Annotated in this window: 88 protein-coding genes and 1 pseudogene (1 of these 89 only partly in view); 38 read left to right on the top strand and 51 right to left on the bottom strand. The window is 67.7% G+C overall.

All coding sequences use genetic code 11. From position 1 onward, the window contains the following. Positions 1-201 precede the first annotated feature (201 nt). The 4 genes from AC07WJ_RS25805 to AC07WJ_RS25790 form a co-directional block, all read right to left on the bottom strand. Positions 202-1,524: a hypothetical protein gene (locus AC07WJ_RS25805; RefSeq protein WP_494937535.1), complete on the bottom strand. Its 1,323-nt coding sequence runs from the start codon at positions 1,522-1,524 to the stop codon at positions 202-204. A gap of 353 nt (positions 1,525-1,877) precedes the next feature. Then, positions 1,878-2,513 carry a hypothetical protein gene (locus AC07WJ_RS25800; protein ID WP_494937534.1) on the bottom strand — a complete coding sequence of 212 codons (636 nt, stop codon included), beginning with the start codon at positions 2,511-2,513 and terminating at the stop codon, positions 1,878-1,880. Beyond that, a complete protein-coding gene (locus tag AC07WJ_RS25795) occupies positions 2,510-4,534 on the bottom strand; it encodes an alkyl/aryl-sulfatase (RefSeq protein WP_494937533.1) in 2,025 nt (674 codons plus the stop codon). The genes AC07WJ_RS25800 and AC07WJ_RS25795 overlap by 4 nt, the downstream gene beginning before the upstream one ends. 25 nt (positions 4,535-4,559) lie before the next feature. Next, entirely contained in the window at positions 4,560-6,170 is a 1,611-nt protein-coding gene (locus AC07WJ_RS25790; RefSeq protein ID WP_494937532.1) for a GMC family oxidoreductase, read from the bottom strand. Positions 6,171-6,507: 337 nt separating this feature from the next. On the opposite strand from AC07WJ_RS25790, the gene AC07WJ_RS25785 reads away from it, so the two are divergent. Together AC07WJ_RS25785 and AC07WJ_RS25780 are read left to right on the top strand one after the other, a co-directional pair. Next, complete coding sequence (locus AC07WJ_RS25785) at positions 6,508-6,861, top strand: VOC family protein (RefSeq protein WP_494937531.1); 354 nt, start codon at positions 6,508-6,510, stop codon at positions 6,859-6,861. A 54-nt stretch (positions 6,862-6,915) separates the two neighbouring features. Further along, the gene (locus AC07WJ_RS25780) at positions 6,916-7,239 is read left to right on the top strand and encodes an NIPSNAP family protein (protein WP_494937530.1); all 324 of its coding nucleotides are present in this window, start codon (positions 6,916-6,918) and stop codon (positions 7,237-7,239) included. A gap of 403 nt (positions 7,240-7,642) precedes the next feature. Here AC07WJ_RS25780 and hutX read toward each other — a convergent pair whose 3' ends face one another. From hutX to AC07WJ_RS25760, 4 genes are all read right to left on the bottom strand, one after another. Continuing rightward, complete coding sequence (hutX, locus tag AC07WJ_RS25775; RefSeq protein ID WP_494937529.1) at positions 7,643-8,182, bottom strand: heme utilization cystosolic carrier protein HutX; 540 nt, start codon at positions 8,180-8,182, stop codon at positions 7,643-7,645. A 9-nt stretch (positions 8,183-8,191) separates the two neighbouring features. Continuing rightward, positions 8,192-8,533, bottom strand: coding sequence for a heme-degrading protein HmuQ (gene hmuQ / locus AC07WJ_RS25770; RefSeq protein WP_494937528.1), 342 nt, complete (start codon positions 8,531-8,533; stop codon positions 8,192-8,194). Positions 8,534-8,573: 40 nt separating this feature from the next. Continuing rightward, on the bottom strand, positions 8,574-9,893 hold the full coding sequence (locus tag AC07WJ_RS25765) for an energy transducer TonB (protein ID WP_494937527.1): 1,320 nt from the start codon (positions 9,891-9,893) through the stop codon (positions 8,574-8,576). A gap of 67 nt (positions 9,894-9,960) precedes the next feature. Next, positions 9,961-12,168 carry a TonB-dependent hemoglobin/transferrin/lactoferrin family receptor gene (locus AC07WJ_RS25760; protein WP_494937550.1) on the bottom strand — a complete coding sequence of 736 codons (2,208 nt, stop codon included), beginning with the start codon at positions 12,166-12,168 and terminating at the stop codon, positions 9,961-9,963. Positions 12,169-12,439: 271 nt separating this feature from the next. On the opposite strand from AC07WJ_RS25760, the gene hemP reads away from it, so the two are divergent. The 4 genes from hemP to AC07WJ_RS25740 all read left to right on the top strand — a co-directional run bounded on the left by hemP (position 12,440) and on the right by AC07WJ_RS25740 (position 15,469). Continuing rightward, the gene (hemP, locus tag AC07WJ_RS25755) at positions 12,440-12,631 is read left to right on the top strand and encodes a hemin uptake protein HemP (protein WP_494937526.1); all 192 of its coding nucleotides are present in this window, start codon (positions 12,440-12,442) and stop codon (positions 12,629-12,631) included. Between the two features lie 8 nt (positions 12,632-12,639). Further along, complete coding sequence (locus tag AC07WJ_RS25750; protein ID WP_494937525.1) at positions 12,640-13,557, top strand: heme/hemin ABC transporter substrate-binding protein; 918 nt, start codon at positions 12,640-12,642, stop codon at positions 13,555-13,557. Between the two features lie 62 nt (positions 13,558-13,619). Further along, on the top strand, positions 13,620-14,645 hold the full coding sequence (locus AC07WJ_RS25745) for a FecCD family ABC transporter permease (protein WP_494937549.1): 1,026 nt from the start codon (positions 13,620-13,622) through the stop codon (positions 14,643-14,645). Then, the gene (locus tag AC07WJ_RS25740; protein ID WP_494937524.1) at positions 14,642-15,469 is read left to right on the top strand and encodes a heme ABC transporter ATP-binding protein; all 828 of its coding nucleotides are present in this window, start codon (positions 14,642-14,644) and stop codon (positions 15,467-15,469) included. Before AC07WJ_RS25745 ends, AC07WJ_RS25740 begins: the two co-directional genes overlap by 4 nt. On the opposite strand, the gene AC07WJ_RS25735 is transcribed toward AC07WJ_RS25740, so the two are convergent. After that, positions 15,433-15,876, bottom strand: coding sequence for an RrF2 family transcriptional regulator (locus tag AC07WJ_RS25735; RefSeq protein ID WP_494937523.1), 444 nt, complete (start codon positions 15,874-15,876; stop codon positions 15,433-15,435). The two genes, AC07WJ_RS25740 and AC07WJ_RS25735, sit on opposite strands and share 37 nt — an antisense overlap. Before the next feature lie 156 nt (positions 15,877-16,032). Between AC07WJ_RS25735 and AC07WJ_RS25730 the strand changes: the two genes are divergently transcribed. After that, positions 16,033-17,625 (top strand): class I adenylate-forming enzyme family protein, encoded by a 1,593-nt coding sequence (locus tag AC07WJ_RS25730; protein ID WP_494937522.1) that lies wholly within the window; start codon positions 16,033-16,035, stop codon positions 17,623-17,625. Positions 17,626-17,795: 170 nt separating this feature from the next. On the opposite strand, the gene AC07WJ_RS25725 is transcribed toward AC07WJ_RS25730, so the two are convergent. Together AC07WJ_RS25725 and AC07WJ_RS25720 are read right to left on the bottom strand one after the other, a co-directional pair. Further along, on the bottom strand, positions 17,796-18,932 hold the full coding sequence (locus tag AC07WJ_RS25725) for a serine hydrolase domain-containing protein (protein WP_494937521.1): 1,137 nt from the start codon (positions 18,930-18,932) through the stop codon (positions 17,796-17,798). 341 nt (positions 18,933-19,273) lie between these two features. Next, the gene (locus tag AC07WJ_RS25720) at positions 19,274-20,620 is read right to left on the bottom strand and encodes a M20 family metallopeptidase (RefSeq protein ID WP_494937520.1); all 1,347 of its coding nucleotides are present in this window, start codon (positions 20,618-20,620) and stop codon (positions 19,274-19,276) included. 143 nt (positions 20,621-20,763) lie between these two features. Between AC07WJ_RS25720 and AC07WJ_RS25715 the strand changes: the two genes are divergently transcribed. The 5 genes from AC07WJ_RS25715 to AC07WJ_RS25695 all read left to right on the top strand — a co-directional run bounded on the left by AC07WJ_RS25715 (position 20,764) and on the right by AC07WJ_RS25695 (position 26,080). Then, on the top strand, positions 20,764-22,347 hold the full coding sequence (locus tag AC07WJ_RS25715) for an ABC transporter substrate-binding protein (protein ID WP_494937519.1): 1,584 nt from the start codon (positions 20,764-20,766) through the stop codon (positions 22,345-22,347). Positions 22,348-22,431: 84 nt separating this feature from the next. Further along, complete coding sequence (locus AC07WJ_RS25710; RefSeq protein WP_494937518.1) at positions 22,432-23,355, top strand: MurR/RpiR family transcriptional regulator; 924 nt, start codon at positions 22,432-22,434, stop codon at positions 23,353-23,355. Beyond that, positions 23,336-23,986 carry a cysteine hydrolase family protein gene (locus AC07WJ_RS25705; RefSeq protein WP_494937517.1) on the top strand — a complete coding sequence of 217 codons (651 nt, stop codon included), beginning with the start codon at positions 23,336-23,338 and terminating at the stop codon, positions 23,984-23,986. Before AC07WJ_RS25710 ends, AC07WJ_RS25705 begins: the two co-directional genes overlap by 20 nt. Positions 23,987-23,990: 4 nt before the next feature. After that, positions 23,991-25,316: a type I glutamate--ammonia ligase gene (locus AC07WJ_RS25700; RefSeq protein WP_494937516.1), complete on the top strand. Its 1,326-nt coding sequence runs from the start codon at positions 23,991-23,993 to the stop codon at positions 25,314-25,316. Next, on the top strand, positions 25,316-26,080 hold the full coding sequence (locus tag AC07WJ_RS25695; RefSeq protein ID WP_494937515.1) for an N-formylglutamate amidohydrolase: 765 nt from the start codon (positions 25,316-25,318) through the stop codon (positions 26,078-26,080). Before AC07WJ_RS25700 ends, AC07WJ_RS25695 begins: the two co-directional genes overlap by 1 nt. A gap of 287 nt (positions 26,081-26,367) precedes the next feature. Here the strand turns inward: AC07WJ_RS25695 and AC07WJ_RS25690 are convergent, their stop codons facing one another. Continuing rightward, positions 26,368-27,483 carry a saccharopine dehydrogenase family protein gene (locus AC07WJ_RS25690; RefSeq protein WP_494937514.1) on the bottom strand — a complete coding sequence of 372 codons (1,116 nt, stop codon included), beginning with the start codon at positions 27,481-27,483 and terminating at the stop codon, positions 26,368-26,370. A 226-nt stretch (positions 27,484-27,709) separates the two neighbouring features. Here AC07WJ_RS25690 and AC07WJ_RS25685 point away from each other — a divergent pair, with 226 nt between their 5' ends. Next, the gene (locus AC07WJ_RS25685) at positions 27,710-28,216 is read left to right on the top strand and encodes an Lrp/AsnC family transcriptional regulator (RefSeq protein ID WP_494937513.1); all 507 of its coding nucleotides are present in this window, start codon (positions 27,710-27,712) and stop codon (positions 28,214-28,216) included. 16 nt (positions 28,217-28,232) lie between these two features. After that, positions 28,233-28,772 carry a GNAT family N-acetyltransferase gene (locus AC07WJ_RS25680; protein ID WP_494937512.1) on the top strand — a complete coding sequence of 180 codons (540 nt, stop codon included), beginning with the start codon at positions 28,233-28,235 and terminating at the stop codon, positions 28,770-28,772. Between the two features lie 128 nt (positions 28,773-28,900). Here AC07WJ_RS25680 and AC07WJ_RS25675 read toward each other — a convergent pair whose 3' ends face one another. Beyond that, positions 28,901-29,452 (bottom strand): cupin domain-containing protein, encoded by a 552-nt coding sequence (locus AC07WJ_RS25675; protein WP_494937511.1) that lies wholly within the window; start codon positions 29,450-29,452, stop codon positions 28,901-28,903. Positions 29,453-29,603: 151 nt separating this feature from the next. Between AC07WJ_RS25675 and aptA the strand changes: the two genes are divergently transcribed. After that, the gene (aptA, locus tag AC07WJ_RS25670) at positions 29,604-30,941 is read left to right on the top strand and encodes an omega-aminotransferase AptA (protein WP_494937510.1); all 1,338 of its coding nucleotides are present in this window, start codon (positions 29,604-29,606) and stop codon (positions 30,939-30,941) included. A 19-nt stretch (positions 30,942-30,960) separates the two neighbouring features. On the opposite strand, the gene AC07WJ_RS25665 is transcribed toward aptA, so the two are convergent. From AC07WJ_RS25665 to AC07WJ_RS25650, 4 genes are all read right to left on the bottom strand, one after another. Then, on the bottom strand, positions 30,961-31,989 hold the full coding sequence (locus AC07WJ_RS25665; protein ID WP_494937509.1) for a hypothetical protein: 1,029 nt from the start codon (positions 31,987-31,989) through the stop codon (positions 30,961-30,963). A gap of 96 nt (positions 31,990-32,085) precedes the next feature. Further along, the gene (trhA, locus tag AC07WJ_RS25660) at positions 32,086-32,754 is read right to left on the bottom strand and encodes a PAQR family membrane homeostasis protein TrhA (RefSeq protein ID WP_494937508.1); all 669 of its coding nucleotides are present in this window, start codon (positions 32,752-32,754) and stop codon (positions 32,086-32,088) included. 129 nt (positions 32,755-32,883) lie between these two features. Beyond that, positions 32,884-33,852 carry a glutathione S-transferase family protein gene (locus tag AC07WJ_RS25655; RefSeq protein WP_494937507.1) on the bottom strand — a complete coding sequence of 323 codons (969 nt, stop codon included), beginning with the start codon at positions 33,850-33,852 and terminating at the stop codon, positions 32,884-32,886. A 360-nt stretch (positions 33,853-34,212) separates the two neighbouring features. After that, positions 34,213-34,494 (bottom strand): hypothetical protein, encoded by a 282-nt coding sequence (locus AC07WJ_RS25650; RefSeq protein WP_494937506.1) that lies wholly within the window; start codon positions 34,492-34,494, stop codon positions 34,213-34,215. Here AC07WJ_RS25650 and AC07WJ_RS25645 point away from each other — a divergent pair. Further along, complete coding sequence (locus AC07WJ_RS25645; RefSeq protein WP_494937505.1) at positions 34,493-35,170, top strand: transposase; 678 nt, start codon at positions 34,493-34,495, stop codon at positions 35,168-35,170. The two genes, AC07WJ_RS25650 and AC07WJ_RS25645, sit on opposite strands and share 2 nt — an antisense overlap. A 33-nt stretch (positions 35,171-35,203) precedes the next feature. Here the strand turns inward: AC07WJ_RS25645 and AC07WJ_RS25640 are convergent, their stop codons facing one another. From AC07WJ_RS25640 to AC07WJ_RS25630, 3 genes are all read right to left on the bottom strand, one after another. Then, positions 35,204-36,529 carry a hypothetical protein gene (locus tag AC07WJ_RS25640; RefSeq protein WP_494937504.1) on the bottom strand — a complete coding sequence of 442 codons (1,326 nt, stop codon included), beginning with the start codon at positions 36,527-36,529 and terminating at the stop codon, positions 35,204-35,206. Between the two features lie 843 nt (positions 36,530-37,372). Beyond that, a complete protein-coding gene (locus AC07WJ_RS25635) occupies positions 37,373-38,710 on the bottom strand; it encodes an HlyD family type I secretion periplasmic adaptor subunit (protein WP_494937503.1) in 1,338 nt (445 codons plus the stop codon). Next, a complete protein-coding gene (locus AC07WJ_RS25630) occupies positions 38,707-40,422 on the bottom strand; it encodes a type I secretion system permease/ATPase (RefSeq protein ID WP_494937502.1) in 1,716 nt (571 codons plus the stop codon). Before AC07WJ_RS25630 ends, AC07WJ_RS25635 begins: the two co-directional genes overlap by 4 nt. Positions 40,423-40,505: 83 nt before the next feature. On the opposite strand from AC07WJ_RS25630, the gene AC07WJ_RS25625 reads away from it, so the two are divergent. The 3 genes from AC07WJ_RS25625 (at position 40,506) to AC07WJ_RS25615 (ending at position 42,917) form a co-directional block, all read left to right on the top strand. Then, positions 40,506-40,982, top strand: a complete 477-nt coding sequence (locus AC07WJ_RS25625; RefSeq protein ID WP_494937501.1) for a hypothetical protein — start codon at positions 40,506-40,508, stop codon at positions 40,980-40,982. Positions 40,983-41,289: 307 nt separating this feature from the next. Next, positions 41,290-42,300, top strand: coding sequence for a Dyp-type peroxidase (locus AC07WJ_RS25620; RefSeq protein ID WP_494937500.1), 1,011 nt, complete (start codon positions 41,290-41,292; stop codon positions 42,298-42,300). 257 nt (positions 42,301-42,557) lie between these two features. Continuing rightward, positions 42,558-42,917, top strand: coding sequence for a RidA family protein (locus tag AC07WJ_RS25615; RefSeq protein ID WP_494937499.1), 360 nt, complete (start codon positions 42,558-42,560; stop codon positions 42,915-42,917). A gap of 96 nt (positions 42,918-43,013) precedes the next feature. Here AC07WJ_RS25615 and AC07WJ_RS25610 read toward each other — a convergent pair whose 3' ends face one another. The 8 genes from AC07WJ_RS25610 to AC07WJ_RS25575 all read right to left on the bottom strand — a co-directional run bounded on the left by AC07WJ_RS25610 (position 43,014) and on the right by AC07WJ_RS25575 (position 50,314). Beyond that, complete coding sequence (locus tag AC07WJ_RS25610) at positions 43,014-43,841, bottom strand: polysaccharide deacetylase family protein (protein ID WP_494937498.1); 828 nt, start codon at positions 43,839-43,841, stop codon at positions 43,014-43,016. 325 nt (positions 43,842-44,166) lie between these two features. Then, positions 44,167-44,934: an SDR family NAD(P)-dependent oxidoreductase gene (locus tag AC07WJ_RS25605; protein WP_494937497.1), complete on the bottom strand. Its 768-nt coding sequence runs from the start codon at positions 44,932-44,934 to the stop codon at positions 44,167-44,169. After that, a complete protein-coding gene (locus tag AC07WJ_RS25600; protein ID WP_494937496.1) occupies positions 44,927-45,691 on the bottom strand; it encodes an SDR family NAD(P)-dependent oxidoreductase in 765 nt (254 codons plus the stop codon). Before AC07WJ_RS25600 ends, AC07WJ_RS25605 begins: the two co-directional genes overlap by 8 nt. Then, a complete protein-coding gene (locus AC07WJ_RS25595; protein ID WP_494937495.1) occupies positions 45,684-46,403 on the bottom strand; it encodes an ABC transporter ATP-binding protein in 720 nt (239 codons plus the stop codon). Before AC07WJ_RS25595 ends, AC07WJ_RS25600 begins: the two co-directional genes overlap by 8 nt. Further along, positions 46,390-47,199 (bottom strand): ABC transporter ATP-binding protein, encoded by an 810-nt coding sequence (locus AC07WJ_RS25590; protein ID WP_494937494.1) that lies wholly within the window; start codon positions 47,197-47,199, stop codon positions 46,390-46,392. The genes AC07WJ_RS25595 and AC07WJ_RS25590 overlap by 14 nt, the downstream gene beginning before the upstream one ends. A 2-nt stretch (positions 47,200-47,201) precedes the next feature. Continuing rightward, positions 47,202-48,137 carry a branched-chain amino acid ABC transporter permease gene (locus tag AC07WJ_RS25585; protein ID WP_494937493.1) on the bottom strand — a complete coding sequence of 312 codons (936 nt, stop codon included), beginning with the start codon at positions 48,135-48,137 and terminating at the stop codon, positions 47,202-47,204. Further along, complete coding sequence (locus AC07WJ_RS25580) at positions 48,134-49,015, bottom strand: branched-chain amino acid ABC transporter permease (protein WP_494937492.1); 882 nt, start codon at positions 49,013-49,015, stop codon at positions 48,134-48,136. The genes AC07WJ_RS25585 and AC07WJ_RS25580 overlap by 4 nt, the downstream gene beginning before the upstream one ends. Before the next feature lie 141 nt (positions 49,016-49,156). Next, entirely contained in the window at positions 49,157-50,314 is a 1,158-nt protein-coding gene (locus tag AC07WJ_RS25575; protein ID WP_494937491.1) for an ABC transporter substrate-binding protein, read from the bottom strand. Positions 50,315-50,598: 284 nt separating this feature from the next. On the opposite strand from AC07WJ_RS25575, the gene AC07WJ_RS25570 reads away from it, so the two are divergent. Then, a complete protein-coding gene (locus AC07WJ_RS25570; RefSeq protein ID WP_494937490.1) occupies positions 50,599-53,010 on the top strand; it encodes a penicillin acylase family protein in 2,412 nt (803 codons plus the stop codon). Positions 53,011-53,083: 73 nt separating this feature from the next. Further along, entirely contained in the window at positions 53,084-54,196 is a 1,113-nt protein-coding gene (locus tag AC07WJ_RS25565) for an NADH:flavin oxidoreductase/NADH oxidase (RefSeq protein WP_494937489.1), read from the top strand. Between the two features lie 354 nt (positions 54,197-54,550). On the opposite strand, the gene AC07WJ_RS25560 is transcribed toward AC07WJ_RS25565, so the two are convergent. From AC07WJ_RS25560 to AC07WJ_RS25540, 5 genes are all read right to left on the bottom strand, one after another. After that, on the bottom strand, positions 54,551-55,339 hold the full coding sequence (locus AC07WJ_RS25560; RefSeq protein WP_494937488.1) for an IclR family transcriptional regulator: 789 nt from the start codon (positions 55,337-55,339) through the stop codon (positions 54,551-54,553). Between the two features lie 467 nt (positions 55,340-55,806). Beyond that, a complete protein-coding gene (locus AC07WJ_RS25555; RefSeq protein WP_494937487.1) occupies positions 55,807-57,057 on the bottom strand; it encodes an NAD(P)/FAD-dependent oxidoreductase in 1,251 nt (416 codons plus the stop codon). Positions 57,058-57,165: 108 nt separating this feature from the next. After that, positions 57,166-57,489, bottom strand: coding sequence for a 2Fe-2S iron-sulfur cluster-binding protein (locus AC07WJ_RS25550; protein WP_494937486.1), 324 nt, complete (start codon positions 57,487-57,489; stop codon positions 57,166-57,168). 7 nt (positions 57,490-57,496) lie between these two features. Continuing rightward, positions 57,497-58,720, bottom strand: a complete 1,224-nt coding sequence (locus AC07WJ_RS25545) for a cytochrome P450 (RefSeq protein WP_494937485.1) — start codon at positions 58,718-58,720, stop codon at positions 57,497-57,499. 181 nt (positions 58,721-58,901) lie between these two features. After that, complete coding sequence (locus tag AC07WJ_RS25540; RefSeq protein ID WP_494937484.1) at positions 58,902-59,849, bottom strand: LysR family transcriptional regulator; 948 nt, start codon at positions 59,847-59,849, stop codon at positions 58,902-58,904. 152 nt (positions 59,850-60,001) lie between these two features. Between AC07WJ_RS25540 and AC07WJ_RS25535 the strand changes: the two genes are divergently transcribed. From AC07WJ_RS25535 to AC07WJ_RS25505, 7 genes are all read left to right on the top strand, one after another. After that, the gene (locus AC07WJ_RS25535) at positions 60,002-60,643 is read left to right on the top strand and encodes a glutathione S-transferase family protein (protein ID WP_494937483.1); all 642 of its coding nucleotides are present in this window, start codon (positions 60,002-60,004) and stop codon (positions 60,641-60,643) included. 55 nt (positions 60,644-60,698) lie between these two features. After that, on the top strand, positions 60,699-61,622 hold the full coding sequence (locus tag AC07WJ_RS25530; RefSeq protein ID WP_494937482.1) for a DMT family transporter: 924 nt from the start codon (positions 60,699-60,701) through the stop codon (positions 61,620-61,622). 35 nt (positions 61,623-61,657) lie between these two features. After that, positions 61,658-61,987: a DMT family transporter gene (locus AC07WJ_RS25525; protein WP_494937481.1), complete on the top strand. Its 330-nt coding sequence runs from the start codon at positions 61,658-61,660 to the stop codon at positions 61,985-61,987. 98 nt (positions 61,988-62,085) lie between these two features. Further along, entirely contained in the window at positions 62,086-63,012 is a 927-nt protein-coding gene (locus tag AC07WJ_RS25520) for an ABC transporter ATP-binding protein (RefSeq protein WP_494937480.1), read from the top strand. Next, complete coding sequence (locus tag AC07WJ_RS25515) at positions 63,009-63,770, top strand: ABC transporter permease (RefSeq protein ID WP_494937479.1); 762 nt, start codon at positions 63,009-63,011, stop codon at positions 63,768-63,770. The genes AC07WJ_RS25520 and AC07WJ_RS25515 overlap by 4 nt, the downstream gene beginning before the upstream one ends. A gap of 239 nt (positions 63,771-64,009) precedes the next feature. Beyond that, positions 64,010-64,372 (top strand): phasin family protein, encoded by a 363-nt coding sequence (locus AC07WJ_RS25510; protein ID WP_494937478.1) that lies wholly within the window; start codon positions 64,010-64,012, stop codon positions 64,370-64,372. Between the two features lie 297 nt (positions 64,373-64,669). After that, entirely contained in the window at positions 64,670-65,509 is an 840-nt protein-coding gene (locus AC07WJ_RS25505) for a universal stress protein (protein WP_494937477.1), read from the top strand. Positions 65,510-65,548: 39 nt separating this feature from the next. Here the strand turns inward: AC07WJ_RS25505 and AC07WJ_RS25500 are convergent, their stop codons facing one another. Then, on the bottom strand, positions 65,549-66,277 hold the full coding sequence (locus AC07WJ_RS25500) for a Crp/Fnr family transcriptional regulator (protein WP_494937476.1): 729 nt from the start codon (positions 66,275-66,277) through the stop codon (positions 65,549-65,551). Between the two features lie 143 nt (positions 66,278-66,420). On the opposite strand from AC07WJ_RS25500, the gene AC07WJ_RS25495 reads away from it, so the two are divergent. Beyond that, positions 66,421-66,900 (top strand): hypothetical protein, encoded by a 480-nt coding sequence (locus tag AC07WJ_RS25495; RefSeq protein WP_494937475.1) that lies wholly within the window; start codon positions 66,421-66,423, stop codon positions 66,898-66,900. Positions 66,901-66,917: 17 nt separating this feature from the next. On the opposite strand, the pseudogene ccoS reads toward AC07WJ_RS25495, so the two are convergent. The 8 genes and pseudogenes from ccoS to ccoN form a co-directional block, all read right to left on the bottom strand. Further along, a pseudogene (ccoS, locus tag AC07WJ_RS25490) lies at positions 66,918-67,070 on the bottom strand (cbb3-type cytochrome oxidase assembly protein CcoS); the annotation flags it as partial. A gap of 14 nt (positions 67,071-67,084) precedes the next feature. After that, positions 67,085-69,340, bottom strand: coding sequence for a heavy metal translocating P-type ATPase (locus AC07WJ_RS25485; protein WP_494937474.1), 2,256 nt, complete (start codon positions 69,338-69,340; stop codon positions 67,085-67,087). Continuing rightward, positions 69,337-69,855 (bottom strand): FixH family protein, encoded by a 519-nt coding sequence (locus AC07WJ_RS25480; protein WP_494937473.1) that lies wholly within the window; start codon positions 69,853-69,855, stop codon positions 69,337-69,339. Before AC07WJ_RS25480 ends, AC07WJ_RS25485 begins: the two co-directional genes overlap by 4 nt. Positions 69,856-69,875: 20 nt before the next feature. Next, positions 69,876-71,336 carry a cytochrome c oxidase accessory protein CcoG gene (ccoG, locus tag AC07WJ_RS25475; protein WP_494937472.1) on the bottom strand — a complete coding sequence of 487 codons (1,461 nt, stop codon included), beginning with the start codon at positions 71,334-71,336 and terminating at the stop codon, positions 69,876-69,878. A gap of 182 nt (positions 71,337-71,518) precedes the next feature. Next, positions 71,519-72,400 carry a cytochrome-c oxidase, cbb3-type subunit III gene (gene ccoP / locus AC07WJ_RS25470; protein WP_494937471.1) on the bottom strand — a complete coding sequence of 294 codons (882 nt, stop codon included), beginning with the start codon at positions 72,398-72,400 and terminating at the stop codon, positions 71,519-71,521. Between the two features lie 2 nt (positions 72,401-72,402). Beyond that, positions 72,403-72,555, bottom strand: a complete 153-nt coding sequence (locus AC07WJ_RS25465) for a cbb3-type cytochrome c oxidase subunit 3 (protein WP_494937470.1) — start codon at positions 72,553-72,555, stop codon at positions 72,403-72,405. A gap of 16 nt (positions 72,556-72,571) precedes the next feature. After that, complete coding sequence (gene ccoO, locus AC07WJ_RS25460) at positions 72,572-73,309, bottom strand: cytochrome-c oxidase, cbb3-type subunit II (protein ID WP_494937469.1); 738 nt, start codon at positions 73,307-73,309, stop codon at positions 72,572-72,574. Positions 73,310-73,320: 11 nt separating this feature from the next. Then, positions 73,321-74,943: a cytochrome-c oxidase, cbb3-type subunit I gene (gene ccoN / locus AC07WJ_RS25455; protein WP_494937548.1), complete on the bottom strand. Its 1,623-nt coding sequence runs from the start codon at positions 74,941-74,943 to the stop codon at positions 73,321-73,323. A 280-nt stretch (positions 74,944-75,223) separates the two neighbouring features. Between ccoN and hemN the strand changes: the two genes are divergently transcribed. Both hemN and AC07WJ_RS25445 read left to right on the top strand, forming a co-directional pair. Further along, positions 75,224-76,576: an oxygen-independent coproporphyrinogen III oxidase gene (gene hemN / locus AC07WJ_RS25450; RefSeq protein WP_494937468.1), complete on the top strand. Its 1,353-nt coding sequence runs from the start codon at positions 75,224-75,226 to the stop codon at positions 76,574-76,576. Positions 76,577-76,589: 13 nt separating this feature from the next. Next, entirely contained in the window at positions 76,590-77,288 is a 699-nt protein-coding gene (locus AC07WJ_RS25445; RefSeq protein ID WP_494937467.1) for a sulfite exporter TauE/SafE family protein, read from the top strand. 324 nt (positions 77,289-77,612) lie between these two features. Here the strand turns inward: AC07WJ_RS25445 and AC07WJ_RS25440 are convergent, their stop codons facing one another. Next, complete coding sequence (locus tag AC07WJ_RS25440; RefSeq protein WP_494937466.1) at positions 77,613-78,518, bottom strand: DUF6662 family protein; 906 nt, start codon at positions 78,516-78,518, stop codon at positions 77,613-77,615. Positions 78,519-78,749: 231 nt separating this feature from the next. Between AC07WJ_RS25440 and AC07WJ_RS25435 the strand changes: the two genes are divergently transcribed. Both AC07WJ_RS25435 and AC07WJ_RS25430 read left to right on the top strand, forming a co-directional pair. Beyond that, positions 78,750-80,366, top strand: a complete 1,617-nt coding sequence (locus tag AC07WJ_RS25435; RefSeq protein ID WP_494937465.1) for an inorganic phosphate transporter — start codon at positions 78,750-78,752, stop codon at positions 80,364-80,366. Between the two features lie 2 nt (positions 80,367-80,368). After that, the gene (locus tag AC07WJ_RS25430; protein WP_494937464.1) at positions 80,369-81,412 is read left to right on the top strand and encodes a transporter; all 1,044 of its coding nucleotides are present in this window, start codon (positions 80,369-80,371) and stop codon (positions 81,410-81,412) included. A gap of 250 nt (positions 81,413-81,662) precedes the next feature. Here the strand turns inward: AC07WJ_RS25430 and AC07WJ_RS25425 are convergent, their stop codons facing one another. After that, positions 81,663-82,847 (bottom strand): patatin-like phospholipase family protein, encoded by a 1,185-nt coding sequence (locus AC07WJ_RS25425; protein WP_494937547.1) that lies wholly within the window; start codon positions 82,845-82,847, stop codon positions 81,663-81,665. 187 nt (positions 82,848-83,034) lie between these two features. Here AC07WJ_RS25425 and AC07WJ_RS25420 point away from each other — a divergent pair, with 187 nt between their 5' ends. After that, a complete protein-coding gene (locus tag AC07WJ_RS25420; RefSeq protein WP_494937463.1) occupies positions 83,035-83,817 on the top strand; it encodes a 3-hydroxybutyrate dehydrogenase in 783 nt (260 codons plus the stop codon). A 16-nt stretch (positions 83,818-83,833) separates the two neighbouring features. Here AC07WJ_RS25420 and AC07WJ_RS25415 read toward each other — a convergent pair whose 3' ends face one another. Genes AC07WJ_RS25415 through AC07WJ_RS25400 form a run of 4 tightly spaced genes read right to left on the bottom strand, consistent with a single transcriptional unit; the run spans position 83,834 to position 88,210 of the window. Continuing rightward, a complete protein-coding gene (locus tag AC07WJ_RS25415; RefSeq protein ID WP_494937462.1) occupies positions 83,834-85,561 on the bottom strand; it encodes an FAD-dependent oxidoreductase in 1,728 nt (575 codons plus the stop codon). A gap of 16 nt (positions 85,562-85,577) precedes the next feature. Continuing rightward, entirely contained in the window at positions 85,578-86,771 is a 1,194-nt protein-coding gene (locus AC07WJ_RS25410; RefSeq protein WP_494937461.1) for an NADH:flavin oxidoreductase/NADH oxidase, read from the bottom strand. After that, positions 86,761-87,438 carry an EthD domain-containing protein gene (locus tag AC07WJ_RS25405; protein WP_494937460.1) on the bottom strand — a complete coding sequence of 226 codons (678 nt, stop codon included), beginning with the start codon at positions 87,436-87,438 and terminating at the stop codon, positions 86,761-86,763. Before AC07WJ_RS25405 ends, AC07WJ_RS25410 begins: the two co-directional genes overlap by 11 nt. Before the next feature lie 22 nt (positions 87,439-87,460). Beyond that, positions 87,461-88,210, bottom strand: coding sequence for an SDR family NAD(P)-dependent oxidoreductase (locus AC07WJ_RS25400; RefSeq protein ID WP_494937459.1), 750 nt, complete (start codon positions 88,208-88,210; stop codon positions 87,461-87,463). A 347-nt stretch (positions 88,211-88,557) separates the two neighbouring features. Between AC07WJ_RS25400 and AC07WJ_RS25395 the strand changes: the two genes are divergently transcribed. The 4 genes from AC07WJ_RS25395 (at position 88,558) to AC07WJ_RS25380 (ending at position 93,373) form a co-directional block, all read left to right on the top strand. Beyond that, the gene (locus tag AC07WJ_RS25395; RefSeq protein ID WP_494937458.1) at positions 88,558-89,787 is read left to right on the top strand and encodes an ABC transporter substrate-binding protein; all 1,230 of its coding nucleotides are present in this window, start codon (positions 88,558-88,560) and stop codon (positions 89,785-89,787) included. A 91-nt stretch (positions 89,788-89,878) separates the two neighbouring features. After that, on the top strand, positions 89,879-90,802 hold the full coding sequence (locus AC07WJ_RS25390) for a branched-chain amino acid ABC transporter permease (protein WP_494937457.1): 924 nt from the start codon (positions 89,879-89,881) through the stop codon (positions 90,800-90,802). 4 nt (positions 90,803-90,806) lie between these two features. Then, complete coding sequence (locus AC07WJ_RS25385; RefSeq protein WP_494937456.1) at positions 90,807-92,654, top strand: branched-chain amino acid ABC transporter ATP-binding protein/permease; 1,848 nt, start codon at positions 90,807-90,809, stop codon at positions 92,652-92,654. Between the two features lie 5 nt (positions 92,655-92,659). Beyond that, positions 92,660-93,373: an ABC transporter ATP-binding protein gene (locus AC07WJ_RS25380; protein WP_494937455.1), complete on the top strand. Its 714-nt coding sequence runs from the start codon at positions 92,660-92,662 to the stop codon at positions 93,371-93,373. Between the two features lie 274 nt (positions 93,374-93,647). Here AC07WJ_RS25380 and AC07WJ_RS25375 read toward each other — a convergent pair whose 3' ends face one another. The 3 genes from AC07WJ_RS25375 to AC07WJ_RS25365 form a co-directional block, all read right to left on the bottom strand. After that, complete coding sequence (locus AC07WJ_RS25375; RefSeq protein WP_494937454.1) at positions 93,648-94,547, bottom strand: IclR family transcriptional regulator; 900 nt, start codon at positions 94,545-94,547, stop codon at positions 93,648-93,650. Positions 94,548-94,618: 71 nt separating this feature from the next. After that, complete coding sequence (locus AC07WJ_RS25370; protein WP_494937453.1) at positions 94,619-95,227, bottom strand: thiamine phosphate synthase; 609 nt, start codon at positions 95,225-95,227, stop codon at positions 94,619-94,621. Continuing rightward, positions 95,214-95,603, bottom strand: the final stretch of a protein-coding gene (locus AC07WJ_RS25365; RefSeq protein ID WP_494937452.1) for a thiazole synthase. 393 nt of this gene lie beyond the right edge of the window; the window shows 390 of its 783 coding nt (coding positions 394-783); its start codon lies off the right edge, out of view; its stop codon occupies positions 95,214-95,216. Before AC07WJ_RS25365 ends, AC07WJ_RS25370 begins: the two co-directional genes overlap by 14 nt.

Genomic DNA, 95,603 nt, shown 5'->3' with positions numbered 1-95,603 from the left:
GCCGGGGTGATCCCGCCCACGGCCGCGCTCACGGCAAAACACTCAACGCAATCAACCCTCTCCCAAAGGGAGAGGGTCGGTTTCGACGCGCCTTTCCCCTCCCCTGACCTTCGCCCCGTCAATGGCGGAGGTTCAGTGATTTGCCGTCCGCAGCTGTCAGGACCACAGCACCGCGGCCGGCAGAACCGGTTGAGCGTGACCTCATGCGACCTGGGCCGTCGCCTGTACGAGATAGTCGCTCGCCGGCACCTCTTCGAAACCCACGCATTCCGACGCGATCTGTTTCTCCGCGAGGTCGGATCGGAAAGCATAGATCTCGTCGATCCGGACGGATGCCTCGATCATCCGGATCCATTCCGCCGGATCGCCTGGCACGATCGTGCCCCGATCCTCATGTCCAACGCCGACAAAGCGGATCAGCACGGTGTCGGCCACGATGCAGACGTCGAAGCTGAGATCCTCGCCCTGGCCGCGGGTCCCGACCATCACGCGTGGAGCGGCGCCGCGCGTGCGCAGCAGCCGCAACAGATCGGAGGGGCGGGACGACCCCGACAGGCCCTGGAGATCGATGACCAACGGACCGGTGGGGCCGCGCGTCGGCAGGACCTCGCAATCGCCACTGAACAGGTTCGCATATTCCAGCTGGATCCAGGTCAGTTCACCGTCGTCGAAATTCATGTGCAACGCGCCATAGGCCCAATAGTCGAGACAGGGTCCGACATCGCCGCCGCGCGGTGGTCCGAGCAATGCGCCGATCTCGCCGCGGCTGGCGGGAAAGCCGATCGGGCCCAAACGTCCGGTGGTGAGAAAATCGGTCAGCGCGATCGGCGGACGGAGCTGCCGTCTTTGCCAGGAGTGCTCGGGACCGGCCTTGGCCCCCTCCATCGCTCCGCTCAGATAGGCGCCGGGTTCGATCCAGCGGATCGCGGCGTCATCGGGCTGCCGGCACCATTCGATCGTCTCGAGGCGCGCGAAACCATCCGCAAGCCCGCCGATGGCGGCTGCCGGAAGCCGGACGCCCCGCGGCGGAGTTCCGCTGCCGGCGGCAGCGAGGTCGCCACGAAAGACGATCGTGACGGTTTTGGCGCGCAGCACCAGCCGGTAGCCACCCTCGCCTGCCTCATCGGAATAACCGACCTCGACGGGCACGCCGGCCGATACGAGCAGATCGATGACGGCGCTCGGCCGCGCGGCGCCGTCGAAGTCGAGCATGAGCACCACGCAATGATCGGCCAGGGACTTGGGACCGGGAGTGGGAAACCGTTCAGCCGGGCCGCCCAACAGCATGAGCGGTGCCGCCGCGTAGCCGATGTCGACCAGGCGGATGCTGTCGGCCGGTCGCCCATCCGTCGGGCCGGACACGACCAAGCCGCCGAAGTGCCAGGTCCAGGTCTGCGCGTCACGGCAATCGATCCATGCCGGAGCACCGAAGGCACGCGCGATATCGGCAAAGGAGGCGCCGTCACCAACCGGCCCGAGGCGACCCGTGACAATGGCATCAAGAAGCGAGATCGATCTCGGCATGGAACGGCCCATCCCCGTGGCGTTGGCTATTCACAAGAGGGCCCGATCACGCCGAGGGCCGCGTTCAGGAACTTCTCAACCATCGTGCGGCGCCCAAAGCATTTTCCTTGCGCAAGATCTCACGACCGGCCCTGGTCGAGGACGCGGAGATGGCGCAAACCGCGACCGTGCCCTCGAGATCTCTTTTTCTTCGGATCCACAGGCATCTCGATAGCACGCTGACCGGCCTGCCGTGCAAGGCCGCCACGCGCACCGACAGCGGCCACGCCGCGCGCCTTTCCCGTGGCGAGATTTGTTTCGATCGATCTTTTCGTCACGCGCGCAGGCTCTGCCCCAAGCCGGCCGCGAACCGCTTACGGCACGGCCGCTCGGCCGGCGGCGGCCCGCCATGGCAGTCGCTGGCCGAGATCGGCCGTCGCGGCCGCGGCGATGGTGTCGTCGAGCATGACGAACCGGTTCCGCAGCGCGGCGACGGCCTCGTCGGCGCCGTCAAAGGCCACCAGTCCGTGGGCCAGCGCCTGACGCGCGCTCATGCGCATCGCGACCAGTCGCTCCAGCACGGCGCGATGGGTGATGATGATCGCCTCGCCCGGCCGTGGGCCGTCGACATGGATCTCCACGGCAAGCCCCGCATGCGCCGGCGCCAGGCGCGCCCATAATCCGGAATCGGCGAGGTGCAGCGCAAAGCCCCGTCGATCGTCGGGCGCGGCAAGGCCGAGGCCGCGTGCCAGCACGTGGATCCTGGCGGTCGCCTGCCAGAGGCCGGCCGAACCCGCGACGATCGGCGCGGCCGCATCCGGCGGCAGCACCTCGTCGCGCACGGCTTGCCGGATCGCCACCGCAACCGCCATGGCGAGCGGATGCGAGACCCCGAAATTGCCGTCGAAGACACCGTCGAAACCGCAGGCCCGGGCCGGCGGAGCGCCCGGCGCGCCGGCGAGAACGAGGCCGGCGGCCAAAGCCGCGGCGAGGCGCCGGCGCACGGTCATGGCGTCGCCCCACGCGGTTCGACGATCGGGAAGAACGGCGAGAACTCGTCGAGCATGGCGGCCAGCTCGCCGAACTTCAGGGGATTGCCGGTAAACGTCACCTCGCCCGCGGCGATCGCCGCGGGAAAGGTCTTCTGCCTGAGCAGGATGGCGTCGAAGGTCGCCCGCGTCAGCGTGAAGCCGCAATCGGCATTGGCGGCGAGCCTTCCCGGCATGTTGGTGAGCGTCGAATTCTCGAGATTGAGAACGAAGGTCTGGTTGGTGTCCGAGAAGGTCCAGTTGATGACGATACGCTTGGCCTCGGCCTTCTCGGCGTTGAGGCGCACGGCGATATAGTCGAACAGGAGGTCGAGCGGGATGGCGCTCAGCATTTCGGCGGTCACCGTCGAACCGCCGGCGCGGCGCATGATACCGGAGCGCAGCTCCATCGCTCCCATCAGATAGGCATTGCGCCAGGTGCCGGCCTCGGCCTGGTAACCGAGCTGTTCGAGCGCCGCCGCGCCCAGCTCGCGCGCCTCGCGATTGCCCGGCTCGGCAAAGACCACCTGGTTCATGATGCTGGCGACCCAGCGATATTGGCCGGCCTTGAAGTCGTCGCGGGCGCGCGCGATCACCGCCGCGGCGCCGCCCATGTAGTCGATGGTCTTCCTGGCGGATTCCACCGGCGGCAAGGGTTGCAGATTGGCGGGATTGGCGTCGTACCAGCCGAGATAGCGCTGGTAGATCGCCTTGGCATTGTGGCTGAGCGTGCCGTAATAGCCGCGCACCGACCATTCGCTGGCCAGGCTCGCCGGCATGCGCAGCGTCTCGGCGATCTCGGCCGGCGTATAGCCGTGGTTGAGCAGCCGGACGCTCTGGTCGTGGATGAACTTGTAGATGTCGCGGTGCTTGCGCAGGTAGGGCTGGATCCGCTCCGCGCCCCAGACCGGCCAGTTGTGCTGGGCGATCACCACGTCTGTCCGCTCGCCGTAGCGCTCCAGCGAGTCGGCGATATAGCGCGACCAGGCGCGGGCGTCGCGCACTTCGGCGCCGCGGATCGTGTAGAGATTGTGCATGGTGCCGGTGGTCAGCTCCGCCATGTTCAGCACGCGGAACTGCGGCAAATAGAGCGTCATCTCGGCCGGCGCCTCGGTGCCCGGCGTCAGATGGAACTCGATCTCGACACCGTCGATGGTGCGCGTCTCGTAGTCCTGCCTGATCTCGTCGGTCGGCGCGATCAGCGTGAACGAGCCGCGCGCCACGGTCCGGCCGAGCCCGGTATCGACCTGGCCGCGCGGCCCGGGCGGGATCATCGAGCCGAACTGGTACCAGGCGCGCCGGCTCATGGCATTGCCGGCGATCAGGTTCTCGGCGACGGCGAATTTCATGAACTTGTCGGGCGCGATGATCCTGACCCGCCCAGCCCGCACATCCTCATCGGTGGTGATGCCCTTCACCCCGGCGAAATGGTCGGCATGGCTGTGGGTGTAGACCACCGCCACCACCGGCCGGCGCGGCCGATGGGCGAAATAGAGGTCGAGCGCGGCCTTGGCGGTTTCGGTCGCCAGCAGCGGGTCGATGATGATCAGGCCGGTATCGCCTTCGACCACGGTCATGTTGGAAATATCGTAGCCGCGCAGCTGGTAGACGCGCTCGGCGGCCTTGAACAGGCCGTGGATATTGTTGAGCTGGGCCTGGCGCCAGAGGCTCGGATTGACGGTCGGCGGCGCCTCGCCATTGAGGAAGTCATAAGGCTTCATCGACCAGGCGGTGAGGCCGCCCGCCCCCGCCGGCCCGGCGATCGTGCCGTCGGGAATGGCGGCGATGAAACCGCGCCGGGCACTGTCGAAATCGGCGCGATCGGCGAAGTTCAGCGTGCGCAGCACCGCCTCGTTGGCCGCTCGCGTCGCCGGTTCGGCGTCGCGCTGAAGGGGCGCCGCCGGTGGCGCGGTTGCCGGCTGGGCGATCGACGGCACGGCCGCTCCGGAGAGAGCGCAGAATGCCAGTGCGATGGCGAGACAACCCGGTCGCCTCTTGGTCATGGTGATCTCCCGCTCGTCGCGCTGTTCAGGACCGGATCAGGTCGGCGGCCTTTTCACCGATCATGACGGCCGGCGCATTGGTATTGCCGCCGATCAAGGTCGGCATGATCGAGGCGTCGACGACCCGCAGCGCCTCGACGCCGCGCACCCGGAGCGCCGGATCGACCACCGCCATGGCATCGACGCCCATCTTGCAGGTGCCGACCGGGTGATAGACCGTGTCGACCCGGCGGCGCAGCACGTCGACGATCTCATCGTCGGTCTCGACGCCCGCGGTGTACATGTCCTTGGTCCGCTGGGCGGCCAAAGGCGGCGCATCCATGATCCGCCGGGTGATCTTGAAACCCTCGACCATGGCCGCGACGTCGTCGGGATGGTCCAGGAAGGCCGGATCGATCGCCGGCGGGCTCAGAGGGTCCGGGCTGGTCAGGCCGACATGGCCGATGCTCTTCGGCCGGAGCAGGCAGACATGACAGGAAAAGCCATGGCCGAGATGCTGCTTGCGGGCATGGTCGTCGACGATGCCGACGACGAAATGCAGCTGGATGTCGGGCGCCGGCAGATCGGGCCGGGTTTTCAGGAAACCGCCGGCCTCGGCGAAATTCGAGGCCAGCATGCCGCGCCGCTCGCGGCGATAACGCATGATCTCCTTGACCAGCCTGACCGAGCCGGCCGGCGACACGCCCATGAGGTCCTGGCTGCGCGACTTGTAGTTGAAGATGAAATCCGGATGGTCCTGCAGGTTCCGCCCGACACCGGGAACCTCCGACACCAGGGGAATGCCAAAACGGTTGAGCTCCGCGCCGGGACCGATGCCCGACAGCATGAGCAGCTGCGGCGACTGGAACGCACCGGCCGAGATGATCACCTCGCGGCGCGCGCGCACGATGCGGGTTTCCTTACCGACGCGATATTCGACGCCGACCGCGCGCTTGCCCTCGCACAGGATGCGGCTGGTGCGGGCGCGGGTGCGCACATCGAGGTTAGGACGCTTGCCGATGAACGGCAGGAGATAGGCGCGTGCGGCGCTCCAGCGCTCGCCGTTCTTCTGGGTCACCTGGTAAAGGCCGACGCCTTCCTGGTCCTCGCCATTGAAATCCTCGGTCACCCGGTGCTGCAAATGCCGGCAGGCATCGAGGAAGATCCCTGGAAACGGATTGTCGGTGCGCAGATCCGAGACCGCGAGCGGGCCGTCGCGGCCGTGCAGCGGACCATCAAGGCGTTCATTCGCCTCGGACTTGAGGAAATAAGGCAGCACATCGGCATAGGACCAGCCGGCATTGCCGAGACTTGCCCAATGGTCGTAGTCCCATTTGTTGCCGCGGACATAGATCATGGCGTTGATCGCCGAGGAGCCACCGAGGCCACGGCCGCGCGGCTGATAACCGATCCGGCCGCCGAGCCCCTTCTGCGGCACCGTCGCGAAACCCCAATTGTTGATGCGCGTCGGCAGCATGGCGACCACCGCTGCTGGCGTGTTGACCACCAGGCTGTCGCCGCCGCCGCCAGCCTCGAGCAGCACCACCCGGGTCGCAGGATCCTCGGTCAGCCGGCCAGCCAGCACCGAACCGGCGGAGCCGCCGCCGACAATAACAAAATCCGCCAGACCATCATCAGACAGGCCGTCACCGGGCATGCTTCCCTCCCTTGGGCCCGCCGGCCGGCGATGCTCCCCGCACGCGGCCAAGCCGCGCGGAAGTGATGCATCATGCCGGGCCGTCCGGACGTGGTGTTCCCTTCGAGGTCCCGGGTCGAGGCCATGGTGTGGCTCCGCCTGCTTTTGCCTGGGACCTTCGGTGCCATGAAAGGCGCGAAGCTCTTCGAGCGCAAGCGCCGCGGTCGGCACGCGGCCGGACCATCCTCGCTTTGACACTGGACTTGACCTCGCGCCGCGTCGAAAAGGCCGGTAACAGCGGAACGAAGGGATCACGCCGCAAGCGATGCGTGCCGTGTCCGGTCCCTGGGAGAGCCCATTGCTACGCCGTATTCGCACCATCATGGTCTTCGTCGGCGATCCCGAGGCCGCCGCCCGCTGGTGGGCCGCCGTCTTCGACGCCGAGGTCCAGCGCGATATCGACGGCCAGAATGTCTATGCTTGGCTTGATCTCGACGGCATCGAGCTCGGCTTCCATCCGGCCTCGTCCAGAAACCCCGTCGGCGGCAGCACCGTGCCCTACTGGGCCGTCGAAGACCTCGCCGCCGAACGCCAGCGGCTGCTCGACGCCGGCTGCAGTCCTCATCGCGGCCCGCTCGACGTCGCGGCGGGACGCCGGGTCTGTCAGCTCGTCGACCCCTTCGGTTTCATTTTCGGGCTCGATGGCCCGTGACGGCGGCGCCTGCCAGGCCGGCCACCTCCCCCACCAAGCACCCCGGAGCTCCCGATGATCACCTGCCATATCCGCTACGTCGTCGACCAGGACAAGCTCGCCGAATTCGAGACCTATGGCCGGATGTGGCTGGAGCTGCTGCCGCGCTTCGGCGGCGTGCATCACGGCTATTTCCTGCCCTCGGAGGGCGAGAGCGACATCGCGCTCGGCATGTTCAGTTTCGAGAGCTTCGCGGCCTATGAACAATACCGGCAGGCCGCCGCCCGTGATCCCGAGGTCGCCAAGGCCATGGCCTATGCCCGGGAAACCCGCTGCTTCCTGCGCTACGAACGCTCGTTCTTCCGGCCGGTTACCAGCGAGCCGCTGTTCCCGGGCTGAGGCGTTCAGTCAGCTCGACACTCTGTGCTGTTCCAACGCGGCGCCCCAGTTAGCGCCCATTCGAGTCCTCGCACGAGAACCACCACCTTCACCTCTCCCCGCCGGGGAGCGGTCAGGAGAGGGGGCACGGCGCTCCACGACGAAGCTCCATGCGAAATGCGTAAAGCCTTGTCCTCAATCGTCAATTCCCCCTCTCCCGGCGCTGCGCGCCGACCTCCCCGCCGGGGGAGGTGAAGCGCGGCGGCTCCCGCGCGCAATCTCGAAGGGTGGCGAATTGCGCCTGGTGCTGAACCACGCGAACGACGCTCCGCGCGCGCCGTCTACTCAAAGACCCACACACACAAAAAAAACCGCGCCCGCCTAGCGGGCGGACGCGGTTTCAACAGTGTCCGGCAACTTCCGCTCAGGCGTAGCGGGCGCGCAGTTGCTCGAAACGGCCGGTCTGCTCCGGCAGCAGTTCGCGCTTGTCGTCACGCCGCACGAAGACCTTGAACATGGCCTCGCCGGCTTCGTTGTAGAACTGGATCGAGCAGGACCGCCGGCCATGGAACACCCGGTCGACAAAGCCGATCTCGCGGCAATTGTCGGCCTTGATGTGGCCGCCGATCGGGCTGTCGCCGTGAACGTTGAACCAGCCGTGGCCGGCGCTGCCGGCCGGCAGCGTGCCGTGGCATTCGAGCACGATGTCCGGCGTGTTGACGATGAACAGGATCTCGCCCCAGCCGGTCATGTCCTGCCAGATGTCGCCGAAGGCCGCGGCCGGCGCGAACACCGCTTCGGCCGCCGGCAGCATGGCCAGCACGTCGCGCGAGGCGACGCCGTGCTGGCGTGCCACCGCTTCGATCACGCCGTCCGGCTTGGCGGCAAGCGCCGCGCGGGCGGCGGCGAGCCGATCGTCGGCCGAAGCCAGGGTATCGCTCGAAGCCAAGGCTTGCGCAGTCATGTCAGATCCTCACTCGGCAGCCGCGCTGGGCACCGACCGGTTGTCGTCGATCAGCACGGCCTCGAAGCCTTCGAATTCCGGATGACCGATCGACAGCGGCTTGCCCTGGCCGGCGCGGGCGTGGGACTTGCGGAACTGCTCGGAATTGGTCCAGGCGGTGAAGTTCTCCTTGGTCGCCCACACGGTGTGCGAGGCGTAGAGCGTGTGATCCTCGCGCTCCGGGCCCTTGAGCAGCGAAAATTCGATAAAGCCGGTCAATTCATTCAGGTATGACTGGCGCGAACGCCAGACCTGCTCGAACTCGCCCTCTTCGCCCTTGATGACCTTGAAGCGATTCATCGCGATATACATGGTTTGTCTCCTGTGTCTCTCGACAATCTTATAGTGGATTTCAGCGGAGATCGTAGCGGATTCCCGCGGTGAAACTCATTGTCGTCGGCCCGCCCTCCGGCATGGCCGGGAACGGCACCGCACGGCGCAGCATGGCGATCGTGGCCTGGTCCAGAATGGCGGCGCCAGACGAGCCGGCGAGCGACGAGGCCGTCACCTGGCCGCCACGGGACAAGGTGAAGGCGATGACCGCGCGGCCGACGATGCCGCGGTCGCGGGCCTGGTCCGGATAGACCTTGAAGCGGGCGAGATGGGCGAGCACCCGCTGACGATAGGTGGCGACCGCCGCGGCACTGGCCTGGGCGCCGCCCGAGGCGGCATTGCCTGACGACGCCTGGCTGTTGCGCGTGCCGGTGCCTTCGCCTGCCGGCGCCGAGCGCCGGGTCGCCGCCTGCACCGGCTGCGCCGGACGGCGCTCGGTGGTCGGCTCGCGACGCGGCGGGGTGACCTGGGCGCGGACCGGGCGCTGTTCGCGGCGCACCACCGGCGGCGGCTCGCGCCGGATGACCGGCTGGGTGACCGGCGTCGGCGGCGTCGGCGCCGGTGTGACGATGGCCTGCACCGGGGCCACCTCGGTGGTGGTCGCGACCGGCACCGGATCGGGCTGGACGACCGGCGGCGGCGCCTCGGTGACCTGCTGCGGCGTTTCCGGCGGTGGCGGCGGCGCCTCGGCCTGCTCGGTCACCGGCTGTGGCTCGGGCGGCGGCTGGACGGCCGTTTCAGCCGGCGGGGGCGGCTGCTGCGGCTCCACCGTCTCGGTGGTGGGCGGCGCCTCGACCGGTATCTCGACGCCGGCATTCACCCGGGTGGTGTTTTCCGTGCCGCTCGCGGTCTCCTGCTCGGCCGGTGCACCGGCCTCCCCGGCGACGATCTCGACAGCGACGGAGTCTTCACCGTCCGAGGGCGATTCGACGGTCTGCAGCCCGAGATAAAGCGCGAGCGCGAGCGCCGCCGCATGCAGGCAGACCGACGCGACGACGGAGAGGGAAACCCGCCGGCGGACCTTGTCGGCGACGGTGGGAATGGTGTTCGGATCGCCCAGCACGACCGCGGGCGGTGCGGCGGGCGGGATGCCCAATTGCGAGACGGCTTCGGCACTCGCCGCGCCATCGAGCGTCACCGGCGGCGCGCTGCCCGCAACGGCATCGGCGGCGGCAATATCCCGGCCGACGGTAAGGGCCGGAGCCACCAGAACCGCGGCCTCGTCCGAACCCGTACCGCCCGGCATCGGCCCGAAGAGCAGCAGCGGCTCGTCCAGGCAGGGTGACGGCAGCGGCGGCGATGGCGGCGCCAGGATCGGCTCGGATCGATCGTGCGGCATGGCACGAGGCCGGGGGGTGTAGGCCCCCCGGCCGCTTGCCTTCCGCGCGGTCGATGCCCGGCGCATGTCAGAACCTCGCCGAAACGTTCATGGTGAAGGACCGGCCCGGCGCCCGGAACAACTCGAGATTGGCGTTATTGGCCGCGATGCCGTTCACGTCGATGGCGTTGAAGTAGCGGGCATTGGCGATGTTCATGATGCCCGCATTGAGCGTCACATTGCGGTTGATCTCATAACGCCCGAGCAGATCGAAAGTGGCGTAGGCGCCCGGCTTGTAGGTCGACACGCCCGGCTGCTGGCCCGTCGAGTCCACCAGGGTCTTGGCCGCGGCCGCCTTCATGCGTGCCTCGACGCCCCAGCCCGACCCGCTGTCGTAGCGCAGCCCCGCGACGCCGGTCAGCGGATCGACCGAATTGATCGGCTGATGGGTGATCTGATTGGTGCCGCGTGCATAGGCAACCGCACCCGTCAGGGTCCATTCCGGATTGATCCGCCATTCACCCTTGGCCTCGAAGCCGTAGATGACGACCGAGGAAACGTTCTGATACTGGAAGATCGTCGTGCCCGGCGGTATCGACGGGGCACCGCCATTGTTGACCACGACGGTGTCGATGAAGTCGTGATAGCGGTTGTAGAAGGCCGAGACCTGGAAGCTCGAACCGTTGCTGAACCGGCCGCGCAGACCGGCCTCGAAGCCATCGCTGGTCTCAGGCTTCAGGTTGAAGTTCGGCAGGATCTGATAGAACTGCGACGGGTTGGAATAGGCGAAGTTGGCGTTGTCATAGGGCGGCGCGCGGAAGCCCCGGGCATATTGTCCGAACAGCCGATAATTCTCGTTCAGATCATAGGTCACGCCGAGCTTCGGCGACACCGCGAAGGCCGAGACGTTGCCGATCGCGAACCCCGGATTGGTGTTGTAGAACGCAGCATCCGGCCGCGGCGTCAGATGGTAATAGTCGAAGCGAATGGCCGGGATGATCCGCAGCGCGCCGTATTGGGCGGTATCCTGAATATAGAAGGCGGCCTGGGTCGTGCGCGTGTCCGGGAAGCTCTTGTTCGGGAAGATTTCGCCGCCGATCGGCCCCGCGATCGGCAATCCCGTCGTCAGGTCGGTCTGCGTCCGGTTGCGCGGGCGCGAGGTCATGGTGAAGTCGGCGTTGATGCCGTAGATGACGTTGTGATCCCAGCCGGCATATTGGCGCTGGGCCGAAAACTGCAGGTTGGTGCCGAAAATGACCTGCCGGAAATCGAAATCCGACGTCCGCAGCTGATTGGCCGGCGCCGGAGCCGGAGCCGGCGGGCTGCGGCGATACTGGTCCTGATGCTCCTGGCGGTCGAGATCGGTCCAATAGACCAGGGCGGTCACCTGGTCGGCGATCGCCCATGACAGCTGCTGCGTCCAGTCGAGGCTCAAGCGAAAGCGCTTGTTGGTGTCGTGGGCAATCGAATCCGCGACGCTCGTCGACCGGTCGGTGAGGAGATTGGTCGCCACGCCGCGCCACAAGGCCTCACCGGTCAGGCGCCACCGTCCCGAGTCCGGCGTCTCGTAGATCAGCTTCATCAGCAGGTTGTTCGATTGGTAGTTCTGCGGGTTCGCCCGGCGGGTCGCCGAATTGATCAGCGTTTCGGTGCCGTCACGCCGGGTGAACAGCAAGAGGCCTTGCCACGGCCCTTGCCGGGCGGCGCCCGTAATGGTCTCGGCGAAGCTGCGATCGACGCTGTTGAAGCTGAGCTTGGTGCCGGCATACCAGTCGCGGCCGACTTCGCGCAGATAATCCTCCGGATCCTTGGTCACGTAGGACACGACGCCGCCGATGGCATCGCTGCCGTAAAGCGCGGATGCCGGCCCCCGGATGATCTCGACCCGCTTCAAGCTGTCGAAGTCGAGGAAGTCGCGGGTATAGAGACCGGCGCCGGCATTGCTGCCCGGATAATCCGGAACGCGCACGCCATCGACCTCGACCCGCACGCGGTTGTCGCCAATGCCGCGGATCCAGTAATTGCCGGAGCCGGCGCGCGTCGGCGTATTGCCGACCGCAATGCCCGGCTCGTTGCGCACCGCGTCGCGCGGGCTCTGGATCAGTTGACGATCGATCTGCCGATCGGTGATCACAGTCACCGTTCCCGGCGAATTGAACACCGTCGACGGCGCCCTCTCGGCGCTCACCGTGATCTCATCCAGGGCGGTCGAGGTCCCCGCCGGCGCCTGTTGCGGCGCAGCGGCCGGAGGGCTCTGCTGGGCCTGTGCAGTGCCGAAGCCGGCCGCCAAAACCATCAAGGAAACCGACGCCATCAGCGCCGCGCGTGTGTGACCGATCAGCATTGTCTGAACCGCAAGCCTGTTGAGATTGTTGGCTGGCTGGCTCGACGCATGACGCGTCCGGCTGGCTGGCGTTTTTGCGCTGCGGAATGTGCCCGTCTCGCGCCCCTTGACGCTTGGTACTTAAGCTGACTACCAATGTCAACAATACCTCCAAGGGAGCTAGATTTGAATGCTTCCAAGGAGTTATCGCTATTTATTATAGTTCTAAACTAGGTGTCCTTTCATGATTTCCGGCCATCCCCGACCGCCGCATGGCGCCCAGCCCGATGGGTCGATTTCGGCATCCCCGGACGCCATCCCGACCGTTGAACTGACCGCCATTCTCGGAACCGGCCGGGAAGCCGTCATCCTGCACAAGGGCGAGCGCTATCGCCTGCGGGTCACCGCCAACGACAAGCTGATTCTGACCAAATGAGCCCTGTCATGAAGCCGATGCCGCCATCGCCGCCGCTGGCTGTCAGCCGCCGTTCGCTGCTCGCCTCCGGGCTGGCGGCCGCCACGCTCGCCAGCACCGGCATGTCGGGCCTCGCCCAGGCGGCGCCGCAACGCATCGTCGCCGCCGGCGGCGTGATCACCGAGATCCTCTATGCGCTCGGCCTGGAGGCGCAGATCGTCGGCGTCGACACGACCAGCCTGCACCCGCCGCAGGCGCTGAAGGACAAGCCCAATGTCGGCTATGTCCGGGCCCTGTCGGCCGAAGGCGTGCTGTCGCTCAAGCCGACCCTGATGATCGCCATCGACGGCGCCGGCCCGCCCGACACGATCAAGCTGATCGCCGAGGCCGGCATCCGGGTCGAGCGGCTCGCCGAGGACCTCACCGCCAAGGGCATCGTCGAACGTATCCGGGCGGTCGGGCGGCTGGCCAATGCCGCCGCCGCCGCCGATTCGCTCGCCGATTCGGTCGACAAGCGCTTCGAAGCGCTGGCGCGCGAGCGCGAGAGCCTGCGCGCGCGCAAGCGCGTCCTGTTCGTCTTGTCGCTGCAGAACGGCCGGGTCGTGGTCGGCGGCCGCCACAGCGGCGCCGATGCCATCATCGCGCTGGCCGGCGCGGTCAATGCGGCCGGCGACGTCGACGGCTACAAGCCGCTGACCGACGAAGGCGTCATTGCCGCCGCCCCCGACGTGGTGCTGGTCATGCAGCGTGGCGACCACGCCCTGACGCCCGCCGAGGTCTTCGGCCTGCCGTCCTTCGCGGCGACGCCGGCGGCGCGCAACCAGGCGCTCGTCGGCATGGACGGGCTCTATCTGCTGGGTTTCGGCCCGCGCACGCCGGAAGCGGCGCACGACCTGATGGCCGCCGTCTATGGTCCCGGCGAGGGCGCGAGGGGATCGCGACCGTGAGCCTGACCGTCGAGGCGGGGACAGTCCCTGCCCTGTTCGCCCGCCAGCGCCGCCGGCTCGCCATGGCCGCGGCGCTGCTCATCGTCCTGTTCCTGGTCCTTGCGGTCATTTCGCTCGGCACCGGCGCCGTGGCTATTCCGCCGGCCCGGGTCCTGGCGGTGGTGCGCGGCTGGTTCGCCGGCAATGCCGAGATCCTGGCCAGCCGCGACACGCTCGTGGTGTTCAGCATCCGCCTGCCGCGGCTCATTCTCGGTGGCCTGATCGGCGCGGCGCTCGCCGTCTCCGGCACCTTGATGCAGGGCCTGTTCCGCAATCCGCTGGCCGATCCGGGCCTGGTCGGCGTGTCCTCCGGCGCGGCGCTGGCCGCGGCCTCGACGATCGTGCTCGGCGACCGCATCCTCGGCACGGCGCAGTTCCAGCTGCCCTTCGCGCTGCTGCCGCTCGGCGCCTTTCTCGGCGGCCTCGCCAGCACGCTCATCCTCTATGCCATCGCCACCCGCGAAGGCCGCACCTCGGTCGCCATCATGCTGCTGGCCGGCGTCGCGCTCGGCGCCTTCGCCGGCGCGCTGACCGGCCTGCTCTCCTTCATCAGCGACGACCGGCAATTGCGCGACCTGACCTTCTGGTCGCTCGGCTCGCTCAGCGGCGCCAGTTGGACCAAGGTCATGGTGATCGCCCCCCTGATCCTGCCGGTGCTGCTCGCCGTGCCCGTGCTGGCGCGCGGGCTCAACGCCCTGCTGCTCGGTGAAGCGGAAGCCTTTCACCTGGGCATTCCGGTCCAGCGGCTGAAGAACACGGCGATCCTGATGGTGGCGGTGGCCGTCGGCGCCGGCGTCGCGGCCGCCGGCGTCATCGGTTTCGTCGGCATCGTCGTGCCGCACCTGCTGCGGCTGATGTTCGGCCCCGACCACCGCATGCTGCTGCCCTTCGCGGCGCTGCTCGGCGCCACCTTGCTGACCGGGGCGGACCTGCTCGCCCGGGTTCTGGTGGCGCCCGCCGAACTGCCGATCGGCATTCTGACCGCGGCGATCGGCGCGCCCTTCTTCCTCTGGCTGCTGCTGCGCCGCGACCGGAGCCTCGACGCATGACGACCGCGCTGCAGGCAACCGAGGTCGGCGTCCGGGTCGGCCGGCACCGGCTGGTCGACAATGTCTCGCTGGCGCTCGCCGCCGGCGAACTGATGGTGGTGGTCGGCCCGAACGGCGCCGGCAAGACCACGCTGATGAAACTGCTGACCGGGGAGATGGCGCCGACCGAGGGCACGGTCCGGCTCGGACCCGACGATATCCGGGCCCTGCCGGCCTGGCGGCTCGCCGGCAGGCGGGCGGTCATGGCACAGGCGACCCGCCTCGCCTTCCCCTTCACCGTGGTCGAGGTGGTGCGCATCGGCATCGACAGCGTCGGCCGGTCGCTGCCGCGCGCCGAACGCGAGCGGCTGATCGCCGAGGCGCTGGCGGCGGCCGATATCGAGGCACTGGCGGCACGCAACTACCAGACCCTGTCGGGCGGCGAGCAGCAGCGCGTGCAGTTCGCCCGCACTTTCGCCCAGTTGAAGGCCGGCCGGCGCGGCGCGGCGAACCAGGTGATGTTCCTCGACGAGCCGGTGGCGAGCCTCGACCTCGCCCACCAGATCGCCCTGATGGAGGCGGCCTCCAGCCTCGCCGACGAGGGCGTCGCGGTAATTGCCGTGCTGCACGACCTCAATCTCGCCGCGACCTTCGCCGACCGCATCCTGGTGATGCATCGCGGCCAGGCCCACGCCACGGGCAAGCCGGCGGAGGTGATCACGCGCGCCCTGGTCGCCGATATCTTCGGGGTCGACCTGGTCAGCGAGGCCGCCGCTTCAGGCGCGCTGCCGGTGGTGCTGCCGCAGAATTACGCGCGCAGCCGGGCGACCCGCGGCGGATCCTGATCGCCGCGCTTCTCGCGCGTCAGGATGCGCGGCTCGATCTCGGCGAGCGTGGTTTCCTCGAGCGGCTGAAAGAAGCCGCGATGGGCACGGAACATCAGCTTGGCGACCGGATCGGCCGCCTGCTCCGTCATCAGGAAATTCGCCGGGCAATCCTTCGGCTCGAAAGCGCGGACGATTTCCGCGACCTTCACCTCGTGCGAGGGCCTGGCGAGCCGCAGTCCGCCATAGCGGCCGCGTTCGGCCTCGGTCAGCCCGGCGCGTGCCAGGGCATGCGCGGTCTTCTGCACATTGAGGAAGGTGATGCCCGTCGCCTCGGCGAGGTCGGCCGCCTTGACGGCATGCGGCCACCGGGCCGAGAGCTCGGCCATCAGCCGGATCGCATCGAGGGTACGCTGATTGAGCCACATGAGCCTTGGTCTAACCGATTGCCGCGCCGGATCAAACGGTTATGTCGTCGCAGCCGGGGCGCGGCGCAAGACCCGCCGAGCGGCGGGATGCATGCCGTCCGTCGCCATGCCATGATCTGTCCCGGCGCGATCCGGCGCGCCGGCAGGACGCAAGGCATGGCTTGGCTCGACGGTTCATCATTCCTGACCCGGCGCGAGGCGCATTTCGGCGACCGCGTCGTCACCTGTTTCAGCGAGCGGCCGACCAGCCTGTTCGCCATGTTCGCCGAAGCGGTGGCCGGCAATCCCGGCGGCGAGGCGGTGGTCTGCGGCGCGGAGCGGCTGAGCTATTCGGCCCTCGACGCCCGGGTGGCGAGGCTTGGCGCGGCGTTGCGGGAGACCGGCATCGCGGCCGGTGACCGCGTCGCGATCCTACTCGGCAACCGCAGCGAATTCGTCGTCACCCTGCTGGCGGTGGCACGGCTCGGCGCGATCGCGGTGCCCATGGGCATCCGGCTGCAGGGCCCCGAAATCGCCTATGTGCTGAATGATTGCGGCGCGCGCCTCATGATCCACGAGGCGGATCTGGCCGATCGACTGCCGGCGACCGCCGAGACGCCGCAGCTGTCGGTGCGAATCGCGACGGGCACGGCCTTCGACGCCCTCGCCGCGCGCGGCGACGGCCGCCCGGCCGGCCCGGCCGCGACGGTCGGCGAAGACGACACCGCCGTCATCCTCTATACCTCGGGCACCACCGGCCGGCCGAAAGGCGCCATGCTGAGCCATCTCGGCATCGTCCATTCCGCCATGGTCTATGAGCGCTGCATGGGGCTGACCAGGGCCGACCGCTCGATCGCCGCCGTGCCGCTCAGCCATGTCACGGGGCTCATCGCCAATGTCGCCGCCATGCTGCGCTCGGCCGGCACGCTGGTGATCATGCCGAGCTTCAAGGCCGCCGATTATCTGGCGCTGTCCGAGCGCGAGCGGACAACCCAGACCATCCTGGTGCCGGCCATGTATAATCTCTGCCTGCTGCAGCCGGATTTCGACCGCTACGACCTGTCGTCCTGGCGGATCGGCGGTTATGGCGGCGCGCCCATGCCGACGCCGACGATCGAACGGCTGGCCGACCGGTTGCCCGGCCTGAAGCTGATCAATGCCTATGGCGCGACCGAGACGACCTCGCCGACCACGATGATGCCGCCGGAGTTCACCCGCCTCCGCGGCGACAGCGTCGGGCTCGCCGTGCCCTGCGCGGAGGTGATCGTGGTCGACGACCTCGGCCGCGAGCTGCCGTCCGGTGAGACCGGCGAGATCTGGATCAGGGGACCGGCGGTGGTGAACGGCTACTGGAACAATCCGGCCGCCACGGCGGAAGGCTTCACCGGCGGTTTCTGGCATTCCGGCGATATCGGCGCGATCGATGCCGCCGGCTTCATCCAGGTGCTCGACCGCAAGAAGGACATGATCAATCGCGGCGGCTACAAGGTTTTCACCGCCGAGGTGGAAACCGTGCTGGTCGCGGCCGAAGGCGTCATCGAATGCGCGGTGGTGGCGGTGCCCTGCCCGGTGCTCGGCGAGCGCGTGCATGCTTTCGTGGTCACCGATCCCGCGCTTTCACCGACGGTCGAGGCGCTCAGGCGCTACTGCGCCGAACGGCTGTCCGACTACAAGGTGCCGGAAACCCTGACGCTGACGACCGAGCCCCTGCCGCGCAACGCCAACGGCAAGGTGATCAAGCGGGCGCTGCGCGAGGCGTTGAAGGGGTGAATGGCGAGTGGCGAGTGGCGAAACCCGCCACGCGTCAACCCTCGTCCCGCGCAGACGCGGGCGAGGGTTCGCGCAGTGCTCTTCGGTTCGCACGGCCCACTTCGACGGGCGGCGGCAGCCCCCATTCGCTACTCGCTATTCGCCATTCGCCATTCGCCATTCGCTATCAGCTAGTCGCGCGCCGCCATCAGCCGCGAGAAGAAGCCGTCGAAAGCGGCCTTGTCGATCCAGCGCAGCACCACCACCAGATCGTGGTCCGGATCGACCCAGATGGCATTGGTGCCGGCGCCGAGCGCGAAGAAGGCCGAGGCCGGGATGTCGGGTTTGGCGGCGGCGCCCTTGTTGAGCCACCAGAGATAACCGTAATTCTCCAGCGTCGGCGATGGCGTCAGCATGGCCTTGACCCAGCCTTCCGACAGGATCTGCCGGCCGTTCCAGCTGCCGCCGCGCGCCACCATCAAGCCGAACCTGGCATGATCTCGGGCGCCGATGAACAGGCCGCCGCCCCAATGGCCGCCGCCCGGCACCGACTGGATCCGCTTGCCGTCGATATCGACGAAGGAGTTCCGGTAGCCCTGCCATTCCCAGTTGGACGATGCGCCGATCGGGTCCATGACCCGCTCACGCAGCACATCCGGCAGTGGCCGGCGGAAGCGCTGCAGCAGGCAATAGCTCAGCAGGTTCACGCGCACGTCGTTATATTCGTAATAGCTGCCGGGCGCGTTCAGCGCGCGCTTCTGGCCCTTGCGGCTGTTGTCGGCACCGGCGCCGATCTGCCTGAAATGATCGACCTGGTCCGACTTCTCGAAGATCTCGCCCTGCCACTCGCTCGATTGCTGCAGCAGGTGGCGCCAGGTGATCGGCGCATTATGGGCGCTGTCGAAGAACGGATCCTTGACGGTCGCCCTGACCGGCTCGTCGACATCGGTGATCAGCCCGTCGTCGAAGGCGAGCCCCGCGACGACAGCGATATAGCTCTTGGCGATCGAGAAGGTCATGTCGGTGCGGGCCGTATCGCCCCATTCGGCAACCATGCGGCCGCCCTTCAGGACCAGCCCGGCCGGGCCGCCGCGCTCGCGTACCGGGCCCGTGATCTCGCTCCAGGGGCCGGTCTCGTTCCATTCGACGATGCCGACATAACGGCCGTCGGGATAATAGAGGCTGCGCGGCCAGGGGCTCTCGCCGGCCTTGGCGAAATCGACCGCCGCGGCCAGTTTCGCCGGGTCGAAACCCGCCTGCTCAGGTGTCAGGCCGGCCCATTCGCCGCCGTCGGCGGCGGGACTATAGGCGGTCGAATGGCTGGTCATGCACGTCTCCTCGGCGGGTCTGGGCCGATAGTCCTAGCAAAGCCGAGGGGCCGATAGCGAGAGGCGAATGGCGAATGGCGAATGGCGAATGGCGAATGGCGAATGGCGAATGGCGAATGGCGAATGGCGAATGGCGAATGGCGAGGAAGCGAAACGCGTAGCGCGCGTCAACCCTCGCGCGCTTGCAGGCGCCGGGGGAGGGTTTGACAAGGGCCGGCCTATCAATTCCTGCGGGCCGTTGCCGTCAGGCAGAAGCAATTGCTTCTGCCGAGGCCACCCTCTCCCACGAAGGTGTGGGCGAGGGTTGATGCGCTACCGACGCCGGCCCCATTCGCTACTCACTACTCGCTACTCGCCGCCTTGACCCCGCAGAACCGGACGACGCTCTCCGCGATGACCGCCGCGGTGTCGCGCACGGTGGACAGCAGCACGAACTCGTCGGGACCGTGCTGGCTGCCGCCGGTCGGGCCATAGACCACGGCCGGGATGCCTTTTGCCGCGTAATGCGCGGCGTCGGTGACGCCCAGCATGCCGGCGATCTCCGGCTGGCGGCCGGTGGCGGCGATGCTCGCCTCGACCGCGCGGGTCAGCGGATGATCGAGCGGCGTGTTGACCGGCGGGAAATGCAGCTTGCCGAGCTCCCAGCGCACTTCCGGCGGATGGTCCTTGAGCCACGGATCGGATTGGGCGAAATGGGCGATCCAGTCCTCGAACTCGCGGCGAATATCGACCGAGCGTTCATGCGGCAGGAATTTCATGTCGAAATCGATGACGCAGAGATCGGGCACCATGGCGGGATTGCCGAGCAGAGCCGGCAGGCCGTCCGGGCCTTCGCCGCAGCCGCAGACCATGACGCCGGGGCTGATCGTGTTCATGCCGGCCGGCATGCCCGGAAACCGGCGATGGATGCCCCAGAGGGTCTCCAGCTCGCGCACGCTGGCCAGCAGCCGCGCGCCGAGCTCGATGGCGTTGACGCTCTTCACCGGCACATGGGCGCCGGCTTCCGAGGGGTAGATCGAGGCGAAACGGCGGGCCGAGTGGCCGCTCAGGCCGCGCAAGGTGACGCGCACCCATTCGAGCCCGCCGGCCCAGGGACGCAGCACGCCGCCGCTCGGCTCGCTGATCAGCACGCCGGCCAGGCCCGGGCTCGCCGCCGCCGCCGCCATCGCGCCCTCGCCGCCGCCCTCCTCGTCGACGACGGCATGGAACTCGAGCCGGCCTTCCAGCGTGATGCCGGCATCGGCGATCGCCCGGCACGCGATGACCGCCGCGGCGAGCCCGGCCTTCATGTCGCAGGATCCGCGGCCGTAGAGCTTGTCGCCCTCGATCTGGGCGCCATAGGCGTCGAAGGTCCACTGCCCGAGATCGCCATGGGGCACCACGTCGACATGGCCGCACAATGCCAGGCTGCGCGCATCGCTGCCGTTCAGCTTGCCGATCAGGTTCGGGCGGCCAGGCAGGGGAAAGCTGCGCGCGGTGGCAAAGCCCATGGCCTTCAGTTCCGCCTCGATGACGTCCTGCACCTCAGGCTCGCGGTTGAAGGCGGGGTCGACCTGGAATTTGGGATTGACCGAGGGCACGCGCACCAGCCGGGCGAGCAGATCGGTCAGGTCGTCGGAACGCGCGGCCACGGCACGGCGCAACCTGGCGCTCAGGTCGGGATGAATTTCGGATGCAGCTTCACTCATGGTCGCCCTCCCTCGGCATTGTCGATTTCATTACATTATTGCCACATGAAAACTGATATGCAATGAATATGACATCGCCGTGCCATGCGGACGAGAGGGCTCAGCCCCGCATAAACGATCAGGCCAAGAGGGGTCATCGCACCATGGATCGACGTCGGTTTCTGCATGTTTCATCGGCTGGCCTGGCGGCCATGGCCGCGCCCCGGCTGGCTTTCGGCGCCGACCAGCGGGTGCTGAAATTCGTGCCCCATGCCGATCTGGCCGTGCTCGATCCGACCTGGAATAACGCTTATGTGACGCGCAACCACGGCTACCTGGTGTTCGACACGCTGTTTGGCCAGGACGGCAATTTTCAGCCGCAGCCGCAGATGCTGGAAGGTTTCACGACCGAGGAGGACGGCCGGCGCTGGACCTTGAAGCTGCGCGAGGGCCTGAAATTCCACGACGGCTCGAAGGTGCTGGCGCGCGACTGCGTGGCGAGCCTCAACCGCTGGGGCAAACGCGACGATTTCGGCAAGAGCCTGTTCGCCGCGACCGACGAATTGTCGGCCGCCGACGACCGCACGATCGTGTTCCGCCTGAAGCGGCCCTACCCGCTGCTGCCGATGGCGCTCGGCAAGACCGGCCTGATGATGGCGGCGATGATGCCGGAGCGCATCGCCAATGGCGACGCCGACAAGCCGATCACCGAAATGGTCGGCAGCGGCCCCTATCGGTTCAAGGCCGATGAGCGGGTCGCCGGCGACCGGGTGGTCTATGAGCGTTTCGCCGACTATGTGCCGCGTGGCGCCGGCGCGCCGGAAGGCACGGCCGGCCCGAAGGTCACCCAGTTCGACCGGATCGAATGGAAAGTCATCGCGGATGCCTCGACCGCCGGCGCGGCGCTCAGGACCGGCGAGATCCACTGGTGGGAACTGCCGGGCGCCGACATGGTGCCGCTGATGCGGCGCACCCGCGGCGTCAAGGTCGAGGTGCTCGACCCCTCCGGCTATGTCGCTTCGCTGCGCATCAACCACGCCCATGCGCCGACGGCCAATGCGGCGCTGCGGCGCGCCATGACCCGCGCCATCACGCAGCGCGACGTGGTGATGGCCATGGCCGGCACCGATCCGAGCCTGTGGCGCGAGAATGTCGGCTATTTCTGCCCCGGCACGACCTTCGCGAATGATGCCGGGCTGGAAGCCGTGTCGGCGCCGCGGGACCCGGAAGCGGTCAAGCGCGCCATTGGCGAGGCCGGCTATGGTGGCGAAAAGATCGTGCTGATGGTGCCGGAGGACCTGCAGATCAACGCCCTGCCGTCGGCGGTCATTGCCGACAACCTGTCCAAGGCGGGTTTCAATATCGATTATGTCTCAATGGATTGGGGCACTTTGGTGCAGCGGCGCATCAAGAAGGACCCGCCGGCCCAAGGCGGCTGGGGTGCCTATGTCGTGCTCAATTCCGGGACCGACCAGCTGACCCCGGCCGTGCATGCCGCGCTGCGCGGCAATGGCATCGCGCTCAACGGCTGGTGCGACAGCCCCGGCATCGAAAGGGAGCGCGACGCCTGGATGGCGGCGCCCGACGCGGCCGGCCAGCTCGCCGCGGCCCGGCGCTTGCAGGCCCAGGCCTTCACCGACGTGCCCTATATCCCGCTCGGCCAGGTCGCCCAGCTGACCGCGTTCCGCGACGACCTGAGCGGCATGGTCAAGGGCATGCCGGTGTTCTGGAACATCAAGCGGGGCTGATTTTCCGCGATCCGGCCCGGCGGCGTTTCGCCGCCGGGCCGCAACCGCCTAGACTGGGTTTCCCCGAAGGATCCCCCGATCTCCATGACCATTCGCGAACGCCTCATCGACCCCGCGCTGGCCCTGACGCCGTCCGAGCGCAAGCTGGTGCGCGTCATCCTGGCCAATTACCCGGTGGCCGGCCTCGGCACGGTGGCAACGCTCGCCGAGCGCGCCGATGTCAGCGACCCGACCGTCGTCCGGTTCTCCACCAAGCTCGGCTACCCGAGCTTCACCGCCTTCCAGGAGGCCCTGCTGGGCGAGGTCGAGCAGCGGCTGCGCTCGCCGCTGATGATGATGGAGGTGCGCCAGAGCCGCGACGACGATCATCCGATGCGCAGCTATGCCGAGGCCATGGCCAACAGCCTGACGGCGGATGGCGAGGGCCTGTCCCCGGTCGAGTTCGATCGCGCCATCGATCTGCTGATCCAGGCCAAGGGACGCATCCTGCTGCTCGGTGGTCGGTTCAGCGGCTATCTCGCCGGCATCATGGAGGCGCATCTGCGCCAGATGCGGCCCGGCACGCTCCTGCTGTCCGGCCCGGGCGCGGACCTGATCGACCGGCTGGCCGATGTCACGGCCCGCGACGTGCTGGTCGTGTTCGACTACCGGCGCTACCAGTCCGACGTGGTGTCGTTTGCCCGCCAGGCCCGGCAACGCGGCCTGAAGATCGTGCTGTTCACCGACCGCTGGGGCTCGCCGATCGCCGACGAGGCGGATGTGGTGCTGGCCGCCGAGGTCGAGGCGCCCTCGCTGTTCGACACCATGGTGCCGGCGCTGGCGCAGGTCGAGGCGGTGGTGACCACCATGGTCGAACGCATCGGCAAGCCGGCACTGCAGCGCATCGACGCCCTGGAACAGGTGCGCGCCGCCCACCAGGTCACCATGGACCCGGACCAGCCATCGAAGAATCCGGCGTCCCAGGATCCGAAATCGAGGAGAGCTTCCCATGACCCCGACACGGCGTGACGCCGACTATGTCCGTGGCGAGACCGCCGTGCTGTTCGTCGACATGCAGAAGGTCTTCGCCGAACCCGGCCGCGATCCCGCCCATCCCGAGCGCGGCCCCGACCATTCGTTCTACCGCACGCTCCGCGAGACGGTGATCCCGAACCAGCAGCGCATCCTGGCCGCCGCGCGCGCGGCGGGCGTCGAGGTGCTGCATACGGTCATCGAGGCTCTCACCAGGGACGGCCGCGACCGCTCGCTCGACCACAAGCTCTCCGACATCCTGGTGCCCCGGGGCCATCCCGACGCCGCGGTGATCGATGCGCTGGCGCCCACCGATGACGAGATCATCCTGCCCAAGACCTCGTCGGGCGTCTTCAACTCGACCAATATCGACTATGTCCTGCGCAATCTCGGCATTCGCTATCTTGTTATCGCCGGCATCGTCACCGACCAATGCGTCGACATGGCCGTGCGCGATGCCGCCGACCGCGGCTATTGCGTCACCCTCCCCCATGACGCCTGCGCCACCTATAGCCAGGAGCGCCACGACACGGCGCTGAAGGCCTTTGGCGGCTATTGCTGGGTGACCGGCACCGACACGGTGGTCGCCCGCCTGCAAGCCATGGCCAAAAACACGCGGGAAGGCTGACCTCATGAAAACGGTCGAGCCCGCCGCCCTCGTCACCCTGGTCACCACGGATTATTCCGGCATCACCCGTGGCCGCTCGGTCCTCGCGAGCGCCTTTGCCGCCGATCCCGCCATGACGGTCGGCTGGGTGCCGGCCAACCAGTCGCTCACGCCGCTCGATGTCATCGCGCCCGACAGCCCCTGGGGCTCGGACGGCGACCTGCGGCTGATGCCCGATCGCGCGGCGCGCCATGCGGTGCTGCTGCCGGGCGCGGCGACGCCGCTCGACATGGTCATGAGCGATGTGGTCGAGCTCGACGGCAGTCCCTGGACCGCCTGCCCGCGCAGCTTCCTGAAGGCAGCCCTCGACGATCTCGAAAAGGAGGCCGGCCTGACGCTCGCCGGCGCCTTCGAGCATGAATTCCAGGTGCTCGGCGAGCCCTTCCCGGCGGCATCCGCCTTTTCGCTCGCGGCCCTCCGGCGCGCCGATCCGCTCGGGCCGCTGGTGCTGGCAGCCCTTGGCGAGGCCGGGCTCGAGCCCGACACCTTCATCGCCGAATATGGCAAGGACCAGTTCGAGGTCACGGTCGGCCCGGCGCGCGGCGTCGCGGTCGCCGACCAGGCGGTGGCGCTGCGCGAGATCGTCCGCGAGGCCGCCCGCCTCGCCGGGCTCGCCACGACCTTCGCGCCCAAGACCGCGCCCGACGCGGTCGGCAACGGCGTGCATATTCACATGAGTCTGATCGGCCCGGACGGCGCCAACGCGCTGTTCGACCCGGCACGGCCGGGCCGTCTCTCAGTCGTCGGCGGCGCCTTTGCCGCCGGCATCGTCAAGCATATGCCGGCGCTCGTCGCGGTCACCGCGCCGAGCGTCGCCTCCTATCTCCGGCTCAAGCCGCACAATTGGAGCTCGAGCTATACCTGGCTCGGCGACCGGGATCGCGAGGCGAGCCTGCGGATCTGCCCGACCCCGACGCTCGGCGGCAAGAACCCGGCAAAGAGCTTCAACATGGAGTTCCGCGCGGCCGACGCGACGGCCTCGCCCTATCTGGCGCTCGGCATGCTGGTGCGCGCCGGCCTGGAGGGTATCCGCGCCCAGGCGCCGACGCCGCCGATCTTCGCCGGCGACCCCGAAAAACTGACCGAAGCCGAACGCCAGCGGCTGGGGCTCCATCGCCTGCCGCAGAGCCTGGACGCGGCGCTCGGCGCGCTCGAGGCCGACCCGGTCGCCAGCGGGTTCCTGGCTCCGAAGGCGCTTACGACCTATCTCGGCATGAAACGCACCGAAATCGCACTGACCGCCGGGCTGGATCCGGTGGCGCTCTGCAAGCGTTATGCGGAGATCTATTGATGCGCGCCGCCAATGCCTTGCAGCCCGCGCCGATGGACGCGCCGCCGGTCGTCACCGTGCTGAACCCGGCCGGCCGCTCGCCCATCGTGCTGGTCTGCGAACATGCCTCGAATTTCATTCCGCCTGAATATGACGGCCTCGGCCTCGGGGCCGAGGATCGCCGGCGCCACATCGCGTGGGATATCGGCGCGGAAGGCGTCACGCGGCGGCTGTCCGAACTGCTGGACGCGCCGGCCGTCATCGCCGGCTGGTCGCGGCTGCTGATCGACGGCAACCGGCCGATCGGGGCGCCGAGCAGCATTCCCGAGGTGAGCGAAGCCACCGTCATTCCGGGCAATCAGAGCCTCGCGGCCGCCGAGCGCGACGCCCGCGCGACGCGCTTCTTCAAGCCGTTCCACGACCGGCTGGCGGCCTTCCTGGACGAGCGGCTGCGCGACGGGACCGAGACCCGGCTCGTCGCCATCCATTCCTTCACGCCGGTTTTCCTGGGGGTTTCGCGCCCCTGGCATGCCGGCATACTCTTCAGCCATTCGGCGGACTGGGGCCGGCAGCTGGTGGCGGCGCTCGACCGGCCGGACCGCCCGGTGACCGCCAATGAGCCCTATGAGATCGAGGCCGAGACCGATTACCTCGTGCCGGTTCACGGCGAAGGCCGTGGGCTCGCCACGGTGCTGGTCGAGATCCGCCAGGATCTGGTGGCGAGCGGCGCGCAGCAGGATTATTGGGCGCGGGAATTGGCGGCGGTATTGCGGAAGGGCGAATAGCGAGTTGCGAATGGGGATGAAGCCGTGAGCGCAGCGCGAGCGAACCCTCTCCCGTAGGGAGAGGGTGGCGCCGCCAGGCGCCGGGTGAGGGGCATAATCTCTCAGGGCTGCGACCGACGCTCGCGCCGCGTGCCGCCCCATCCGGACATGGACGACCCCTCACCCGGCAGCTGACGTCAGGCAGAAGCAATTGCTTCTGCTGATGCCACCCTCTCCCTTTGGGAGAGGGTTGATTTCGCTGCGCTTTCGCCTCTTGCCGCGTTGATACGCAGCGCCGTTCCGGCCCCCTACTCCGCGGCGATCGGCAGGGCCGGCGCGTCGTCGCGGGCGATCCAGCCGGCGGGGGCGTAGACCCGGCCGAAGCGGTTGGCGAAGAAGGCTTCGAGGTCGACGTCTTCCTGGCGCACGAATCCCCTGCCCGGCAATTCGCCCTCGGCGAGCAGGTCGAGCACCGCGCAGATGCCCGCCGCCGTTGTCAGCTGGATGGCGCTCAGCCGGCCGTCGCCGGCGATGCGGTTGGCGTAGCTTTCCTGGACCAGCCGGCCGCCGCGGTGGCCCGACACGGTGACAATGACCACCACCACGTCCTGCAAGGTGGCGGGCAGCGCGCCCTCCAGGATGTCCTTCAGCACGCCGCGCCGCTCGCTGAGCCGCAGATCCCGGAGCAGCAGCTTCATGACGGCGGCATGGCCGGGATAGCGGATGGTGCGGTAATTCAGCTCGCGCACCCGGCCGGCATAGGTCTCGCACAGGGTGCCGAGCCCGCCCGAGGTGTTGAAGGCCTCGTAGGCGACGCCGTCGAAGGTGAACTCCTCACGCTCCTCCAGCGGCGGCACCTGGCGCAGCGTGCCGTCGACGATCGCCTCGCAGGGTTCGCAATATTCGTTGATGACGCCGTCGGTGCTCCAGGTCAGGCTGTAGCCGAGCGCATTGGCGGGAAAACGCGGCAGCGCGCCGACCCGAAGTTTGACGCTGTCGAGCCGGTCGAACTTCGCCGCGATGTCGGCGGCGATGATCGAGACGGCGCCGGGCGCCAGGCCGCATTGCGGGATGAAGGCGGTCCCGGCGCCCTCGGCCAGCTGCTTGACCCGGCGGGTGCTGGCGACATCCTCGGTGAGGTCGAGATAATGCACCTTGGCCGCAGCCGCGGCCTCGGCGATGGCCGTGGTGAGATGGAACGGCGCCGCGCTCATGACCGCGAACTTGCCCTGCAGCAGGGCGACCGTTGCCGCCCGGTCGGCGACGTCGAGCACGACCCGGGTGATGCCCGGCGTGGTCGCCCCCGCGCCGGCAGCCGGCGCCTCGCGATCGGCGAGCGTCACCTGGTAGTCGCCCGTCCCGGCCAGATTGTCGGCAATGGTCGCGCCGATCTTGCCGGCGCCGATGACCACGATCTGTTTCATGCGGATATCCCCTCGACAACGGCCACCAGGATCATGGCGGCGGCTGACAGGCGCCAGCGACAGAGCTCCGGCGGATCGTGCCGGATCCGGCAATTTGCCGGGCCGACCGCGCAGTTTGCCGGAAAGCGCTTGACCGCGAGCTACCGATAAGGGGATGGAAGGGGGACGTGCCCCAGACTTCGCAGATGGGCGCGGTGGAGCGAATCGGCAAGATGGCGGCAACGGGATGACCTGGCTCGGCAAGGTTTGGGACGAGATCGACCGGCGCCTCGTGGCGCTGCTGCAGTCCAATGCCCGGCAGTCGACCATGGCTCTGGCCAAGAGCCTGGGGGTTGCGCGCAGCACCGTGCACGACCGGCTGAACCGGCTGGAAAAGGCCGGCGCCATTCTCGGCTATTCGGTGGTGCTGGCGCGTGACGTCACCGGCAACAGCGCCCAGTCGATCGTGCTCCTGTCGATCTCGCAGAAGCTGCAGCGCGGCGTCATCGAGGCGCTCGGCCGGCTGCCGGAAATCAAGCTCTGCCATACGATGAGCGGCGAATATGACCTGTTCCTGCTGATCGAGACGCCGCAACTCGAAGACCTCGACGCGGTCATCGACGAGGTCACTTCGATATCGGGCGTCACCCGCTCGCAATCCTTCATCCTGCTCGCCAAGAAATTCGACCGCCTGGCCGACCGGGCGCCGCTCGCCCAGTCCATGGGACTGCCGTCGATCCGTCCGGCGGATTGATGTCAGGACCCCAGCCATGACCCGGACGATCGCCGCTTCCGCCAAGGGCGCCGCGCCACAGCTCGTCATCGCCTGGTGCACCGACCCCGGCATGGCCGAAGCGATCACCCGGTTTTTCGTGGCCCATGTCGACGCCGCCTATATCTCGCACCAGGAATTGCAGGAGGGGCGCGCGCTGGCGCCCGGCACCTGGAACCCGGATCTCGCAGGGATCATCGCGGAGGAAGTCCAGGGGATTCTGGCCGCGGATGGTCAGGACCGGGCGATCGCGGTGGCGCGAAACGGCGCGGCCCTGGTCGGCCTGGCGCTGATGTCGTTCCGGCCGGTCGACAAGGCTCCGGGTCGCTATGCGGTCGTCGACGACCTCATCATCTCACCCGAGGCGCGCGGCCTCGGGCTCGGCCGCCATATGGTCGACTGGCTCGCGGCGGAAGCGCGCGAGCGCGGCGCGGCCCGGCTGTTTCTGGAGAGCGGCATTCACAACAACCGTGCCCATGGCTTTTTCGAGAAACAGGGCTTTGCGAAGCTGTCGACGGTGATGATGCGGGAGTTGTGAGAGGGCGAATAGCGAGTGGCGAATAGCGAATGGGGATGAAGCGACACCCTCGTCTACGCAGACGTTGGAGAGGGTTTGCGCGCTCCTCGCATCATGCCCCATTCGCCATTCGCCACTCGCTGTTCGCCTCAAAACGTCGGCGGCGTGCAGGCGCTGACCAGTTCGCAGGCGACCGGGCCGACGCAGCGGAAGCGGTGCGGGCGGCGGCTTTCGAAATAATAGGCGTCGCCCGGGCCCAGAATCTTGCGCTCGTCGTCCACCGTCACCTCCAGATGGCCCGACAGCACGATGCCGCCTTCCTCGCCGTCATGGACGAGCGGGATCTGGCCGGTGCCCGAACCCGGCTCGTAGCGCTCCCTGAGGATCTGCAGGGCGCGGCCGAACATGACGTCGCCGACCTGGCGATAGGAAATCGGCCCCTTGCCGATCTCGGTGAGCTGGTCGGCGCTGTAGAACACCTGGCGCGGCCGATCCGGCTCGATCGCGAAGAATTCGGCGAGCCCGATCGGAATGCCGTCGAGGATGCGCTTCAGCGCGCCGACCGAGGGATTGGTGCTGTTGGACTCGATCAGCGAGATGGTCGAATTGGTCACGCCGGCGCGCTTGGCGAGCTCGCGCTGCGACAGATTATTGGCGATGCGCACATAACGCAGCCGATTGCCGAGATCGATCGCCGTCATGGAAAGCCGCTCCAGACTGTTTCAGATGTTCTGGATAGCGCAAATCCACCCGGACGACATCCATGAAATCAAAGGCTTGAGCAAAATCAGAAAAGGACTTGTTGCGGCATCTCGATCGTGTGCTCCCTGCCCTATCACAGAGGGAACCCCGATGAACGCCCAGACGCCGACCAACAGCGCCAGCCTCGAAAACTACTGGATGCCGTTCACCGCCAACCGCCAGTTCAAGGCGGCGCCGCGCATGCTCGCCTCCGCCGAGGGCATGAACTACACCAGCATCGACGGCCGCACCGTGCTGGACGGTACCGCCGGGCTCTGGTGCGTCAATGCCGGCCACGGCCGCCGGCGCATCACCCAGGCCGTCGAGCGGCAGCTCTCGACGCTGGACTTCGCCCCGTCGTTCCAGATGGGCCATCCGATCGCCTTCGATTTCGCCGAGCAACTGAGCCGGATCGCGCCGGGCGGGCAGGAAGCCGGTCTCGACCGGGTGTTCTTCACCGGTTCCGGCTCGGAATCGGTCGATACCGCGCTGAAGATCGCGCTGGCCTATCAGCGCGCCATCGGCCAGGGCACCCGCACCCGCCTGATCGGCCGCGAACGCGGTTATCACGGCGTCGGCTTCGGCGGCATTTCGGTCGGCGGCATCGTCTCGAACCGCCGGGTATTCCCGCAGCTGCCGGGCAGCGACCACCTGCGCCACACCCATGACCTCGCCCGCAACGCCTATGCCAAGGGCGAGCCGGAGCATGGGGCCGAGCTTGCCGACGACCTGGAGCGGCTGGTGGCGCTGCATGGCGCGGAGACGATCGCCGCCGTCATCGTCGAGCCGGTCGCCGGCTCCACCGGCGTGCTGATCCCGCCGAAGGGCTATCTGCAGCGGCTGCGCGCGATCTGCGACCGCCACGGCATCCTGTTGATCTTCGACGAGGTGATCACCGGGTTCGGCCGGCTCGGCACGCCCTTCGCGGTCGATTATTTCGGCGTCGTGCCGGACCTCGTCACCACGGCCAAGGGCCTGACCAATGGCGCCATCCCGATGGGCGCGGTGTTTGCCAGCCGCAAGGTCCATGACGGCCTGATGAACGGGCCGGACGGCCAGATCGAGCTGTTCCACGGCTATACCTATTCCGGCCATCCGGCCGCCTGCGCCGCCGGCATAGCGACGCTGGAGATCTATCGCGAGGAAGGCCTGCTCACGCGCGGCGCCGAACTCGCCGGCGCCTGGCAGGACGCCATGCACAGCCTGAAGGGCCTGCCGCATGTCATCGACATCAGGACGATCGGCATCATTGCCGGCATCGAGCTGGACTCCCGGCCGGACGGCGTTGGCAAACGCGCCTATGACGTCTTCGTCGACTGTTTCGAAAAGGGCCTGCTGATCCGGGTGACCGGCGACATCATCGCTTTCTCGCCGCCGCTGATCCTGGAACAGGCCGATATCCAGCGCATCGTCGACGTGCTGGGCGACGCCTTGAAAAAGGTGGCGTGAGCAGAGTTCGCGCCGCCGCCTAATTGTCGAGCATGGCCTCGGCATGCCCCTTGGCGATGACGAAGGCGGCCTGCCTGCCTTTGTCGAGCGACGGCTCCAGCCCGTCCCAGACCAGGGAGCGGCCGAGCGTTTCGATCTCGGGCCGGCAGGCGTCGAGGCTCGCCGCCAGGGCGGTGTCGCGCGGCACGGTGCGGCCGTTCATGCCGGAACGCATGGCGCCTGCCAGGCATTGCTGCAGCGGCGGCAGAGCCGGCCCGGAATTGGGATAGCGCGCGGCCAGTTCCTCCTGGCTCATGGCCCCCTCGGGTCGCGCGGCGGGAGGCGCGGCCTGACGCGACGGGGCGGGTGCTGCGGGCGCCGGCGCGCGTGTCGCGGGCGCGGCCGCCGGGGCCGCGGCGGCGAGATCCGCACGCCGGGCGATAATCGCCGCGATGACCCGGTCGCGCACCCGGTCCTCGAGATAACGTTCGTCTTCCGCCGACACCCGGGGGCCGCCCAAGGCCCCCGACAAGGCGGCGATCGCGGCGCTCAGCTTGCTGTGGCAAATGGACATAGCGGCCCGGGCGACGGAGTCGGCCGGCTCGTTGCTGCGTACCATCTGCTCCGCCGCGCCATAGGCACATTCGAAAAATTGGTCGCGGGCCTGCTCGCCATGCGCCTGCTGGAGCTGGGCATTGATCTGATCGATCTCGGCCTTCAGGCGTATGCGCACCGCCCGCTCCAGATCCGCCTCGTAAGGCCCCCGCATGAAGGCGCCGCCGCTGCCCGAGCCATAGATCCGGTCATGGGCGATCGACATGGCCGCCAGCTGGTCGATGCAGCGCGACTTGGCGCGGGCGAGCAAAGGCGGCAGGTTGCCGGCGAGCACGGCGCGGGTGAACTCGCGGTCCTCGCGTGCCGCGCGGCTGATGCAATCGGTCGCGTCGCGGACAAAGGGCAGAACCTGCCGGCGCCGGTCGGCATCACTTTGCGCCTGGGCGGCACCCGTGAACGCCACGGCGGACAAACCGCAGAACAGGCCCAGAACAACACGTATGGCGCGCAGCATCGCCATGCCCTCCACCCATCAGCCGAAGTCCTAACATGGAGATCGGCTTCATTGGAAGAGCGCGTTTCCGCTTTGTTCACATGGCCGGAACCGCTCTCAGGCGGCGAAGACCACGCCGCTGACCACCGCGCCATACTGGCAGGCGGCCGCCGTCAGCACGAAGCCGTGCCAGATGGCGTTCTGGAAGCGCAGCCGGCGCCAGACATGGAAGACGACGCCGACCGAATAGAGCAGTCCGCCCGCGACCAGCAGGCAGGCCGCCGGTGTCGACAGAACCGCGAACACCTGGTCGACCACGACGACGCCGCTCCAGCCGAGGGCGAGATAGAGCCCGACGGCGAGCCGGTCGAACCGGCCGGGCGCGGCGAGCTTGATGGTGGCGCCGACCAGCGCCACCGCCCAGACGCCGGCGAGCACGCCATAGCTGAGCGAGGTGCCGAGCCGGATCATGAAGGGTGTATAGGTGCCGGCGATCAGCAGATAGATCGCGGCGTGGTCGAAGCGCCGCAGCAGCCATTTGGTCGGCGAGACCGGCCACATGTTGTAGGCGGCCGAGCAGCCGATGACCGCCATCAGGGAGGCCGCATAGACCGCGAGCGCGACGATCGCCGCCGCCTCGACATGAAAGACCGCGAGCCCGATCAGCAGTGCCGCGGCGACCACGGCGAAGACCGCGCCGACGACATGGACCACGCCGTCGGCGACCAGCTCGTGCCGGTCATAATGCCAGGTGAGGCCGAACGGCCGGCCGTCGTCGAAGGTCATGGGAAGGTCCGTGGTCGAGATGCCGCGCGGACCATGCCCCCGACCCGCGGCAACAGCATGACCGAAGCGGCGCGCCGATCAAGGCCCCCATGGTTGAACCACCCTGATCGCGCAATCACGGGCGTTGCGTCAGCGGCGCGGCGGCGCCTCGAAATCGAGGATCGGGCCCTGCGGAACGATGCCGGTGGGGTTGATGCGCCGGTGGCTGCCGAAATAGTGCTGCTTGATATGGTCGAAATCGACCGTGCCGCGAATGCCCGGCATCTGGAACAGCTCGCGGGTATAGGACCAGAGCGCGGGATAATCGATCAGCCGCCTGAGATTGCATTTGAAATGGCCGACATAGACGGCGTCGAAACGGACCAGCGTGGTGAACAGGCGCCAGTCGGCTTCGGTCAGCCGGTCGCCGCAGAGATAGCGTGAACGCGACAGGATGGCTTCGAGCCAGTCGAGCGTCTCGAAGACCGGACCGACCGCCTCGTCATAGGCGGCCTGGCTGCCGGCGAAGCCGGCGCGATAGACGCCGTTGTTGAGGGTTGCATAGATCCGCTCGTTCAGCGCGTCGATCTCGGGCCGCAGCGCCTCGGGATAATAATCCCCCGGCGTGGCGCCCAGCCCGTCGAAGGCGCCGTTGAACATGCGAATGATCTCGGAGGATTCGTTGCTGACGATGGTCTTTTTCTGCTTGTCCCAGAGCACCGGCACGGTGACCCGGCCGGTATAGGCGGGATCGGCGGCCGAATAGATCTGGTGCAGGCAATCGGCGCCGATGATCGGATCGGGCGTGACGCCCGGGCCGGGCGCGAAGGTCCAGCCGTTCTCGGCCATCAGCCAATGGGTGACCGACAGGCTGACGAGGTTCTGCAAACCCTTGAGCTCACGCAGGATGGTGGCGCGGTGCGCCCAGGGGCAGGCCCGTGCGACGATCAGGTGATAGCGCCCGGCCTCGGCCTTGAAACCGCCCTCGCCGCTCGGCCCGGGCGAACCGTCGGCGGTGATCCAGTTGCGAAAGCCGGCGGCGGCGCGCTGCATGCGGCCCTGCGCATCCAGCAGCTTGCTGTCGTCATCATGCCAGACGCCATCGATCAACAGGCCCATGCGCTCTCTCCCGGCCGGCCGACGCGACCGCCACGCTTCATGTAGTCGCGGAAGTGGCGGCTGCATCTTGCATTTCTGCAGTGCTGGATTTCAGGGGACGTTTCGCACCGGGAGCTCGGTTGGGCGGTTGCGCGGCAGTCCGCAGGCGATGGTCGACGAGATGCTCCGTCAGCGCGCATTCTTCCGGCATGACCGCGTCCCGATGCGGTTGAGCCCCGGCGCCATGCCACATGTCCAGGTGCCGCGCTCAGTCGCGTTGTTCGGGGTGAAGCTCGCGCCGAAGCCGGCGCGACCGGAACCGCATGCAGAACGCACTCCTTCGTCCCCGCCGCTGCCCGTCCAGCGCTCTTCGCGCGATCCCTACTTCACCCGATGCGTCACCGCCAGCGACGTATTGAGACCGATGAATTGGGATTTGTCCTTGATCATCGTCACTTGAAACGAATAGGCCCCTCGTTCCAATTCATAGGCCGCCAATATGCGCCCGATATATCTTGCGGACGAAATGTCCACGCCTTGCGACAGCCGCATCTCATCGATGATGACTGCCCCGTTTCCGTCCTTTATCACGATGTGAAAATGGGTATTACGGTGACACGTACCTATTTCTCTTTTTTCCCTATCGTGCCAACTTTGTGTCATGTCTCGCCTCGCCCGCATCGTCGCCCCCGGTCTTGCGCATCATGTGACGCAGCGCGGCAATCGGCGCGAGCGTGTGTTCTTCGAGCCTGATGACTACGCGCTCTACCGCGACCTCCTGGCGCAAGCCTGCAGAAAGGCCGATGTCGCGGTCTGGGGCTACTGTCTGATGCCCAATCATGTTCACCTCATTCTCGTGCCGGATGCGCAAACCGGCCTGGCACGGGAGCTCAGCGAGACGCATCGGCGCTACACCGGCTATGTCAACGCCCGGGCGCGGCAGACCGGGCATCTGTTCCAAGGGCGCTTTGGTTCGGTGGCGCTGGACGAGGATCATCTCATGGCGGCGGCGCGCTATGTATCGCTCAATCCTGTACGAGCTGGGCTCGTGGCAAGCGCCCAGGACTGGCCATGGTCGAGCGTACGCGCCCACCTCGCCGGGCGGAGCGACGGCCTCGTCAACGTCAAGCCGATCCTCGACCGAGCCCGCCACTTCGCCGATGTGATCGAGAGCGATGCCGATCCGGCACGGATGGCCGCTTTGCGCGCCGCCGAAACGATCGGTCGCCCTGTCGGCTCCAGCGTCTTCCTGACCGAATTGGCCACCCGGCTCGGCCGCCAAATCCAACCCAAGAAGCGCGGCAGAAAACCGAGGGCGACGGACGAAAATTCGAAATAGGGAATTAGGTACGTGTCACCGTAATTCCCGCGGTCATTGCATCCTCGCCATTTCATACGCCAACTGGAAGCGCTGTTCGCGCCAAAGAAATTCGTCGCGCTCGATGATGACAGCGCCCGGCGCCAGACCACGCAGGCCGGGCCAAGCCCCGATCAATCGGCCATCGATGAAAAACCGGTGCTCGCGCGGCGGCATATCGACCGGCGAAGTATCCCGAAGGTAGTGTGAATAGACGTCGCGAAAGCAGTAGGCGAAGCCGTGATCGAATCCAGTGGCCATATCGACGTGCACGTCGATCGTTGGCTGGCTCCGCAGCTTCTCGCTGGCCCAGGGATAGCCCGTCTCCACGCGGTAGGGCACACGCAGCGCTGCCCCGGGGTAGCGGCTTGGAATGTCGGGACCGAGATAGCCGCGACCAGTCGCTCGCGCGATGCCATTGCCTTCGGCAAGAAACGGTAAGCCTGCGGCATCGCCGATCGTGCCAAGACCCCGTCGGCTGATCTCGCGATCAATCCCATCTTGATGCTTCAACCGAAGCAGGCGCACGTCTTCCCGCGACATCAGCCAATAGGTCGGCCGGTCAGTCGGCCAGCGTTCACGCAACTCGGCGCGTGCCGCCTCCGGCAGGGGCTGCCGCAAATAGGAGTGGCACTCCAGTCGCAACTGGCTGCGATTGCGCGGGTCGCCGGCGGGAAAGAAACCCTGCCCGCGAAAGAAATCATGGCCGAGGAACTGGTCCGCATAGCGGTCGCCGATCGGAACGATGTTGTCCCGCCACTTGGTTGCTCGCCAGGCAATGTGCTCGGCTTCGGTGGCATCGGTGACGGTGGCGTGGATGAACTTCAGCTTGGCGACGGGCTGGTCGTAGGCCTGCTCGTTGAGATAGGCGATCAGGAACTCGAGATTGCCCGCATCCGGAGCCCAGAACACCATGGGCAGGTAATCCGCCGGCACCGGGTTCTTGGCCACGTCGCGGTCGCAGATATTGGGTGTCTGCACCAGCACGCCATGGCCGCCGCTGACCCGAACGCCGTAAATATAGGGCGCCCGGAACGCCCGGGCGCTGCGGCCTTCACCAGGGATCTGACGCGACTGGGAACTGCAAGCGACGATCACCTCGATGGCGAGCGGCTTGCCCTCATACTGAAGTTCGACGTTGAGCCGGTAGAACCACCCGAACTTCAGCGAAGGTTGCTCGAACAGCGCCCGGACGCCCGGCGGCAACATTGGAACAAGCGTGCCTCTGAAAGCAAAGGCCGCGCCGATCAGCGCAACAAGCGTAACAAGGGCAGCGGCCAGGATCGCGCGGGTTTTGGTCATCGAGAGGTCGCGAGGCGGACGGCCGTCGAACGCATCCATGCCACGAAAGGGCTGCCCCCCGTTTCGCCTGGTTGGAAACCGCTATCGCAACTCCGCCCTCCTCGGTATCCAGACATCCCGAATCAGGCCACGAGCAGTGGTGAGGTCTCAACCATCTTCAATGCCATCCGCGCATACCGGCTCAAGCCAAAATCAACCCTAGGTCGCACGAGAGCACGACGTGTCAAACCTTGCACATCGCTGACACTGCGACAAGCTGCCACAGGTGCAGCAGCAAGGCGATCAACCTGTCATGGCGACGCGCGAACGAACCACGACAATCCGCTCGTAGAGATCGAAGATTCCCTGAATGCGCCTCCGACAGCACGGAAAATCCGAAACCCTGCGGCCTTGCCCGCACTTGCACGGCAACGATCTCCTCGCCGTGAATCATCGAGAAAGCGCATAGAGACGCAACGTGACTTTCGCAATTCTCCTAAATTTGTCCTGAATCACGAAAAGATGCGCCAGCATCGGCGGTCGATAGGTGGCTCGTATCCAACCGGCGGCAGACCCGGATCTCGCGACATCTGATATTTTCGCGCAGGCCGATTGTGGCAACAACAGGTTCGCCGGACGGAGCATGCTTCCAGCTCATGTGTGACTAGCGCTTGCCTGATTGAAGCGCTCGCGCGGTTTGATTACCCTCGTCGACAAGACGGCCACGGGGCTCGAGCTGCGCAGCTACCATCTTATCGCTGCAATCTTTAGTTGCGGTCGATATCAACCAATGGTCCTGCTACGCATCGCCTTTTGAGCCGCGCCTTCCCTTGCTGATCGGCACGCAGCTCGTCTCATGTTGCAACGATCGTCTCGTGTCTCGCGGCGCCGTGGGCTTCGCCCTCACTGCTCCCTAAACGCCCGCATCACCTGATCCGTCAGCGGCTTCATCAAATACGAAAACGTCGTCCGGTCTCCCGTCCGCACAAAAACCTCCGCCGGCATGCCGGGCACGATCTTCAGGCCATGGAGCTTGGCCAGCTCGCCCTCGTCCACCGCGACCCGCGCGGTATAGAAGCTCACTTGCGACTGCTGGTCGCGCGCGACATCCGCTGAGAGGCGCACCACCTTGCCTTCCACCTCGGGCGTGGTGCGTTGCGGGAAGGCGGTGAGGCGGATGAAGGCGGGCTGGCCGATGCCGACATGGTTGATGTCGTTCGGCTGGATGCGGATCTCGATGACGAGCGCGTCATTGCCGGGCACGATCTGCATGATCGGCTGGCCGGCCTGCACCACGCCGCCAACGGTGTGATAGGCGAGCTGGTGGACATAACCGGTCTGCGGCGCGCGGATGTCGATGCGTTTCAGCTGGTCTTCCGCCGCGATGCGCCGTTCCACGAGTTCGCCGATCTTGCCCTGCACCTCGCGCAGGTCGGTGGAGACCTCGCGCCTGAGCTCCTGCTCGATCTGCAGGATCTGCAATTCGGCCTCGGCGATGCGGCCGTCGGCGCGGGCGCGCTCGGCGACGAACTGGCCGACCTCGCCGGCAAGGCGCGCGGCCTCGCGCTCCAGCTCCACCATGCGGGTGCGCGGCACCAGGTTGCGCTGGAACAGGCCGCCGACATCGACGAGCTCGCGCTCGATCAGCTCCACCTGCTTGCGGCGCGCGGCCTCCTGGGCGGTGAGGCCCGAAATTTCCTGGCGGATCTGGGCGATACGCTCGGCCAATTGCTTGCGCTGCCCCTCGCGCGCGGTCTGGCGCGCAGAAAACAGCCGCCCCTCGCCCTCGAAAGCCTTGACGACATCGGGATCGGCGGCAACCGCCTTGAGCTCGTCCGGCAGCACGAAGGCGATGCCGTCGCGTTCGGCCTCGAGCCGTCCGCGGCGGGAATAGGATTCGTTCAGCTGCTTGACCACCACCTGCAGATTGGCCCGCGTGACGGTGTCGTCGAGGCGAATGACGAGGTCGCCTTCGCTCACCTGCGAGCCGTCATGCACGCGGATCTCGCCAATGACGCCGCCGGTCGGGTGCTGCACCGTCTTGACGTTGGAATCGACCACCACTGTGCCCTGGGAGACGACCGCGCCGGCCAGCGGCACGGTGGCCGCCAGGATCGCGCCGCCGCCGACCATGACGGTGACCAGCGCCAAGCCGAAGCGAACGAGATGGCTGATCGACCGGTCCTGCTCGGCGGCTTCGGACGGTGGGGCCGCGGCGGTGGGCGGGGCAGCGGGGCTCATGACGCGCGGCCCTTTTGTGGCGCCAGCACCTTTTTCAGCACCTCGTCCTTCGGTCCGAAGGCGGCCATGCGGCCCTCCTTCATCACGGCCACCATGTCGACCGCCGCGATGGCGCTGGGGCGATGGGCGACCACGATGGCGATGCCGCCGCTGTCGCGGACATGCTGGATCGCCTGGGTGACGGCGGCCTCGCCATCGGCGTCGAGATTGGCATTGGGTTCGTCGAGCACCACCAGGAAGGGATTGCCGTAAAGCGCGCGGGCGAGCGCGACGCGCTGGCGCTGGCCGCCCGACAAGGCAATGCCGCCCTCGCCGATGCGCGTCTCATAACCCGAGGGCAGCTTGCGGATGACCTCGTCGGCGCCGGCGGCGCGCGCCGCCTTGACGATCTCTTCCGGGTCGGCATCCGGCTGGAAACGCGCGATATTGTCGGCCACCGTGCCGTCGAACAGGCCGATATCCTGGGCGAGATAGCCAATGAAGCCGCCACGCGCTTCCGCGCTCCATTGCGTCAGCTCGGCACCATCGAGGCGCAGCGACCCGCGCAGCGGCAGCCAGGCGCCGGTCAGCACCCGCGCCAAGGTGGATTTGCCCGAGGCCGAAGGGCCGATGACGCCCAGCGCCTGACCGGCCAGGAGCGAGAAGGACAGTCCGGAAACGATCGGCTCCTGCGAGCCCGGCGCGCCGGCGAAGACCTGTTCCAAGGTCAGCATGCGCCGAGGCGCCGGCAGCGCCATGGGTTCGGCCTGGTCGCCCAGCGCCGTCATGGTCTGGCGCAGCCGGGCCCAGGCCTGGCGCGCGGCGACGAAGCCTTTCCAATGCGCCACCGCCAGCTCGATCGGCGCCAGCGCCCGGCCCATCAGGATCGACGAGGCGATCATCACGCCGCCGGAAACCTGGCCCTGAATGACCAGATAGGCGCCGAGGCCGAGCATGGCCGACTGCATGAACATGCGGAAAATGCGCGAGACCGCGCCGTAATTGGTGACGACGTCGGAGGCCGTCTCATTCGCCTTGAGGAAACGGCCATTGGTCGCCTGGTAGCGGCGGACCAGGGCCTTCTGCATGCCCATGGCGACAATGGTCTCGGCATTGCGCTTGACGCCCTCGGCAATACCGCTGCGCGCCGCCGCCTCGCGGGAGACCACCGCGGTCGGGTCCTTGGTCGCCCGGTCGGTGAGCAGCGTCACCGCGAACAGCACGATGCAGGCGACGACCGCGGTCACGCCGATCCAGAAATGCAGCATGAAGCAGAGAATGAGGAAGATCGGCACCCAGGGCAGGTCGAAAAAGGTGGTGGGGCCGAGGCCGGACATGAAGGCCCTGACGGCGTCGAGGTCGCGGCTCGGCTGCAGCGCGTCCTGGCGCAGGCCGGCGCGCACCGGGATCAGCACCATCAGGTCGAAGATGCGGGGTGCCATGCGCCGGTCGATCGCCGCGCCGATGCGCGTGAGGATGCGCTGGCGGGTGACGTCGAGCAGGCCCTGCACCAGGAAGACGACGAGCAGCATGGCGGTCAGCCCGACCAAGGTCGGCACGCTGCGGCTCGCCAGCACGCGGTCATAGACCTGCAGCATATAGATGGAGCCGGCGAGCATGAGCACGTTCATGACGCCGGAGAACAGGCCGACCCAGACGAGCGAGCCGCGATAGCCCGCGAGGACCTCGCCCAGGGGATCGAGACGCGAAACAGGCTGGGGAAGACCGCGCATGATGCCCTATCGGACCGGCCACGACTCTCAGGCCGGGCCACCACATTAAATCACGCCGCATCGTTGCAATCCAGGCGACATCCATGACGGTTGAACAACCGGCAATCGATCGATTCAAAATCGATCGACCGGGCGCGCGCGGCCTGCCTTGCCGGCGGCCCGCCCGATCCGCCGCGGCCTGCGTCAACGGCGGCAACCGGTCCCAACCGGCCGCAATGCCGGAGATGAGCAGGGAGCGCTATGGGTCGTTCGACACGAATGGAACCCACCCGCGGTTGCCGTTCGGTCCGCGCGGAGGAGAGGCCATGAACGACACACTGGTGAAGGAGATTTTGAGCGCCGGCGGCCAGGATCGTCTGACGATCCACCGCACCAGTGCGGGGCTCTGTTACTACATCGACGAATTTCTCAAGATGCACACCGGCGACGATGATTTCGGCGACTATCCCAAACCCGTCGCCATCTGGACCCAGGATCATCGCTCAGGCTTCTACGCCAATGCCGAAGACGCCGAACGCGATGCTAGGCGGGAGGTGGCGTGGTTGAGGTCCGATGCGTGAGTGGGTGTCGAGCGACGAGGAGCGGATCGGAACAGGCGATCATCCTGGCCGCGAAAGACGTGGATGGCCGTGACAAGCACGGCCATGACGCGGTGCGGGTCGGCGCGCCGGTGACGGGCCGATGGCAGGTGCCTGCACCGGGACGACCGGATGGTCCCTGTCCAGGCTCGTGGCCGTCCGTCTTGCCCGGGCTTGTCCCGGCCATCCACGTCTTGCTTGAAAAATGGATGGCCGTGACAGCGGCGTGAGCCCTGGCGGGGCTGCCAGCCCGGCGTCTATAACCTGACGAACAGGCGGAGCATTGGGCATGTCGGAGAAGAACTGGGACCGGGTGCCGATCGAGGCGCAGAGCATCGACGCGCCGCTGTCGCAAGCGGCCGTGTTTCTCGTGGTCACCGTCGCCAATGAAGCGGCGGCTCTCGCAAAGGTCTGCTCGGCGCTCGACGGGCTGGACGATCTCGTCAAGACCGTCGGGTTTCGCGATCTCTCCGCCCGGCTGTCGTGCATCGTCGGGATCGGCAGCGATCTCTGGGACCGGCTCCTCGCCGACAAGCGCCCGCGAAACCTGAAACCCTTCGCGCCGATCCAGGGCGCGGTCCACGCGGCGCCGTCGACACCGGGCGATCTTCTCTTCCATATCCGGTCCGAACGCCCCGATCTGTGCTTCGAGTTCGAACGCCTGCTGCTCGACAGCCTCGGCGCCGGCGTGACCGTCGTCGACGAGGTTTCGGGCTTTCGTTATTTCGACGCGCGCGACCTCCTGGGCTTTGTCGACGGCACGGCGAACCCGACCGGGCCGGATTTGCCCGCTTCCGCGATCGTCGGCGACGAGGATGCCGATTTCGCCGGCGGCAGCTATGTCGTCGTCCAGAAATATCTGCATGATCTCGGCGCCTGGGGGCAGGTTCCGACGCCTCTCCAGGAGGCGATCGTCGGCCGCACCAAGATCGACAATGTCGAAATCGACGACGACGACGCGCCACGCAAATCGCATAAATCCCTGGCCACGGTCGTCGATGCCGAGGGCAACGAATACGACATCTTGCGCGACAACATGCCGTTCGGCCGGCCGGGCCAGCGCGAGTTCGGCACCTATTTCATCGGCTATTCCCGGCGCCTCTGGGTGATCGAGACGATGCTGCGGCGCATGTATGTCGGCGACCCGCCGGGCGCCTACGACCGGCTGCTGGATTTCTCGACGCCGCAGACCGGCACGACGTTTTTCGCGCCGGCGCGGGCGACGCTGGAGAGGCTGGTTCAGGCCGGGCAGGAGCGGCTCGCGACGGCGCAGGCGGGCAAGGCACCTGCGGCGCAATAGGGCGAAACGACAACGATCCTCAGGCGGGCCGGAATTCGTGGATGCCCGGGACAAGCCCGGGCAAGACGATGTGCTGCCCTCATGATGTAAAGGCCCCCGCGCGGCCCGCGCTCGCTCGCCCCAGCGCTCGTCACTCCAGGGACAATTCGCGTCTTGGCCGGGCTTGTCAGGACTGTGACGGTCCGGCACATGCCGTGCGGCTGCCGTCCCCAGACGGAAGCCCCGAGAATCTCACGAACAACCAGGGACTATCGAACATGCCGATCGAGCGCGTAGGCCTCACCAACCGCTGGTGCGACGCGGCCATTTTCAACGGCATCGTCTTTCTCGCCGGCCATGTGCCGGAGAAGACCGTGGGCGATACGCTGGCGCGCCAGACCGAGGAGGTGCTGGCGCTGCTCGAGGAGACGCTGGAAAGCGCCGGCAGCGCCAAGGACCGGATCCTCAGCGTGCAGATCTTCGTGACCGACATTTCCAAGATCGCCGAGATGAACGCGGTCTGGGACAAATGGGTGGCACCCGGCCATGCGCCGGCGCGCGCCACGGTGGAAGCCAAGCTCGCCTCGCCGGGTTACGCCATCGAGATGACGGCGGTGGCGGCCAAGACGGGGCTCTGAGCCCGGCAGTCGCCGCTTTACGCAAAACGCCCGGCGCAAAAGCCGGGCGTTGCGAAAGATCGAAGCGGGGGGCGGCCCGTGCCGCCCCCTGCCCGCTCAGGGCTTCTCGTATTCGGCGACCCAGGCTTCAGCCACTTCCGTGCCGGTGGCGAACCAGACGCCCGGGAAGGTCTTGATATAGGCGATCAGCTCGCGCAGCAGTGCGATGCGGCTCGGCCGGCCGCAGATCTGCGGGTGGAACAGCATGTCGAACAGGCCGCCCCATTTGTAGATCTCGCGGAACTCCGCCTTGAAGATGCTGAGCATGTGCTCGTTGGTGAAGATCGGCCGCGGGTTCTTCACCGAGAACAGCGCATAGGGCGCGTCGTCCAGGCTCCAGTGCCAGGGCAGTTCCACCGGCCCCTTGGTGCCGTCGGCCAGGATGTGGCGATAGGGGTTGATGTCGTCCATCAACGAGGAGTCGTAGAGAAAGTTGTGCTTCTGCAGGAGCTTGAACAGGCCGGGCGAGACCTCGCCGGCGGGCGAGCGGTAACCCCTCGGCACCACGCCGACCGAGCGCTTCAGCGCCTCCAGGCCTTTTTCGATCTCCTCGATTTCGGCGGCCGGATCATCGCTCACCCAGCGGTGCGAATAGCTGTGATGGCCGACCTCGTGGCCCCCCTTCAGGATCATCTCGACCCGGCCGGTATGGTTCTCGGCGGTCCAGCCCGGCACGAAGAACGTGCCCTTCAGGCCTTCCTCTTCCAGCGTGTCGAGGATCTTCGGCACGCCGACCTTGGCGCCGTATTTGCCTTGGCTCAGCACGCCCGGGCGATTGGCATTGTCGGGATCGCGCGAGGTCCACAGCGTCTCCGCGTCGAAGTCGAAGGTCAGCATGACGGCGCAGCGCGCACCGTTGGGCCATTTGACGCTCATATCGTGCATGGGAGGGTCCTTTCTGGGCGAATGGTGAGTTGCGAATGGCGAATGGGGAAAGAGTGCATTGCACCAAATTCAGCCGCCCTTCGAGGGTCGCCTCGCTCCCACCTCCACGCAAAAGCGGAGCTTTTGCGTGGAGGTGGGATTGCAGGGGCTACATCAGCGTCGGTGCCGGATGCGCACGACGTCCAGCGCTTCATCAGCAACCCTGATGCTATTCACGTCCCCACCTCATCTTGAGGTGGGAGCGAAGCGACCCTCGAAGGACGACCGCGCCTGGTGCAGAGCGCCGTTCCCCATTCGCTATTCGCCACTCGCTATTCCCCATTCGCTATTCGCTACTCACCGCCGGCGTATGCCGCGCGGCCGTATATCCGCCGTCGACGGGGATGACCACGCCGGCGACGAAGGAGGCGTCGTCGGAGGCGAGGAAAGCGATGACGGCGGCCTGTTCCTCCGGCGTGCCGACCCGGCCGACCGGGGTCGGCTGGACCTGCAGGCGGATGTAATGCGGGTCCTTCAGCCGCGCCGCGGTCATCGGCGTCTCGACCACGCCGGGCGCCACCGCATTGACCAGGATGCCCTCGGGGGCGAGCTCGCCGGCGAGTTGGCGGGTGAAATGGGCGACGCCGGCCTTGGCCACCGCATAGGCCGTGGTTCCGGGATAGCCGACCAGGCCGAAGATCGAGGAAATATTGACGATGCGGCCGCCGGGCCGCGGCAGGTGCGGAACGACGGCGCGGGTCACCCGCAGCATGGAATTCAGATTGGTGTCGATGATCCGGTCGATCAGCGCGTCGTCGGAATCGGCCAGCCGCTTGGAGCCGCCGATGCCGGCATTGTTGACGAGGATGTCGATGCGGCCGAAGGCCTTCAGCGCGGCCTGGACGATGGTCTCGCCAGCGTCGCGGGCGGTGATGTCGACGATGAGCGCCTGCGCGCCGATCGCCTTGGCGGTGTCGTTCACTTCGGCGATGACGTCGACCAGCAGCACGTGCGCGCCCTCGGCGGCGAAACGCCGGGCGGTGGCGGCGCCGATGCCGCGGGCGGCACCGGTGACAATGGCGACTTTGCCGGCAAAGCGTGTCGGATCAGGCAACGCGACCTCCATCGACGGGCAGCGCGACGCCGGTGGTGAAACCGGCGGCGTCGCTGAGCAGATAAAGCACGGCGCCGGCGACCTCGTCGGCGGTGCCGAAGCGGTTCATCGGGTGCTGGGCCTTCTGGAAGGCTTCGGCCTCGGCTTGCGCGGCGGCATCGCCGGCTTGCGAAATCGAGGCATAGGCCATGGCGGTATCGATGGTGCCGGGGCAGACGCAATTGACCCGGATGTTCTCGGCCGCATGGTTCTTGGCGAGGCTCCGGGTGAGCATGGTCACCGCGCCCTTGGAGGCCGAATAGACCGAGAGGCGCGGCGAGCCGACGAGACCGGCGGTGGAGGAAAACAGCACGACGGAGCCGCGGCCGATCTCGCGCATCTGCGGGATGAAATGCTTGGCGGCGAGCCAGCTGCCCTTCACATTGATGGCGAAGACCCGGTCGAACTCGGCTTCGTCGACATCGATGGCGATCTTGGCCGGGCCGACAATGCCGGCGGCGACCGCCAGCAATTCCACAGGCCCCAGTTCGGCGCGCGCCACTTGCGCCGCGCGCGCGACATCGGCGGCGGAGGCGGCGTCGCCCGTCACCGAAATCGACCCCGGGCAGAGTGCGGCGGTCTGTTTCAGGCCTTCCGCGTCGCGGTCGAACAGCAGGACGCGGGCGCCCTCCTTGGCCAGCATGGCGGCGGTGGCGCGCCCCAACCCGCCGGCGGCGCCGGTGATCGCGGCGACCCGTCCCTGGAACCGATCAGTCATGGTCTTTCCCACCGAGATAGAATTCCTGGAGTTCTTCCATCGCCACGCCGTCGCCCACCGCGCGCTCATAGGCGATGCGGCCGCCGCGGATGACGTAGATGTAGTCGGCGATATCGAGCGCCATGCCGACATTCTGCTCGACCAGCAGCAAGGTCAGGCCGAGCTCGCGCAGCGACAGGATGGCTTCCGCGATCTCCTCGACGACGCGCGGCGCGAGCGCCGCCGAGGGTTCGTCGAGCAGCAGCATGGTCGGCCGGGCCATCAGCGAGCGGCCGATGGACAGCATCTGGCGCTCGCCGCCGGACAGCATGCCGGCATTGACCTTGCGGCGCTCGCGCAGCCGCTTGAAGCGCTGGTAGACGCTCTCCAGGTCCTCGGCGATCTCCTGGCGGTGCTTGCGCCGGTGATAGGCGCCCATCAGGAGGTTCTCCTCGACGCTCATGCCGGCGAAGACCTCCTTGCCCTGGGGCACCAGCGACAGGCCGAGCGCCGAGCGCTGTTCGGCCGGCACCGGGTCGATGTCCTTGCCGTCAAGCAGGACCTGGCCTTCCTGGACCTTCACCAGGCCGGCGATCGCCTTCAGCGTGGTCGATTTGCCGGTGCCGTTGCCGCCGAGCAGCGCCACCAGCCCGCCCTTCGGCACATGCAGGTCGACACCGTGGAGAATGCGGGTGCGGCCATAGCCCGCGACGATCTTGTCAAGCTTGAGCACGGCGCTTCCATCCCGATCCGATATAGGCTTCGACGACAACCGGATCCTTCACCACCACTTCCGGCAGGCCCTCGGCGATCTTGACGCCGGAATCCAGCACGACGACCTCGTCGCAGAGGTCGCGCACGACACGCATGACATGCTCGACCAGCAGGATGCTCATGCCGAACTCGTCGCGCATGCGACGGATCAGCGTGATCAGTCGGTCGACATTGGGCGGCGACAGGCCGGCGGCCGGCTCGTCGAGCACGAACAGGGTCGGCTCGCTCATCATGCCGCGGGCGAGCTCGACCATGCGCTGCTGGCCGATGGACAGTGCCGAAACCGGATTGGGCGCGAACTTCTCCAGGTCGAACCAGGCGAGCATTTCGCGCGCCCGCGCCCTGACCGCCTGTTCTTCCTCGATCGCCCGGCGGCGCAAGGTGACGGTGTCGATGAGGCTGGACTTCATGCGGATATGGTGGGCGAGCAGGAGGTTGTCCTCGACGCTCAGCGAGTGGAACAGCCGGAGCATCTGGAACGACCGGGCCATGCCGGCGCGCGCCCGCTTGTAGGACGGCTCGGCGGTGATGGCCTGGCCGTTGAAGCGGAATTCGCCCTGGTCCGGCCTGAGTTCGCCGGTGACCAGGTTGACCATGGTCGACTTGCCCGAGCCGTTCGGCCCGATCAGGCCGACGATCCGGCCCTTGCCCACGGTGAGGCTGACATCGTTGACGGCGACGACGCCGCCGAAACGTTTGGTGATGCCCTTGGCTTCGAGAATGGGAGCTTCGTGAATGGGCGCAACCTTGTCCATGATCAGCCCTCCCGCAGTCGTTTGAAGCGGCCGACAATGCCCTCGGGCAGCAAGGTGATGGTGATCACCAGCAGCACGCCGAAGATGAACATCTTGTATTCGGCGAAGCGGCCGAGAAACTCCGGCATGGAGGTCAGGAGCGCCGCGCCGATCATCGGGCCGATGAAGGTGCCCTTGCCGCCGACCACCATCATCGCGACCACGGTCGCCGAGATCCAGATGGTGAAATCGTCAGGGGTGACGCCGCGCAGCGCATGCGCCGTGACCACCCCGGCCGCGCCCGCCATGGCCGCGGACGCGACGAAGGCGGTGAGCTTGGCACGCGTGGTGTCGAGGCCGACGGCGGCGGCCAGCGTCTCATCGTCGCGAATGGCGACCCATTCGCGGCCGAGCCGGGAGTGGACGAAGCGCCAGGCAATGGCCAAGGCCACCACCGCCACGCCGAGCGTCAGCCAGTAGTAGGACCGGAGGCTGCCGATCTCGAACAGGGTGACGCCGAAGAGGCTGACCGGACCGACCGGCGGCACGCCGAGGCCGGTCTGGCCGCCGGTGAACGAGGTCCATTGCGAGATGGTGAGATAGACGATGGTCTGGAAGGCGATCGTCACGATGGCCAGGAAGTGACCCTTCAGGCGCAGCGCGGGAATGCCCAGGATGAGGCCGAACAGGCCGGCGATGCAGATGCCGGCCGGCAGGTTGACCCAGAAGCTGGTGCCCAGGTCGCGCGACATGATGGCGGTGGTATAGGCGCCGATGCCGTAGAACGCGCCTTGCGCGAAGGAGAACTGGCCGCAATAGCCCGACACCAGGTCGAGGCCGACAGCCAGGATGACGTAGAGCAGGATGATCATGAGGACATTGACCTCATAACCGCCGAGCCCGAGCGGTGCGACCGCGAGAAGCGCGATCGCGACAAGTGCCAGGATGAGGTTCTTCATGACCGCTCCACCGCCTTGCCGAACAGGCCCTGGGGACGGAACAGCAGCACCGCGATGACCATGACGAAACCGATGATGTCGCGCAGGCTGTTGGCGAGATAGGCCGAGGTGAAGGATTCGGCGACGCCGAGCAGCAGGCCGGCGGCGGCCGCTCCCGCGACATTGCCCATGCCGCCGAGGATGACCACGGTGAAGGCCTTGAGCACGATCATGTTGCCGATCAGCGGATGGACCAGGAAGACCGAGGACATCAGCAGACCGGCGACACCGGCGAGCGCCGCGCCGACCATGAAGGTGACGACCGCGACACGCTCGACCCGGACGCCGCAGAGCCTGGCCACCGTCGCGTGCTGCGACATGGCGCGCAGGCTGCGGCCGGTCCAGGTGTAGCGCAGCACCAAATAGAGCACGGTGATCAGCACGACCATGGAGATCGGGATCAAGAGGCGCTGCAGCGGCAGGAACACCGGGCCGATTTCGACCGGCACGTTGGAAAGATTGGTGCGCAGCAATTGCGGCTGCGGCCCGAGCACCAGCAGGGCGGCATTCTGCAGCGCCACCGCCAGGCCAAAGGACGAGATGATCGAACTGGTGGCGTCCCGGTTCTTCATGGGCCGGTGCAGGATCGCCTCCGCGCCGAAGCCGAGTGCCGCCGAAAAGACCAGCACGAAGCCGAGCGCCAGCCAGATCGGCACGCCGAACATGGTGACGGCGGTGATGCCGGCATAGGCGCCGAGCATGTAGAACTCGCCATGGGCGAAGTTGACCACGCCCAGGATGCCGAAAATGAGCGTCAAGCCGACGGCGACAAGCACATAGGTGCTGCCGATGACGACGCCATTGGCGAGATATTGCAGGAAAAGATCGATATCGAACACGTGCGTGGTCCTCGGGCCGTGCCTCGCGCCGTCTGGCGGAGGAGCGCCCTGCCCCAAAAAGAAATCCGGTCAGCCCGTCACGCGCGCCGGCACCGGTTCGATCAGGCGAACCGGTGCCGGCGGCAGGACGGAGCCGATGCCTCAGCCGGTCGGCGACAAGGTGCGCCGGCCGTTGCGGACGATGGCGAGGAAGCAGCGGAAATCGACGCTGCCCTTGGCGTTGAAGGCCGCCGTGGTGCCGGCCGGACCCTGGGCAATGGCGAAATCCTTCATGCCGGACTTCAGCATCTTCTGGATCTCGGCGCCGTCGGCCTTGCCGACCCGGCGCATCGCCTCGATGGCGATCGAGGTCGAATCGAAGCCGAGCGAGTTGAAGGTATTGGCCTCGGCCTTGTGCTTGGCGCGGAACCGGTCGCCGAAGGCACGCCCGACCTCGTTCGGGGTGGTGCTTTCATAGAGCGTGGCAACCGCGAAGCCCTCGGAAGCCGGACCGGCCAGGCGGATGAAATCATCCGACAGCATGGAGCCCGAACCGATGAACTGGGTGCGCAGGCCGACTTCGGCCGCCTGGCGCACGATATTGGCGCCGTCGCCGGCCCAGCCGCCGATATAGACCGCCTCGGGACGCAGCGTCCTGAGCTTGGTCAGCATGGACGAGAAGTCCTGCTCGCCGGCATTGTAGCTGTCCTTGGAGACGATCGTGCCGCCCTCGGCGCCGGCGACCTTGGTCACCTGCTCGGCCAGCGTCACACCGTAATTGGTGTTGTCGTGGATGATCGCGATCTTGGTCTTCTTGAGCACGCGGATGATGTCCTGCGCGGTGCCCTCGCCCTGACCGTTGCTGTCGGGCCAGGCGCGGAAGAACCAGGGATCGCCGGGCGGGTTCTCATCGGTGGCGACCGCGCCGGTCGAACCGCCCGACAGCATCGGCACCTTGTACTCGCGGGCGACCTTGGAGCCGGCCGAGGCCACGGCGGTGGCATAGGTGCCGATGATGAACGGCACCTTCTCGCGCTCGATCAGCTTGCGCACGGCGGTGACGCCCTTGGTCGAGTTGCTCTCGTCGTCTTCCATGACGAGCTCGAGCTTGCGGCCGAACACGCCGCCCCGGGCATTGGCTTCCTCGACCGCGAACTGCAGGCCGAGAATGATCTGGTGGCCCTCGATGCTGGCCGGGCCGGACAGCGGCAGCATGCCGCCGATCTTGATCGGGCCGGTTTCCTGCGCCCTGACGATGGCCGGAGCGGCAACGCTCGCGCCCAGAATGGTGAGCATGTGACGGCGAGACAGTGACGCCATGATCGTACCCTCGGTTGAGAAGTTTATATTGTCTAACGATACGGTTATATCGCTAACCTGCTACGGACCCCGGTACCTGTCAAATGGCTTTTTCTTGCTGCATCGCACAATTTGTTAGCAGTTGCAGCATGATCTCGGGGCACAAGGCGGCCCTCTTGCGCAGAACCGAGATCTGCGACAATCATATTCACTAACAAGTCGATCGTATTGTTGTTCGATGCGATCAGTGTTGGCCGAAGCGAAGGCAGGCCGGCGCAAGCGCCCATCCAAGCCCGGGAAATTCCATGTCCAAGCCGACCCACATCGTCACGGATGACGAGATCATTGCCATCGAAGGCCTGTCCGGCCAGGCCGAGATCCTGGTCGATCGCTGGGGCATTCCGCATCTGCGCGCCGAGAACCAGGCGGATCTGTTCTTTCTGCAAGGCTTCAACGCGGCCCGCGACCGGCTCTGGCAGATCGATCTTTGGCGCAAGCGTGGCCTCGGCCTGCTCGCCCGCGATTTCGGACCGGGCTATCTCGCCCAGGACCAGGCCTCGCGCGCCTTCCTGTTCCGTGGCGACATGGCCCGGGAATGGGTCAGCTATGCGCCGGATGCCGAGGAGATCTTCCAGGCCTTCGTCCGCGGCATCAACGCCTATGTCGAGCTGACCGAGCGCGAGCCGGCGCGCCTGCCGCCGGAATTCGCCCTGGCGAACAGCAAGCCGGCCAAGTGGCAGGCTGAGGACGTGGTGCGCATCCGCAGCCACGCGCTCACCCGCAACGCCCTGTCGGAGGTGCTGCGCGCCAGCATCGTCTCGGCCTATGGCGATGCCACGGACCTTTTGCGCAAGAACCTGGAGCCGCATGTGGTCCCGGGCAATGCCGGCGATGTCGACTTGCGCGACGTGCCGGTCGAAGTGCTGGACCTGTTCAAGCTCGCCACCGCCGGGGTGACCTTTTCCTCCGAGCGCCTCGCCGCGAGGCTTGAGGACGCCGGCCACTGGGTCAAGCTGAACGACCTCGCCGAGGTGGTCAGCGAGCACACCTGGACCGGTTCGAACAACTGGGTGGTGGCGCCCGAGCGGACCGAGACCGGTCGCCCGGTGATGGCCGGCGACCCGCACCGCACCCACGCGGTGCCGTCGCTGCGTTATCTCGTCCACCTGAGCGCGCCGGGCCTCGACGTGATCGGCGCCGGCGAACCGGCGGTTCCCGGCATTTCGATGGGCCATAACGGCACGATCGCCTTCACCCAGACGATCTTCGGCTCGGACCAGGAAGACATCTATGTCTATGAGACCGAACCGGGACGTCCCGACCGCTACCGCTACAATGGCGAATGGGTCGACATGGAGATCGTCGAGGAGCGCTTCCAGGTCAAGGGCGCGGCCGACCAGGTGCGCCAGCTGCGCTTCACCCGCCACGGGCCGGTGCTCTTCGCCGATGCCGGCAAGCGCATCGCCTTCGCCATCCGCTCGGTCTGGTTCGAGCCGGGCGCGGCCGCCTATCTCGGCGGCCTGTCGTCGATGCGGGCGAAGAACCTCGGCGAATTCCGTTCGGCGATCCGCCGCTTCGCCACGCCGTCGCTGAACCACCTCTATGCCGACACCGAGGGCGCCATCGCTTGGCTGCCCTTCGGAATGACGCCGATCCGGCGCAACTGGGACGGCTTGCTGCCGATTCCCGGCGACGGCCGATTCGAGTGGGACGGTTTCGTCGATCTCGACGACATGCCGCAGGCGATCAATCCGGCAGCGGGCTTCGTCGCCACCGCCAACGAAGCCAACATGCCCCCCGACTGGGACCACGAAAAGACCCGGGTCGGCTACGAATGGCTGGAAAACAGCCGGGCCGTGCGTCTCCAGGAGGTGTTCGGCCAGGCCGGCAAGGCGGCCAAGCACACGATCGCCGCCTCGCTGGCGCTGCAGGCCGACGTCGTTTCCGTGCCGGCACGCCGGCTGCAGAAGCTGGTCCAGGCGATCCAGCCCGACGCCGACGCCGATCTCGCCGCCGCACGCACGATGCTGGTCACCTGGGACAATGCGCTGCATGCCGATTCGGCCGCCGGCGCGCTCTCCGAGCTCTGGTTCACCAAGCACCTGAAGCCGGCTTTGCTCATCCTGTTCGTGCCGGACAAGCGCCTGCGCGCCCTGATGGCGCCCGGCGATGTCGAAGGCATGCTGCAGGCGCTGGAACAGCCCGGCGCCCAGTTTGGCGCCGACCCGGTCGCCGGCCGCGACCGGATGCTCGCGGAGACGCTCGCCGCCGCCTATCGCGACGGCCTCGCCCGGCTGGGGCCGGATCCCGAGGCCTGGCAGTGGGGCCAGCTGCATCATGGCTATTTCGAACATTCCCTGAGCGCGATCGCCGGGGCCGAGGCCGCAAAAAGCCTCGATGTCGGCCCGCTGGCCAAGGGCGGCAGCGCCTCCACCGTCATGCATGCCGCCTACCGGCCGCAGGATTTCCGCGTGACGACCGGCGCCTCGGTGCGCTTCGTGCTGGATGTCGGCAATTGGGATGCGAGCTTCTGCATCAACGCGCCGGGTCAGTCCGGCGACAGCCGGTCGCCGCATTACCGCGACCTCTCGGTGAAATGGGCCAAGGGTGAATTCGTGCCCTTCGTCTATTCGCGCGCGGCGGTCGATGCCGCGACGATCCAGCGGATCACGCTGAAGCCGGCATCCGCCCGCACGGACGCCGCCGCCGCCGGCTGACCACCCATCTTCCCGTCACGAGGGGCGGCCGTGACCCGGCCGCCCTGCCCGTTCTCATGCCCTGGATAGCCGGATGACCAGCAAGCTGTTCACCCCGATCACGCTCGGCCCGCACACCTATGCGAACCGCATCGCCATTGCCCCGATGGCGCAATATAGCGCCGTCGACGGCAACCCGACCGACTGGCACCTGATCCACTGGGGCACGCTCGCCACCTCGGGCGCCGGCCTGGTCATGATCGAGGCGACAGCGGTCGAGGCCGACGGACGCCCGACCGCTGGCGATATCGGCCTCTATAACGACGACAACGAAGCCAATCTGGCGCGCGTCCTGGCTTCGATCCGCGCCTATGCGCCGGCCAGGTTCGGCATCCAGCTGTTCCATGGCGGCCGCAAGAGCTCGACCGCCGTCCACTGGCTCGGCGGCCAGCCGATCCTGCCGGAGGACGGCGGCTGGCCGACACTGGCGCCTTCCGCCATCGCCTTCGGCAGCGGCCCGGTGCCGCGCGCCGCCGAGGCCGCCGATCTCGTCCGCATCCGGGCGGCCTTCGCCGATGCGGCGGCCCGAGCGGTCCGCGCCGGCTTCGACCTGATCGAGTTGCACGCCGCCCATGGCTATCTGCTGCACCAGTTCCTGTCGCCGATCAGCAATCGGCGGAGCGACGCCTATGGCGGCGCGCTGGAAAACCGGCTGCGCTTTCCGCTCGAGGTGTTCGAAGCGGTGCGCGCCGCCGCCCCCGGCGTGACGCTCGGCGTCCGGCTCACCGGCTCCGACTGGATCGACGGCGGCATCACGCCGGACGAGGCCTCGGCCTTCGCCCGGGCGTTGAAGCAGCGCGGCTGCCACTATGTCGACGTGTCGAGCGGCGCGCTCGATCCGAGCCAGAAGGTGGTGGTCGGCCCCGGCTACCAGGTCGCCTTCGCCGAACAGGTCAAGCGCGAGGCCGGCATTCCCGTGCGCGCCGTCGGCCTGATCGTCACGCCGGAACAGGCCGAGGAAATCGTCGCCTCGGGCCAGGCCGACCTGATCGCCATTGCCCGGGCGGCCCTCGCCAATCCGCGCTGGCCCTGGGACGCCGCCCATGTGCTCGGCGCCAAGATCGACATCGCCCCGCAATACCAGCGCGCCGCCTCGGGCGTCTGGCCGGGCTGGGCCATGCTGTCGCTGAAGGCGGCGGCGGAGTAAGCGGTTCGGGCGGGAGCTTAGCCGCACCGACCGTCACACGATTCCAGGGGCACGTCGCCGCGCCCGTGCGGAAGGCATCGCGTCGGTCCGGGCTCGACGAAGCCAAAAAAATCTCTACGTCATTCCCGGCCGAGCCCGGCAGAAGCCCTCGCTTCTGCCGGGACGAGGGGAAGGGAATCCAGGGGTTGCAGGGCTTGTCCGTCGACGCCGCGAAACCACCTGAACGTTGGTGCGGAGAGCGCGGCCTGTGGACTCCTGAACCCCCTTCCCGCCCTCGCTACGCTCGGGCGCCGGGGGTGACGTCCAGCACTGCCGTCCCCGTCGTTGGGAGTTTGATGCGCCAGCCCACCAATCTTAAGTACTGAGCGCGCGGGCGGCCTCGATGGCGAGCGGCGCGAAGCGCTTGCGGAAGTCTTCCACCGACCATTCGCTGAGCGAGCCGGCGATGTGCACCGCGCCGACGGGATGACCGGCATTGTTCTTGATCGCCGCGGCCAGCACGATCTCGCCGATCAGGGCCTCTTCCACCGCGTAGGAATAGCCCTCGCGGCGGATTTCGCGGATCTTGTCCCAGACCCTGTCGATATCGGTGATGGTCTTCTGGGTCATCGGCCGCTTTTCCGAACGGTCGAGAATGTCCTGCACCTGTTCGTCAGGCAGCAGCGCCAGGCAGGCGCGACCGCCCGACGAGGTGAAGGTCGGGATGCGGCGGCCGGCGAGCGTCGCATAGAAGGTCTCGCGCTTGCTCTGCAGGCGAATGGCATAGACCACCGAGAGGTCGTCGAACTTGCTGTCGAACAGGCTGAGATCGACGCGCTCGCCCGCCATCTTGCGCAGATCCATCAGCACCGGGGTCGCACGCTCGATCAGCGGATTGGAGCGCAGATAGTCGAAGGACCGGTCGAGGAACAACCGGCCGAGCGTCAGGCCGCCGTCATCGGCGCGCTCGAGATAACCACGGCTCAGCAGAGTCTGGCCGATGCGCTGGGCGGCGCTCTTGTTGACTCCGGCGCTGGCCGCGATCTCGCCGAGCGATTTCGGCCGCGGGCTCTGGGCATAGGCTTCCAGAACGTCGAGGGCGCGGGCGACCGATTGGAGAAACAGCCGCTCGTCGACCGGTGAAAGACGCCCGTTCTTGCTCATTGCCTTGCCCAGATTGCTGTTGCGGCCGGCGCGCGCATCAGGCCGATGGGCGCGTGAAGCCGATTTGTTGGGCAATTATGTCGCAGCCGGCGAGCTAAATCAACACGACCGTATTGAATATCGATACTATTTAGCCGAATTCCGTTGGCGGCAGATGCCACGGCAGTGTTCGACGATCCAAGGCAGGATGCAAGGACAGATCAGTTGCCGACCGGGTGGAACTGCAACCGTCGCGGGACGATCGAATATTGGTCGCCAAGCGCATGCGAACCAACCCTCTCCCATGGGGAGAGGGTGGCGCCGTCAGGCGCCGGGTGAGGGGCGTAACCTCTTAAGGATGCAGCCGGCGCCCGCGCCGCATGCCGCCCCATCCGGACATGGACGTCCCCTCACCCGCCAGCTACGCCGGCACCCTCTCCCTTTGGGAGAGGGTTGATTTCACGGCCTTTTTTCGTGAGGGAGCCCCCTCACCCGCGCGCGCGGCCCTCACGTCCGGAGGCGCCGGCGAGTGTCTTCAGGTCGAAACCGCAGGCCTCGAAATCGGCGAGCGTCAGGTCGGGCGAGGCGGCGAGCAGGCGGCGGGCCAGCATGTTGTCGGCCGGCTTGTTGACCGATTCGACGCCGAGGAACCGGCCGTCCTTGAAGCAGAAGATCGAGAACCGGCCATCGGCCAGGGCGCCCTGCAGCACGGCCTGGTCATGGCCGGCGGTGAGGCCTGCCATCTGCAGCTTGCTGTCGCCCTGGTCCGACCAGAACCAGGGCACGGCCCGATAGGCGTCCGGGCGGCCGGCGAGACGGGCGGCGACGGTGCGCGCCTGATCCGCGGCGTTCTGCACCGATTCCAGCCGGATCATCCCGCCGGAAAAGCTGCTCGGATGGACGGCGCAGTCGCCGATCGCGGAAATCGCGGCGTCGCTGGTGACCAGGTGCGCATTGACGAGAATGCCGTTGTCGACGGCAAGGCCAGCCTCGGCGGCGAGCTCGGCATTGGGCACGACGCCAATGCCGGCGACCACCAGGTCGGCCTTCAGCACCCGGCCGTCGCCGAGCCGGACACCGGTGACGCCTGCGGCATCGTGCTCGATCGCCACGACCTGGGCATCGAAGGAAAAGTCCGTGCCCCAGCTCTCGTGCCTGCCCTGGAAATAGCCGGCGCAAGCGCCACTGACCGCGCGCGCCATCAGCCGCGGGCCAGCCTCGACGACATGGACGCGGCGGCCGAGCTTGGCGGCGACGGCGGCGAATTCGAGCCCGATGAAACCGGCGCCGATCACCACGATATCGGCGGCGCCGGCGAGCTTTTGCTGGAGCGCCCGGGCATCGTCGATCGAGCGGAGATAGGCGACCTCGCCACGCTCCGCGCCGTCGACCCGCAAGAGCCGGTTGCGGGCGCCGGTGGCAATGACGAGATGGTCATAGGCGCGACGCGTGCCGTCGGCGAGAGCCACGGCGCGGCCCTCGCGGTCGATGGCGACCACGTCCACGCCCTGGACGAGATCGATGCCGAGCTTTTCCAGGAAGGCCTGCGGCCGAAGATGCAGGCCGGTCTCGTCGACGGCGCCGAGCAGGAAGGCCTTGGACAAGGGCGGGCGCTGATAAGGCACGCTTTTTTCGGCACCGATCAGCGTGACCTTGCCCTCATAGCCCTCTTCGCGAAGCGAGATCGCGGTCTGCAGGCCGGCCTGGCCGCCGCCGACGATAACGATGCCCGAACTCATTGGCCGTCTTTCCTCACATGACATGGCGCGCGCCTGACATGGCGCGCCGGCCGCGCGGACGCCATGGCGGCATCCGCAAGGCTGATCCGCGATGGTCCGAATCCAGAGCTAGATCTGCGCCTCGGCGACCTCCAGCACGAGACCGTCGAGCCCGTCGGACATGGCGATCTGGCAGGCGAGCCGGCTGTTCGGCCGGCGCGGCGCGGCGGTGACGCCGAGCATTTCGTCTTCGGTCGGCGAAACCGGGTCGAGCCGGTCGAACCAGGCCGGGTCGACATAGACATGGCAGGTGGCGCAGGCCATGGAGCCGCCGCACTCGGCGACGATGCCGCGCACCTGGTTGCGCAAGGCGGCCAGCATGGCGCTGTCGCCGCTCTTGACCGCGAGCGTGACGCGTTTGCCGTCGGGCTGGATGAAGGTGACGTCGGGCATGACGACCTCAAGCCGCCTTGACGTGCAGCGGCAGCGTCTTGAGGCTGCGCAGGTTGTTGTTGAGGCTGCGCGTCGGCTCGCCGGCAAGCGTCATTTCGCCGACCCGGTTGGCCATGGCCTTCAGCACCGCCTCGCCTTCGAGCCGGGCGATCATCTGACCGATGCACATGTGAATGCCGTTGCCGAGCGCGAGATGGCCGAGCGTCGAGCGCGTCAGGTCATAGTCGTCGGGGCGTTCCCAATAATCGGGATCGCGATTGGCGGAAGCCAGGATCATCAGCACCTTGCTGTCGTTCTCGATCAGCGTGCCGTCGACGACCACCGGACGCATGGTCTGGCGGCAGACGTTCTGGATCGGGGTTTCGAGCCGCATGGCCTCCTCCAGCGCCTGGCGCGCGCGCGCCGGGTCCTGGCGCAGCAGCGCCCATTGCGCGGGATCTTTCGCCAGATACCAGAGCGCCGCCGAAATGCTGCTGGTGGTCGTGTCGAGGCCGCCGCGCAGAAAGGAGCGCACCAGCAAAGGCGCGATGTCGGGCGCGATGTCGCCGGCATCGGAGGCCAGGAAGATCTTCTCGCCGAAGCCGCCCGGCACCAGGCTCTCGCGCTTCATGCTGTTGTTGTACCAGTCGGTGATCTCGTCCGCCCGGCGCTGGGTCGCTTCGTAGCGGGCATTGCGCGGCCCCTGCCCGTCGAAATTCAGTTCGCCCAGCAGGAACAGGTTGGCGCGCCGCTCGGGCGACCAGGCGAGCCCGAGTGCATCGGGAAAGGTCTTGGCGACATAGGTCTCGGCGAGGTCGTCGACGCCGCAGAACTCGCCGCGCTCGACCAGCTCGACGACCAGGCGATCGGCCTCGCGCTCGAATTCCTCACGCCACTGGCGGATGACCGCGGGCGACAGGATCCGCTGCAGCGCGGTGCGCACCTTGGTATGGTCGGGCGGATCGACCTCGACGATCGGGCTGCCCGGCCGCCAGGCATCCGGTTTCCTGATATCGGCGAGACCCGAGCCGCCGGTCGACGAGAAGGTCTCCCAGTCCTTCAGCGCCGGCTGGATGTCGCGATGCCGGCCCATGACATAAACGCCATAGCGGCTGAGATAGGACACCGCGCCCGCGCCGCGCACCGCGGCATGCATGGCATAGGGCTCGTTCAGCACGTCATCGGCATAGGGATCGACATCGATGACCGGAGCCGGCTTGCCTGACATCTCGCCGGTTGCTGGATGGCTCATCTCTGCTGTCCCTCTCGATCATGGTCGCGGCTTCGCGCGTCCGTATTGTTCAGCGATATTGGCGTATTGTCATCAATGCTAGCGGGGGGCTTCCACGCCTGTCAATTCGATCGACGGGGCGATGGCCTGCGGCGCCGGCATGGCGGCCATGACGACAATAGCGGAAGACCGGCGCGCGCCGTCACGGGGCACTGCGCCCCTCCAGCAGGTCGCGCTCGGCGCCGAGCGCCGCCGCCATGAATTCGGTGAAGGCGCTGACCCGGCCGGTACGCCTGAGGTCTTCGTGGGTGAGCACCCAGAGATCGGTCGCCATGGCGGCAATGGGAGCGTGGATGCGGGCAAGCCCCGGCGTCCGGTCGCCGAGATAACAGGGCAACGCCGCGACGCCGAGGCCGGCAAGCGCGGCGTTGCGCATCACCACGAGCGAATCCGCGCGCAACGCGATCCTCACCCCCGGCAGGGTCGCGCGCATCCAGCGGGCGATCGTCGACGAGGCCAGACTGTCGTCCGGCGCGATCCAGTTTCGGTTCGCCAAATCGTGGTTCGCCAAATCCTGGTTCACGAAGTCCTGGTTCGCGAAGTCCTGGGCGGCCCCCTGCGGCGGCACCGCGGCGGACGCCGCATAAAGCGCAAAGGCAATGCCCGAGACCCGGCGGCCCACCAGGGCTTCCGGCGGATCGCTGGCCGGCCGGATCGCCACATCGGCATCCCGCCGGGTTAGGTTGGCCAGCGCATTGGCGGTGGCGATCTCGATCAGGATGCCCGGATGGGCCAGGCGAAACCGGGCGATCAGCGGCGGCAGGACCGAGGCCATCAGCGTATCGGTGGTGGTGACCCGGAGCGTGCCCTCGAGCCGGAGGTCCTGGCCGGCCAGCCGACGTTCGAGCGCCGTCACGGTCGCCGACATGCTGCGCGCCGTCGCGAGCAGCTCTTCGCCGCCGCCGGTCAGCGCGTAGCCGGCCGGCAGGCGGTCGAACAGGCGCAGGCCGAGCCGCCGCTCGAAGGCGTTGACCCGCCGCAGCACGGTCGTGTGGTTGACGCCGAGCGCCCGCGCGGCGCTCGCCAGCGAGCGGGCATCGGCCACGGCGAGAACGTAGCGCAGGTCTTCCCAGTCGATCGGGCCTTGCATCGGTCGTGCCCCGTGGATTTCGGTGCAACCTAGCATGTCACTGTGCGCTTTTGCAGAGATATGCGGCGCGAACGCAGATCGCGCGGCGTTTATGCACCGACCATCTTGGCATCGAACCGGCGCGCCGCGCCGGATATGCCAGGAACCCGCGGATGACCCCTATCCAGCTGCACACCTACCAGACGCCGAACGGGCACAAGGCCTCGATCATGCTGGAAGAGACCGGCCTGCCCTACCAGGTCCATGTCGTCGACATCGAGCGCGGCGACCAGCACAAGCCGGCCTTCCTGGCGCTCAACCCGAACAACAAGATCCCGGTCATCGTCGATCCCGACCAGGGCCGCACGGTGGTCGAGAGCGGCGCCATCCTGACCTATCTCGCCCGGCGCTCCGGCCGCTTCGTGCCGGCGAGTGAGGAGGACCGCCAGGTCGCCCTGCAATGGCTGCTGTTCCAGGCCGCCCATGTCGGGCCGACGCTCGGGCAGTTGTGGAACTACAAGGTCTTCGCGCCGGACAAGATCCCCTTTGTCATCGGCCGGTTCGAGAAAGAGACCGCCCGCGTCCTGAACGTGCTGAACGGCGAACTCGGCAAGCGGGCCTTCCTCGCCGGCGAGAGCTATGGCATCGCCGACATCATGACCTGGCCCTGGATCCATGCCGGGCTCCGGCACCTGGGCGTCGAGCTCGGCGCCTATCCGCATCTCGCCCGCTGGTTCGAGACGATCGGCGCCCGGCCGGCGGTCCAGCGCGGCCTCGCCGTTCCCGCCCTCGGCAACCGGCCCGACCTGGCCTGATCTCACCACCATCAAGCGGCGATCGGCCCCCGGGCGCCGCCCCAGGATATCCGTCATGGACACGCTCTTCATCCCGCTGTCTTTCGTCGCCGGCGGCCTGCTCGCCGTGCAGGCCGGCGCCAATGCACAACTCGCCAAGGCGACCGGCAGTCCGTTCACCGCGACGACCTTGCAACTGATCGTCGGCACCGCACTTCTGGCCTTGCTGGCGCTCGCCACCGGCACTTTCGCGGCGCTCGCCGAGCTGCCTCACGTCGCCTGGTGGCACGCCGTCGGCGGCACCGCGAGCGCCTTCTACGTCGTCTCGACCATCCTGCTGCTGCCCCGGCTCGGCGCCGTGGTCAGCGTCGGCCTGATCATCGCCGGCCAGATGCTGGCATCGCTCGCCCTCGACAGTTTCGGGCTGCTGGGCGTGCCGGCGCGCGGCCCCGGCTTCTTCACCCTGGCCGGCACGCTCGGGGTCCTGCTGGGCGCGGCGGCGGTCGTGTTCGGCCAGCCCGGCGGTCCGGGCGCGGCCAGGCCGCATCCGGGATGGTTGATGTTCGCGCTCGTCGCCGGCGCGGTGCTGCCGGTGCAGGGCGCGGTCAATGCCCTTCTGCGCCAGGATCTCGGCGCGCCCTTCGCGGTCGCGGCGGTGAGCTTCTTCGTCGCCACGATCACCATGGCCGGCCTGTCCGGGCTGCTGCTCGCCCTCCGCCGGCAGCCGCGCACATCGCCCCTGCCCGGCCTCGCCGCCATGCCCTGGTGGGGCTGGCTCGGCGGTTTTGCCGGAGCGACCTATGTCACCACGCTGTTCACCGCGATCCCGGTCATCGGCACGGCCGCCGCCGTCGGCCTGACGGTCGCCGGCCAGCAGCTCGCGTCCGTCCTGGTCGACCGGAACGGCTGGTTCCGGCTCGCCCAGCGGACGGTCTCCGGCCTCCGGCTCGCCGGCGTCGGCCTGATCATCACCGGCGTCGCCGTGCTCAAGCTCGCCTGAGCGCCCGCGCCCGAACCCCAAGGGATCACCTGTCCATGTCGCCCGCATCCGCCTGGACCCTGCTCATCCTGTCCGGCCTCGCCGATGTCGCCTGGGCCGTCACCACCAAGCTCTCCGACGGCTACAGCCGCCATGGCTGGACCGCCGCCTCGGTGGCCGCCCTCGTCATCTTCCTCGCACTGCTGACCCAGGCGCTGAAGGTCCTGCCGCTCGGCACGGCCTATGCCGTCTGGACCGGCATCGGGGCGGCCGGCTCGGTCATCGCCGGGCTCGCCCTGTTCGGCGAAACGATAAGCGCGGCGCGCATGGCAGCCGTGGCGCTCATCATCGGCGGCGTCATCGCCTTGAAAGTCCTGCCGGAATGAGCCCGCCCGGCCCCCGTCCCACAGGAAAACGTTCTCCGAAGCGGACTTTGGGCAGGCCCGGGCTCGTGTCCAGGTTGCGGATCGGCTAAACTCGTTCCATGCAGCCGATCATATCCGTCGCCAACCTGTCCAAGACCTATGCATCCGGTTTTCAGGCGCTGAAGACCGTCAATCTGGAGATCCGGCGGGGCGAGATCTTTGCCCTGCTGGGACCGAACGGTGCCGGCAAGACCACGCTGATCGGCATCATCTGCGGCATCGTCAATGCATCCACGGGCTCGGTCAGCGTCGACGGCCACGACATCGCCAGGGACTACCGGGCGGCCCGCGCGATGATCGGCCTGGTGCCGCAGGAGCTCGCCACCGACACTTTCGAGACGGTGTGGGCCACGGTGTCGTTCAGCCGCGGCCTGTTCGGCAAGAAGGCGAACCCCGCGCACATCACCAAGGTGCTGAAGGACCTGTCGCTCTGGGACAAGAGGGACAGCAAGATCATGACGCTGTCCGGCGGCATGAAGCGCCGGGTGCTGATTGCCAAGGCGCTGTCGCACGAGCCGCAGATCCTGTTCCTCGACGAGCCGACCGCCGGCGTCGATGTCGAGCTGCGCAAGGACATGTGGCAGGTCATCCGGACGCTGCGGGATTCCGGCGTCACGGTGATCCTGACCACCCATTACATCGAAGAGGCCGAGGAGATGGCCGACCGGATCGGCGTGATCAACCACGGCGAGATCATCCTGGTCGAAGACAAGATCGAGCTGATGCGCAAGCTCGGCAAGAAGCAGCTGATCCTCGAATTGACGGCCAAGCTGGACGCCCTGCCCGAAACGCTTTCCGACCACGCGCTGACGCTGAACGGCGACGGCAGCGAGATGATCTACACCTATGACGGCACGCGCGAGCGCTCGGGCATCGCGGCCCTGCTCGCCGACCTCAACCAGGCGGGCATCCGGTTCCGCGACCTCCACACGACGCAAAGTTCGCTCGAGGACATCTTCGTCGACCTGGTCAGCAAAAAATCATGAACCTGCACGCCATCCGCGCCATCTACCTGTTCGAAATGTCGCGCACCTTCCGCACGCTGCTGCAGAGCATCGTCTCGCCGGTTATTTCGACCTCGCTCTATTTCGTGGTGTTCGGCGCCGCCATCGGCTCGCGCATCACCGAGATCGAGGGCATCAGCTACGGCGCCTTCCTGGTGCCCGGCCTGATCATGCTGATGCTGCTCACCCAGAGTGTCGCCAACGCCTCGTTCGGCATCTATTTCCCGCGCTTCACCGGCACGATCTACGAAATCCTGTCGGCGCCGATTTCCTATGTCGAGATCGTCATCGGTTATGTCGGCGCGGCGGCGACCAAGTCGATCATTCTCGGCCTGATCATTCTGGCCACCGCCGGCCTGTTCGTGCCGCTGCAGATCGCCCGTCCCGGCTGGATGCTGGCCTTCCTGGTGTTGACCGCGGTGACCTTCAGCCTGTTCGGCTTCATCATCGGGGTGTGGGCCGACGGCTTCGAAAAGCTGCAGGTCATCCCGCTCCTGGTGATCACCCCGCTGACCTTTCTCGGCGGCAGTTTCTATCCGGTCAGCGTGCTGCCGCCGTTCTGGCAGAACGTCGCCATGTTCAACCCGGTGGTCTATCTGATCAGCGGTTTCCGCTGGAGTTTCTTCGGCATAGCCGACGTCCACATCGGCATCAGCCTGGGCGCGACCGCACTCATGCTGGCCGCCTGCATCGGGGTGGTCGGCTGGATCTTCAAGACCGGCTACCGGTTGAAAACCTGACCGGCCGGAGATTTTGATCCGGGCCGCCCGGCGCCTCACAAAGGCCGAAAAGCCGGCGCCATCGTCGCCGCGTTCGCAACAGCGCCTGCCGCCCGTCCCTGTCCGGACGGGGTGAATTTCTTTGGCCCCCGGCCGAAGAAGGGCTGGTGCTCGTCTGGCGTCCGGCCGGCGCCGACGCGCTCCGCGCGCCCGGCGGCCGGATGCAAGGCATTGATCACGCTCGACCGAGGGAGGCCACGATGGCGAGCCGAGACCCGAAATTCGAAACGACGTCCGAACCTGCCGACAGCCGCGAGACGTTGGTGGCCATGGCGGCGGCGGCACCGGTGATGATGCAGAGCCTTCTGGAGAGCCAGCGCGACGTGTTGACCGCTGGCCAGCACCTGGTCGAGGAAACCTTCAGCTTCGCGATGAAACGGCTCGACGCCCAGCGCGACTTCTTCGCCGCCCTGACCGACGCCAAGGACCCCGACGCCCTGACCCGGCTTCATACCGAATTCTGGAACCGCGCGAGCGCCGATTATGCCGGCGAGTTCAAGAGCGTGACCCAATCGGTTCAGGGCATGGTCGAGAAGCTGCAGCCGCCGAAACGGGCGGCCTGATCCCAACCTGTCGCGGCGCGCTGGCGCCGTCGGATCGGCGAAACCCGGATCACGGCCAAATCTTGGCATCCGCGCCGGCTTCGGACGAAGGGCCGCCATGCGGCGGAGCCGGCACCCATCGGGATCCCAAACGCGTCTCGAGCGTCTAGACTGGGCGGAACTCGCCTTGCCCGGGCTTGTCGCGGGCAAGGCGACGTCTTGGCCCCGGATGTCATCCTGGGCGAAAAGCCCAGGCGATCCCTGGGACCAAAGCCAGGCGATCGTTCGCCGACAGGCATGGCAGACCGGAGGCGGGACATGGTGAAGGACATCGTTGTGCATCTCGACGGCGGCGTCGAGGACGAGACGCGGCTGTCTTATGCGGAGCTTCTGGCCGCTGGCCGGGGCGCCCATGTCACCGGCCTCTATACCAATGTCATGCCCGATATCGCCATGATGGCGACCCCGGAGGCGGCGGCTGCGGCGGCAACCGTGTTCACCGAGCTTGAACAGGCGGCCATCACCCAGGGCGACGCGACCGCGGCGCGGCTGCTGGCGCGGCTGACCCGCTCCGGCCTGCCGGTCGAGCTCGCCCGGTGCGACCAGCGCCTGGGCGAACTCAGCCTGGCGGCGACGTCGGCGGCGCGCGTGGCCGACCTGTTCATCACCACCGCGCCCTATCGCGGCGGCGACGGCACCAATTGGGACGGGCTGGCCGAAGCCGTCCTGTCCGACAGCGGCCGCGGCACGCTGTTCGTGCCGCCCGGCCTGCCGGCGCGCGGACCGATCCAGCGCATCCTGGTCGCCTGGCGCGACACCCATGACGCGGCGCGCGCGGTGGCCGAGGCCCTGCCCTTCGTCGCCGCCGCAAGCCGCGTCGATCTGGTCATGGTCGATGCCGACCCGAGCGAAAGCGGCGCGCCCGCCGCCGATATCGCCAGGCACCTGACGCGCCATGGCGGCAAGGTCGACGTCAAGGCCATCGCGTCCGAGGGGCGCAGCATCGCCCAGGTGCTGATCGACGAGGCCGGCCGCGGCGCGACCGATCTCGTCGTCATGGGCGGCTATGGCCACTCGCGGCTCAGGGAATGGGTGCTCGGCGGCACCACGCGCGACATCCTGACCGCCACCACCATTCCGGTGCTGATGGCGCATTGAGGGCGGAACCGCCCGGCCGGCTCCGGCCGGTCCGGCGGCTCAGCCGCGCGCCAGCGCGGCGAGCCGGCCTTCGTCCAGCACCCTGACGGCGTCGGGGACGATCAGGATGATCTTGTCGCGCGCCAGCTTGGTCAGGGTCCGGCTGACCGTTTCGATCGTCAGCCCCAGATAGTCGGCGATATCGAGGCGCTGCATCGGCAGCTGGATCGTCACCGAGGGCGCGGTGATGCGGGCCCAGCGGCCGCGCATGCCGACCAGGAAGGCCGCGAGGCGCTCCTCGGCCGAACGCCGCCCGATCAGCATCATCTGCTCCTGGGCAATGACCAGCTCATGGGTGGCGAATTCATGCAGGCGGCGCAGGAAATGCGGCTTGTCGGTGATCAGCCGATCGAATTCGACGCGATCGAACCGGCAGAGCGTCACGTCGTCGACCGCATCGGCAGAGAAGCCGTAGCGATTGTGCAAGGCAAGGCCCAGGAAGTCACCGGGCATGGCGAAGCCGATCACCTGCCGCCGCCCGTCCGACAGCATCTTGTAGAGCCGCACCACGCCTTTGGTGACCGAGAAGACGGCCCGGGCTTCCTCGCCCTGATGAATGAAGGTCGACTTCGCGCCGTGGGCGACATGCCGGACGATGGCGTCGAGCTCGGGCAACTCGCTGGGCGCCATGGCGGCGCAGACCGCCAGCGCCCGCACGTCGCAGGTCGCGCAATCCGTGACCTCGCTCCGGCGCGCACACGCCTCGGTCGTCAGCAGGTCTTCCACCATGATGTCCCCTAGAAGCTCTCGTCGCGGCGGTCGGGCCAAGGAGTCATAGATCTTATCGGCTCCGCGGCACTTGATCCATGACAAGGACAGCACGAGATCCCACCCGCATCGTCGCGCCAGACAGTTCGGATGGTGAGAGCCGCATGCCCATGTTCAACGCCCGCATCATCGGCACGGAGGATTCCATGGCCGTCTTCGGCCTGGTCCGGCTGTGCTATCCCGAGATCGAGGCCAGCGCGTGGCGCGGCCATCTCGCCGGGCTCGGCCGCGGCAAGCGCCGGCGCGCCGGCTGCGTTGTCGTCAGCGACCAGCGCGGTTATGCCCATGCCGCCTGCCTGTTCCGCATCACGCCGGATCCGCGCAGCGGCCGGCGGCTGGACATCTCCTACCTGTCGAAAGCCGAGCTGCCGGCCAGCACGGCGCCGGACGTGCTGTTCGCCTTTGTCGATCAGCTCGCCCGCGACGAGGACTGCGCCACCATCGTAGTGCACGACACCCAGGCGCGCATCGCCGAAGACCGGCTCGCCACCTGGAGCGGCATTGGCCGCGACCTGATCAGCCATCACTTCGCGCCCGGCGCCATCGGCTTCGAGAAATCGGTGGTCGCGCCGCTGGCCGGCTGATCCGGCCCGGCGGACCGTGAGCGGTCCGGCGGCGCGTCATCCATGATGGCGCGCCAGGCGGCGCCGTCGAGATCATCATATTGTCCCGTGTTGAGCGACCAGAGGAAAGCGGTGAGCCCGAGGCCGCCGAGCCCCAGCGCCAGCGGCACGAGAATGACCAGGATGTCCATGGCGCGGGTCTCCTCTAGGAACGCGCCGGCCGGGCGCGCAGCGCATTGGCGGTGACGATGACCGACGATCCCGACATGGCGAGCGCGGCGATCAGCGGCGTGACCAGCCCGGCAATCGCGATCGGCACGGCAACCGCGTTGTAGACCACGGCGAGCCAGAGGTTCTGCGTCATCAGGCGCCGGGCCCGGCGGGCAACCGTCAGCGCCGCGCCGACAGGGGCGAGCCGATCGCCCAGGAAAACCGCGTCGGCGGCCGCCTGGGTCAGGTGGACGGCGGTGATCGGCGACAGCGAGACATGGGCCGCGGCCAGCGCCGGTGCGTCGTTCAGGCCGTCGCCGACCATCAGCACCCTGGCGCCCGACGCTTTCAACTGATCGAGGCGGGCGATCTTCGCCGCCGGATCGAGACCGCCGGCATGGCGCCAGATGCCGAGTTGGCCGGCAATGCCGCGGACGGCCTCGGGCCGGTCCCCCGACAGGATCTCGACACGGAAGCCCGCCGCCTGCAGCGCGGCCACCACCGCGGCCGCATCGGGACGCAGGGCCTGGCGGATCGCGAAGACCTGCCGGCGCGCACCATGGGACAGCGCGATGACCGAAGCGTCGGGATGGCGTGCCAGGAGCTCGGCCGCCTGCCCCTCGGCGTCGCAGAACACCGGGCTGCCGAGCCGGGCCTCGATCCCGTCGACGATGGCCGAAACGCCCTGCCCGGCGGTCTCGACGATACCATCGAGCGGCGTGCCGGCCGACGAGGCCTTGGCCAGCGCCTTGGCCAGCGGATGATGCGATCCGAGCGCCAGCCGGCCGGCCAGGAGCAGAAGATCGGGGGCGACGCCCCCGGCCTCGGCGAGGGCCGGTTCGGGCAAGGTCAAGGTGCCGGTCTTGTCGAAGACGACGGTGTCGACCTCGGCGAGCCGTTCCAGCGCGTCGCCGGCCTGCAGCAGGATATTAGCGCGAAACAGCACGCCCGACGCCACGATCTGCACCGCCGGGATGGCCAGCCCCAGGGCGCAGGGACAGGTGATGATCAGCACGGTAATGGCGGTGATCAGCGCCGGCTGCCAGGCGGAGCCGAGCGCCAGCCAGCCCGCGAAGGTGGCGAGCGCGGCCACGTGAACCACCGGCGAATAGAGCCTGGCGGCGCGATCGGCGAGCCTGAGATAGGCCGAGCGCAACTGCATGGCGCCGTCGACGAGGCGGGTCACCTCGTCCAGCAGCGTGCCGCTGGCCGCCGCCGCCACGCGGATGCGCAAGGCGCCGCTGCTGTTCAGCGTGCCGGCATAGACCTGCGCGCCCGGCCCGACCGCCAGCGGCATGGTTTCGCCGGTGACCAGGCTCTGGTCGATATCCGACCGGCCGTCGACCACGATGCCGTCGACGGATATGCGCTCGCCCGGCCGCACCAGCACCAGGTCGCCGGCCATGACGGCGCCGATCGGCACCTCCTGGAGCCGCGTCTCCGAGACGAATTTGATCGCCGTCTCGGCCTTCAACGCGGCGATATTGGCCGCGACCGCATGGGTCTTGCGGCGCATCAGGGCATCGAGATAGCGGCCGATGAGCAGGAAGAACAGCAGCATCACGGCACTGTCGAAATAGGCATGATGGGCATGGCGCGCGGTCTCGACCAGCGACATGGCCACCGCGAGCAGCACGCCGAGCGAGATCGGCACGTCCATGTTGAGCCGGCCGGCGCGCAGGGCCGCCAGCGCCGACCGGAAGAAGGGCTGGCCGGCATAGGCAACCGCCGGCACTGCGATCAGGGCCGACAGCCAGTGGAAGAAGTCGCGCTGTTCCGGCGTGATGTCGCTGGCATTGCCGGACCAGACCGAGACCGACAGCAGCATGATGTTCATCATGGCGAAGCCGGCGACGCCGAGGCAGCGCAGCAACGCTCCGGTCTCCCTGGCGTCCTGGCTGTCGAGGCGTTTCGGGTCGAAGGGATAGGCCCGATAGCCGAGGCGTCCCAGGGCTTCGATGATGCGCCCGGGCCGGACGAGATCCTCGCGCCACTCGACCGTCAGGCGCCGGTTGGTCAGGTTGACCCGGGCCGCCACCACGCCGGGCTCACGGAGCAAGCCGGCTTCGATCACCGGCATGCAGGCGGCGCAGGTGATGCCGTCGACCGCGAGGTCGAGCCGGGCGAGGCCGCCGTCCAGGGGCTGGACGAACAGCGACAGGTCGGCTTCGTCGCGCGCCGGCGGCGGCAGCGCGGCGGTCAGGCCGCCTATGGCCGGGCTGGCGAGCGCCGTGGTTCCGGACGTGGTCATGGCAGCTGGATCCGGTTGCGTGAGCGATGGAGCAGCGCGCCGTCGCGCCGTCCAATGATGACGAGGTCGAAGGCGCCGGTGGCGACCGCCTCGGCGAAGCCGGCATAACGCCCCTCGCCCGCCGCCCGCAGGGCGAAGATCCGGTCGGCCGCCGGCTCGGTCGGCCGCACCAGGAGCGCCGAGAGCTCCAGGCCCTCGACCGGCCGGCCGTCGGCCGTTCTCAGCGCGAGGTCGAGCGCCGCCGCGCCGCCGGCCGCGCGCTCGACATGGGCCTCGATCACCCAGCCTTGCGCCGCGCGGATGCGCGCCGCTTCCAGCTCGGCGTTGAAGCGCTGGCTGGCGCGATAGCCGTTGTCGGTGACCGTGCCGGGCATGGTGCCGACGGCCAGCGTCGCCATGACGGCATTGACCAGGACGATCACGCCGAAGAAGCCGAGCATGATGGCCAGCACGGTGCGGCCGGTCAGCGGCCGGCCCGCCGGTTTCGCGGCGTCGATGGGGCGCGTGATATCCATGGCTTGCCTCCCGGGCCCGGTCACGGGCTGATGAAGTGATCGCGCGCGACGGCGACTTCGCCGGTGCCGAGTTCGGTGATACGCAAGGTGATCGCCGTCGACTGCGCCAGGGCGGCGCCCGGCGGCGTGGTGACGTGCACGACATATTCACGGGTCGTGTCCGGACCGACTTCCAGCAGCGGCCATGACCCTTCCGTCGGCAAGCTGCCGATCGCCGTCACCCGGGTCGCCAGCGGCAGGTCGTCGACCGCCAGGACGAACAGACGCGCCTGCGCACGCTTGTTGAGGACGCGCACGGTATAAGCGTTGCGCACCGCCCCGTCGGAGAGCCTGACGAACAGCGGATTGCGGTCGTGCAGCACCGAGAGGTCGGTGAAGGAGCGGTTGCCGAGGCCGTAGAGCATGACCAGCCCGACGAGCGCCATGAGCGCGGCGTAAAGCACCGTGCGCGGACGGATGACCGGATAGACCTCGTCGAGGCCGGCGGCGCGCCTCTCGATATTGACGTCGTTGTCATAGGCGATCAGCCCTTGCGGGCGATGCACCTTGGTCATCACCGAATTGCAGGCGTCGATGCACAGGCCGCACTGGATGCAGCCCATTTGCGAGCCCTGGCGGATGTCGACGCCGGTCGGACAGACCACCACGCATTGGCGGCAGTCGATGCAGTCGCCCGCCGGATCGGCCGCGGCCGCAGCCTTGGCCGCCGCCTTGAGCGACATGCGCGGCTCGCCACGATCGTAGCGATAGGTGACATTCAAGGCATATTCGTCGGTCAGCGCCGCCTGGATCCGCGGCCAGGGGCACATGTAGAGACAGACCTGCTCGCGCAGCAGGCCGGCCAGCACATAAGTCGTGGCGGTCAGGATGGCGATCCAGATATAGGCCATCATCGGCGCCTGGAAGGTCGCGAGCTCGCGCACCAGGGTCGGCGCATCGGCGAAATAGAGCACCCAGGCGCCGCCGGTCCACCAAGCGATGACCAGCCACAGCAGGTGTTTCAGCGCCTTGCGGGCAAGGCGCGCGGCCGTCATCGGCTGCGCATCGGCGATCATGCGCTCGCGCCGGTCGCCCTCGATCCAGCGCTCGACGGTCATGAACAGGTCGGTCCAGACCGTCTGCGGGCAGAGATAGCCGCACCAGAGCCGGCCGGCGATGGCGTTCATCAGGAACAGGGCCAGGGCCGCCAGCACCAGGAGCCCGGTGAAATAGTAGATTTCCTGCGGCCAGATCTCGATGAAGAAGAAATAGAAGCGGTTATTGGCGAGATCGACCAGGATCGCCTGGTTCGGCAGGTTCGGCCCGCGATACCAGCGCAAGAAGGGCAGGAAATAATAGAGGCCCAGGCAAACGAACAGGATCACCCATTTGGTGGTGCGCAGCCGGCCCGTGACGCTCTGCTGGTAGATTTCGCGGCGCGCCTCGTAGAGCTCCTCGTCATCGGCCGCGGGAACAGGGGAAGCAGGCTGGACAGAGGGCATGAGCGCGTCCCGCGAGGGGAATCCGGGTGACATGGGCCGGGAGCGGCGCCACATCGCCACCATCGGCCATTGCCGGTCCGCGCACCTTGATATGCATCAAGCCGCGGGCATCGCGGATACCGAAAAAGGGGCGCGCGCCGGAGGGCCGGCGCGCGCCCTTGGCGGAGTGTCCTTCAGGCTTGTTATTGTCCCCCGCCGAAGGAATGCACATAGACCGTCAGCGCCTTGATGGTGCTTTCGTCCAGCCGCCCGGCCCAGCCCGGCATGACGCCGCCGCGCCCGGCGCTGATGGTCTCGATCAAGGTCTTCTCGTCCGAACCGTAGAGCCAGAGCGGGCTTGCGAGATTGGGGGCGCCGAGCTCGCGATTGCCCCGCGCATCGTCGCCGTGGCAGGCGGCGCAATTGGCGGCGAACAGTTCCTTCCCCTTGGCGAGATCGACGCCCGGACGCGTCGACAGCCCCGAGAACGAGCGCACCACATTCGCCAGCATGACGATCTCGGCCGGCTTCAGCATGCCGTTGGCGCCGCCGAAAGCCGGCATGGCGCCCTGGCGTGCCCGGTCGTCGCCGTTGCGGATGCCGAAACTGATGGTCTGATGAATGTCGGACAGGCCGCCGCCCCACAGCCAGCCATCGTCGCGCAAATTGGGGTACCCGCGCGAGCCGGTCGCGGACAGGCCGTGGCAGGCCGCGCAATTGTCGCCGAAGGCGGCCTTGCCCTGCGCCAGGGCGAAAGCCAGAAGCGCCGGGTCGCGGGTGATTTCGCCGACCGGCGTCGTCGCCAGCGCCGCGCCGCGCTCGGCGCGCAGCTTGCGCAGCGCATCCAGCTCGACCACGACGTCCTGGCGCGAGGCATAACCGAACAGGCCCTGGGTATGACCTGAGATCAGCGGCCAGGCGGGATAGACGACCCAATAGCCGAAAGACCAGACGATGCAGGCGTAGAACAGGTAGAGCCACCAGCGCGGCAGCGGCGAGTTCAGTTCCTTGATCCCGTCCCATTCGTGGCCGGTGGTGGTGCGGCCGCTGACGGGATCGAAATCGCCATGTTTCGTGTCGGTCATGATCAGTCCTCGCGCAGCGGGATGTGGGCGGCCGCGTCGAAGCGGGTCTTGTTGCGGGGCCAGAACGCGTAGAGGACCACGCCGAGGAACATCCCGACGAAATACAGCAGGCCGGCGGTCTGGGCGAAGATCGCCAGGAACGAATAGGTGCTCATCATCGATCCCCGCGGCTCAGCGCATGTTGGCGCTGGCGTCGTAACTCTTGAAATCCACCATGGTGCCGAGCACCTGGAGATAGGCGACGAGTGCATCCATCTCGCTCACCACGCCGCTGGTTCCGCCGCCGAAATTGCGCACCGCCGCACGCGGATAGCGGGCTTGGAACGCCTGCAGGTTGGGGCTGTCGGGATTGACCTGGGTGCGCAGGTCCTCCAGCGCCTTGGCGATCTGTTCGGCGGTATAGGGCACGCCGCCCGCCCGGTTGGCCGCCAGATGTCCCTCGGCCGCCCGCAGGTCCAGGTCGGTCGTCGCCAAGAAGGCGTAACCGGGCATGATCGATTGCGGCACGATGGAGCGCGGCTCGCGCAGATGGGTGACATGCCATTCATCGGAATATTTGCCGCCGACCCGCGCCAGATCCGGACCGGTGCGTTTCGAGCCCCATTGGAACGGCTTGTCGAACATGCTTTCGGCCGCCAGCGAATAGGGACCGTAGCGTTCGACCTCGTCGCGCAGCGGCCGGATCATCTGGCTATGGCAGTTGTAGCAGCCCTCACGGACGTAGATGTCGCGGCCGGCCAGCTCCAGCGGCGTATAGGGACGCACGCCCTCCACCCGCTCGATGGTGCTGCGCAGATAGAAGAGCGGCGCGATCTCGACCAGGCCGCCAATGGCGACCACGACGAGGATGCCGACCGTCAGGATGATCGAGTTTTTCTCGAAGATCGCATGCTTGTTCCAGAGAGACATCGTGCGTCGCCTCACGCCGCCGGGGCCAGGACGCCCATCGGCTCGGCCTCTTCGGCCTCGCTTTGGCGAACGGTCATGATCAGGTTGAAGGTCATGATCAGCGCGCCGATGAGGAACAGCGCCCCACCCATGGCCCGGATCACGTAATAGGGATGCATCGCGTCGACGGTCTCGATGAAGGAATATTCGAGGAAGCCGAGGGCGGTGTAGGCCCGCCACATCAGGCCCTGCATGATGCCGGCGACCCACATGGAGGAGATGTAGAGCACGATGCCGATGGTCGAGATCCAGAAGTGCCAGTCGACCAGGCGCAGCGAATAGAGCTGGCGGCGGTTCCACAGCCAGGGAACCAGGCAATAGATCGCGCCGAAGGAGACATAGGCGACCCAGCCGAGCGCGCCGGAATGGACGTGGCCGATGGTCCAGTCGGTGTAATGCGACAGCGAATTGACCGCCTTGATCGACATCATCGGCCCCTCGAAGGTCGACATGCCGTAGAAGGCCAGCGACACCACCATCAGGCGCAGGACCGGGTCGGTGCGCAGCTTGTCCCAGGCGCCCGACAGCGTCATCAGGCCGTTGATCATGCCGCCCCAGGACGGCATCCACAGCATGATCGAGAAGGTCATGCCCAGCGTCTGCGCCCAGTCCGGCAAGGCGGTGTAGTGCAGGTGGTGGGGGCCGGCCCAGATATAGAGGAAGATCAGCGCCCAGAAATGGACGATCGACAGCCGGTAGGAATAGATCGGTCGCTCGGCCCGCTTCGGGATGAAGTAATACATGATGGCCAGGAAGCCGGCGGTGAGGAAGAAGCCCACCGCGTTATGGCCGTACCACCACTGGAACATGGCATCCTGGACGCCGGACCAGACGATGTAGCTCTTGGGCGAATAGAGCGACACCGGCACGCTGGCATTGTTGCCGAGATGCAGCACGGCGATGGTCACGATGAAGGCGAGATAGAACCAGTTCGCCACGAAGATATGCGGTTCCCGGCGCTTCCAGAGGGTGGCCAGGAACACCATGAGATAGGTGACCCAGACGACCGTCAGGAACAGGTCGGCATACCATTCCGGTTCCGCATATTCCTTGCCCTGGGTGATGCCGAGCAAATAGCCGGTGCCGGCGATGACGATGAAGAAGTTGTAGCCGAGCACGACGAACCAGGGGGCGAGATCGCCGGCGAGCCGCGCCCGGCAGGTCTTCTGCACCACGTAGAACGACGTCGCGATCAGCACGTTGCCGCCGAAGGCGAAGATGACCGCCGAGGTATGCAGCGGCCGCATCCGGCCGAAATTGGTCCAGGGCAGATCCAGGTTGAGCCAGGGCCACGCCAACTGCGAGGCGATGAGCAGGCCGACGCTGAAACCGGCAATGCCCCAGAACACGGACGCGGCGGTCGCGAATTTCACCGGGCCGAAATTATAGTTCGGCCGGCCGTCGATCTCCTGAGCCACGGCGGCCGGCCGCGCCAGATAGCGATTGCCGAGCGCGACCACCGAGGCGAAACAGGCCAGCACGCCGAGCCAGGCGTGAAAGGCATAGCCGCCGTCGACCGCCTTGGCGGCGACGACAAGGCACAGCAGCGCCGTCGCGGCATAGGCCAGAATGGCAAAGATCTCCGCCCCCGACATGGTTTTCTGTGGTGTCGGTGTCGCCTGCACCATGGGTCGCCTCTCCCCGAGAATCCGAAGCGCAGGCGGGCCGCGCCGGCCCTCTTGCGTCGGCCGGACCATCCTCGCGTCGGGGGGCCGCGACATTGACGCAGATCAACAAGCCGGTGGTTGCCGCGCTCCGCGGCGGCCGGGTTTGATCTCGATCAAGGCGGCGGGCCGCCGGCGCGCGTCCCCTGACGTCGAGGCGGTCCGGCCGGTCGGCCGGCTCCCGCCTGCCCCGACATCAGGCTCAATATCCATGGCACCAGAGACGCCTTCGCTGATCGAGCTCGCCGGCCGCCCGGTGCCGCGCTACACGTCCTATCCGACGGCTCCGCATTTCCATGCCGGCATCGATGCCCTGGTCTACCGCCAGTGGCTCGCGCAGCTCTCGCCCTGCACCAGCCTGTCGCTCTATCTGCATGTGCCGTTCTGCGCGGCCATGTGCAGCTATTGCGGCTGCCACACCAAGGTGGTGCGGCGCGCCGAGCCGGTCCTGCGCTATCGCAGCCAGATGATCGGCGAGATCGACCTCGTCGCCTCGGCGATGGTCGCCCGCAAGGTCCGGCACCTGCATTGGGGCGGCGGCACGCCGGGCATGTTCGGCGCCGAGGGCCTGTCCGCCGTCGTCGAGCGGCTGGCGCTCAGGTTCGATCTCGCCTCCGGGCTCGACCACGCCATCGAGCTCGATCCGCGCCATGTGTCGAAAGCGCTCGCCGCCGATCTCGGCCGGCTCGGCGTCACCCGCGCGAGCCTCGGCGTCCAGGACTTCAACCCGCATGTCCAAGCCGCGATCGGACGCGTGCAGCCCTATGCCGTGGTGGCCGCGGCCGTCGACGCCTTGCGCGCGGCCGGTATCGCGGCGATCAGCTTCGACCTGATGTACGGCCTGCCGGAGCAATCGATCGACGATGTCGCGCGGACGATCGATCTCGCCGCGGCGCTCGCGCCCGATCGCATCGCCCTGTTCGGTTATGCCCATGTGCCCTGGTTCAAGACCCATCAGCGGCTGATCGACGAGGCGGCCCTGCCCGCCCCGGCGACGCGGCTCGGCCAGGAGGCGAGCGCCCGGAGCCGGCTCCTGGCGCTGGGCTACGAAGCTGTCGGCCTCGACCATTTCGCCTTGCCCGGCGACGGCATGGCGCGCGCGGCGCGGGCCAAGGACCTGAGGCGGAATTTCCAGGGCTATGCGACCGACAGCGCCGACGCCCTGATCGGCCTCGGCGCCTCCGCCATCGGGCAATTGCCACAAGGCTTCGTGCAGAACGCCACCGACCTTGCCGGCTACGGCCGCGCCATCGCGCAGGGCATGCCGGCGACCACGCGCGGCCTGCGCCTGTCGGCGGAAGACCGGTTGCGCGCCGCGGTGATCGGCGATCTGATGTGCGGCATGAGTGCGGATCTCGGCGAGGTCGCCGATCGCTTTCGCGTCGATCCCCGGCTGTTCGACGCGGATATCCGGCGGCTCGCGCCCTTGACCGAGCAAGGGCTGGTGTCCTGGGACGGCCGGCGGATCGGCGTGCCCGAGGCCGGCCGGCCCTATTTGCGCCTGGTCGCCTCCGCCTTCGACGCGCATCTGGCCAAGGCCGGCCGGCATTCGCGGGCGGTCTGAGGCACCGGACGCCATGTCGTGGCAACTGCCTGTCTATGCCGGTCTCCTGATGGGGCTCGCCGCGAGCCTGCATTGCGCGGGCATGTGCGGCGGCATCGCGTCGGCGCTGGTGTTCACGCTGGCGCCGGAGGATCGCGCCACGGACCGCGCCCGCACGCTGCTCCTGACCCAGGGCGGGCGGATCATCGCTTATGCGACGGCCGGCGGCCTTCTCGGCGCGTTCGGCTCCGGACTGGCCGGGCTGTTCGACCAGGCCGCGGCCTTTCGCGTGCTGCGCTGGGCCGCGGCTCTGGCGCTCGGCTGGATCGGCCTTTCCACCGCCGGGCTGCTGCCCTCGCTCTCCATGCTGGACCGCCTGGCCGCGCCGATCGGCCGCCGCATCGCGGCGCTGCCGCTGGCCGGCCGTGGACCGCCGGGCTCAGCAGCCCTGGCGACCGGCATCCTCTGGGGCTTCATGCCCTGCGCCATGGTCTATGGCGCGCTGTTCACCGCGCTGCTGACCGGATCCGGTGCCGGCGGCGCCGCCCTGATGTTCGGCTTCGGTCTCGGCACCTTGCCCGCGGTGGTCGGCAGCGCCTTCGCGCTGACCGCGCTGCGCCCGATGGCCCGCTCGCGCCCGACGCGCGTCGCCGTCGGCCTGCTGATCGCCGGCTATGGCACGCTGTCGCTCTGGATCGGCCCGGCCGGCACGGTGCTGTGCCTGCCGGTATGACGGGTCGGATCGCAGGAGGGACCGTCACCAGGAGAAAATGAACTCAAGTCGTGGATGGCCGGGACAACCCCGGCCAAGACGAGATTATTCTTGGAGCGAGGCGTGTGGGGATCGAACGGACCCGCGCCCGTTCGGGAAGCTTCTGACGCCAACGCATCGTCCTGCCGGGCTTGGCCCGGGCATCCACGAATTCTCTGCACTTAAATTTGCCGATCAAAATCATCGAGCGGCGGATTTCGAGTTGAAGCGCACGGCAATAGCGACGGCCGCCGCGAAGGGCGACTAACCTCCGTGCGGGATTTTTCCGCCTTGAGCGGTCACACCCTAGAACTCATACCCCAACCGCAGCCGGACCTGGTGGCGCTCGAAGCCGATCAGGTCCATGTCGCGCGGGTTGCCGGCCTCGTGACCGGATATCTGCGCCTGCCAGCTGAGCGACGCCCACCAGTTGCGGCCGAACTCGGCATAGACGGTGGGGCCGAGATAGAGCGCCTGGCCCTGGAAGCGGCCGATGCCGAAGCCGTCATGGCGGCGGAGATAGCGAAACTCGGCGCCGACATGCAGCGTATTGGTCACCCGGGTCGCCAGCCCGAGGCCAAAACCGAGGCGGGTGCCGCGATCCCAGCCGGGAATGCCGTCGACATGGGCCTGGTTGAGCTCGTAGGTCAGGTTCAGCGTGCCGAACAGGCTGTTGGCGATGAGCTCGCGGTCGATCGCCAGGTTCACCGCCAGGCCATAGGCGATGCCGCCGCGCACCGCCTCGTCGGCGAAACGCAATTGCGGCGTGAGCTGCAAGGTGAGACCGAACGGATTGGTGCGCCGGTCGACGAGGCGCAGGCGCAGATCGCCGCCGACCCCGCCGATGACGGCGCGCGCGCCATCAGGCAGGCCCGGCACGACATGCATGGCGGCCAGGGTGAATTGCGGGCCGATGGTCACCTGGACATGGTCGGTGAGCGCATAGGCCAGGCTCAGCTGGGTATCGGCGGAGGCGAAGTTGCGGCCGCGCCGGCCGAAAATGCCGACCGAGTCCAGCTCGACCGAGAGCGTGCCGGCCTTGTCCATGTCCGAATTGTTGAGAAAGCCATATTCGACGCTCGACGGCTCCGGGGCATGCAGCACCGCGCCTTGCGCCAGAACCTGACCGGCCGACAAGGCCCAGGCCAATCCCGCGGCACCGGCAGCGATCGCCCGTCCGGCCGAGCAGAAAGCGTTCAACAGGCGCGACATGCTGCAATCCGTGCCGGGACGAAGCGCGGCGGCGGACGGACGTCCCAGTCCACCGCCGACGCTCGAACGCGCGGATCTAAACGAGGCTCGATGCCAGCCATGTGACGGAGCGACAGCCGCCGCTTCCGCAACGGCGCGCAGGCACAATCCAATAAATTCTCAACAAATCGGTCATCCAGGCGTCACAGGCCGGAGGGAGTGTCACGCCGAAATTGTTGAGGAGTGGCAACGATGACTGATGCAACACTACACGGCTCGCTGGAGCCGGCCCTGACCAAGGGCCCCAAACTGGACCACGCGTCCAATCCGCTCACCGCCATCATGTTCTTCGGCATCCTGGCGGCCGGCTTGCTCTACGTCGCCTATAGCCTCTATGTCGACGTCGACGCCTCCGGCGCCCGGATCACCACCTTCCTGCCCTATCTCCTGCTGTTCGTGGCGCTGCTGATCGCGCTCGGCTTCGAATTCGTCAACGGCTTCCACGACACCGCCAATGCGGTGGCGACCGTCATCTATACCCACTCGCTGCCGGCCAATGTCGCGGTGGTCTGGTCCGGCTTCTTCAACTTTCTCGGCGTGCTGGTGTCGAGCGGCGCGGTGGCCTTCGGCATCATCTCGCTGCTGCCGGTCGAACTGATCCTGCAGGTCGGTTCGGGCGCCGGTTTCGCCATGGTCTTCGCGCTTTTGATCGCCGCGATCATCTGGAACCTCGGCACCTGGTATCTCGGCCTGCCGGCGTCCAGCTCGCACACCCTGATCGGCTCGATCATCGGCGTCGGCATCGCCAATTCGCTGATGTCGGGCGGCGACGGCACCGCCGGCGTCGACTGGACCAAGGCCACCGAAATCGGCTGGTCGCTGCTGCTCTCGCCGCTGTTCGGCTTCTGCGCCGCGGCGCTGGTGCTGATCTCGCTGAAGGTGCTGGTGCGCAACCCCGCCCTCTATGACGAGCCGAAGGGCAACCAGCCGCCGCCCCTGTGGATCCGCTCCATCCTGATCGCCACCTGCACCGGCGTCAGCTTCGCCCACGGCTCGAATGACGGCCAGAAGGGCATGGGCCTGATCATGCTGATCCTGATCGGCACCGTGCCGATGGCCTATGCGCTCAACCGCGCCATGCCGGATTCCGAGATCGCCTCGTTCCAGCAGAACTCGCAGGCCGCCAAGGCGGTGGTCGAGAGCAAGTCGCCGCCCTCGATGATCGTCGCCGATCCGCGCCAGGCCGTGACCATCTACGTGTCGCAGCGCAAGATCACCGAAGCGACCTACCCGGCCTTGTCGGCACTGATCTCCGACATCTCGGGCCAGGTGGCCCGCTACGGTTCGCTGGCCAAGGTGCCGGCGGACGCGGTCGGCAATACCCGCAACGACATGTATCTCGCCTCCGAAGCCCTGCGTTTCCTGATGAAGGATAAGGCCAACGACCTCTCGGCGGCGGAAGTGACCGCGGTCAACGCCTATAAGAAGTCGCTCGACAACGCGACCAAGTTCATCCCGCTCTGGGTCAAGATCGCGGTCGCGGTGGCGCTCGGTCTCGGCACCATGGTCGGCTGGAAGCGCATCGTGGTCACCGTCGGTGAAAAGATCGGCAAGACCCACCTGACCTATGCCCAGGGTGCCTCGGCCGAGCTGGTGGCCGCCGGCACGATCGCCGCCGCCGACATTTACGGCCTGCCGGTGTCGACCACCCATGTGCTGTCATCGGGCGTCGCCGGCACCATGGCGGCGAACGGCTCGGGCTTGCAGATGGCGACGGTGCGCAACCTGCTGATGGCCTGGGTGCTGACCTTGCCGGTGGCGATCATGCTGTCGGCCAGCCTCTACGTGTTCTTCCGTCAGGTGTTCTGACCGTGACCGCCGCAATCGAAACCTCCGCGTCGACGCCCCAGGCGCCGACGCGGGGGCAGGCCGACGGGCCCGGGACGATCATCCCGGGCCTCGTCTGGGCCTTTCGCATCCATGCCGACGGCACGGCGGAGGAACTTCCCGTCGACGCCCCGCCGGAGGACCGCCACGATGGCTGGCTCTGGCTCCATTTCAATCTCGGCGACCAGCGCGCCGCCCATTGGCTCGACACCGCCTCGGGCCTGCCGGAACCGGCACTGGCGCTGATGCGCGGCACCGACCGGCACCAGCAATTGCACGCCGTCGAGGGCTGCATCTACGGCGTGATCGCCGACCTCGTGCGCGACCTGAACCAGGTCACCCACCAGATCGGTCATTTGCGGTTCGCCATGAGCGAGCGGCGGATGATCACCGCGCGGCACGAGACGCTGCACGCCACCGAACTCGCCCGCCAGAAACTGCGCCAGGGCCATCGCCTGAAGAATGTCGCGGCTCTGCTCGACACGGTCATCGATCACGTCGCCGATGCCATCGATACGCTGGTCGACGATATCGGCAGCCAGCTCGACGCCATCGAGGATCGCGTGCTGACGCGGCGGAGCAGCGACGAACGCGCCGAGCTCGGGCGGCTCCGGCGCACCGCGGTCCGGCTGCACCGCCAGTTGCTCGGCCTGCGCAGCCTGTTTCACCGGCTCGACCGCGACGGGGTGGCCGCCCTGCCCCAGGCGCTGCACCTGCAGCATGCCCAGCTGGTGCAACGCCTCGACGGCCTCGACCACGAGGTGGTGGCGATGCGCGAGCGCGCGCGGCTGCTGCAGGACGAGGTCAGCACCAAGCTGGTGGCCGAGACCAACCGCAATCTCGACACGCTGACCATTCTCGGCGCCCTGTTCCTGCCGCCGACCCTGATCTCCGGTATTTTCGGCATGAACACCAAGGACCTGCCGCTCGCCGAGACCAATCACGGCTCGCTCTGGGCGCTGGGCCTGATGGCGCTGTCCTCGGCGGCGGTCTACGCCCTGTTCCGCTGGATCTCGCGCCGGCGGTGAGCGGTGGGAGGTGGTGCGTAGCACGATGGCAAGGTGGTGCTTCGAAGAGCCTCTCGGCAGGGTTTGGATTCACACTGCGCGACAGGAGCGTCGGACGTCACCCCCTTCCCTCGCCTCCGCAGAAGCAAGGGCTTCTGCTCTGGCTCGCCGGGAGTGACGTAGAGAATCTTGGCAACCGGCCGCCTGCTTCGGCGCTGCCACGTTCACGCCCCGCATGTATGCGACCCCGGCAGCCTCCTCGATCTCCCCCTCACCCCTCCTGCTCGCGATGCACGTCGTGCACCACGATGCCGGCGCCTTCGGTCGGCAGGCTCAGCCATTCCTGGCGCTTCAGCGTGCGGCGGGTGTCCTCGTAGCCGCTCTGCCAGTGCTCGCGCATCGAGGTGCCGGAGAACTCGTAATCCTTGGCGTGGCCCTCATAGGCCTTCTGCTGATAGATCAGCTGAAGGATGGTGATCTCGGGGAGATCGCCGAGCTCGGCTTTCAGCTTGCGCTCCTCGGCGCTGAGATCGGCCGCCGGCACCTTGTCGAGCGCCTGCAGCAAATGCGTCTTCAGCTTGTGCATGCGCCGGAACAGGTCGGTCGTATAGCGCGTGCGCGACGAGTACATGATGTCCTTGTGGCGGGCCAGCACGTCCTGGATGTCACGCGGCAGCGCGCCGCGCGAGCTGAACAGGTCGACCTGGAAGACCAGCGAGTTCAGGCCGTCCTCCTGGTCGAGCAGGTGCTGCAGCGGCGTATTGGAGACGATGCCGCCGTCCCAGAAATGGTCGGTGCCGATCTTCACCATGGGCAGGGCCGGCGGCAGGGCGCCGCTGGCCATGATGTGCTCGGGCTCGATCGCCTCATGGGCATTGTCGAAGTAGATGAAATTGCCGCTCAGCACGTTCACCGCGCCAACCGAGAAGCGCATGGCCTGATCGTTGATCAGCGAGAAGTCGACCAGTTCCTTCAGCGTCTCCTTCAAGGGCGCGCTGTCGTAATAGCTGGTCGCGCCCTGCGAGCCGGAAAAGCTCATCCACGGGCTCTGCTGGCGCGGCGCGAAGAAGCCCGGCTGGCCATAGGCCATGGTGATCATCGAGCTCATGCTGTTGCGCGCCTGGCGGAACACGTCGCCGTCGGGCGTAAACGCCCAGATCTTGCGTTCCGTGATGGTCTCCCAGAACTGCCTGAGACGGTCGAGCCGGCGGGCCGGCGAATTGCCGGCGATGATCGCCGCATTGATCGCGCCGATCGACACGCCTGACACCCAGTCCGGCTCGATGCCGGCCTCGTGCAGCGCCTGGTAGACGCCGGCCTGGTAGGCGCCGAGCGCGCCGCCGCCCTGCAGCACCAGCGCGACCCGGTCGCAGCGCTCCGGGCGCAGGCTGCGCGCTGCCGGCCGGGCGCCGCCGCGCGGCCGGTCGGCGGCCGGGGTCTTGGTCACCGGCGGCATCGCATCGGGGTTTTTCGCGTCCATGGCCGTCTCCTTCACGCAATCAGACGCACGATGCCGACCGGTTCTGACAGGCGAATGACGCAAAGCGAGGAAAGATGTTGCACTGCGTCACAAAGCTGTAGCGATCGCCCGACACAAAGATCGCCGATGTGACGGCTCAGGCACCGGCTTTGGAGTTTCTGCGATGCTTTCGGGAAAGACCGCGATCGTGACCGGCTCGACCAGCGGGATCGGGCTGGGGATCGCCAAGGCGCTCGCCAAGGCCGGCGCCAATATCGTCATCAACGGTTTCGGCGACGCCGCGGCGATCGAGGCCGAGCGCACGAGCCTCGCGACGGACAACAATGTCGGGGTCGTCTATAGCGGCGCCGACATGTCGAAGGCCGAAGACATCGCCGACATGGTCGCGCTCGCGACCCGCGAATTCGGCGGCGTCGACATTCTCGTCAACAATGCCGGCATCCAGCATGTCGCGCCGATCGAGGATTTCCCGATCGACAAGTGGAACGCCATCATCGCCATCAACCTGTCGAGCGCCTTCCATACGACACGGCTGGTGGTGCCGGGGATGAAGGCGAAGGGCTGGGGCCGGATCATCAATGTCGCCTCGGCCCATGCCCTGGTCGCTTCGCCCTTCAAATCGGCCTATGTCGCCGCCAAGCACGGCATTGCCGGCCTGACCAAGACCGTGGCACTCGAGGTCGCCGAGCACGGCATCACCGCCAATGCCATTTGCCCCGGCTATGTCATGACGCCGCTGGTCGAGAAGCAGATCCCGGAACAGGCCGCCGCGCGCGGCATTTCCGAGGAGGCCGTGGTGCGCGACGTGCTGCTCGCCGCGCAATCGACCAAGCGTTTCGTCGAGGTCTCGGAACTGGCGGCGCTCGCCACCTTCCTGTGCTCGGCCGAGGCCGGCTCGATCACCGGCGCGATCATGCCGGTCGACGGCGGCTGGACCGCCCACTGACGGTCCGGCGGCCCGATCAGGCCGCCGCGCCCGTGCTGCCCGCCTCGCCGGCCCGGCCGGCGAGATGTCTGGCGGCGATGTAACCGAAGGTCAGCGCCGGCCCGAGCGTGATGCCGCCGCCCGGGTAATTGCCGCCCATGATGCTCGCCATGTCGTTGCCGCTGGCATAGAGGCCCGGGATCGGCTGGCCATGGTCGTCGAGCACCCGGGCATGGCCGTCGGCGCGCAGGCCGGCAAAGGTGCCGAGATCGCCGACCACCACCTCGACCGCGTAGAACGGCGACTCGACGATCGGCGCGAGACAGGGGTTGGGCTTGACGTCGATATCGCCGTTGAAGCGGTTATAGGCGGTCGACCCCTTGCCGAAGGCGCGGTCTTCGCCCAAGCCCATGTCCCGGTTCCAGGCCGCCACCGTCGCTTCCAGGTTGACCGGATCGATGCCGGCCGCCTTGGCGAGCTCGGCCAGCGTCCGGCCGGTCTTCAGGTAGCCGGAGCGGAGCTGCGGCCCGACCGGCACCGGGAACGGCTTGACGAAACCGAGGCCGTAACGCTTCAGGAACGGCCGGTCGACGACCAGGAAGGCACGCGCGGGCTGGTCCTTCTCACCGGCCGCGAACAGCGCCTGGCAGAAGTCATGGTAGGAATTGGCCTCGTTGACGAAACGCCGGCCATTGGGCAGCACGGCGATCAGGCCCGGCTTGGCGCGGTCGATGAAGTGGGGAAACACACCCCAGGTGCCGTCGCGCCGAGGCACGCGCGATACCGGCACCCAGGCGGCGGCATTGGGATAGCCCTGCTCGACCACCGCGCCGGCCGCTTCGCCGAGCCTGAGGCCGTCGCCGGTATTGCTCGACGGCGCCGGCGAATAATGGCCGTCATTGGCCCGGTCATGCGGGAACATGCGGCGGCGGCGCTCCATGTCCTGCGGGAAGCCGCCGGCGGCCAGCACCACGCCCCGGCGGGTCCTGACCAGGATCTCCCCTTCGGGCTTGCGCACCAGGGCACCGACGACGGCGCTGCCTTCGTGTTCCAGCCGGGTCACCGGCGCGTCGGTCCAAACCTCGACGCCGAGATCGAGAGCGCTCGCGAACAGCCGCGCCGCCAGCGCATTGCCATTGGTCAACAGCATGCCGCGGCCGTTGAGCGCGAGGTCGCGCGCATGGGAGGTCAGCCGGCCCGCGACATAGGCGGCCGAACGGACGGATCGCGTCACGTTGAAAAAATGCTTCAACTCCGGCCCGGAACCGATCATCAGGCCTACGAAAGTCAGTTCCGGCAGCGGCGGCCGCAGGCGCTTCAGCTCCTGGCCCAGCTCCTGGCCGCGGAAATCGCGCGCCTTGATCGAGCGGCCGCCGGGCAAGCCGCCGGGTTCGGTCGGGTGGTAGTCGGAAAAGGCCGAGGCCGGTTCGAACTGCACCTTGGTCCTGGTCTCGAAGAAGTCGATGGCCTCGGGGCCGCTGGCGAGAAAGGCATCGACGCATTCGGCGTTGAAATGGTTGCCGGCCTCGTGGCGCAAATATGTACGCGCCGCCTCCACCGTGTCCTCGATGCCGTCGCGGCGCGACACCGGATTGTTCGGCACCCACATGAAGCCCCCGGAGAGCGCCGTGGTGCCGCCGACATGGCTCGCCTTTTCGGTGACCACCACCTTCAGGCCGCGCGCCGCGGCGGCCACCGCCGCCGCCAGCCCGCCGGCCCCCGACCCCACCACCAGCACGTCGCAGTCGATCGTCTTCACAGGCATGGTTCCGGCCATCACTTCAGGTCTCATGTCGTTGGCGCAGCGCCGTGCGCCGCTCGTCGAGCACCGCGCCCATGTGCTGCTCGCGCTTGTCGAGCCAGGCGCCATGGCGCACCGGCCAATCCGCATAGTCGGGTCTCAGCCCCAGCTGTTCGCGCGCCCGGCGCGGCCAATAGGGGTCGTTCAAGGCCTCGCGGCCAATGGCGACGAGATCGGCCGCGCCGGCCTGAAGCAGCGCCTCGGCCTGGGGGGCGTCGACGATCATGCCGACGGCCTGGGTGACGACCCCGGCCTCGCGGCGGATCCGGTCGGCGAAACCAACCTGGAAGCCGAGGCCGCGTGGCACGGCGATGCGCCGCGTCTCCTCGGTCAGGCCGCCGGAGGAAACGTCGATGACATCGACGCCCCGGCGCTTCAGTTCGCCGGCGAAGACGATGGAATCGTCGATGTCCCAGCCGCCCTCGGCGCCGTCGACCGCCGAGATCCGGCAGAACAGCGGCCGGTCGGCGGGCCATTCCGCGCGGACCCGCCCGGCGATCTCGAGGCCGAGGCGCATGCGCCCTGCGCGGTCGCCGCCGTAACCGTCGCCGCGCCGGTTGGAGACCGGGGAGAGGAAGCTCGCGACCAGATAGCCATGGCCGAAATGCAGTTCGATCGCGTCGAAGCCGGCGGCCGCGGCGCGCTTGGCCGCGGCGGCAAACTGGCCGATGGCGCCCGCTATGTCGGCCTCGTCCATTTCGATCGGCGCGCTCCATTCCGGCCCGGCGGCGAGCCCGCTCGGTCCAAAGCGCCTGAGCCCGCCGGGTGCGACCGCGAGTTCGTCGTCGGTGAAGGCGGCGCCGCCGTCCCACAAGGCGTGGCTGCCGGCCTTGCGGCCGGCATGGGCCAGTTGCACGCCGATCAGGCCGCCCTGGGCATGGACGAAGTCGACCACGCGTTTCAGCGGTGCGACCTGGGCGTCGGACCAAAGGCCGAGGTCGCGAATGCCGATGCGCGCCTCGGCCGCCACCGCCGTGCTTTCAGTCAGGATCAGGCCGGCACCGCCCAGCGCGAACTTGCCGAGATGAACGAGATGCCAGTCGGAGGCTTCGCCATTGTCGGCGGCATGCTGGCACATGGGTGAAATGACGATGCGGTTGGCCAGCGTCCGGCCGCGCAACGTCATCGGCCGGAGCAGCAGCGGCGTCTCACCCGTCCCGCGCTCAGACGACACTGTGCACCTCGACCAGGAAGGCGGTGATCTCGGCAATGAAGCTCAGCGCATGGCGCTGCGATCGTTCGGCGGCGGGCGAGCGGAAGGCCGCGGTCAGGTCGGCCTCATTGCGGAACCACATCTCGACGATGCCGTCGGCCGGCACCGCCTCGTAAGGGGCGTTCGCCCCCGGCACCGCCTCGCGGTCGGTGACCAGCGTCTGCCGATAACCGGCAAGGCCGGGAAAGGCGCGGACCAGCGGCGCGTGCACCCTGCCCCATTCGTCGGCGAACCGTTCCGGGCTCATGCCGTCGAGACGACGCAGGATCGACATGCGCTTGATCAGCGGCCCGGCGTCTTCGGCGACCGGCACCACCACCTGCTGCCGGCCGACAATGACCCTGGTATGGCTGAGGAAATGGGTGGAATCCTCAACAATCGGCCGATAGGCGTCGGACGCGATGGCCCGGCGCATGGTGTCGGCATCGTCGAACCAGAGCTCGGAGATGCCGTCGATCGCCCAGGCGCCACGCGCATGGTCGATGGCGAGCTGGCGGCGGTCGACAATGTGGTTCTGCTGATAGGCCCTCAGGCCCGGCAGGTGTGCGGCGAGCGGCCCGTGGACCTCCCGCCAGTGCCGGCGAAACTGGTCTTCCGAAAGGTCGGAGCGGCGGGTCAGCAGTCCCATGCGCACGATCATGACCAGGCCCTCAGAGTGCCAGATAGCCGCCGTCGACGACCAGCGTCGTGCCGGTGACGTAACTCGACATGGCGGAAGCGAGAAACACCACCGGGCCGACCAGTTCCTCGGGCTCGCCGTAGCGGCCCATCGGGATGCGGGCGAGGAAGCGCTCGGAGCGTTCGGGATTGAGGCGCGTGGCCTCGGTCATGGCGGTGGCGATGGTGCCCGGCGCGACGGCGTTGACGCGCACCCCGTCGCGCGCCAGCTCATGCGCCATGCTCTGGGTCAGGGCCTTCACGCCCGCCTTGGAGACCGGATAGCTCACCGAGGTGGCGGTCGAGACGAAGGAGGCGATCGAGGCGATGTTGACGATCGTGCCCTTGGTCGCCTTGAGCTGATCGAGAAAGGCCAGCGACACGTTGAGCGTGCCGCGCAGGTTGATATCCATCGCCTGGTCCCAGAGCCGCTGCAGATCCGGGCTGTCGAGCCCGTGGCGCGGGCAGATGCCGGCATTGTTCACCACAATCGACACCGGCCCGAGGCGCGCGCCGATCGCGGCGGCCAGCGCCCGCCCAGCCGCGGCATCGGCGACGTCAAGCCCATGTCCTTCCGCCTTGCCGCCGGCCTGGCGGATTTCGCCCGCGGTCCGCTCGGCGGTTTCGGCGGAAATATCGGTGGCGACGACGACCGCGCCCTCCTTCGCCAGGCCCTTGGCGATGGCCGCGCCATTGCCCTGGCCGGCACCGGTGACGATTGCGATGCGCCCTGCCAACAGCATGTGCGCGGCCCTCCCTGGTCGATGTTTTTGATGGCGGAGCCCGCGTGGCCGCGACCGTCCGGTTTCGCCGGCTGCCCATGGCCACGAAATTATTCATAGAGCGAGCGCATTCGCAAGAGACGAATCTTTCACAGGACCGATTTGTCGGTTGCGTAGCGTTTCGCCCATTGCTAACAAAGTCGGATCCGACCCATCGTCACGACAAGAAGCCGGCGGCCGGACCAGGGAGAGAAGATCCGGAACGACCGCGCGGGCGGTCGCCGGCCTGCCGATTTTCCTGTCCGAACCGACTGGCTCCAAGCGACGCGCGCGGAGCGAAACAAGCCGGAAACGCGGCAGGAGGAAGCATGACCCATTCCCGGAACCCGAGCCGCCGCGATATTGGCCGCGGCGCATTGGCGGCGTTGATCGCCGCCCCCGCCTTGTCGCTCTCGGGACGCGCCGCGTTCGCCGCCGACGACATCAAGATCGGCTTCAACGGCGATCTCTCGGCCTCGCCCTCGGCGCAGTCGGGCCGTGCCGCCGTGGTCGGCATCCAGGCGGCGATGGAAGACATCCAGAAGCAGGGGGGCGTGCTCGGCCGCAATTTCGCGCTGACCATCCGGGACGACCTGTCGCAACCGCCGAAATCGATCCAGAACATGAGCGATCTGATCGACAACGAGAAGGTCGTGGCGGTGTTCGGACCGACCAATTCCGGCAATGCGCTGGCCTGGCGGCATATCCCGAACCAGAAGCGCATCCCGGTCATGGGCTGCATCGGTTCGGCGACCGACATCACCAAGCCGATGAGCGCCGGCGCCGACAATTACATGTTCCGCGTCGGCAGCGTCGACCGGACCCAGGTCGTCGCGCTGATGGGCTACGCCAAGAAGAGCCCCAACGCCAAACGTATCGGCTTCCTGACCGAGACCACCGGCTACGGCCAGGGCGGCCTGAAGGACCTGCAGGAGGTGGCGCAGGCCCAGGGCATGAATGTGGTGGCGAACGAGAAGTTCAACGTCGCCGATACCGACATGACCTCGCAGCTCGCCAAGCTGAAGGCGGCCGGCGTCGACACCGCGCTGGTCTGGGCGCAGGGCACGCCGATCGGCCAGCTGATGCGCAGCATGGACAAGATCGGCTATTTCCCGGTGACCCTCACCAGCTGGGCCGCCGACAATCTGAGCTTCATCAATGCCTCCGGCCCGGCGCTCGCCGAAAAGCCGATCTTCCTGCGCACCGTCTCGGAAGACCGTTCGGCCCGCCAGCAGGCGCTGTTCGATCGGATCCGCCCGAAGCTCGATGCCGACTCGGCCTTCTCCTTCGCCGTGCACGGCTATGACTGCGCCTTGCTGCTCGCCAAGGCGATCCAGCAGGCCGGCGGCACCGAGGGGCCGAAGGTGCGCGCCGCGCTGGAAGACCTCAAGGGCACCATCGAGGGCTACGCCAAGACCTATACGCGGCCGTTCACCACGACCGATCACGATGCGCTGGGAGCTGCCGACCAGCGCTGGACCTGCTGGCGCGGGGCGAAGCTCGCCGCCTATCGCGACCCGATCATCGACAGCCTGAAGCAGGACGACTTCAAGGGCTGAGCCACGCCTCTCCGGCCTGCCGCGCTTCCGGGCGGCAGGCCGCCTCCGGTTTTCCGGCGCCGTCGGGCGCCTTTCCGACCAAGGATCTCTGGTGCTCGCGACCTTCCTCCAGGCCCTGGTCAGCGGCCTCGCCATCGGCGGCATCTATGCGCTGATCGCGCTCGGCTTCAGCATCACCTTCACCACCACCAAGACGCTGAACTTCGCCCAGGGCGAATTCATCGGGGTCGGCGCCTTCCTGGGCGTCACCGTGCTCTACGTGCTGAGCTCCGGCAGCCTCGCCGGCCACGGCCTGCCGCCGGGCGCTTCCGCCGGCATCAATTTCCCGGTCGCGGCCATCGCCGTCGGCGCGGTCATGGGCGTGCTCGGCATCCTCCTGTTCATCACCGCGGTGCAGCCCTTTGCCGGCAAGCCCGGCATGTCCTGGATCATGAGCACGATCGGCTTCGGCACGATCCTGCAGAGCTTCGGGCTGGCCATATGGGGCCCCGCCCCGGTCAGCGTGCCCTCGCCCTTCGGCGACGACGTCATGCGTTTCGGCGGTGTCGGCGTCAGGCCCCAGGAGATCCTGGTGCTGGTGGTCGCCATCGTGCTGATGGTCGGGCTCGACATCCTGATGCGCCGCACCCGCCTCGGCAAAGCCATGCGGGCGGTGGCCCATAGTCCTTCGGTCGCGGCTCTCATGGGCATCAACGTCACCGCCATCATGCTCGGCGCCTTCGCGCTGTCGAGCCTGCTCGCCGGTGTCGGCGGCCTGCTGGTCGCGCCGATCTCGTCGGCCTCGCTGTTTCTCGGCCTCGGCATCGCGCTGAAGGCCTTTTCCGGCGCGATCCTCGGCGGCCTCGACAATCCCCGCGGCTGCATCTTCGGCGGCTTCATGCTCGGCCTGCTGGAAGCCGGCGTCGCGCTGTGGCAGGCGCAATGGCGCGAGATCGTCATCTTCCTGCTGATCATCCTGGTGCTGGCGATTTTCCCGAACGGCCTGTTCGGCTCGCGCTCGCTGGACAAGGTCTGACCGGATGCGCCACGTCCTCGTCGCCTCGGCCATCGCGCTCGCCGCCAGCCTCCTGGTGTTCCTCACCGCCAACGACTTCTACCTGCGCATCCTGTTTTCGGTCTGCGTCTACTTCCTCTGCGCCACCGGCATGAATGTGCTGCTCGGCTTCGCCGGCCAGAAATCGCTCGGCCAGGCCGGCCTGTTCGCCGCCGGCGCCTATGCGGCCGCCATGCTGACCACCAGCTTCGATATGAACCCCTGGGCGGCGCTGGCGCTCGCCACCGTCGTCTCGGCCTTTTTCGGCGTGCTGATCGCCGCCCCGTCGCTGCGCGTGCGTGGCCCGAGCCTCGCCATGGTGACGCTCGCCTTCGGCGTCGTGGTCGAGAAACTGGTGACGGAAGCCTCCGACCTGTTCGGCGGCGCCATGGGCATCTATGCGATCAAGCCGCTGACGCTCGCCGGCGAGCCCTTCACCATGGCGCAATGGGTGTGGTTCGCCATTGGCCTCAGCCTCGTCGTGCATCTGCTGCTGCGCAACGTGCTGATCGGCCGGCTCGGCCGGGCGCTGCTGTCGATCCAGGCCGACGAGGTCGCCGCCAGCGCCATGGGCGTGCCCGTATTGCGCACCAAGGTGCTCGCCTTCGTCATCGCGGCCACCACTTGCGGCCTCGCCGGCGCGCTGGTGGCGCAGCAGAACCAGTATATCAATTCCGACTTCATCACCTTCAACCTGTCGATCTTCATCCTGCTGACCGTGCTGTTCGGCGGCGCCGGCTCGCTGGTCGGGCCGCTGCTCGGCGCGCTGACCCTGACCTTGCTCTCCGCCTTCCTGGCGCGCTGGTCGTGGATCGAGCATTTCGCCAATGGCGCGCTGCTGCTGTTCGCGCTCTATGTCATGCCGCAGGGCCTGGCCGGCGTGTTTTCCGGCCTGTCGCGGCGGCTGTTCGGCAAGCAGCCCGCGGGCGCTGCCGCGCTGGCCCCGGCCGATGCCGCCGGCACCGCCTTGCCGGTGCGCGCGACGCAGGGCGGCCGGCCCGATACGCCGCTGCTGGTCGCTTCGGGCCTGTCGAAATCCTATGGCGGCGTGAAGCCGGCACGCGACGTCAGCGCCGTGCTGACGCCTGGTCATATCCACGCCCTGATCGGACCGAACGGCGCGGGCAAGAGCACCTTCATCAACATGGTCTCGGGCATCATCCGCGCCGATCAGGGCCGGATCGAATTCCGCGGCGACGATATCGGCCGGCAATCGACCCACGCCATCTGCCGGCGCGGCGTCGCCCGCACCTTCCAGAACCTGCGCCTGTTCCGCGAGCTGACGGTCACGGACAATGTGCTGATCGGGCAGCACGGCCGCATGCGCAACGGCTTCCTCGCCTCGCTGTTCGGCCTGCCGTCGTCGCTGCGCGAGGAAAGCCGGGCACGCGAAAGGACCCGGCGCATCCTGGCCTTCCTGGACCTGACCGGCGTCGCCGACCTGCCGGCGGGCAGCCTCGCCTATGGCCTGCAGCGGCGTGTCGAGCTGGCCCGGGCGCTGGCCACCGAACCCGAGGTGCTGCTGCTCGACGAACCGGCCGCCGGCCTCAACCCGCAGGAGACCGAGGAGCTCGGCCGCCTGCTCATGCGCATCCGCGATCAGGGCATCACCATCCTGCTGGTCGAGCATCACATGGACCTGGTCATGGCCATTTCGGACCATGTCATCGTGCTCGACTATGGCGAGAAGATCGCCGAGGGGCCGCCCGCCGCCGTGCAGCGCGACCCGCGCGTCATCGCCGCCTATCTCGGCGTCGACGAAACCGAGGAGACCTGCGAGCCGGCCGGCGCGCCGGCCTTCGGGCTGGCGGGCGACGGGGCGAACAACCGATGAGCGCCATGCTGACACTTGACGCCGTCTCGCTGTTCTACGGGCCGATCCAGGCGGTCTCGGACGCGACGATCGAGGTCGGCGAAGGTCAGGTCGTCGCCATTGTCGGCGCCAATGGCGCGGGCAAGAGCACGCTGCTGAAGGCCATTGCCGGGCTCGCCTTGCCGAAATCCGGCCAGATCCGCTTCCGCGGCGAGGACATCACCCAGCTTGCCGCCCATAAGCGGGTGAAAGCCGGCATCGCCATGTCACCCGAGGGGCGCCAGGTCTTTCCGGACCAGAGCGTGCGCGACAATCTCGAGCTCGGCGCCTATTCGCGCAAACTGTCCGCCGCCGAACTGAACCGTGCCATCGACGCCCAGTTCGACATGTTCCCAAGGCTCGCCGAACGGCGCGACCAGCCGGCCGTGACGCTATCAGGCGGCGAGCAGCAAATGCTGGCCATTGCCCGCGCGCTGATGGGCGAACCGAAATTGCTCCTGATGGACGAACCCTCGCTCGGCCTCGCGCCGCTGATCATCAAGGAGATCTTCGCCACCATCCGCCGCCTGCGCGCCACCGGCATGACCATCCTGCTGGTCGAGCAAATGGCCAATCTGGCTCTTGCCGTAGCCGACCATGCCTATGTGCTGGAGACAGGGCGGATCGTGCTGTCGGGCACGGGGCGCGAGATGCTGCAGAACGCGAGGGTGCGGGCGGCCTATTTGGGTGGGGGGCATTGAGGGAGGCGGGCGCTGCGCCAAACTGCAGGACGGCGGCCGGAGAACACACGACGTCATCCCCGGCCGAGCAAAGCGAGGGGAAGGGGATCCAGGGGTTGCAGGTCGCTCCGCTCAACACTGCGAAATCTCTTGGATATATGCGCTGAAGGCGCGGCCTAGCGGCTCCTGGACCCCCTTCCCTCGCTTCGCTCGCCGGGGGTGACGTAGAGGTTCAGGCGCGTGTGCCGTCAAAGCAGGCTGACAGCTGGCCCGCATCCTCGCCAGCCCCCGCCCGCTAACCCGGCCGCGACCGGCGCGGCGTCCGGGTGAACGGTACCGCCCGCTCGGCGAATTCGCTGCGGATACGGCCGAAGCCGAAGGGCAGGACCGGGGCCGAGGGATCATCGGTCGCCTCGGCGGCGCGGAAACCCAGATTGGCCGACAGGGTCTCGGCGAAATTCAACACGAAAAGCGCCTGCTCGCTGTCGCCCTTGACGATCAGGTCGGAGGCCGGCCCGATCAGCGTCACCGCGAACTGCACCTGGCCGCTATGGTCGAGCACCGGCGCGCTGACGGCGTTGATGCCGGGCACCGGAATGCCCTCGGTGACGGCGAAGCCGCGCCGGCGGATCTCGGCGAAATCGGCGGCCATCTTGTCCTTGGCGGGCCGGGCCGCGCCCGGCCGGCCAGCGCCGCGCTCCTTGTCGATCAGGGGCCGCGTCAGGTCTTCCGGCAGGAAGGCGGCGAACAGCCGGCCGGTGGCCGTGCCGGTGACCGTATAGACCGCGCCGACGCGCAAATTGACGTGCACCGGCTGAACCGATTCCTCGACCTCGATGATGGTCGGCCCATGGGTGCCCCAGACCGAGATGGTGACCATCAACCCGGTCTCGGCGGCCAGTGCGACCGCCGCCTGGCCCGCCATGCGCAACGGCACGTATTCGCGCATGCGGGTCAGCCCCAGCTGCAGCGCGAAGGGGCCGAGCAGGTAGCGGCCGCTGAGCGGATCCTGCTCGACCAGGCCGATCTTGCGGAAGCTGACGAGATAGGCGTGGGCCTGCGCCGAGGTGACCTTGGCCATGGCCGCGAGGTCGCGCAGCATGGCCGGCTTGCCGAGCGCGACCATGGCGGCGAGCAGGCGCCCGCCAACCTCGATCGACTGGACGCCCCTGCCCTCTGGAAGCCGCTTGATCATGACGGAATCCATACGAGGAAGCGCGCCGCGACACCAGTCCCATCAACGGCTTGGACCGGTGCCGGCGGCACTCAGGCGGTGCGGCCCGCCAGCGCCAGCCAATCGCGCACGCGCTGGTCCGGATCGGCATGGGCGGTGACGTCGCTGACCACGGCGATGACGTCGGCGCCGCTGGCATAGACCGCCGGGGCACGCTCGAGCGTGATGCCGCCAATGGCGACCAGCGGCGTCGCGCCGATGCGCTTCTTCCAGGTGCGGATGCGATCGAGCCCCTGCGGCCCGAAGCGCATGACCTTCAGTGTCGTCTCGTAGATCGGCCCGAGCGCGACATAGTCGGGCACGTGGTCGAGCGCGGCATCCAGTTCGTCGTCGTCATGGGTCGACAGGCCGAGCGTCAGGCCGGCCCGCCGGATCGCCGGCACATCGGCCTCGGCGAGATCCTCCTGGCCGAGATGGACATGTTCGGCGCCGGCGTCGATCGCCGCCTGCCACCAGTCGTTGACCACCAGTTTGGTCGCCGTGCCGCTGGTCACCAGCAGCGCCTCGCGCACCAGCGCGGTCGCCTCGTCGCGCGTCAGGTTCTTCGCCCTCAGCTGGACAGTGCCGACGCCCAGCGCGGTGAGCCGCTTCAGCCAGGCGATGCTGTCGATGACGGGGTAGAAGCGATCAGGATAGGTCATGCCAAAACGGTGTCCCGACAACCGGGGTGGACGGAGAAGCGAAGTCGCGCGGCGCCATCAGCCCGGCGACATGGGCCGTATAGCCGGCCTCGACACCACTGCGAAAGGCCCTTGCCATGGCGACAGGATCGGCGGCCTTGGCGATCGCCGTATTGAGCAAAACCGCGTCGAAGCCGATTTCCAGCGCCTCCGCCGCATGCGACGGCGCGCCGAGACCGGCATCGACCACCAGGGTCAGGTCCGGCAACCGGTGGCGCATCAGTTCCAGCGCCTTGCGGTTGGTGATGCCGCGGGCGCTGCCGATGGGCGAAGCCCAGGGCATGATGACCCGGCAGCCGGCATCGGCGAGCCGCAGCGCCACGCTCAGGTCCTCGGT

It is taken from the genome of Phreatobacter sp. GW821-FHT04C01, assembly GCF_059420385.1.
Note: the sequence above shows the minus strand (reverse complement) of the source record. Positions and strands in the feature narration are given on the sequence as shown.

Bases quoted from the DNA above. Each gene is read 5' to 3' on its own strand.
- AC07WJ_RS25805 (WP_494937535.1), bottom strand. From the start codon at position 1,524: ATGCCGAGATCGATCTCGCTTCTTGATGCCATTGTCACGGGTCGCCTC.
- AC07WJ_RS25800 (WP_494937534.1), bottom strand. From the start codon at position 2,513: ATGACCGTGCGCCGGCGCCTCGCCGCGGCTTTGGCCGCCGGCCTCGTT.
- AC07WJ_RS25795 (WP_494937533.1), bottom strand. From the start codon at position 4,534: ATGACCAAGAGGCGACCGGGTTGTCTCGCCATCGCACTGGCATTCTGC.
- AC07WJ_RS25790 (WP_494937532.1), bottom strand. From the start codon at position 6,170: ATGCCCGGTGACGGCCTGTCTGATGATGGTCTGGCGGATTTTGTTATT.
- AC07WJ_RS25780 (WP_494937530.1), top strand. From the start codon at position 6,916: ATGATCACCTGCCATATCCGCTACGTCGTCGACCAGGACAAGCTCGCC.
- hutX (WP_494937529.1), bottom strand. From the start codon at position 8,182: ATGACTGCGCAAGCCTTGGCTTCGAGCGATACCCTGGCTTCGGCCGAC.
- hmuQ (WP_494937528.1), bottom strand. From the start codon at position 8,533: ATGTATATCGCGATGAATCGCTTCAAGGTCATCAAGGGCGAAGAGGGC.
- AC07WJ_RS25765 (WP_494937527.1), bottom strand. From the start codon at position 9,893: ATGCCGCACGATCGATCCGAGCCGATCCTGGCGCCGCCATCGCCGCCG.
- AC07WJ_RS25760 (WP_494937550.1), bottom strand. From the start codon at position 12,168: ATGGTTTTGGCGGCCGGCTTCGGCACTGCACAGGCCCAGCAGAGCCCT.
- hemP (WP_494937526.1), top strand. From the start codon at position 12,440: ATGATTTCCGGCCATCCCCGACCGCCGCATGGCGCCCAGCCCGATGGG.
- AC07WJ_RS25750 (WP_494937525.1), top strand. From the start codon at position 12,640: ATGAAGCCGATGCCGCCATCGCCGCCGCTGGCTGTCAGCCGCCGTTCG.
- AC07WJ_RS25745 (WP_494937549.1), top strand. From the start codon at position 13,620: ATGGCCGCGGCGCTGCTCATCGTCCTGTTCCTGGTCCTTGCGGTCATT.
- AC07WJ_RS25740 (WP_494937524.1), top strand. From the start codon at position 14,642: ATGACGACCGCGCTGCAGGCAACCGAGGTCGGCGTCCGGGTCGGCCGG.
- AC07WJ_RS25735 (WP_494937523.1), bottom strand. From the start codon at position 15,876: ATGTGGCTCAATCAGCGTACCCTCGATGCGATCCGGCTGATGGCCGAG.
- AC07WJ_RS25730 (WP_494937522.1), top strand. From the start codon at position 16,033: ATGGCTTGGCTCGACGGTTCATCATTCCTGACCCGGCGCGAGGCGCAT.
- AC07WJ_RS25725 (WP_494937521.1), bottom strand. From the start codon at position 18,932: ATGACCAGCCATTCGACCGCCTATAGTCCCGCCGCCGACGGCGGCGAA.
- AC07WJ_RS25720 (WP_494937520.1), bottom strand. From the start codon at position 20,620: ATGAGTGAAGCTGCATCCGAAATTCATCCCGACCTGAGCGCCAGGTTG.
- AC07WJ_RS25715 (WP_494937519.1), top strand. From the start codon at position 20,764: ATGGATCGACGTCGGTTTCTGCATGTTTCATCGGCTGGCCTGGCGGCC.
- AC07WJ_RS25710 (WP_494937518.1), top strand. From the start codon at position 22,432: ATGACCATTCGCGAACGCCTCATCGACCCCGCGCTGGCCCTGACGCCG.
- AC07WJ_RS25705 (WP_494937517.1), top strand. From the start codon at position 23,336: ATGACCCCGACACGGCGTGACGCCGACTATGTCCGTGGCGAGACCGCC.
- AC07WJ_RS25700 (WP_494937516.1), top strand. From the start codon at position 23,991: ATGAAAACGGTCGAGCCCGCCGCCCTCGTCACCCTGGTCACCACGGAT.
- AC07WJ_RS25695 (WP_494937515.1), top strand. From the start codon at position 25,316: ATGCGCGCCGCCAATGCCTTGCAGCCCGCGCCGATGGACGCGCCGCCG.
- AC07WJ_RS25690 (WP_494937514.1), bottom strand. From the start codon at position 27,483: ATGAAACAGATCGTGGTCATCGGCGCCGGCAAGATCGGCGCGACCATT.
- AC07WJ_RS25685 (WP_494937513.1), top strand. From the start codon at position 27,710: ATGACCTGGCTCGGCAAGGTTTGGGACGAGATCGACCGGCGCCTCGTG.
- AC07WJ_RS25680 (WP_494937512.1), top strand. From the start codon at position 28,233: ATGACCCGGACGATCGCCGCTTCCGCCAAGGGCGCCGCGCCACAGCTC.
- AC07WJ_RS25675 (WP_494937511.1), bottom strand. From the start codon at position 29,452: ATGACGGCGATCGATCTCGGCAATCGGCTGCGTTATGTGCGCATCGCC.
- aptA (WP_494937510.1), top strand. From the start codon at position 29,604: ATGAACGCCCAGACGCCGACCAACAGCGCCAGCCTCGAAAACTACTGG.
- AC07WJ_RS25665 (WP_494937509.1), bottom strand. From the start codon at position 31,989: ATGCTGCGCGCCATACGTGTTGTTCTGGGCCTGTTCTGCGGTTTGTCC.
- trhA (WP_494937508.1), bottom strand. From the start codon at position 32,754: ATGACCTTCGACGACGGCCGGCCGTTCGGCCTCACCTGGCATTATGAC.
- AC07WJ_RS25655 (WP_494937507.1), bottom strand. From the start codon at position 33,852: ATGGGCCTGTTGATCGATGGCGTCTGGCATGATGACGACAGCAAGCTG.
- AC07WJ_RS25645 (WP_494937505.1), top strand. From the start codon at position 34,493: ATGTCTCGCCTCGCCCGCATCGTCGCCCCCGGTCTTGCGCATCATGTG.
- AC07WJ_RS25650 (WP_494937506.1), bottom strand. From the start codon at position 34,494: ATGACACAAAGTTGGCACGATAGGGAAAAAAGAGAAATAGGTACGTGT.
- AC07WJ_RS25640 (WP_494937504.1), bottom strand. From the start codon at position 36,529: ATGGATGCGTTCGACGGCCGTCCGCCTCGCGACCTCTCGATGACCAAA.
- AC07WJ_RS25635 (WP_494937503.1), bottom strand. From the start codon at position 38,710: ATGAGCCCCGCTGCCCCGCCCACCGCCGCGGCCCCACCGTCCGAAGCC.
- AC07WJ_RS25630 (WP_494937502.1), bottom strand. From the start codon at position 40,422: ATGCGCGGTCTTCCCCAGCCTGTTTCGCGTCTCGATCCCCTGGGCGAG.
- AC07WJ_RS25625 (WP_494937501.1), top strand. From the start codon at position 40,506: ATGACGGTTGAACAACCGGCAATCGATCGATTCAAAATCGATCGACCG.
- AC07WJ_RS25620 (WP_494937500.1), top strand. From the start codon at position 41,290: ATGTCGGAGAAGAACTGGGACCGGGTGCCGATCGAGGCGCAGAGCATC.
- AC07WJ_RS25615 (WP_494937499.1), top strand. From the start codon at position 42,558: ATGCCGATCGAGCGCGTAGGCCTCACCAACCGCTGGTGCGACGCGGCC.
- AC07WJ_RS25610 (WP_494937498.1), bottom strand. From the start codon at position 43,841: ATGCACGATATGAGCGTCAAATGGCCCAACGGTGCGCGCTGCGCCGTC.
- AC07WJ_RS25600 (WP_494937496.1), bottom strand. From the start codon at position 45,691: ATGACTGATCGGTTCCAGGGACGGGTCGCCGCGATCACCGGCGCCGCC.
- AC07WJ_RS25590 (WP_494937494.1), bottom strand. From the start codon at position 47,199: ATGGACAAGGTTGCGCCCATTCACGAAGCTCCCATTCTCGAAGCCAAG.
- AC07WJ_RS25585 (WP_494937493.1), bottom strand. From the start codon at position 48,137: ATGAAGAACCTCATCCTGGCACTTGTCGCGATCGCGCTTCTCGCGGTC.
- AC07WJ_RS25575 (WP_494937491.1), bottom strand. From the start codon at position 50,314: ATGGCGTCACTGTCTCGCCGTCACATGCTCACCATTCTGGGCGCGAGC.
- AC07WJ_RS25570 (WP_494937490.1), top strand. From the start codon at position 50,599: ATGTCCAAGCCGACCCACATCGTCACGGATGACGAGATCATTGCCATC.
- AC07WJ_RS25565 (WP_494937489.1), top strand. From the start codon at position 53,084: ATGACCAGCAAGCTGTTCACCCCGATCACGCTCGGCCCGCACACCTAT.
- AC07WJ_RS25560 (WP_494937488.1), bottom strand. From the start codon at position 55,339: ATGAGCAAGAACGGGCGTCTTTCACCGGTCGACGAGCGGCTGTTTCTC.
- AC07WJ_RS25555 (WP_494937487.1), bottom strand. From the start codon at position 57,057: ATGAGTTCGGGCATCGTTATCGTCGGCGGCGGCCAGGCCGGCCTGCAG.
- AC07WJ_RS25550 (WP_494937486.1), bottom strand. From the start codon at position 57,489: ATGCCCGACGTCACCTTCATCCAGCCCGACGGCAAACGCGTCACGCTC.
- AC07WJ_RS25545 (WP_494937485.1), bottom strand. From the start codon at position 58,720: ATGAGCCATCCAGCAACCGGCGAGATGTCAGGCAAGCCGGCTCCGGTC.
- AC07WJ_RS25540 (WP_494937484.1), bottom strand. From the start codon at position 59,849: ATGCAAGGCCCGATCGACTGGGAAGACCTGCGCTACGTTCTCGCCGTG.
- AC07WJ_RS25535 (WP_494937483.1), top strand. From the start codon at position 60,002: ATGACCCCTATCCAGCTGCACACCTACCAGACGCCGAACGGGCACAAG.
- AC07WJ_RS25530 (WP_494937482.1), top strand. From the start codon at position 60,699: ATGGACACGCTCTTCATCCCGCTGTCTTTCGTCGCCGGCGGCCTGCTC.
- AC07WJ_RS25525 (WP_494937481.1), top strand. From the start codon at position 61,658: ATGTCGCCCGCATCCGCCTGGACCCTGCTCATCCTGTCCGGCCTCGCC.
- AC07WJ_RS25520 (WP_494937480.1), top strand. From the start codon at position 62,086: ATGCAGCCGATCATATCCGTCGCCAACCTGTCCAAGACCTATGCATCC.
- AC07WJ_RS25515 (WP_494937479.1), top strand. From the start codon at position 63,009: ATGAACCTGCACGCCATCCGCGCCATCTACCTGTTCGAAATGTCGCGC.
- AC07WJ_RS25510 (WP_494937478.1), top strand. From the start codon at position 64,010: ATGGCGAGCCGAGACCCGAAATTCGAAACGACGTCCGAACCTGCCGAC.
- AC07WJ_RS25505 (WP_494937477.1), top strand. From the start codon at position 64,670: ATGGTGAAGGACATCGTTGTGCATCTCGACGGCGGCGTCGAGGACGAG.
- AC07WJ_RS25500 (WP_494937476.1), bottom strand. From the start codon at position 66,277: ATGGTGGAAGACCTGCTGACGACCGAGGCGTGTGCGCGCCGGAGCGAG.
- AC07WJ_RS25495 (WP_494937475.1), top strand. From the start codon at position 66,421: ATGCCCATGTTCAACGCCCGCATCATCGGCACGGAGGATTCCATGGCC.
- AC07WJ_RS25485 (WP_494937474.1), bottom strand. From the start codon at position 69,340: ATGACCACGTCCGGAACCACGGCGCTCGCCAGCCCGGCCATAGGCGGC.
- AC07WJ_RS25480 (WP_494937473.1), bottom strand. From the start codon at position 69,855: ATGGATATCACGCGCCCCATCGACGCCGCGAAACCGGCGGGCCGGCCG.
- ccoG (WP_494937472.1), bottom strand. From the start codon at position 71,336: ATGCCCTCTGTCCAGCCTGCTTCCCCTGTTCCCGCGGCCGATGACGAG.
- ccoP (WP_494937471.1), bottom strand. From the start codon at position 72,400: ATGACCGACACGAAACATGGCGATTTCGATCCCGTCAGCGGCCGCACC.
- AC07WJ_RS25465 (WP_494937470.1), bottom strand. From the start codon at position 72,555: ATGAGCACCTATTCGTTCCTGGCGATCTTCGCCCAGACCGCCGGCCTG.
- ccoO (WP_494937469.1), bottom strand. From the start codon at position 73,309: ATGTCTCTCTGGAACAAGCATGCGATCTTCGAGAAAAACTCGATCATC.
- ccoN (WP_494937548.1), bottom strand. From the start codon at position 74,943: ATGTCGGGGGCGGAGATCTTTGCCATTCTGGCCTATGCCGCGACGGCG.
- hemN (WP_494937468.1), top strand. From the start codon at position 75,224: ATGGCACCAGAGACGCCTTCGCTGATCGAGCTCGCCGGCCGCCCGGTG.
- AC07WJ_RS25445 (WP_494937467.1), top strand. From the start codon at position 76,590: ATGTCGTGGCAACTGCCTGTCTATGCCGGTCTCCTGATGGGGCTCGCC.
- AC07WJ_RS25440 (WP_494937466.1), bottom strand. From the start codon at position 78,518: ATGTCGCGCCTGTTGAACGCTTTCTGCTCGGCCGGACGGGCGATCGCT.
- AC07WJ_RS25435 (WP_494937465.1), top strand. From the start codon at position 78,750: ATGACTGATGCAACACTACACGGCTCGCTGGAGCCGGCCCTGACCAAG.
- AC07WJ_RS25425 (WP_494937547.1), bottom strand. From the start codon at position 82,847: ATGCCGCCGGTGACCAAGACCCCGGCCGCCGACCGGCCGCGCGGCGGC.
- AC07WJ_RS25420 (WP_494937463.1), top strand. From the start codon at position 83,035: ATGCTTTCGGGAAAGACCGCGATCGTGACCGGCTCGACCAGCGGGATC.
- AC07WJ_RS25415 (WP_494937462.1), bottom strand. From the start codon at position 85,561: ATGCCTGTGAAGACGATCGACTGCGACGTGCTGGTGGTGGGGTCGGGG.
- AC07WJ_RS25405 (WP_494937460.1), bottom strand. From the start codon at position 87,438: ATGGGACTGCTGACCCGCCGCTCCGACCTTTCGGAAGACCAGTTTCGC.
- AC07WJ_RS25400 (WP_494937459.1), bottom strand. From the start codon at position 88,210: ATGCTGTTGGCAGGGCGCATCGCAATCGTCACCGGTGCCGGCCAGGGC.
- AC07WJ_RS25395 (WP_494937458.1), top strand. From the start codon at position 88,558: ATGACCCATTCCCGGAACCCGAGCCGCCGCGATATTGGCCGCGGCGCA.
- AC07WJ_RS25385 (WP_494937456.1), top strand. From the start codon at position 90,807: ATGCGCCACGTCCTCGTCGCCTCGGCCATCGCGCTCGCCGCCAGCCTC.
- AC07WJ_RS25380 (WP_494937455.1), top strand. From the start codon at position 92,660: ATGCTGACACTTGACGCCGTCTCGCTGTTCTACGGGCCGATCCAGGCG.
- AC07WJ_RS25375 (WP_494937454.1), bottom strand. From the start codon at position 94,547: ATGATCAAGCGGCTTCCAGAGGGCAGGGGCGTCCAGTCGATCGAGGTT.
- AC07WJ_RS25370 (WP_494937453.1), bottom strand. From the start codon at position 95,227: ATGACCTATCCTGATCGCTTCTACCCCGTCATCGACAGCATCGCCTGG.